Annotated in this window: 78 protein-coding genes and 3 pseudogenes; 33 read left to right on the top strand and 48 right to left on the bottom strand. The window is 64.6% G+C overall.

The window, feature by feature from the left end; all coding sequences use genetic code 11:
- Nucleotides 1-629 precede the first annotated feature (629 nt).
- From AC1MHZ_RS21800 to AC1MHZ_RS21815, 4 genes and pseudogenes are all read right to left on the bottom strand, one after another.
- On the bottom strand, nucleotides 630-1,223 hold the full coding sequence (locus AC1MHZ_RS21800) for a tRNA-uridine aminocarboxypropyltransferase (protein WP_084858445.1): 594 nt from the start codon (nucleotides 1,221-1,223) through the stop codon (nucleotides 630-632).
- 75 nt (nucleotides 1,224-1,298) lie between these two features.
- Nucleotides 1,299-2,279, bottom strand: a pseudogene (locus AC1MHZ_RS21805) (methyl-accepting chemotaxis protein); the annotation flags it as partial.
- A gap of 303 nt (nucleotides 2,280-2,582) precedes the next feature.
- A pseudogene (locus tag AC1MHZ_RS21810) lies at nucleotides 2,583-2,864 on the bottom strand (PAS domain-containing protein); the annotation flags it as partial.
- A 139-nt stretch (nucleotides 2,865-3,003) separates the two neighbouring features.
- Nucleotides 3,004-3,897: a LysR family transcriptional regulator gene (locus AC1MHZ_RS21815; protein WP_084858443.1), complete on the bottom strand. Its 894-nt coding sequence runs from the start codon at nucleotides 3,895-3,897 to the stop codon at nucleotides 3,004-3,006.
- A 225-nt stretch (nucleotides 3,898-4,122) separates the two neighbouring features.
- Here AC1MHZ_RS21815 and speB point away from each other — a divergent pair, with 225 nt between their 5' ends.
- Together speB and AC1MHZ_RS21825 are read left to right on the top strand one after the other, a co-directional pair.
- On the top strand, nucleotides 4,123-5,073 hold the full coding sequence (gene speB, locus AC1MHZ_RS21820) for an agmatinase (protein WP_043209365.1): 951 nt from the start codon (nucleotides 4,123-4,125) through the stop codon (nucleotides 5,071-5,073).
- 179 nt (nucleotides 5,074-5,252) lie between these two features.
- Entirely contained in the window at nucleotides 5,253-6,632 is a 1,380-nt protein-coding gene (locus tag AC1MHZ_RS21825) for a sodium:solute symporter family protein (protein ID WP_324818397.1), read from the top strand.
- A gap of 73 nt (nucleotides 6,633-6,705) precedes the next feature.
- Here the strand turns inward: AC1MHZ_RS21825 and AC1MHZ_RS21830 are convergent, their stop codons facing one another.
- On the bottom strand, nucleotides 6,706-6,834 hold the full coding sequence (locus tag AC1MHZ_RS21830) for a PA1414 family protein (protein ID WP_256543834.1): 129 nt from the start codon (nucleotides 6,832-6,834) through the stop codon (nucleotides 6,706-6,708).
- Nucleotides 6,835-6,958: 124 nt separating this feature from the next.
- Nucleotides 6,959-7,852 (bottom strand): putrescine utilization regulator PtrR, encoded by an 894-nt coding sequence (gene ptrR / locus AC1MHZ_RS21835; RefSeq protein WP_324818400.1) that lies wholly within the window; start codon nucleotides 7,850-7,852, stop codon nucleotides 6,959-6,961.
- Nucleotides 7,853-7,958: 106 nt separating this feature from the next.
- Here ptrR and AC1MHZ_RS21840 point away from each other — a divergent pair, with 106 nt between their 5' ends.
- Entirely contained in the window at nucleotides 7,959-9,128 is a 1,170-nt protein-coding gene (locus AC1MHZ_RS21840; protein ID WP_324818403.1) for an MFS transporter, read from the top strand.
- A gap of 73 nt (nucleotides 9,129-9,201) precedes the next feature.
- Here AC1MHZ_RS21840 and AC1MHZ_RS21845 read toward each other — a convergent pair whose 3' ends face one another.
- Both AC1MHZ_RS21845 and AC1MHZ_RS21850 read right to left on the bottom strand, forming a co-directional pair.
- The gene (locus AC1MHZ_RS21845; protein WP_084858439.1) at nucleotides 9,202-10,128 is read right to left on the bottom strand and encodes a DMT family transporter; all 927 of its coding nucleotides are present in this window, start codon (nucleotides 10,126-10,128) and stop codon (nucleotides 9,202-9,204) included.
- A gap of 106 nt (nucleotides 10,129-10,234) precedes the next feature.
- The gene (locus AC1MHZ_RS21850) at nucleotides 10,235-10,627 is read right to left on the bottom strand and encodes a transcriptional regulator (protein WP_084858438.1); all 393 of its coding nucleotides are present in this window, start codon (nucleotides 10,625-10,627) and stop codon (nucleotides 10,235-10,237) included.
- 161 nt (nucleotides 10,628-10,788) lie between these two features.
- Here AC1MHZ_RS21850 and AC1MHZ_RS21855 point away from each other — a divergent pair, with 161 nt between their 5' ends.
- Nucleotides 10,789-11,061, top strand: a complete 273-nt coding sequence (locus AC1MHZ_RS21855; protein WP_084858437.1) for a hypothetical protein — start codon at nucleotides 10,789-10,791, stop codon at nucleotides 11,059-11,061.
- A gap of 51 nt (nucleotides 11,062-11,112) precedes the next feature.
- On the opposite strand, the gene AC1MHZ_RS21860 is transcribed toward AC1MHZ_RS21855, so the two are convergent.
- A complete protein-coding gene (locus AC1MHZ_RS21860; protein WP_084858436.1) occupies nucleotides 11,113-12,477 on the bottom strand; it encodes a DEAD/DEAH box helicase in 1,365 nt (454 codons plus the stop codon).
- Nucleotides 12,478-12,582: 105 nt separating this feature from the next.
- Here AC1MHZ_RS21860 and AC1MHZ_RS21865 point away from each other — a divergent pair, with 105 nt between their 5' ends.
- Nucleotides 12,583-13,884 carry a mechanosensitive ion channel family protein gene (locus AC1MHZ_RS21865; protein WP_084858435.1) on the top strand — a complete coding sequence of 434 codons (1,302 nt, stop codon included), beginning with the start codon at nucleotides 12,583-12,585 and terminating at the stop codon, nucleotides 13,882-13,884.
- A gap of 162 nt (nucleotides 13,885-14,046) precedes the next feature.
- On the opposite strand, the gene AC1MHZ_RS21870 is transcribed toward AC1MHZ_RS21865, so the two are convergent.
- The 3 genes from AC1MHZ_RS21870 to AC1MHZ_RS21880 all read right to left on the bottom strand — a co-directional run bounded on the left by AC1MHZ_RS21870 (nucleotide 14,047) and on the right by AC1MHZ_RS21880 (nucleotide 16,201).
- On the bottom strand, nucleotides 14,047-14,925 hold the full coding sequence (locus AC1MHZ_RS21870; RefSeq protein ID WP_465001309.1) for a carboxylate/amino acid/amine transporter: 879 nt from the start codon (nucleotides 14,923-14,925) through the stop codon (nucleotides 14,047-14,049).
- A gap of 251 nt (nucleotides 14,926-15,176) precedes the next feature.
- Nucleotides 15,177-15,776, bottom strand: coding sequence for an FMN-dependent NADH-azoreductase (locus tag AC1MHZ_RS21875; RefSeq protein WP_324818232.1), 600 nt, complete (start codon nucleotides 15,774-15,776; stop codon nucleotides 15,177-15,179).
- Between the two features lie 110 nt (nucleotides 15,777-15,886).
- The gene (locus tag AC1MHZ_RS21880) at nucleotides 15,887-16,201 is read right to left on the bottom strand and encodes a 3-phosphoglycerate kinase (RefSeq protein ID WP_324818235.1); all 315 of its coding nucleotides are present in this window, start codon (nucleotides 16,199-16,201) and stop codon (nucleotides 15,887-15,889) included.
- Between the two features lie 48 nt (nucleotides 16,202-16,249).
- On the opposite strand from AC1MHZ_RS21880, the gene AC1MHZ_RS21885 reads away from it, so the two are divergent.
- The 4 genes from AC1MHZ_RS21885 to AC1MHZ_RS21900 all read left to right on the top strand — a co-directional run bounded on the left by AC1MHZ_RS21885 (nucleotide 16,250) and on the right by AC1MHZ_RS21900 (nucleotide 20,445).
- The gene (locus tag AC1MHZ_RS21885; RefSeq protein ID WP_324818238.1) at nucleotides 16,250-17,173 is read left to right on the top strand and encodes a LysR family transcriptional regulator; all 924 of its coding nucleotides are present in this window, start codon (nucleotides 16,250-16,252) and stop codon (nucleotides 17,171-17,173) included.
- A gap of 13 nt (nucleotides 17,174-17,186) precedes the next feature.
- Nucleotides 17,187-17,999 (top strand): alpha/beta fold hydrolase, encoded by an 813-nt coding sequence (locus AC1MHZ_RS21890; RefSeq protein ID WP_084858425.1) that lies wholly within the window; start codon nucleotides 17,187-17,189, stop codon nucleotides 17,997-17,999.
- Nucleotides 17,993-18,550, top strand: coding sequence for a peptidylprolyl isomerase (locus AC1MHZ_RS21895; protein ID WP_465001310.1), 558 nt, complete (start codon nucleotides 17,993-17,995; stop codon nucleotides 18,548-18,550). Before AC1MHZ_RS21890 ends, AC1MHZ_RS21895 begins: the two co-directional genes overlap by 7 nt.
- A 62-nt stretch (nucleotides 18,551-18,612) precedes the next feature.
- Entirely contained in the window at nucleotides 18,613-20,445 is a 1,833-nt protein-coding gene (locus AC1MHZ_RS21900; RefSeq protein WP_084858423.1) for an ABC transporter ATP-binding protein, read from the top strand.
- 114 nt (nucleotides 20,446-20,559) lie between these two features.
- Here AC1MHZ_RS21900 and AC1MHZ_RS21905 read toward each other — a convergent pair whose 3' ends face one another.
- Complete coding sequence (locus AC1MHZ_RS21905) at nucleotides 20,560-21,687, bottom strand: GNAT family N-acetyltransferase (RefSeq protein ID WP_084858422.1); 1,128 nt, start codon at nucleotides 21,685-21,687, stop codon at nucleotides 20,560-20,562.
- Between the two features lie 250 nt (nucleotides 21,688-21,937).
- Here AC1MHZ_RS21905 and AC1MHZ_RS21910 point away from each other — a divergent pair, with 250 nt between their 5' ends.
- Nucleotides 21,938-23,182, top strand: coding sequence for a putative porin (locus tag AC1MHZ_RS21910; RefSeq protein ID WP_084858421.1), 1,245 nt, complete (start codon nucleotides 21,938-21,940; stop codon nucleotides 23,180-23,182).
- A 179-nt stretch (nucleotides 23,183-23,361) separates the two neighbouring features.
- On the opposite strand, the gene AC1MHZ_RS21915 is transcribed toward AC1MHZ_RS21910, so the two are convergent.
- Nucleotides 23,362-24,483, bottom strand: a complete 1,122-nt coding sequence (locus tag AC1MHZ_RS21915) for a beta-ketoacyl-ACP synthase III (RefSeq protein ID WP_482966911.1) — start codon at nucleotides 24,481-24,483, stop codon at nucleotides 23,362-23,364.
- 217 nt (nucleotides 24,484-24,700) lie between these two features.
- Nucleotides 24,701-28,606 carry an ATP-dependent RNA helicase HrpA gene (gene hrpA, locus AC1MHZ_RS21920; protein ID WP_482966912.1) on the bottom strand — a complete coding sequence of 1,302 codons (3,906 nt, stop codon included), beginning with the start codon at nucleotides 28,604-28,606 and terminating at the stop codon, nucleotides 24,701-24,703.
- Between the two features lie 250 nt (nucleotides 28,607-28,856).
- Here hrpA and AC1MHZ_RS21925 point away from each other — a divergent pair, with 250 nt between their 5' ends.
- From AC1MHZ_RS21925 to AC1MHZ_RS21935, 3 genes are all read left to right on the top strand, one after another.
- A complete protein-coding gene (locus tag AC1MHZ_RS21925; RefSeq protein ID WP_172403052.1) occupies nucleotides 28,857-29,009 on the top strand; it encodes a hypothetical protein in 153 nt (50 codons plus the stop codon).
- A gap of 89 nt (nucleotides 29,010-29,098) precedes the next feature.
- The gene (locus AC1MHZ_RS21930) at nucleotides 29,099-30,463 is read left to right on the top strand and encodes a glutamine synthetase family protein (protein ID WP_084858418.1); all 1,365 of its coding nucleotides are present in this window, start codon (nucleotides 29,099-29,101) and stop codon (nucleotides 30,461-30,463) included.
- A 25-nt stretch (nucleotides 30,464-30,488) separates the two neighbouring features.
- Entirely contained in the window at nucleotides 30,489-31,796 is a 1,308-nt protein-coding gene (locus AC1MHZ_RS21935; protein ID WP_084858417.1) for an NAD(P)/FAD-dependent oxidoreductase, read from the top strand.
- A gap of 137 nt (nucleotides 31,797-31,933) precedes the next feature.
- On the opposite strand, the gene fadD1 is transcribed toward AC1MHZ_RS21935, so the two are convergent.
- Nucleotides 31,934-33,631 (bottom strand): long-chain-fatty-acid--CoA ligase FadD1, encoded by a 1,698-nt coding sequence (fadD1, locus tag AC1MHZ_RS21940; protein WP_084858416.1) that lies wholly within the window; start codon nucleotides 33,629-33,631, stop codon nucleotides 31,934-31,936.
- Nucleotides 33,632-33,916: 285 nt separating this feature from the next.
- Entirely contained in the window at nucleotides 33,917-35,605 is a 1,689-nt protein-coding gene (gene fadD2, locus AC1MHZ_RS21945; protein WP_482966913.1) for a long-chain-fatty-acid--CoA ligase FadD2, read from the bottom strand.
- A gap of 202 nt (nucleotides 35,606-35,807) precedes the next feature.
- Here fadD2 and AC1MHZ_RS21950 point away from each other — a divergent pair, with 202 nt between their 5' ends.
- Together AC1MHZ_RS21950 and AC1MHZ_RS21955 are read left to right on the top strand one after the other, a co-directional pair.
- On the top strand, nucleotides 35,808-36,752 hold the full coding sequence (locus AC1MHZ_RS21950; RefSeq protein ID WP_324816676.1) for an alpha/beta hydrolase: 945 nt from the start codon (nucleotides 35,808-35,810) through the stop codon (nucleotides 36,750-36,752).
- A gap of 37 nt (nucleotides 36,753-36,789) precedes the next feature.
- Complete coding sequence (locus AC1MHZ_RS21955) at nucleotides 36,790-37,260, top strand: MaoC family dehydratase (RefSeq protein WP_084858413.1); 471 nt, start codon at nucleotides 36,790-36,792, stop codon at nucleotides 37,258-37,260.
- A 98-nt stretch (nucleotides 37,261-37,358) separates the two neighbouring features.
- On the opposite strand, the gene AC1MHZ_RS21960 is transcribed toward AC1MHZ_RS21955, so the two are convergent.
- From AC1MHZ_RS21960 to AC1MHZ_RS21985, 6 genes are all read right to left on the bottom strand, one after another.
- Nucleotides 37,359-38,597, bottom strand: a complete 1,239-nt coding sequence (locus AC1MHZ_RS21960; protein WP_084858412.1) for an RNA polymerase sigma factor — start codon at nucleotides 38,595-38,597, stop codon at nucleotides 37,359-37,361.
- Nucleotides 38,597-39,088 (bottom strand): SRPBCC family protein, encoded by a 492-nt coding sequence (locus AC1MHZ_RS21965; protein WP_084858411.1) that lies wholly within the window; start codon nucleotides 39,086-39,088, stop codon nucleotides 38,597-38,599. The genes AC1MHZ_RS21960 and AC1MHZ_RS21965 overlap by 1 nt, the downstream gene beginning before the upstream one ends.
- 18 nt (nucleotides 39,089-39,106) lie before the next feature.
- On the bottom strand, nucleotides 39,107-39,451 hold the full coding sequence (locus AC1MHZ_RS21970; RefSeq protein WP_084858410.1) for a YciI family protein: 345 nt from the start codon (nucleotides 39,449-39,451) through the stop codon (nucleotides 39,107-39,109).
- 46 nt (nucleotides 39,452-39,497) lie between these two features.
- Entirely contained in the window at nucleotides 39,498-39,923 is a 426-nt protein-coding gene (locus tag AC1MHZ_RS21975) for a YybH family protein (RefSeq protein WP_368829944.1), read from the bottom strand.
- A 147-nt stretch (nucleotides 39,924-40,070) separates the two neighbouring features.
- Complete coding sequence (locus AC1MHZ_RS21980) at nucleotides 40,071-40,715, bottom strand: LysE family translocator (RefSeq protein ID WP_084858408.1); 645 nt, start codon at nucleotides 40,713-40,715, stop codon at nucleotides 40,071-40,073.
- A 321-nt stretch (nucleotides 40,716-41,036) separates the two neighbouring features.
- Nucleotides 41,037-41,294, bottom strand: coding sequence for a DUF2790 domain-containing protein (locus tag AC1MHZ_RS21985; protein ID WP_084858407.1), 258 nt, complete (start codon nucleotides 41,292-41,294; stop codon nucleotides 41,037-41,039).
- Nucleotides 41,295-41,560: 266 nt separating this feature from the next.
- On the opposite strand from AC1MHZ_RS21985, the gene AC1MHZ_RS21990 reads away from it, so the two are divergent.
- On the top strand, nucleotides 41,561-42,010 hold the full coding sequence (locus AC1MHZ_RS21990) for a GNAT family N-acetyltransferase (protein ID WP_084858406.1): 450 nt from the start codon (nucleotides 41,561-41,563) through the stop codon (nucleotides 42,008-42,010).
- On the opposite strand, the gene def is transcribed toward AC1MHZ_RS21990, so the two are convergent.
- The gene (gene def, locus AC1MHZ_RS21995) at nucleotides 41,965-42,501 is read right to left on the bottom strand and encodes a peptide deformylase (protein ID WP_084858405.1); all 537 of its coding nucleotides are present in this window, start codon (nucleotides 42,499-42,501) and stop codon (nucleotides 41,965-41,967) included. The two genes, AC1MHZ_RS21990 and def, sit on opposite strands and share 46 nt — an antisense overlap.
- Nucleotides 42,498-43,451, bottom strand: coding sequence for a YihY/virulence factor BrkB family protein (locus AC1MHZ_RS22000; protein WP_084858404.1), 954 nt, complete (start codon nucleotides 43,449-43,451; stop codon nucleotides 42,498-42,500). Before AC1MHZ_RS22000 ends, def begins: the two co-directional genes overlap by 4 nt.
- 243 nt (nucleotides 43,452-43,694) lie before the next feature.
- Here AC1MHZ_RS22000 and AC1MHZ_RS22005 point away from each other — a divergent pair, with 243 nt between their 5' ends.
- Entirely contained in the window at nucleotides 43,695-44,075 is a 381-nt protein-coding gene (locus AC1MHZ_RS22005; protein WP_084858403.1) for a hypothetical protein, read from the top strand.
- Here the strand turns inward: AC1MHZ_RS22005 and AC1MHZ_RS22010 are convergent, their stop codons facing one another.
- Complete coding sequence (locus tag AC1MHZ_RS22010) at nucleotides 44,076-44,912, bottom strand: CvfB family protein (RefSeq protein ID WP_084858402.1); 837 nt, start codon at nucleotides 44,910-44,912, stop codon at nucleotides 44,076-44,078.
- 130 nt (nucleotides 44,913-45,042) lie between these two features.
- Here AC1MHZ_RS22010 and AC1MHZ_RS22015 point away from each other — a divergent pair, with 130 nt between their 5' ends.
- Both AC1MHZ_RS22015 and AC1MHZ_RS22020 read left to right on the top strand, forming a co-directional pair.
- Nucleotides 45,043-45,912 (top strand): DUF6279 family lipoprotein, encoded by an 870-nt coding sequence (locus AC1MHZ_RS22015; RefSeq protein ID WP_084858401.1) that lies wholly within the window; start codon nucleotides 45,043-45,045, stop codon nucleotides 45,910-45,912.
- Nucleotides 45,913-46,027: 115 nt separating this feature from the next.
- Nucleotides 46,028-46,384 carry a hypothetical protein gene (locus AC1MHZ_RS22020; protein WP_084858400.1) on the top strand — a complete coding sequence of 119 codons (357 nt, stop codon included), beginning with the start codon at nucleotides 46,028-46,030 and terminating at the stop codon, nucleotides 46,382-46,384.
- Nucleotides 46,385-46,459: 75 nt separating this feature from the next.
- Here AC1MHZ_RS22020 and aceK read toward each other — a convergent pair whose 3' ends face one another.
- Nucleotides 46,460-48,175 (bottom strand): bifunctional isocitrate dehydrogenase kinase/phosphatase, encoded by a 1,716-nt coding sequence (gene aceK, locus AC1MHZ_RS22025; RefSeq protein WP_482966914.1) that lies wholly within the window; start codon nucleotides 48,173-48,175, stop codon nucleotides 46,460-46,462.
- A 215-nt stretch (nucleotides 48,176-48,390) separates the two neighbouring features.
- On the opposite strand from aceK, the gene AC1MHZ_RS22030 reads away from it, so the two are divergent.
- Nucleotides 48,391-49,263, top strand: a complete 873-nt coding sequence (locus tag AC1MHZ_RS22030; protein WP_084858398.1) for a DMT family transporter — start codon at nucleotides 48,391-48,393, stop codon at nucleotides 49,261-49,263.
- Nucleotides 49,264-49,336: 73 nt separating this feature from the next.
- Here AC1MHZ_RS22030 and AC1MHZ_RS22035 read toward each other — a convergent pair whose 3' ends face one another.
- From AC1MHZ_RS22035 to cysK, 4 genes are all read right to left on the bottom strand, one after another.
- Entirely contained in the window at nucleotides 49,337-50,218 is an 882-nt protein-coding gene (locus tag AC1MHZ_RS22035) for a DMT family transporter (RefSeq protein ID WP_084858397.1), read from the bottom strand.
- Nucleotides 50,219-50,333: 115 nt separating this feature from the next.
- The gene (locus tag AC1MHZ_RS22040) at nucleotides 50,334-50,498 is read right to left on the bottom strand and encodes a hypothetical protein (protein WP_172403051.1); all 165 of its coding nucleotides are present in this window, start codon (nucleotides 50,496-50,498) and stop codon (nucleotides 50,334-50,336) included.
- 117 nt (nucleotides 50,499-50,615) lie between these two features.
- Nucleotides 50,616-51,551 carry an aspartyl/asparaginyl beta-hydroxylase domain-containing protein gene (locus AC1MHZ_RS22045; RefSeq protein WP_482966915.1) on the bottom strand — a complete coding sequence of 312 codons (936 nt, stop codon included), beginning with the start codon at nucleotides 51,549-51,551 and terminating at the stop codon, nucleotides 50,616-50,618.
- A 239-nt stretch (nucleotides 51,552-51,790) separates the two neighbouring features.
- A complete protein-coding gene (gene cysK / locus AC1MHZ_RS22050; RefSeq protein ID WP_084858395.1) occupies nucleotides 51,791-52,765 on the bottom strand; it encodes a cysteine synthase A in 975 nt (324 codons plus the stop codon).
- 125 nt (nucleotides 52,766-52,890) lie between these two features.
- Between cysK and AC1MHZ_RS22055 the strand changes: the two genes are divergently transcribed.
- The 3 genes from AC1MHZ_RS22055 to AC1MHZ_RS22065 all read left to right on the top strand — a co-directional run bounded on the left by AC1MHZ_RS22055 (nucleotide 52,891) and on the right by AC1MHZ_RS22065 (nucleotide 56,169).
- Nucleotides 52,891-53,964, top strand: a complete 1,074-nt coding sequence (locus AC1MHZ_RS22055; RefSeq protein WP_084858394.1) for an AsmA family protein — start codon at nucleotides 52,891-52,893, stop codon at nucleotides 53,962-53,964.
- 168 nt (nucleotides 53,965-54,132) lie between these two features.
- On the top strand, nucleotides 54,133-54,978 hold the full coding sequence (locus tag AC1MHZ_RS22060) for an AAA family ATPase (protein ID WP_084858393.1): 846 nt from the start codon (nucleotides 54,133-54,135) through the stop codon (nucleotides 54,976-54,978).
- A 12-nt stretch (nucleotides 54,979-54,990) separates the two neighbouring features.
- Nucleotides 54,991-56,169, top strand: a complete 1,179-nt coding sequence (locus tag AC1MHZ_RS22065) for a vWA domain-containing protein (RefSeq protein WP_084858392.1) — start codon at nucleotides 54,991-54,993, stop codon at nucleotides 56,167-56,169.
- Between the two features lie 84 nt (nucleotides 56,170-56,253).
- On the opposite strand, the gene AC1MHZ_RS22070 is transcribed toward AC1MHZ_RS22065, so the two are convergent.
- From AC1MHZ_RS22070 to AC1MHZ_RS22085, 4 genes are read right to left on the bottom strand one after another with little or no spacing between them, the layout of a single operon-like run.
- Nucleotides 56,254-57,171: a 5-oxoprolinase subunit C family protein gene (locus tag AC1MHZ_RS22070; protein WP_084858391.1), complete on the bottom strand. Its 918-nt coding sequence runs from the start codon at nucleotides 57,169-57,171 to the stop codon at nucleotides 56,254-56,256.
- The gene (pxpB, locus tag AC1MHZ_RS22075; protein WP_143515241.1) at nucleotides 57,168-57,863 is read right to left on the bottom strand and encodes a 5-oxoprolinase subunit PxpB; all 696 of its coding nucleotides are present in this window, start codon (nucleotides 57,861-57,863) and stop codon (nucleotides 57,168-57,170) included. The genes AC1MHZ_RS22070 and pxpB overlap by 4 nt, the downstream gene beginning before the upstream one ends.
- Nucleotides 57,863-58,642, bottom strand: a complete 780-nt coding sequence (locus AC1MHZ_RS22080) for a 5-oxoprolinase subunit PxpA (protein ID WP_482966916.1) — start codon at nucleotides 58,640-58,642, stop codon at nucleotides 57,863-57,865. Before AC1MHZ_RS22080 ends, pxpB begins: the two co-directional genes overlap by 1 nt.
- Nucleotides 58,643-58,652: 10 nt before the next feature.
- Nucleotides 58,653-59,939, bottom strand: coding sequence for an MFS transporter (locus tag AC1MHZ_RS22085; protein ID WP_084858388.1), 1,287 nt, complete (start codon nucleotides 59,937-59,939; stop codon nucleotides 58,653-58,655).
- Between the two features lie 130 nt (nucleotides 59,940-60,069).
- Between AC1MHZ_RS22085 and AC1MHZ_RS22090 the strand changes: the two genes are divergently transcribed.
- Entirely contained in the window at nucleotides 60,070-60,981 is a 912-nt protein-coding gene (locus tag AC1MHZ_RS22090) for a LysR family transcriptional regulator (RefSeq protein ID WP_084858387.1), read from the top strand.
- Nucleotides 60,982-61,085: 104 nt separating this feature from the next.
- Here AC1MHZ_RS22090 and AC1MHZ_RS22095 read toward each other — a convergent pair whose 3' ends face one another.
- From AC1MHZ_RS22095 to AC1MHZ_RS22105, 3 genes are read right to left on the bottom strand one after another with little or no spacing between them, the layout of a single operon-like run.
- Nucleotides 61,086-61,607, bottom strand: a complete 522-nt coding sequence (locus AC1MHZ_RS22095) for a DUF2937 family protein (RefSeq protein WP_196167096.1) — start codon at nucleotides 61,605-61,607, stop codon at nucleotides 61,086-61,088.
- A gap of 11 nt (nucleotides 61,608-61,618) precedes the next feature.
- A complete protein-coding gene (locus AC1MHZ_RS22100) occupies nucleotides 61,619-62,392 on the bottom strand; it encodes a class II glutamine amidotransferase (RefSeq protein ID WP_224456509.1) in 774 nt (257 codons plus the stop codon).
- A gap of 16 nt (nucleotides 62,393-62,408) precedes the next feature.
- The gene (locus tag AC1MHZ_RS22105) at nucleotides 62,409-62,903 is read right to left on the bottom strand and encodes an MFS transporter (RefSeq protein WP_324817022.1); all 495 of its coding nucleotides are present in this window, start codon (nucleotides 62,901-62,903) and stop codon (nucleotides 62,409-62,411) included.
- Nucleotides 62,904-63,105: 202 nt separating this feature from the next.
- On the opposite strand from AC1MHZ_RS22105, the gene AC1MHZ_RS22110 reads away from it, so the two are divergent.
- Nucleotides 63,106-65,148, top strand: a complete 2,043-nt coding sequence (locus AC1MHZ_RS22110; protein WP_482966917.1) for a S9 family peptidase — start codon at nucleotides 63,106-63,108, stop codon at nucleotides 65,146-65,148.
- 62 nt (nucleotides 65,149-65,210) lie between these two features.
- On the opposite strand, the gene AC1MHZ_RS22115 is transcribed toward AC1MHZ_RS22110, so the two are convergent.
- Nucleotides 65,211-65,486 (bottom strand): hypothetical protein, encoded by a 276-nt coding sequence (locus AC1MHZ_RS22115; RefSeq protein WP_084858382.1) that lies wholly within the window; start codon nucleotides 65,484-65,486, stop codon nucleotides 65,211-65,213.
- 131 nt (nucleotides 65,487-65,617) lie between these two features.
- Between AC1MHZ_RS22115 and AC1MHZ_RS22120 the strand changes: the two genes are divergently transcribed.
- The 3 genes from AC1MHZ_RS22120 to AC1MHZ_RS22130 all read left to right on the top strand — a co-directional run bounded on the left by AC1MHZ_RS22120 (nucleotide 65,618) and on the right by AC1MHZ_RS22130 (nucleotide 66,967).
- Complete coding sequence (locus AC1MHZ_RS22120; protein WP_084858381.1) at nucleotides 65,618-65,989, top strand: YajD family HNH nuclease; 372 nt, start codon at nucleotides 65,618-65,620, stop codon at nucleotides 65,987-65,989.
- Between the two features lie 68 nt (nucleotides 65,990-66,057).
- Complete coding sequence (locus AC1MHZ_RS22125; RefSeq protein ID WP_084858380.1) at nucleotides 66,058-66,528, top strand: RNA methyltransferase; 471 nt, start codon at nucleotides 66,058-66,060, stop codon at nucleotides 66,526-66,528.
- A gap of 103 nt (nucleotides 66,529-66,631) precedes the next feature.
- Nucleotides 66,632-66,967, top strand: coding sequence for a YgaP family membrane protein (locus AC1MHZ_RS22130; RefSeq protein WP_084858379.1), 336 nt, complete (start codon nucleotides 66,632-66,634; stop codon nucleotides 66,965-66,967).
- Nucleotides 66,968-66,985: 18 nt separating this feature from the next.
- Here the strand turns inward: AC1MHZ_RS22130 and AC1MHZ_RS22135 are convergent, their stop codons facing one another.
- Together AC1MHZ_RS22135 and AC1MHZ_RS22140 are read right to left on the bottom strand one after the other, a co-directional pair.
- On the bottom strand, nucleotides 66,986-68,194 hold the full coding sequence (locus tag AC1MHZ_RS22135; RefSeq protein WP_482966918.1) for a hypothetical protein: 1,209 nt from the start codon (nucleotides 68,192-68,194) through the stop codon (nucleotides 66,986-66,988).
- Between the two features lie 48 nt (nucleotides 68,195-68,242).
- Nucleotides 68,243-68,692 (bottom strand): YcgN family cysteine cluster protein, encoded by a 450-nt coding sequence (locus AC1MHZ_RS22140; protein ID WP_084858377.1) that lies wholly within the window; start codon nucleotides 68,690-68,692, stop codon nucleotides 68,243-68,245.
- Between the two features lie 155 nt (nucleotides 68,693-68,847).
- Between AC1MHZ_RS22140 and AC1MHZ_RS22145 the strand changes: the two are divergent.
- Nucleotides 68,848-69,009, top strand: a pseudogene (locus AC1MHZ_RS22145) (nitroreductase family protein); the annotation flags it as partial.
- Here the strand turns inward: AC1MHZ_RS22145 and AC1MHZ_RS22150 are convergent.
- From AC1MHZ_RS22150 to AC1MHZ_RS22165, 4 genes are all read right to left on the bottom strand, one after another.
- Nucleotides 68,999-69,931, bottom strand: a complete 933-nt coding sequence (locus AC1MHZ_RS22150; protein ID WP_482966919.1) for a D-2-hydroxyacid dehydrogenase — start codon at nucleotides 69,929-69,931, stop codon at nucleotides 68,999-69,001. The pseudogene AC1MHZ_RS22145 and the gene AC1MHZ_RS22150 overlap by 11 nt on opposite strands.
- A 78-nt stretch (nucleotides 69,932-70,009) precedes the next feature.
- Nucleotides 70,010-70,303 carry a YcgL domain-containing protein gene (locus tag AC1MHZ_RS22155; protein ID WP_043215465.1) on the bottom strand — a complete coding sequence of 98 codons (294 nt, stop codon included), beginning with the start codon at nucleotides 70,301-70,303 and terminating at the stop codon, nucleotides 70,010-70,012.
- A complete protein-coding gene (gene rnd / locus AC1MHZ_RS22160; protein ID WP_084858375.1) occupies nucleotides 70,303-71,433 on the bottom strand; it encodes a ribonuclease D in 1,131 nt (376 codons plus the stop codon). The genes AC1MHZ_RS22155 and rnd overlap by 1 nt, the downstream gene beginning before the upstream one ends.
- 79 nt (nucleotides 71,434-71,512) lie before the next feature.
- The gene (locus AC1MHZ_RS22165) at nucleotides 71,513-73,153 is read right to left on the bottom strand and encodes a phosphoethanolamine transferase (RefSeq protein WP_482966920.1); all 1,641 of its coding nucleotides are present in this window, start codon (nucleotides 73,151-73,153) and stop codon (nucleotides 71,513-71,515) included.
- Between the two features lie 265 nt (nucleotides 73,154-73,418).
- On the opposite strand from AC1MHZ_RS22165, the gene AC1MHZ_RS22170 reads away from it, so the two are divergent.
- A complete protein-coding gene (locus tag AC1MHZ_RS22170) occupies nucleotides 73,419-73,652 on the top strand; it encodes an HP1242/YdcH family protein (RefSeq protein WP_084858373.1) in 234 nt (77 codons plus the stop codon).
- 85 nt (nucleotides 73,653-73,737) lie between these two features.
- Here the strand turns inward: AC1MHZ_RS22170 and AC1MHZ_RS22175 are convergent, their stop codons facing one another.
- Nucleotides 73,738-74,919, bottom strand: coding sequence for a trans-sulfuration enzyme family protein (locus AC1MHZ_RS22175; RefSeq protein ID WP_482966921.1), 1,182 nt, complete (start codon nucleotides 74,917-74,919; stop codon nucleotides 73,738-73,740).
- Between the two features lie 156 nt (nucleotides 74,920-75,075).
- Here AC1MHZ_RS22175 and AC1MHZ_RS22180 point away from each other — a divergent pair, with 156 nt between their 5' ends.
- Nucleotides 75,076-75,534 (top strand): Lrp/AsnC family transcriptional regulator, encoded by a 459-nt coding sequence (locus tag AC1MHZ_RS22180; protein ID WP_224456519.1) that lies wholly within the window; start codon nucleotides 75,076-75,078, stop codon nucleotides 75,532-75,534.
- Between the two features lie 117 nt (nucleotides 75,535-75,651).
- On the opposite strand, the gene AC1MHZ_RS22185 is transcribed toward AC1MHZ_RS22180, so the two are convergent.
- Nucleotides 75,652-77,976 carry an FdhF/YdeP family oxidoreductase gene (locus AC1MHZ_RS22185; RefSeq protein WP_084858370.1) on the bottom strand — a complete coding sequence of 775 codons (2,325 nt, stop codon included), beginning with the start codon at nucleotides 77,974-77,976 and terminating at the stop codon, nucleotides 75,652-75,654.
- Nucleotides 77,977-78,255: 279 nt separating this feature from the next.
- Between AC1MHZ_RS22185 and moaA the strand changes: the two genes are divergently transcribed.
- Together moaA and AC1MHZ_RS22195 are read left to right on the top strand one after the other, a co-directional pair.
- Nucleotides 78,256-79,260, top strand: a complete 1,005-nt coding sequence (moaA, locus tag AC1MHZ_RS22190) for a GTP 3',8-cyclase MoaA (RefSeq protein WP_482966923.1) — start codon at nucleotides 78,256-78,258, stop codon at nucleotides 79,258-79,260.
- 20 nt (nucleotides 79,261-79,280) lie between these two features.
- Nucleotides 79,281-80,180: a bestrophin family protein gene (locus tag AC1MHZ_RS22195; protein ID WP_482966922.1), complete on the top strand. Its 900-nt coding sequence runs from the start codon at nucleotides 79,281-79,283 to the stop codon at nucleotides 80,178-80,180.
- 30 nt (nucleotides 80,181-80,210) lie between these two features.
- Here AC1MHZ_RS22195 and moaB read toward each other — a convergent pair whose 3' ends face one another.
- On the bottom strand, nucleotides 80,211-80,750 hold the full coding sequence (gene moaB, locus AC1MHZ_RS22200; protein ID WP_084858368.1) for a molybdenum cofactor biosynthesis protein B: 540 nt from the start codon (nucleotides 80,748-80,750) through the stop codon (nucleotides 80,211-80,213).
- Nucleotides 80,751-81,161 lie beyond the last annotated feature (411 nt).

Genomic DNA, 81,161 nt, shown 5'->3' on the forward strand with positions numbered 1-81,161 from the left:
GGGCGCGGCGAAGGGCCATCCATGGCCCTGCGCCGCTTGCCGGGCATCCATGCCCGGCACCCACCTCCGTAATGCCTATGCTCGGCCTCCTGACGTCGCGATTGGCGGCGCCTGGTCTAACGTGTAAGAAAGAGCGAAAGCGGTGGCGGCGACAGCGGCGAAAAATCATACTGATTGGTTGGCTGTTCTGGCCGAATCGCGGGCAAGCCCGCTCCCACAGACAGCACAATTCTTAAGCTCGCGCCGTCCCGCGATTGGCCCGTGAGCCCGCCGCCAATCCCATTGAAAAAACAACGCCAGCCCAGGCGCCACCCGTAACTTGCGCCCCGTCAGGAGGCCGAGTGGAGGTATTGCGTAGGTGGGTGCCGGGCATGGATGCCCGGCAAGCGGCGCAGGGCCATGGATGGCCCTTCGCCGCGCCCCACCGGAGCGATGCCGGAGCGAGGGAACCCCGGCGCACAGCGCCGGGGCCGGATGCAGGGGCGCGCGGCTTTGGTTACTTTGGCCAAGACCAAAGTAACCCGCCGTAAGGGCGGAAAGGTGACTCAGCGTCGATAAAGCAAATGGCTTTATCCCAAAACCCAAAACCAACCAATCAACCAAGCAACCAGCAACCAGCAACCAGCAACCTACTGATGATTGCGCTCAAACGTCTCCCGCCCCATGGCCCTGATCTGCCCCTCGATCAATGCATCGAACGGCTTCAACACCTCATCGAAGCACAATGGCGACTCCAGGACATTCAACGCCTCCACCACAGCTTCGACCGTCGACAAAGCCCCCTCCCCCGGCGCCTTGCGCAATCGATAGCGCGATGCCCGCACTTCTCCGAGCGTCACCCGCGGCAATGCCGCCAACAACGGATTCAGGTACAGCAGCTTGCGCGCCTTGCGCCAGGTACCATCAGGCACGATCAGCATCAAAGGCAGCTCGTCATCACCCTCGTAGGCCCGCAAGACCCCAGCCTCGTCCCCCGGAAACAACACCACCGGCCGATATCCAGGCGTCGCCAGCAACCGCTCGAGATCATCGAACACCTCACCCACCCGCAACTCGCCATTGACCAGCCCAAGGGCCGCCAAGCGCGCGGTGTTCAAGGCATGCGAAGTCTCGCTCGGATGCTGCAGCACGACCACCCGGGTACGGCTGTCGAGGCTGGGAATCAATGGGCAAAGGCAATGGTCAAGCGGACGCAGGCAGCGCTCGCAACGGGGTCTGGACATAGGCTTCTCCTTACCCGCGCAGTGTGCCACAGCACACGGGCAAAGCCCCCACATCCTTGTGGGGTAAGCACGATGTCAGCGGTTGAAGCGCTCCGCCAGGCTGTGCAGGTATTCGGCCATGCGCTCCAGGTCCTGGCTGATCTCTGCGCCCTGCTTGGCCTGCCCCGCGCTCTCGTCGCACAGGTGCGCGATACGCACGATCTGCTGGTTGATGTCTTCGGCGACATGGCTCTGTTGCTCGGAAGCCGTCGCCATCTGCTGGCTCATCCCGGTGATGCGGCTGACCGCCTGGACGATGCCCGACAATGCCTGCTGCACCGCCTCGACACTCTGCACGCTGTCACGGGAAATCTGCTCGCCACGGTTGGCCGTGCTCACCGCGCGCTCGGCCCCTGAGCGCAGCGAAGCGATGATCTGGTGGATCTCCTCGGTGGACGCGCGGGTACGCTGGGCCAGCGAACGCACCTCATCGGCCACCACCGCGAAGCCTCGCCCTTGCTCACCCGCCCGCGCCGCCTCGATGGCGGCGTTGAGCGCCAGCAGGTTGGTCTGCTCAGCGATGGAGGTGATCACATCCACCACGCTGCCGATCGACTGGGTCTGCTCGGCCAAGGCATTGACCGCCTGGCCGATATCGTTGACCGCATCGCTCATGCTGCCCATGGCCTTGAGGCTCTGCTGCGCCAGATCGCTGCCCTGCTGGGCCAGTTGGTCGGCGTCGCTGGCGGCATGGGCGGTGCTCTGCACGTTGTGGGTGACCTGCTGGATGGTCGCGGCCATCTGCGCGATGGCCGTGGCCGACTGGTCGGTCTCGCTGCGCTGACGATCGAGCATCTGAGCCTGGGCGTCGGACAGGCCTGCCGATTGCGCCGCCCGGGACTTGACCCCCACCCCTGCATCCACCAGTCGGGTCAAGGCGGTCTGCAAGCGCGCCTCCTCGCTGATGATGGCCAGGTCCAGTTGCCCCTGCAGGCCTGGGTTGTCGCTGTAGGTCAGCGCCACCAGCGGGCTGGTGAAGGCCTTGGGATGCTCGGCCAAAGTACGGCGGATGGCCTGGTTCTGCCGATGTTCGATCCAGTACCAGGCACCGAGCATGCTCGCCATCAGCACACCCAGCGCCGCATATTGCGGCAGCCAGAGATAGCCGGCGGCCGATACCAGGCCGGCACCAACCAAGGGCAGGCCATGCTGCAGCCCATGCCCCAGGCGTGCGACCAAGGGCACGGCAGAGCGATTACCGCGCAAGCGCGCATAAAGCGCCTCGGCGCGGCGGATCTGGTCGCGACTGGGCACCGAACGCACCGACTCGTAGCCGCTGATACGGCCATTCTCGTAGATGGCCGTGACGTAGGCACTGACCCAGTAGTAATCACCATTCTTGGCGCGGTTCTTGACCACGCCCATCCAGGGTTTGCCCTGCTTGATGGTTTCCCACATGTGGCCGAACACCGAAGGCGGCATGTCCGGGTGACGTACCAGGTTGTGCGGTTGGCCCACCAACTCCTCATAGGTGAAACCGCTGATCGCCACGAACGCATCATTGCAATAGGTGATGCGGCTGTTCAGGTCGGTGGTGGAGATCAGCCGCTGGTCGTTGGGGAAGGTTCTTTGGTGCTCGGTGACGGGCAAATTCATGCGCATCGTGGCAGTCCTTGCTTCATGTAGATGATGGGAAATTTCATCAAAGCAAATAGATATTTAGCAGAGTGCCATCACTCCAGTCGCGTGCCTTGGACGAAAATTTACACAGCCTGACGTAATGTTCTGAAAGCGACCCTTCTCAGCTGACGTTGAGCTGCGACTTGAGCAGGTCGCGGAAGGTCTGGATCAACGGTTCGCGGCTTCTGCCACGGCGAATGATCATGGAGAACGGTGCTTGGTAGCCAAAGGTGGCAGGCGACAGCACCCGCAGGTCGCCCTTGTCGACCCAGGCCTGGGCATAGTGCTCGGGGAGGTAGCCGATGTAGGCGCCGGAAAGAATCAGGATCAATTGCGCCTCCATGCTTTCCACCGTTGCGGCACTGTGCTTGAACCCATGCCGGGCCAGCTCTGCCTGGCTCCAATAGCCCCGCCCGACCATGCGCTGCTGGGTGATCACCTCTTCAGGGACCCGACGCTCGCCGAACAGCGGATGCCGACTGCTGCAGTATAGCCAGTGCTGCTCACGGTAGAGCGGCTGGTACACCAGGCCGCTCATGCGCGAGGAGAACGCGCCGATGGCCAGGTCCAGGCGATTGTCCTGCACGCCCAGTTGCAGCTCGTAGGGGCTGGACACCGACAGGTGCAGGTGCACCGCCGGATGCTCCTGGCTGTAGGCACCGATGGCCTCGGCCAGCGGCAAGGCCCGGTCACCGACCGTGGAGTCGATCACCCCCAGGTTGAGGGTGCCGCGCAGTTCGCCCTTGAGGGCCGCGGCATACTGTTCGAAACCATCGAGCTCGGCCAGCAGGCGCAGGGTCTCCTGGTGGAACAGCTCGCCCTTGCTGGTCAGGCTGAAGCCCCCTCGGCCACGGTGGCACAGGACGATACCCAGGGCACTTTCCAGCTGGCTCATGTAGGTGCTGATGGCCGAAGTGGAGAGGTTCAGCTCACGCTGGGCATTGGCGAAGCCCTGGTGGCGGACCACGCTGACGAAGATACGCAACAGTTTCAGGTCGGGCAGTGAAGAGGCCATGGTGCAGCGGTTCCGCAGGGTGGAGATCGGCAGAGTCTAACCCGCTGTCGAGCATTAGTTTAGAAATTACTGAAGTAAGTATTTGCGTGTAGCGATTCCTCCTGCCCACTACCTTGCGCAGACTTGGTCGCAATGTCCCTGCCCGCCGGCGCCACCTTGCCAGCCAGGCACGCGGCGGCACAGGTTCGAACAAACAGAACAATCGACCGACTGATGAGGCCCACCGTGGAAAAGATTCTCCACCAACCACTGGGCGGCAACGAAATGCCGCGTTTCGGCGGCATCGCCACCATGCTCCGTCTTCCCCACCTGCAAAGCGCCGAAGGCCTGGACGCCGCGTTCATCGGCGTACCGCTGGACATCGGTACCTCGCTGCGCTCGGGTACCCGCTTCGGTCCGCGGCAGATCCGTGCCGAGTCGGTGATGATCCGCCCGTACAACATGGCCACCGGTGCCGCGCCATTCGACTCGCTGTCGGTAGCCGACATCGGTGACGTGGCCATCAACACCTTCAACCTGCTCGACGCCGTGCGCATCATCGAAGAGGCCTACGATGAAATCCTCGAGCACAACATCATCCCCCTGACCCTCGGTGGCGACCACACCATCACCCTGCCGATTCTGCGCGCACTGCACAAGAAGCACGGCAAGATCGGCCTGGTGCATATCGACGCCCACGCCGACGTCAACGATCATATGTTCGGCGAGAAGATCGCCCATGGCACCACCTTCCGCCGTGCCGTGGAAGAAGGCCTGCTCGACTGCGACCGTGTGGTACAGATCGGCCTGCGCGCCCAGGGCTATACCGCCGATGACTTCAACTGGAGCCGCCGCCAGGGCTTCCGTGTGGTACAGGCCGAGGAGTGCTGGCACAAGTCGCTGGAACCGCTGATGGCCGAAGTACGCGAGAAGGTCGGTGGCGGCCCGGTGTACCTGTCGTTCGATATCGACGGCATCGACCCGGCCTGGGCACCGGGCACCGGTACCCCAGAGATCGGCGGCCTGACCACTATCCAGGCGATGGAGATCATCCGTGGCTGCCACGGCCTGGACCTGATCGGCTGCGACCTGGTCGAGGTCTCGCCGCCCTACGACACCACCGGCAACACCTCGCTGCTGGGCGCCAACCTGCTGTTCGAGATGCTCTGCGTGCTGCCAGGCGTCGTGCGCCGCTGACCTGCAGGCGCGGCCTTGCGCCGCGCCTACGGCTAGCACGACACGAGCAACTGCTTGACCCCGGCAGGAGCCATGAGGGAGGGCCATAGAGGCCCGCCAACACAAGACAGGACCGCCGGGCGCCGTGAGTCGCCTGACTGGTCGATCTCGCCATAATAAAGATAATCGGGAGACCCCCAATGGCCTTGGACATCATCGTTGTACTGATCTATGCCGCCGGCATGCTCGGCCTCGGCTGGTATGGCATGCGGCGTGCGAAGACCCACGAAGACTACCTGGTGGCCGGGCGCAACCTCGGCCCGACCCTGTACATGGGCACCATGGCCACCACCGTACTGGGCGGTGCCTCCACCGTCGGCACCGTGCGCCTGGGCTATGTCCATGGGATTTCCGGCTTCTGGCTGTGCGCCGCACTGGGCCTGGGTATCATTGCGCTGAACCTGTTCCTCGCCAAGCCGCTGCTGCGCCTGAAGATCTTCACCGTCACGCAGGTACTGGAACGCCGCTACAACCCGATGGCACGCCAGGCGAGTGCGGCGATCATGCTCGCCTATGCGCTGATGATCGCGGTCACCTCGACCCTGGCCATGGGGACCGTGCTGCAGGTGTTGCTCGATGTGCCGTTCTGGATGGCCCTGCTGTTCGGCGGTGGCGTGGTGGTGGTGTACTCGACCATCGGCGGTATGTGGTCGCTGACCCTGACCGACATCGTCCAGTTCATCATCAAGACCGTGGGCCTGATGTTCATCCTGCTGCCGGTGTGCCTGTACAAGGCCGGTGGCTGGGACACACTGGTGGCCAAGCTGCCGGCGGCCAGCTTCAGCTGGACCACCATCGGCTGGGACACCATCATCACCTACTTCCTGATCTACTTCTTCGGCATCCTGATCGGCCAGGACATCTGGCAGCGGGTGTTCACCGCCCGTGACGAGAAGGTCTGCCAGCGCGCCGGTACCACCGCAGGCATCTACTGCGTACTGTACGGCCTGGCCTGCGCCCTGATCGGCATGGCCGCCCATGTGCTGATGCCGGACCTGGCCAACCCGAACAACGCGTTCGCCGAGATGATCAAGGGCCAATTGCCCGAGGGCATCCGTGGCCTGCTGATGGCCGCAGCCCTGGCTGCGATGATGTCCACCGCCAGCGCCGGTCTGCTGGCTGCATCGACCACCCTGACCGAGGACTTGCTGCCGAAGCTGCGTGGCGGCAAGCAATCGAGCCTGGGCGTCAACCGCCTGTTCACCCTGCTTACTGGCTTGGTGGTGTTGGGCATCGCCCTGGCGGTGAACGATGTGATCAGCGCTCTGACCCTTGCCTACAACCTGCTGGTCGGCGGCATGCTGATCCCGCTGATCGGGGCGATCTTCTGGAAGCGCGCCACCACCGCCGGGGCGATCTCCAGCATGTCGCTGGGCTTTGCCACTGCACTGTTCTTCATGTTCAAGGACGGTCTGGATGCCAACACCCCGATCTACTACAGCCTGGCGGTCGGCCTGGTGAGCTTCGTGGTGGTCAGCCTGCTGTCGCGCCGCCCGGTGGGGGCCGTCAACCTGGCCTGAGCCTTGGGCAGGCGTGAAAAGCCGCCATGACTGAAAAGGCCGCTGCATCATCGGATGCGGCGGCCTTTTCGTTTCAGCGGCGACGCGGTTGGCGCTTGCGCTGCTCTTCGTCGGTAGGGATCGGCACCGGCTGCAGCGGAGGTGGGAGCAAGCCCAGGGCGACGGCGAGGTCGTGGAGCCAGTTGTACATTCGATTGTTCATAAATGCCCCCTCACGGGTCAGCCTCACGGCGATTCAATCCTGCGATGCTTCATACAGATCATAGTCCCATGTCCTGTATTACGCATGCTTCTGCTCCTACAGATAAGGGCGAGTTTGACGCGGATCAAGCGCAAACGCCGCCTGCCGACGGTCGGTCAATTGTTTCCCCTTGTTGCACGTCGATCCAGGCCTGCAGGTTGGCGCCGCACATGCCCTGGCGCCACATCAGCCAAGTGACCGCATGGTCGAAGGGTGCCTGCAGGCGGTGGGCACGAACCTGGTCGCGTCCAGGCAGGCTGTCGAGCATGGACTGCGCCATCAGTGCCACCCCGGCCCCGGCGATCACACAGGCCAGCATGCTCTGGTACGACTCGATCTCCATGACCCGGCCCATGGGCGTATGGTCATGGGCATACCAGGCCTCCAGGCGCATGCGGTAGGAGCAGCCCTGGCGGAAGGTGAACACCGCCTTGCCGGCAACATCCCGGGCGCTATGCACCGGGACATGCTCGGGCCGCGTGATCAGCACCAGAACCTCCTCGCACAACGGCACACCATCCAGCCCGGCCAGGCTCGGCGGGCCATCGACCAGGGCAGCGTCCAGGCGATGCGCCAGCAGCCCTTCGAGCAACTCACCGCTGGGCGCCGCCCGCACCTGCAGGTTCACCGCTGGGTAGGCCTGGTGATAGCGGGCGAGCAAGGTCGGCAGATGAATCGCCGCAGTGCTGTACATGGTGCCGAGGGTGAAATCACCGGCTGGCTGGCCGCCCTGCACTGCGGCCATGGCCTCGTCACGCAGGGCGGACAGGCGATCGGCGTAATCGAGCAGCACCTTGCCCGCCGGCGACAGCTGCAAGCGCTGCCGCTCGCGCAGGAACAACTCCACACCCAACTGCTCCTCCAGCTGGCGCAAGCGGGTCGACAGATTCGACGGCACCCGGTGCAAGCGTTCGGCGGCCCGGGTCACCGACCCCTCTTGCGCGACGGCCTGGAAAATGCGCAGTTGGCTGAACTCCATTACCTTCTCCAAAACAGAACAACTTGATCATCATTATTCAATTTTTTTGAAAGTCAATCCGCCCTACCCTGCCACCCATCGCGTCTATTGGTGCAGGAGTCGCCGCATGTCCCCCCTCGTACAACTGCTGGCCAGCGCCGTTGCCCTGATGATGGCCATGGGCATCGGCCGCTTCGCCCTGACCCCGCAACTGCCGCGCTTGATCGCCGAAGGCCAGATCGACCTGACGGCGGGCGGCCTGGTGGCTGCCGCCAACTACCTGGGCTACTTTTTCGGCGCAGTGGACGGCATGTTCGCCCGCCGCCCGGCCCAGGTCCGTCTGCGCCTGCATGCCGGCCTGTGGCTGTGCGTGCTGCTGACCCTCGCCTCGTGGGCGGCACAGGGTTTCTGGAGCCACCTGTTGCTGCGCTTCGGGACCGGTGTGGCCAGCGCCTGGGTACTGGTGATGATCACCAGCCTCAGCCAGCAACTGGCCGCCACCCACGCTCGCCCTCGCCTGGGAGCGCTGGTGTTCGCCGGGCCCGGCATCGGCATCGCTGTCACCGGCTTGCTCGCCCTGGGGGCCCACCTGATGGGCCTAGGGTCAGCGACGCTGTGGCTGATCTATGCGCTGGCCGCCCTGGTGATGTTGTTGGCCGTGCTGCCGTGGTTGCCCCGGATGCAACCGACCACGGCGGTTCCGGCCGTACCCCAGGACGGCACCACCCAGCCGGGCATCGCGCGATTGGGGTTGGTCTATGGGCTATATGGCATCGGCTATATCCTGCCGGCGACCTTCCTGTCGCAGATGGCCAGCCAGCAGTTCCACGGTCAGTGGCAGGCCGATCTGTTCTGGCCAGCGTTCGGCCTGGCGGCTGCGTTGGGGGTCGTGCTGGTCAGCGTGCGACGCCCAGCCCGCACGTCCCATTGGCTGAGCGCGACGCTCTGGTTGCAGGGGCTGGGGGTACTGGCCTGCCTGTTGGGCAACGGGTTCGGCCTGGCCCTGGGCGTGCTGTTGTGCGGCGCGCCTTTCCTGGCCTGCATGCAGCTGGTGATGCGGCGTTCGCAGGAGCTGGCGCCCCACGCCACCCAGCGCAACGCCGGGCTGCTCACCGCCTGCTTCGCCCTCGGCCAGCTCAGCGGGCCGCTGCTGGCGGCCGTGAGCAACCATTACGGTGGGAGTCTGCAGCCTGCCTTGCTGCTCGCTGCGGGTGGGTTGGGTGTCGCCGGGGGGTTGGTGTTGGTTGGCGAACACGGGGGGAGGCTTCAGCCGGTCGGGCGTTGTACTTCGACTTGACGGCGCCGGGGCTGCGTTGCAGCCCTTTCGCGGCGCAAGGCCGCTCCTACAGGGGCGGCGCGGCTGCGCCTGTTCAGCCGACCAGCTTGCGCAATTGCTGGCGCACCCAAGGTTCGGCACTGACAAGGATGACCCCGCACAGCACCATCACCGCGCCCAGTACGAAGTTCAGGCTGAGCGGTTCACCCAGCAACACCACACCAAAGGTCACGCCGAACAGCGGTGTGATGAAGGAGAACACCGCAAGGTTCGATGCCAGGTACTTGCGCAGCAGCCAGAACCAGGTCAGGTAGCTGATGAACGACACCACGATGGCCTGGAACAGCACACTGCCCGCTGCCAACGGCGTGAAGGCGACCATGCCCACCTGCCCACTGATCACGGCGATCAACAGCAACCCGACGAAGCCCACCAGCAATTGGTAGAACAAGGTCAGGTCGGCAGGCGCCTCCGACAACCGCGACCCGCGCACCACCACGGTGGTCGCACCCCAGGCCAGGCCCGCCAGTACACCGAAGGCATCGCCAAGCAGCACCCGGCCATCGAGCTGGTCCCACGACAAGCCACCGGCAAAGGCCATGGCGATGCCGCCGAACGACAGCAGGATGCCCAGCCACTGCAACAGCCGCAGCCGCTCGCTCGGCAACATGAAATGCAGCCCCAGGGCGGTGAACACCGGTGCGGTGTAGAGAAACACCGACATATGCGCTGCGGACGTCAACTTCAGGCCCTCGGCGATGAACAGGAACTCCAGGCCGAACAATACGCCCGACAGCAACCCCGCCCGCCAGGTGCTGCCCACCATGCTCCAGCCACCCCGCCAGCACACCAGGATCCCCACCAGTACCGCGGCGATCCCTGAACGCAGGGCCGCTTGCATCACCGGTGCGATATCGCTGGCAGCCCATTTGATCATCACCTGCTGGCTGCCCCAGATCAGGCACAGCACCAGCATCACCTGCAGGGCGAAGGCATCGGTGTTCTTGCGGGCCGCGCTCATGGGCGGCCCCCTTGGCGTATCGATGGCATGGGCACGGTCTCGACGATGGCAGACAAGCCCCGATTATCAGGTTTGCAGCCTTCTCCACGCCAGCCTCAAAACGACCTCAGGCGATCTGAGCTTTTGCCGCCACCTGTTCGAACGTCGTCTCGTCCAGGGCATCGTCCTGCTCGTCCAACACCTGGCGCGGGTGCTCGAAGCCAGGGATGCTGCTGTCGATCAGGCTGAGCAAGCGCGAGCCTCGCTCGGTGAGGACGAAGTTCTCGCCGTTGCCGCCGTCCTCTTCCGGCCGGCTTTCGATGAAGCCACGCTCGAAGAGGATCTTCTCGTATTCGCAGGCACGGGTCTTCAAATGGTCCAGGTCGCCCACCGGCTGGCCGGTGGCGGCCAGCGCCGCCGCATGCTGCTCGGCATAGGGCCGTGGCGTGAAGCTGTGGCCGGCGCTGTTTTGCACTTCATGCAACAGACGCTCGATCAAGTCCCAGTCGTAGGTGCTCATGGAGGTGGCCTCCTGCTGTGAACGGTTGGGGTACACAGCATGGGACCGAAAGGCAGTGCGGGGTGTTCCAAGTGAAAATCGGCAACAGGCTGCCGTTATCGGTGTGAACTTCCAGGCGACACACTTTTCAACCGCATATACCCCTGCTGGAGATCGAACGGATGAAACGGTTACTGCCCCTGGCCTGTGCCAGCGCCCTGTTGTACGCCCTGCCCAGCTGGGCCTGCACACCGGAGGAAGCCACCCAGAAACGCGAGGAACTGGCCGGACTGGTCACCCAGCTGACCGAGCAGGATCCGCAGAAGGCCAAGGAGATCAACGAGGAATTGCAGGGCATGGACCTGGGCACGGCCAGCAAGGACCTGCCGGACAAATGCCAGTTGATCGACAAGCGGATCAAGGAATTGAAGGAAGCGGAAACCAAGGCGGACTAGGGAACTGCCTTCAGGGCTGCTTTGCAGCCCTGAAACCAGGCCGCCAGAACATCACTCAGCCTTCGGTGCCCGCTTCTTCAAAGGCGCCATGCCATCGGCGCTGGCCAGAGGCGCCTTGGCCTTTGGCTTGGCTGCCGGCTTGCGCTTGGCGGTAGCGCCCTTCTTCTCGGCGGCCTTCTTCTCGACCTTTTTCTTCTTGGTGCCAGCCGCCTTGCCGGAGGCCTTGACCTTCTTCGGCCCGTTGTAGGTGCCCTTGACCTCCTTGATGACCCGGCGCTCGAATTGCTGCTTGAGGTAGCGCTCGATGCTCGACATCAGGTTCCAGTCGTTGTGGCAGATCAGCGAGATCGCCAGGCCTTCGGCGCCGGCACGACCGGTACGGCCGATACGGTGCACGTACTCGTCGCCACTGCGCGGCATGTCGAAGTTGATCACCAAGTCCAGACCGTCGATGTCCAGGCCACGGGCGGCCACGTCGGTGGCGACCAGCACCTTGGAGCCGCCCTGCTTGAAGCGATCGATGGCCAGCTTGCGGTCCTTCTGGTCCTTTTCGCCGTGCAGCACGAACGCCTTCACCTCCTTGGCCACCAGATGACCGTAGATGCGGTCGGCCAGGGCCCGGGTATTGGTGAAGATGATCGCCTTCTGGTAGGTCTCGTTGGCCAGCAGCCACTGGACGATCTGCTCTTTGTGCTGGTCATGGTCGGCAGTGATGATCTGCTGGCGGGTGCCTTCGGACAGCTGCGAGACACTGTTGAGCATCAGGTGCTCGGGGTCCTTGAGCACCTTGCCGATGATGTCGCGCAGCGCCGCGCCACCGGTGGTGGCCGAGAACAGCAGGGTCTGCTCGCGGTTCTCGCACTCCTTGCACAGGCGCTCCATGTCTTCGGCGAAGCCCATGTCGAGCATGCGGTCGGCTTCGTCCAGCACCAGAACCTGGACGTGGGAGAGGTCCAGGTTACCGGCGTTCAGGTGTTCCAGCAGGCGGCCCGGGGTGCCGATCAGGATGTCCGGGACCTTGCGCAACAGTGCGGCCTGCTCCTTGAAGTCCTCGCCGCCGGTGACCAACCCGGACTTTACATAGGTGAACTGGGAAAAACGCTGCACTTCCTTGAGGGTCTGCTGGGCCAGCTCGCGGGTCGGCAGCAGGATCAGTGCCCGGATCTCCACGCGACGCTGGCGCAGGTCGACCAGGCGGTTGAGCAGCGGCAGCACGAAGGCGGCGGTCTTGCCGCTACCGGTCTGCGCGGTCACCCGCAGGTCACGCCCTTGCAGGGCCAGGGGAATGGCCGCCGCCTGCACCGGGGTCGGCTCGACAAAGTTCAGCTCGGCCACGGCTTTGAGCAGGCGTTCGTGCAGGGCGAATTGGGAAAACACGGGTGTACCTCGGGCAGTCGCTGGAAATTCAAGTTGCATAGGGTAACGTTTTCCGTGACGGACGCCGAATTTCTTTTGGCACCTTGGCGCCAATCCGCGTTCTAATGGGCCTTCGTTTTCGCAATACAGACCCGTCTAACCCTCATGGATATCCAACGACTCTGGAAAGACGCCCTGGACCTCTGGGGCACCCTCGACCAACACCCCATGCTGCACGCCGCCCTGGGCCTGGTGGTCCTGCTGGTTATTTCCCTGCTCATCGGCCGCCTGGCCCGCTTCATGGTGCTGCATGCCAGCCGCCTGCTGGCCCGCCAGCAACCGCTCAAGTGGCTCGACGACCTGCGCCACAACAAGGTCTTCCACCGCCTGGCCCAGACCACGCCCTCACTGGTGATCCAGTTCGGCCTGAAGCTGGTGCCGGAGCTGGGCGAAACCGCCCAGCACTTCCTCGGCAACGTGGCCCTGGCCTTCACCCTGCTGTTCATGACCATGGCCCTGTCGTGCCTGCTCGATGCCCTGCTGGACATCTACGCCCGCACCGAGCACGCCCGCACGCGTTCGATCAAGGGCTACGTGCAGCTGGCCAAGATGATGCTGTGGATCTTCGCTGCCATCGTCATCGTCGCCACCCTCATCGACCGCTCGCCGCTGTTGCTGCTCTCGGGCCTGGGTGCCATGTCGGCCGTGCTGCTGTTGGTCTACAAGGACACCTTGCTGTCGTTCGTCGCCAGCGTGCAGTTGACCAGCAACGACATGCTGCACGTCGGCGACTGGATCGAGATGCCCCAGGTCGGCGCCGACGGCGACGTGGTGGACATCACCCTGCACACGGTCAAGGTACAGAACTTCGACAAGACCATCGTTTCCATCCCCACCTGGCGCCTGATGAGCGAGTCGTTCCGCAACTGGCGCGGCATGCAGCAGTCCGGCGGGCGGCGCATCAAGCGCAGCCTGTTCATCGACGCTGCCGGCGTGCGCTTCCTCACCGCCGAAGAAGAACAGCGCCTGGGCCAGGTCCGCCTGCTGGGCGACTACCTGAAACAAAAGCGCCAGGAACTGAGCACCTGGAACGAAGCCCTGGGGCCGGTGGCCGAACTCGCCGCCAACCGCCGCAAGCTGACCAACATCGGCACCTTCCGCGCCTTCGCCCTGGCCTACCTGAAGAACCACCCCGACGTGCAGCAAGGCATGACCTGCATGGTCCGCCAGATGCAGACCACGGCCGAGGGCGTGCCGCTGGAGATCTACTGCTTCACCACCACCACCGCATGGGCCGAGTACGAGCGCATCCAGGGCGATATCTTCGACTACCTGCTGGCGGTGTTGCCCGAGTTCGGCTTGAGCCTGTACCAGCAACCCAGCGGCAATGACATGCGTATCGGGCTTGCCGCCAGGCCTCTGGCCACTCACGAGCCGCAACGGTTGAGCGAGCTGAGCGAGGCCTGAAGACCAGCCAGGGCCACGCCACCCTATTGGCTGGCGCGCCTGCTGTGTAGGAGCGGGCTTGCCCCGCGATCAAGGGCGAAGCCCTTGCCATGTCTATACGACACCAAGCCCGCCCCTATCGGGGCGGGCCGGCATCGCGGAAAAGCCCGCTCATTCTCCAACTCAGCGAGACATCGCCTGCGGCGTTGCCGGACGTTGCACACCCAACCGGCTCATCCACACCGACGCCACGATGATCGCCCCGCCTACGAAGAGCCGCCCCAGCGGCTCGTCCTGGTTCCATATCAGCAGGTTCAGCAGCAACCCCACCGGCACGTGCAGGTTGTTCATCACCGCCAACGTGGCCCCCGGAACCAGGCACGCGCCTTTGTTCCACCAGTACAGCCCCAACGCCGTCGGGACCAGCCCCAGAAACAACAGCACCAGCCATTGTGTGTCGGTCGCTGGCAGGTGCTGGTAGTTGCCGAACAACAGGAAGGCGGGCAGCACGACGATCAGCGCGCCCAGGTAGAAATAGCCAAAGCGCCGGTAGTGCGGCAGGTCGCTGGGGTGTCGAGCCACCAAGTGGCGATACATGACCTGGCCTGCCGCATAGGTGAAGTTGGCCAGTTGCAGCAACAGGAAGCCCATGAAGAAGTCACCGCTGATGCTGTCGAAGCGGATCACCGCAGCGCCCGCCACGGCCACCAGGGCGGCCAGCAGCGCCCAGAAGTTGAAGCGGCGGTTCAGGGCGTCTTCGATCAGGGTCACGTGCAAGGGCGTGAGAATGGTGAACAGCAGCACCTCCGGCACCGTCAGCACGCGGAAGCTCAGGTACAGGCACACATAGGTGATGCCGTACTGCAACGCCCCGATCAGCAGCATCGCGCGCATGAAGCGTGGCTCCACCTGGCGCCAGCGGGTCAGCGGCAGGAACACCAGCAAGGCCAGCACCACGCGCGCCAGCACCGCGAAGTAGCTGTCGACGTTGCCGGCCAGGTAGACGCCGATCAGGTTGAAGGAAAACGCCTGGATCAGCGCGACGATTATCAGGTAGCCCATGGTTGCCTCTTGAGTATCAAGGCGGCGACCTTAGCGGGTTGAGCCGAAGCAGTTCAACCATGCGCAGTGTAGGGGCAGTGCCAGACCATTCGCGGGTAAATCCGCTCCCACAGGTTGCGGGAGCGGGCTTGCCCGTGAACAGGTCAGTCCTGCATGGCGAAAAAACCAACATAAAAAAGCCCGGCCATCAGGCCGGGCAGGTACACCCAAAGGAGCAACAGGGTGTCAGGGGGTTGGGAATGCGTTACGCGTCAGGCCACCGCGGCCAGCCTGGCCTTGGCCTGGTTCAGGCCTTTCTCGTGGAATTCGCTGCTGATATTCAGGCCTTCGGCGTGGATGAAGTCCACCTCATGAATGCCGATGAAGGCCATCACCTGACGCAGATAGGGTTCCTGGTGGTCGCTGGTGGCACCGGCATGGATGCCGCCACGGGCAGTCAGGACGATGGCGCGCTTGCCGGTCAGCAGGCCTTGCGGGCCGGTCGGGGTGTACTTGAAGGTGATGCCGGCACGCAGCACGTGATCCAGCCAGGCCTTGAGGGTGCTGGGGATGGTGAAGTTGTACATCGGCGCCGCCATCACCAGCACGTCGGCCGCGAGCAACTCCTCGGTCAGTTCATTGGACCGCTCCAGTGCATCCACTTCTGCGGCGCTGCGCTGCTCTTCAGGCTTCATCCAGCCGCCGAGCAGGTTGGCATCCAGATGCGGCACAGGGCTCACCGCCAGGTCGCGCAGCTTGATCTCGTCGCCCGGATGGGCCGCTTGCCACTGCTGGATGAAATCCTGGGTCAGCTGGCGGGAAACGGAATCCTGCTGGCGGGCGCTGCTTTCGATGATCAATACGCGGGACATGGAAGCCTCCATCGGCGAACAAAAGGTTGCGATTCGATGGAGGTGAGATTAAAACTTGACCTATCGATAAAAAAGCGTAAAAAGTGGGTGAAATCTATCGACTATTCCGTTTATTCGGCTTTGCAGTTCACCGCGATGCGCAGCTTGATGATCTGGCGGTTGAACTTGGCGGTGACGTCCACGCTTTGGCCCGCCGGTACATTCACCCGGCGTACCCGCGGCGCCTCGGGGCCGTTGCGGAACGTCACCTTGCAAGCCGCCGGAACCTGCCCGTAGTTATTCAAGGTGATGCTGCCGATGTCGTAGGCAGTGTCGTAGGTGGTGTAGTCCAGCTTGACCCCGGCCAGTTCCTTCTCCACCTCGATGGGGTAGGCCATGGCCCCCAGGGGCAGGCACAGCAGCAATGCCGCACAAGATTTCTTCATTGGGCGCTCTCCTTGGAAGAGCGCAGCTTAGGACAACAGGAGCCGAAGATGAAAGCGCCACGCGTAACCCTGGATCAGTGGCGAACCCTCCAGGCGGTGGTCGACCACGGCGGGTTCGCCCAGGCCGCCGAAGCCCTGCACCGCTCGCAATCGTCGGTCAGCTACACCGTGGCGCGCATGCAGGAGCAGCTGGGTGTGCCGCTGCTGCGCATCGACGGGCGCAAGGCCGTGCTGACCGAAGCCGGCAATGTGCTGCTGCGCCGTTCACGCCATCTGGTCAAGCAGGCCAGCCAGCTCGAGGACCTGGCCCACCACATGGAGCAAGGCTGGGAGGCCGAGGTGCGCGTGGTGGTCGATGCCGCCTACCCCAGCGCCCGCCTGGTCAGGGCGCTGAGCGCCTTCATGCCGCAAAGCCGCGGGTGTCGGGTACGCCTGCGCGAGGAGGTGTTGTCCGGTGTCGAGGAAGTGCTGCACGAAGGCATTGCCGACCTTGCCATCAGCAGCTACAGCATCGGCGGCTACCTGGGCGCCGAACTGAGCTCGGTGGAATTCATCGCCGTCGCCCACCCCGAGCACAGCCTCCACCGCCTGGGCCGGGAAATCACCTTCCAGGACCTGGAAAGCCAGTTGCAGGTGGTGATCCGCGACTCCGGCCGTGCCCAACCACGGGATGTCGGCTGGCTCGGCGCCGAGCAGCGCTGGACGGTCGGCAGCCTGGGTACCGCCGCCACCTTCGTAAGCAGCGGCCTGGGCTTTGCCTGGCTGCCCCGGCACATGATCGAGCGCGAGCTGCGCGACGGCGTGCTCAAGCCGCTGCCGCTGGATCAAGGTGGCAGCCGTCACCCACTGTTCTACCTTTATTCGAACAAGGACAAGACCTTGGGTCCGGCCACGCAGATTCTCATCGAGCTGCTGCGCAATTTCGACACAGCGCCATTGGACGAGCCCTTCGCAGCCCCCCCGCAAGCCTGAGAGGACCGCGCCCATGGCCTATTTCGAGCACGAAGGATGCACGCTGCACTACGAGGAATACGGCCAGGGCGAACCCCTGGTGCTGCTGCATGGCCTGGGCTCGAGCTGCCAGGACTGGGAACTGCAAGTCCCGGTGTTGAGCCGCCATTACCGGGTAATTCTGATGGATATCCGCGGTCATGGTCGCTCCGACAAACCTCGCGACGGCTACCAGATCGCGACCTTCAGTGCCGACCTGCTGGCCCTGCTGGAGCACCTGCAGACCGGCCCGGTGCACGTCGTCGGCCTATCCATGGGCGGCATGGTGGGTTTTCAGTTCGCCGTCGACCACCCCGCCTGGCTACGCAGCCTGTGCATCGTCAACAGCGCCCCTGAGGTGCGACGCAACTCGATCGCTCACTGGATCTGGTGGATCAAGCGCTGGAGCCTGGCGCGCATCCTCAGTGTCGAGACGATCGGCAAGGGCTTGGCCGAGCGGCTGTTCCCCAAGCCGGAACAAACCGAACTGCGCCACAAGATGGCCCAGCGCTGGGCGCGCAACGACAAGCGCGCCTACCTGCGCAGCTTCGATGCCATCGTCGACTGGGGTGTGCAGGCGCGCATCGGGCAGATCCGCTGCCCGACCCTGGTGATCGCCGCCGACCACGATTACACCCCGATACAACTCAAGGAACGCTATGTCGCCCTGATGCCCCAGGCGACACTGGCGGTCATCGCCGATTCCCGGCACGCTACTCCCCTCGACCAACCCGAGGTCTTCAACCAGACCCTGCTGCACTTCCTCGCAGCGGCTTCCACTTCTCAAGGATCTTTGAGCCCATGCTGAAAAAACTCCTGATCACCGCCTGCTCGGTCGCCTTCGCCACCAGCGTCATGGCTTCGGACAAGACCCCTCACGTCGTGCTGGATACCAGCTTAGGCCAGGTCGAGATCGAGCTGAACGCCGAAAAGGCGCCGATCAGCACGAAGAACTTCCTCGAATACGTCGACAGCGGCTTCTACAACAACACCATCTTCCACCGTGTGATCCCAGGCTTCATGGCCCAGGGCGGCGGCTTCACCGACCAGATGGTGCAAAAGCCGACCCGCGACCCCATCCGCAACGAGGCCAGCAACGGCCTGGCCAACACGCGCGGCACCCTGGCCATGGCGCGTACCTCGGACCCGAACTCGGCCACCAGCCAGTTCTTCATCAACGTGGCCGATAACGATTTCCTCAACCCAGGCCGCGACCGTGGCTACGCGGTGTTCGGCAAGGTGACCAAAGGCATGGAGGTCGTTGACCAGATCGTCAACTCGCCTACCACCATCAAGCAAGGCATGCGCGATGTACCGGCGGACCCGGTGTACATCACGTCCGCCAAACGCATCGACTGATCGCAGGTCTCACAAGGATGTGAACCCGCCTTGAGGTCGGATGGAACAGGAGTGTGTCCACCATGTTGTACCGCCGCTTCGAACAGCTGATCGACATTTTCCGCGAGGCACCCAGCGAGGCGCCGCCAAACCAGGTGTGGCCGTTCTACCTGTATTACCTGCGCCAGGTCTGGCCCAGCTTCATCGCTCTGCTGGTGGTCGGCCTGGTGGCCGCGCTGATCGAGGTGGCCATGTTCAGCTACCTGAGCCGGATCATCGACCTGGCCCAGGCCACGCCAGGCACCGAGTTCTTCAGCCGGCACAGCGGCGAGCTGGCCTGGATGCTGGTGGTCATCCTGGTGCTGCGGCCGGTGTTCTTCGGCCTGCACGACCTGCTGGTGCACCAGACCATCAGCCCGGGCATGACCAGCCTGATCCGCTGGCAGAACCACACCTACGTGCTCAAGCAGAGCCTGAACTTCTTCCAGAGCGACTTCGCCGGGCGCATCGCCCAGCGCATCATGCAGACCGGCAACTCCCTGCGCGACTCGGCGGTGCAGGCCGTGGACGCGCTCTGGCACGTACTCATCTACGCCATCAGCTCCCTGGTACTGTTCGCCGAGGCCGACTGGCGGCTGATGCTGCCATTGCTGGCCTGGATCGCCTGCTACATCGCCGCGCTCTACTACTTCGTACCCCGGGTCAAGGAACGCTCGGTGATTTCCTCCGACGCCCGCTCCAAGCTGATGGGGCGCATCGTCGATGGCTACACCAACATCGCCACCCTCAAGCTGTTCGCCCATACCGACTACGAACAGCAGTACGCCCGCGAGGCGATCAGCGAGCAGACCGAGAAGACCCAGCTGGCCTCGCGGGTGGTCACCAGCATGGACGTGGTCATCACCGGCCTCAACGGCCTGTTGGTGGTGGGCACCACGGGCCTGGCCCTGTGGCTGTGGAGCCAGTCGCTGATCACCGTTGGCGCCATCGCACTGGCCACGGGCCTGGTGATCCGCATCATCAACATGTCCGGCTGGATCATGTGGGTGGTCAATGGCATCTTCGAGAACATCGGCATGGTCCAGGACGGCCTGCAGACCATCGCCCAGCCGGTCAGCGTCACCGACAAGCCTGGCGCCCCGGCACTGCAGGTCAGCCGTGGTGCGGTGCACTTCGACCATGTGGACTTTCACTACGGCAAGGGCAACAAGGTCATCGACGGGCTGGACCTGGACATCCGCCCCGGCGAGAAGATCGGCCTGATCGGCCCTTCCGGCGCCGGCAAGTCGACCATGGTCAACCTGTTGCTGCGTCTGTACGACGTGGACAGCGGACGCATCCTCATCGACGGCCAGGACATCGCCGAGGTCAACCAGGCCAGCCTGCGCGCGCAGATCGGCATGATCACCCAGGACACCTCGCTGCTGCATCGCTCGATCCGTGACAACCTGCTGTATGGCCGGCCGGATGCCAGCGAGGCGCAAGTCTGGGAGGCCGTGCGCCAGGCCCGGGCCGACGAGTTCATCCCCCAGCTCTCCGACGCCCAGGGGCGCACTGGGTTCGATGCCCATGTGGGCGAGCGCGGCGTCAAGCTCTCCGGTGGCCAGCGCCAGCGCATCGCCATTGCCCGGGTGCTGCTCAAGAATGCGCCGATCCTGATCATGGACGAAGCCACCTCGGCGCTGGATTCGGAAGTCGAGGCGGCGATCCAGGAGAGCCTGGAGACCTTGATGCAAGGCAAGACGGTGATCGCTATCGCCCACCGCCTGTCCACCATCGCCCGTATGGACCGGCTGGTGGTGCTGGACCAAGGGCGCATCGTCGAAAGCGGTACCCATGCCGAGTTGCTGGCCGAGCGCGGGTTGTATGCGCGGTTGTGGCATCACCAGACCGGCGGGTTCGTCGGGGTGGATTGACCGCTCCATCGCGCGCCTGCCATCGCGGGACAAGCCCGCTCCCACAGGCTCAGCGCCATCCGCAAGAAGGGTGGTGAACCTGTGGGAGCGGGCTTGTCCCGCGATTGGGCCCGCTCAGGCCCTCCGGTAAGGCAACATCTCCCGCGCCTGCTCGGCATAGGCCCTCACCCCTGCCCGCTCCTGCTCGAGGAAATCCCCCACCGCCCGGCGCAACCCCGGGTGCAACAGGTAATGCCACGACCGGGTCAGCACCGGCTCGAAGCCGCGGATCAGCTTGTGTTCACCCTGGGCCCCGGCATCGAACCGCTGCAGCCCTTCTTCAATGGCGAACGTCATGCCCTGATAGAAGCAGGTTTCGAAATGCAGCCGATCGAATTCGTCCAGGCACCCCCAATAACGCCCATACAGGCTGTCACCACCGACCAGGCTCAGGGCCATGGCCACCTCGCGCCCGTGCTGGCGAGCCACCACCACCCGCACCGCCTCGGGCATGCGCTCGGCCAGCAGGCTGAAGAATTCGCGGGTCAGATAGGGCGTACGACGCCGCACCGCATAGGTGTTGGCATAGCACAGGTAGACGAAGTCCCACTGCGCCTCGCTCAGTTCCTCACCGCGCAACCAGCGGAAGTCGATCCCCTGCCCGGCCACCTGCTCGCGCTCCTTGCGCATCTGCTTGCGCTTGCGGGAACTCAGGGTATCGAGGAAATCCTGGAAGTCGCGGTAACCGCGGTTATGCCAGTGGAACTGACAACCCAGGCGTTCCATCCACCCTGGCAAGCCGGCGATACGCTCGTCGAGGGCGCTGTCGGTGAAATTGATGTGCGCGCCGGAGAGCTCGCCCTTGCCCAGGTACTCGGGAATGGCCTGCAGCATGAGCACCCCATCGGCTGGCTCGGCCGCCAGCAGGCGCGGACCGCTCACCGGGCTGAACGGTATCGCGCCGAGCAGCTTGGGGTAGTAGCGGATGCCCGCGCGTTCGCAGGCATCGGCCCAGCCGTGATCGAACACGTACTCACCGAAGGAGTGCCACTTGCGGTAGGCAGGCAGCACTGCACGCACCTGCCCATCGCGCTCCAGCACCAGATGCTCGGCCGCCCAGCCGGTCGCGGGCGCGACGCTGCCGCTGTCCTCCAAAGCGCTGAGGAAGGCATGGCGCAGGAACGGCTGGCCGCAAGGCACCAGGGCATCCCAGGTCACCGCCGGCAGGTCACGTAGATGGGCAAGGCTGTACAGGCTGGTCACGATGTCGACTCACAGGCCAGGAAGTGGCCAGTATCCCCAAGTGGGTCGCGACACTCAAATGAACGCGCACACTCAACCTCGCTTAACCGCAGTGCCATCAAATAGACATTATTCTGTCATTCCTCCCCGCAATACTGGCGCCTGTTTTTCGGAACCCCAAAAACCTCTCTAACCAGGGGCTTTCCGAAGGCATGCCAACTAAGGGGCAGGCGCAAGAGCCTCCCCAACTTTTTCCAACAGGGAGAACCTTATGCGTCTTGTTTCTACACTTACCGGAGTAAGCCTCACCGGCATGATGCTGGCACTGAGCGCTCCGGCCAGTGCTGCAGTCGACGCCAAGCTGCTCGAGATGCTCCGCGCCAACGGCTCGATCAACCAGGCGCAGTACAACGAACTGCAGGCCGATCTGGCCAAGGAAACCAAGGAAAAGGCAGAGCAGAAGGCCCAGGCCGACCGCCTGAGCTCCTTCGAGCAGAAAGTGGCATGGGCCGCCAAGACCCAGATCAAGGGCGACGTGCGCCTGCGCTACGAAGACGTCAACGTCGACAACCCCAACAGCCGCAGCGGCAACCAGGACCGCGAACGCGTCCGTGCCCGCGTCGGCTTCTACAGCCAGATCAACCCGCAGGTCGATGCCGGCATCCGCGTTGCCACCGGCAGCAGTTCCGATGCGCGCTCCACCAACCAGAGCCTGGACAACTACTTCGACAAGAAGTCGCTGTGGGTAGACCTGGCCTACCTCGACTGGCACCCGACCGCCGTGCCGAACCTGCACCTGATCGGCGGCAAGATGCCTCAGCCTTGGGTGAGCATGGGCGACATCATCTGGGACAGCGATATCAACCCCGAAGGCGTGGCCGTCACCTACAAGACCGACTTGGGCGGCGCCGAGCTGTTCGGCAGCGCCGGCCACTACAACCTCAAGGACAACGTGGATGGCGACGGCGTGCAGTTCAAGCATGACGCCCAGCTGTACCACGGCCAGTTGGGCGCACGCTTCGATGCGGCCGACACCGTCAAGGTCACCGTGGGTACCAGCATCTACGGCTATGACAACGACAAGGAATCGGCAGCCCTGCGCGCCTTCGGCAACACCACCAACGAGTTCAACCTGGTGGAAGGCTTCGGCCAGGTGGACTTCACCGGCTTCGCCATCCCGCTGTCGGCCTACGGCCAGTACGTGAAGAACACCGAGAGCACCGACGGCGAAGACAAGGCCTGGCTGGCCGGCCTGAAGACCAAGCTCGGTGCCTGGAGCCTGGACTACAACTACCGCGACGTGCAGCGCAACGCGGTGGTCAGCGCCTTCACCGACTCCGACTTCGGTGCCGGCTTCACCGGTTCGCGCGGTCACAAGTTCAAGGTTGGCTACGAGATCGACAAGAACTTCTCGCTGGGCGCAGCCTACCTGATGGCCAAGACCGACCTGTCCCAGCTGCCGAACAGCAATGCCGACGTCGACACCCTGCAGGTCGACCTGGAAGCCAAGTTCTAAGCGCAAGCTCCCCTGCGTCACTCAGGCGGGAAGTGCCGACCCCATCCGGCGCTTCCCGCTTTTTTTGCCTGCTGCAAATGCATTGGCCCAATCGCCGGCAAGCCGGCGCCCACAGGATCGTGACAGTCCCGTGGGAGCCGGCTTGCCGGCGATTGGGCCAATGCAGACGCTACAAGGGATCAGCGCTTGCGCAGGATCACGCTGCCGATCGAATACCCCGCACCAAACGAGCTCAGCACGCCCAGCGCGCCCTTGGGCAGGTCATCCTGGTACAGGTGGAAGGCAATCACCGAGCCCGCCGAACTGGTGTTGGCATAACGGTCCAGAATCACCGGTGCATCCTCCTCGGCGACCTCACGCCCCAGCAGCTTCTTGACGATCAGGTGGTTCATGCTGAGGTTCGCCTGGTGCAGCCAGAAGCGATTGACGTCGTTCGGTTGCAGGTCGTTTTCCTCCAGGTGCTGGCCGATCAGCTCGGCGACCTTCGGGCAGACCTCCTTGAATACCTTGCGGCCTTCCTGCACGAACAGCTTGTCTGGGGCGTCGATCCCCTCCTCCGCCGCACGGTTGAGGAAACCGAAGTTATTGCGGATGTTGTTGGAGAAGCCGGTCCACAGCTTGGTGCTGACGATCTCGAACTGGTGCACCGAGGTGGCCTGGTCGGCGCGTTCGACCAGTACGGCGGTAGCGGCATCGCCGAAGATGAAGTGGCTGTCGCGGTCACGGAAGTTCAGGTGCCCGGTGCAGATCTCCGGGTTGACCATCAGCACCGCTCGGGCCTGGCCCAGTTGCACACTGTTGGCGGCGGTCTGGATGCCGAAGGTGGCCGAGGAGCAGGCCACGTTCATGTCGAAGGCAAAGCCCTGGATGTCCAGTGCTTGTTGCACTTCGATGGAGATGGCCGGGTACGGGCGCTGCAGGTTGGAGCAGGCGACGATCACCCCGTCCACGTCGGCGGGCGTGCGGCCTGCACGCTCAAGGGCCTGGCGGGCGGCGGCCACGGCCATTTCGCAGAGGATCGACGGCTCGTCATTGGAGCGCTCCGGCAGGCGCGGCTTCATGCGCTGCGGGTCGAGGATGCCGGCCTTGTCCATGACGAAGCGGCTCTTGATGCCGGAAGCCTTCTCGATGAAGGCCGCGTCGGACAGCGGCGCGGCCTTCAGCTCGCCCCGCTCGATGGCGGCGGCGTTGTCCTGGTTGTACTGCTGCGCCCAGGTGTTGAAGGACGTCACCAGCTCTTCGTTGGAAATGCTCTGGGCCGGGGTATACAGGCCGGTGCCGCTGATCACGACGTTATGCACGGTCGTTCCTCTGGTCAGAGGCCATCGCCACGCGGCGCTGGCCGGAAAAGGCAAGATAATGGCACTTTAGTGCCAACTTATACGCGAGGGCCGTGCCCTCGATCACAAGACAAGCCCGCACTCTCAGGATAGGCGCGGTTCCTGTAGAAGCAGGCTTGCCCTGCGATGGGCCGCACAGCGGCCCAAATTCCCGCAAGTTTGCCACATTTCCCTAGGTTTAGGCTTCCACCTGGGACCACTGTTTGGACAGACGCTTGTCGGAAACCGGCACCTTGGTGCCCAGCTGCTGGGCGAACAACGACACCCGGTATTCCTCCAGCCACCAGCGGTACAGGGTAAGCTGTTCGTCCCGCTTGCCCTCCTGGGCATGCTTGTCGGCGCGGGCCTTGTACTGGGTCCACAGGTTGGCCAGCTCGCCGCTCCACACCCGGTCCTTCTGCACCTGCGAACCGAGCTTCTCCAGACGCAGCTCCACCGCCTTGAGATAGCGCGGCAATTCCTTGAACCAGGCCGCGGGCGTCTCGCGTACGAAGCCTGGATACACCAGGTTGGCGAGCTGCTGCTTGATGTCGTTCAAGGCGACCGCCTGGCTCAGGTCGATCTTGCCCTTGAAGCGCTTCTGCAAGCCATGCCACAGCTTGAGCACCTCCAGGGTCTGGCGGGCCAGACGCTCGGCATGCTCGGCCCAGCTGCCGCGCTTGCGCTCGGCCAGCGCGGCGAGCGCTGCACCGTCACGCGGCAACGGCGCCTCGCCTTCGAGGATGCAGCTGTCCAGGCTGGCCAGGAGGATATCCTCCACCAACGCCTCGACCCGGCCCAGCTCGCGGTACAACAGGCCCAGCTCGGTCAGCCCCGGCAGCTTGCCGCGCAGGAACTTGGCAGGCTCGGCCAGCTGTTGCAGCAGCAACCGCTGCAGCGCACGGCGGTGCTGGAACTCGGCTTCGGCCTGGGTCGAGAAACGCCCCTCGCGCACTGCCCCGGCCTCTTCCACCAGCGCCGGATACACCGTCAGCGACAGGCCGGCGATCTTCTGCTGGGCGGTTTGCGCCACCTCGGCGAACGCCTTGGCCTGCACCGGCTGCTCGGCTTTTTCGTTGCGCGGCATGGCCAGTGCGGCCTGGCTCGCAGCGGCGAAACGCGCGGTCAGTTCGGCCAGGTCACGGCCTTCGCCAAGGAACTTGCCCTGGCCGTCGACCACCTCGACGTTCATGCGCAGGTGCCCTTCCACCAGCCCGGCCGCTTCGGCCCAGGCGTCGTCCGGCACCCGGGCGCCGGTCATGCGCAGCAGTTCCTGGCCCAGGGCCTGGGGCAAGGCGCCCTGGCCGAAGGTCATGCGGGCCAGGGCCGCCTTGACGAAATCGGGTACCGGCACGAAGTTCTTGCGCAGGGCCTTGGGCAGGTTGCGCACCAAGGCCACGCACTTGGCCTCCAGCAGGCCGGGTACCAGCCACTCCAGGCGCTCGCCCGGCAGGCTCGGCAGCAGCGGTGCCGGCACACGCACGGTAACGCCGTCACGGGGGTGGCCCGGCTCGAAGTGGTAGGTCAATGGCAGGCGCAAGTCCCCCACCTGCAGGCTGTCTGGGTATTGCGCGGCGGTCACTTCACTGGCTTCGCGGGCCAGCACGTCCTCTTCGCGCATGATCAGCAGGTTCGGGTCCTTCTGGCTGTTGACCCGGTACCAGCTGTCGAAGGTCGCACTCTGGTGGATCTCTGCCGGCAGGCGCGCCTCGTAGAAGGCGTACAGGGTTTCCTCGTCGGCCAGGATGTCCCGTCGCCGGGCCTTGGCCTCCAGTTCGTCGAGCTGCTCGAGCAGGCGCTTGTTGGCCGCCAGGCACTTGGCCCGCGACTGGATCTGGCCACCTACCAAGCCGTCACGGATGAACAGCTCGCGGGACACCACCGGGTCGATCGGGCCGAAGTGCACCGGCCGGCGACCGACCAGGATCAGGCCATACAGGGTGATCTGCTCGTAGGCGACCACCTGGCCGCGCTTCTTCTCCCAATGCGGCTCGAAATGGTTCTTCTTGACCAGGTGGGTGGCCAGCGGCTCGATCCAGTCCGGTTCGATCTTGGCCACCATACGTGCATAGAGCTTGGTGGTTTCCACAAGCTCTGCGGCCATCACCCACTGTGGGCGCTTGCGGCCGATGCCGGAGGACGGGTGGACCCAGAAGCGCCGCTGGCGCGCGCCCTGGTAGTCGCCGTCTTCGGTCTTGTGGCCGATCTGGCTCAACAGGCCACTGAGGATGGCCTTGTGCATACGTGGGAAGTCTGCCGGCTCCTTGTTGACCGCCAATTGCAGGTCGCGGCAGATCAGCGAGAGCTGGCGGTGGGCGTCGCGCCATTCACGCAGGCGCAGGTAGCTAAGGAAGTGCTTGCGGCACCAATTGCGCAGCGGGTTGGCGGTCAAGGCCTGGCGCTGCTCCTCGAAGCCCCGCCAAAGGTTGACCAGGGCGGCGAAATCGGAGTCGGTGTCCTTCCACTGGGCATGGGCCTGGTCAGCCGCCTGCTGGCGCTCCGGTGGGCGCTCGCGGGGGTCCTGCACCGACAGGGCACTGGCGACGATCAGCACTTCCTGCAGGCTGCCCTGGCGGGCGCCTTCGAGCAGCATGCGGCCCAGGCGTGGGTCGATCGGCAGGCGTGCCAGCTGGCGGCCCAGCGGGGTCAGCTGGTTTTCGCGATTGACCGCCGAGAGCTCCTGCAACAGGTTGAAGCCGTCGCTGATGGCCTTGCCATCCGGCGGCTCGATGAACGGGAAGGCATCGATCGCGCCCAGGCGCAGGTGCAGCATCTGCAGGATCACCGCGGCCAGGTTGGTGCGCAGGATCTCAGGGTCGGTGAACGCCGGCCGGGCGTTGAAGTCTTCTTCGCTGTACAGACGCACGCAGATGCCCGGCTCGACCCGCCCGCAACGGCCCTTGCGCTGGTTGGCGCTGGCTTGCGACACCGCCTCGATGGGCAGGCGCTGAACCTTGGCCCGGTAGCTGTAGCGGCTGATGCGCGCAGTACCGGTGTCGATCACGTAGCGGATGCCCGGCACGGTCAGCGACGTTTCGGCAACGTTGGTGGCAAGTACTACCCGGCGCCCGGTATGGGGCTGGAAGATCTTCTGCTGCTCGGCTGGCGTCAGGCGCGCATACAGCGGCAGGATCTCGGTGTGGCGCAACTGGGCCTTGCGCAGGATCTCGGCGGCATCGCGGATCTCCCGCTCGCCCGGCAGGAACACCAGCACATCACCGGGGCCCTTGCCCTCGCTGCGCTCGTGATGGGCCAGTTCGTCCAGGGTGGCGAGGATCGCCTGGTCGACAGTGAGGTCGTCCTCGACGCGGTTGCCCTCCTCGTCCTGCTCGCTGGTCAACGGGCGGTACCAAGTCTCCACCGGGAAGGTGCGGCCCGACACCTCGATGATCGGCGCGCCGTCGAAATGCTTGGAGAAGCGCTCCAGGTCGATGGTCGCCGAGGTGATGATCAGCTTCAGGTCCGGGCGGCGGTGCAGCAGGGTCTTCAGGTAGCCGAGCAGGAAGTCGATGTTCAGGCTGCGCTCGTGGGCTTCGTCGACGATGATCGTGTCGTAGCGCTCGAGGAAGCGGTCGTGCTGGGTCTCGGCCAGCAGGATGCCGTCGGTCATCAGCTTGACCAGGGTACCGGCATCGCTCTGGTCCTCGAAGCGCACCTGGTAGCCGATCAGCCCGCCCAAGGGCGTGCCCAGTTCTTCGGCCACCCGCGCCGCCACGCTGCGCGCGGCGATCCGACGCGGCTGGGTGTGGGCGATCAGGCCGTGGCGACCGCGGCCCATCTCCAGGCAGATCTTCGGCAACTGGGTGGTCTTGCCCGAGCCGGTCTCGCCGGCGATCACCAGCACCTGGTGCTCGGCCAGGGCCTTCTTGATTTCGTCGCGCTTGGCCGCGATGGGCAGGCTGTCGTCGTAGCGGATGCTCGGCACGCTCTGCTCGCGGGCCACGACCTGGGCGCAGGAAGCCTGGACCTTTTCCACCCACGACGCCTGCTTCGCCTCGTCGGGGCGCTTGCGCAGCTCGTGCAGTTGACGCCGCAGCCGATGGCGGTCGGCGATCATGGCGTGGTCAAGGTTCTTCAGGAGTTGGTCGATTGAGTGGTCTGTCATGGGGCTTTTTGGTGATGCAGGTGGGCCTGCTTTTTCATGATCGGCATTCGAAAGATGCGCGATTGTCGCAGATTTGCGACCGCTTTGCTGTCTGTGCTGCCTGCACTGAAGGAGCGGCCTCGCGCCCTTTCGCGGCACAAGGCCTTCCGACAGCATTTGCATCGTTGCTTGAGAATGTTTAGCCAACCACGGAATGAACGTTGCCATTCACTGCTTTAATCAACCTTATACCCCATGTGAGTATCCAGGCATGATCCGCCCCTCGAGCAATGCGCACCCGGCCCTTCCCAAGGCCAAGGCGCGCGCCGGCGAAAACCCGCTGGTACATGTCATCCTCGCCTTCTGGGCCCTGTGGCACTGCCGCCACGCACGCCCGCCGGATACTTCGTTCACGCCTCTCTGACCTGTCCCGGCCACCTTCGGCCGGTTTCCCGGTACGAGCCGCCGCCTGCGTGCGACGGCCCTGTGCGCCTGCGGGCGCGAGCGAACATCATGCACTTTGCCAACCCCGACCAGGCCAGGCGCTTCCTGGCCGACAACCCTGATATCGAGCTGTTCGAGCTGTTCATCCTCGACGCCAACGGCGTGCCCCGTGGCAAGCTGCTGCACCGCGACGAGCTGCTGGCGGTGTACGAAAGCGGCCGCCCCCTGCCCAGCACCATTCTCGGCCTGACCCTCAATGGCGAGGACGTGGAAGACTCCGGCCTGGTCTGGGACGTGGGCGATATCGACTGCCGCGCCTACCCGCTCGAAGGCAGCCTGGTACGCCTGCCCTGGCGACGCGTGCCGACCGCCGCCGTGCAGGTGAGCATGCACCCCAGCGAGGGCCTGCCGGCCAGCGTGGCCGACCCGCGTCATGTATTGCTGCGCACCCTCGAAGCGCTCGAGGCCGACGGCTACCACCCGGTGATGGCCTGCGAGCTGGAGTTCTACCTGCTCGATCAGCAACGCGACGCGCAGGGGCGCCCGCAACCGGCACTGGACAGCGATGGCGGTCGCCCACACGCCACCCAGGTGTACGGGCTGCGAGAACTCGAGCAGATCGAACCCTTCCTCGCCGACCTCTATGCCGCCTGCAAGGCCCAGGGCATCCCCGCGCGCACGGCGATCTCCGAATACGCGCCCGGCCAGGTGGAAATCACCCTGGAACACGGCCCTGCCTTGCAGGCCATGGACCAGGCCGTGCGCTACAAGCGCCTGGTCAAGGGCATCGCCAACGCGCATGGCATGCAGGCCTGCTTCATGGCCAAGCCCTTCGCCCACCTGGCCGGCACCGGCATGCACATGCACCTGAGCCTGGCCGATGCCGAGGGCAACAACCTGTTCGCCAGCCACGACCCGGCCGGTACCCCGCTGCTGCGCCAGGCGGTCGGCGGCATGTTGCGCCACCTGCGCGAGTCTTTGCTGCTGTTCTGCCCCAACGCCAACTCCTACCGGCGCTTCCAGGCCAACAGCTATGCGCCCCTGGCGCCGACCTGGGGCGTCGACAACCGTACCGTGAGCCTGCGGGTGCCCGGTGGGCCGGCCAACAGCCGCCACGTGGAACATCGTATTTGCGGCGCCGATGCCAACCCGTACCTGGCCGCAGCAGCTATTCTCGCCGCCGCCCACCGGGGTGTACGCGAGCAGCTCGACCCCGGTGCGCCTGTGCAAGGCAACGGCTACGCCCAAGCCAAGGAGCACCTGCCCACCGAGTGGCTGACCGCCCTGGAGGCCCTGGAGCATTCGACGTGGGCCCGGGAAGCTCTGGGCGAGGCCTTCCTCGGGGTCTACCTGAAGGTCAAGCGCGCCGAGTACCGCCAGTTCATGGCCGAAGTCGGCGAACAGGACTGGCGCTGGTATCTGCACCAGGCATGAGCCTAATCCGTTTGAAGGAATCGACATGAACGCAGCATCGAACAACCTGGCGGCGCAACGGGCACCGTCCTACTACAGCGCCACGCTCAACGACCCGACCGCCTACCCGACGCTCACCGGCACCGAGCAGGTGGACGTGGCCATCATCGGCGGCGGTTTCACCGGAGTCGCCACGGCAGTGGAGCTGGCCGAGCGAGGCCTGAAGGTGGCCATCGTCGAAACCAACCGGATCGGCTGGGGCGCCAGCGGGCGCAACGGCGGCCAAGTCACCGGCAGCCTCTCGGGCGACGAGGCCATGCGCACGCAGATGCGCAATCGCCTGGGCAGCGAGGTAGACGATTTCATCTGGCACCTGCGCTGGCGCGGGCACCAGATCATCGAGCAGCGCGTGGCGCGTTACGGTATCGATTGCGATCTCAAGCGCGGCCACCTGCACGCGGCGATGAAGCCGTCGCACATGAGCGAGCTGCAAGCCAGCTACGACGAGGCGCAGCGCCGTGGCATGGGCGACCAGGTGCAGTTGCTCGACCGCGCCGCGGTCGGCCAGCACCTGCAGAGCCCGCTGTACCTGGGCGCCTTGAAGAACCGCCGCAACCTGCACCTGCACCCGCTCAACCTGTGCATGGGCGAGGCCCGCGCCGCCCATTCCCTGGGCGCTTTGGTATACGAAAACTCCGAGGTACTGGAGATCATCCATGGCCCGCGCCCGGCGGTGGTCACCGCCCAAGGCCGCATCGAGGCACGTCAGGTGCTGCTGGCAGGCGATGTCTACCACAAGCTGGAAAAGCGCCAGCTCAAGGGCAAGATCTTCCCGGCCATGGGCGGCATCGTCACCACTGCACCGCTGGGTGAGCTGGCCGAACAGATCAACCCCCAGGACCTGGCGGTGTACGACTGCCGTTTCGTCCTCGACTACTACCGCCTGACGGCGGACAAACGCCTGCTGTTCGGCGGCGGCGCCAACTACTCGGGCAAGGATTCGCGGGATATCGAAGGCGAGCTGCGCCCCTGCATCGAGCGCACCTTCCCGGCGCTCAAGGGCGTGCCGATCGAGTTCAAGTGGAGTTGCGCCATGGGCATCGTGGTCAACCGTATCCCGCAGTTGGGCAAGCTTTCGGACAACGTCTGGTATTGCCAGGGCTATTCAGGGCATGGCATCGCCACCAGCCACATCATGGGCGAGATCATGGCCGAAGCCCTGACCGGAACGCTGGAGAAATTCGACACCTTCGCGGCGTGCAAGCACATCAAGGTACCGATGGGGGACCTACTGGGCAATCCGCTGCTGGCGGCGGGGATGTGGTACTACCAGATGCTCGAGAAACTGCGCTGACTCCGCGCCCCCTGGAGCGGCCTTGTGCCGCGAAAGGGCCGCAAAGCGGCCCCGATCAGCGATGCTGCAAAAGCCGGGGCGTGCCTTGCAGCCCTTTCGCGGCACAAGGCCGCTCCAGAGACCGCGCCGCCTGCGGGTCAGGCGATCTTCTTCAGGCCCTGTTTCTTCAGCTCTTCATCGCGCAGCTCGCGACGCAGGATCTTGCCGACGTTGGTGGTCGGCAGCGCATCGCGGAACTCGATGTAGCGCGGCACCTTGTAGCCGGTGACATTGGCGCGCATGTGCTCCATCACCTGCTCCTTGGTCAGGGTCATGCCCGGCTTGACGACGATGAACATCTTGATCACCTCGCCCGACTTCTCGTCCGGCACGCCGATCGCCGCGCACTGCAGCACGCCCGGCAAGCCAGCCAGCACATCTTCGAGCTCGTTGGGATACACGTTGAAGCCGGACACCAGGATCATGTCCTTCTTGCGATCGACGATGCGCATGTAGCCGTCCGGCTGGATCACCGCGATGTCGCCGGTCTTCAGCCAACCGTCCTGGTCGAGGATCTCGGCGGTGGCGTCCTCGCGCTGCCAGTAGCCCTTCATGACCTGCGGGCCCTTGACGCACAGCTCGCCGACCTCGCCCAGGCCCAGTTCGCGACCGCTGTCATCGATGACCTTGCACAGGGTGGAAGGCACCGGAATGCCGATGGTGCCGACCTGGTTGGCCTCGGCCGGGTTGACCGCCGCTACCGGGCTGGTCTCGGTCATGCCGTAGCCTTCGCAGATGGCGCAACCGGTCACCGCCTTCCAGCGCTCGGCCACGCTCAACTGCAAGGCCATGCCGCCGGACAGGGTGATCTTCAACGCCGAGAAGTCCAGGGCGCGGAAGGCATCGTTGTTGCACAGGGCGACGAACAGGGTGTTGAGCCCGACGAAGCCGCTGAACTTCCACTTGCCCAGCTCCTTGACCATCGCCGACAAGTCACGCGGGTTGCTGATCAGCACGTTGTGGTTGCCGATCAGCATCATGGCCATGCAATGGAAGGTGAACGCATAGATGTGGTACAGCGGCAGCGGGGTGATGAGGATCTCGCACCCCTCATGCAGGTTGGAGCCCATCAGCGCCCGGCATTGCAGCATATTGGCTACCAGGTTGCGGTGGGTCAGCATGGCGCCCTTGGCAACCCCCGTGGTACCGCCGGTATACTGCAGCACTGCGACGTCGTTGGGCTGGGGGTTGGCCTCGGTCACCGCGCCACCCTTGCCCAGGGCCAGGGCATCGTTGAAGCGCACGGCGCCCGGCAGGTTGTAGGCCGGCACCATCTTCTTCACGTACTTGATCACGCTGTTGATCAACAGGCGCTTGAGCGGCGGCAGCAGGTCGGCCACTTCGGTGACGATGACGTGCTTGACCTGGGTCTTGGGCACCACCTTCTCGGCGAGGTGGGCCATGTTGGCCAGGCATACCAGGGCCTTGGCGCCGGAGTCGTTGAACTGGTGCTCCATTTCCCGCGCGGTGTACAGCGGGTTGGTGTTGACCACGATCAGGCCGGCGCGCATGGCGCCGAACACGGCTACGGGGTATTGCAGGACATTGGGCAATTGCACGGCGATGCGGTCGCCGGGCTTGAGGTCGGTATGCTGTTGCAGCCAAGCGGCGAAAGCGCCCGAGAGCGTGTAGAGCTCACCGTAGGTCAGGGTCTTGCCCAGGTTGCTAAAGGCCGGTTTGTCGGCAAAGCGTTGGCAGGATTGCTTGAGTACCGCCTGGATATTGGGGAATTCGTCAGGATTGATTTGAGCCGTAATTCCGGCTGGGTACTTATCCTTCCAAAAATTTTCGATCATGGAAGCCCGCTCCTTCAGCAACAGCCAATTCGTCACGCATTGTGCGTTTATTATTGATATGAGATGACGGCTCATTGCAAACCGGATCATCCGAAAGCGCGCCGAGAGTAACAGCTTTGCCAAGGGTCGACTAGAGCCCGAATCGGCCTTATCGGTCACAAAAATGACTCAAAGAACTATATAGGTCATTTTTAGAGTATTTAACCAAAACGTCGCAATTCAGCCCGAAAAAGGCAGGCTAGAGCGGTTCATCCCTAGCCTGCCTGTTCGGAAGCCCGCCAGGGATCAGGCGATATCACGCAGCTCGCGGCGCAGGATCTTACCCACCGGCGTCATGGGCAATGAATCGCGCAGCACGATGTGCTTGGGTACCTTGTAGCCTGTGAAGTTGGCCTTGCAGAACGCCTTGAGCTCATCGACATCCAGCCCGCCCTCGCGGGGCACCACGAACAGCTTGACCGCCTCGCCGGAACGTTCGTCCGGCACGCCGATGGCCGCGCAGTTGGCGACCTTCGGGTGCCCCATGACCACATCCTCGATCTCGTTGGGGTACACGTTGAAACCCGAGACGATGATCATGTCCTTCTTGCGATCGACGATACGGGTAAAACCGTCGGGGTCGATCACGGCGATATCGCCCGTCTTCAGCCAACCCTCGGCATCCAGTGTGGCGGCGGTGGCCTCGGGCTGCTGCCAGTAGCCCTTCATGACCTGCGGCCCCTTGATGCAGAGCTCGCCCCGCTCGCCCAGGGGGAGTTCGTTGCCTTGGTCGTCGATGACCTTGAACGCCGTGCCCGGCACCGGGATGCCCACGGTGCCCAGGCGTGCCAGCTCGCCATAGGGGTTGGTGCTGGCCACCGGAGAGGTTTCGGTCAGGCCATAGCCCTCGACGATGCGACAGCCCGTCAGTTGCTCCCAGCGTTCGGCGGTGGCCTTCACCAGCGCCGTGCCGCCTGAGTTGGTGACCTTGAGGGCGGAGAAATCCAGGGCCTTGAAACCGGGGTGGTCCATCAGAGCGACGAACAGCGTGTTCAAGCCCAGCAGCGCGGTGAACCGCCACTTGCCCAGTTCCTTGATGAAGCCCGGGATGTCGCGGGGGTTGGTGATCAGCACGTTATGGTTGCCGGTGACCATCATGCACATGCAGTTCGCCGTGAAGGCATAGATGTGGTACAGCGGCAGCGGCGCGATCATCACCTCCTCGCCGTCCTTGATCAGCCGCTGGCCGTCGGGGCCGTGCTGGGCGAAGCAGGCCAGCACCTGCAACATATTCGCGACCAGGTTGCCGTGGGTGAGCATGGCACCCTTGGCAAGGCCGGTGGTGCCGCCGGTGTACTGCAGCACGGCGATGTCGTCGAGCGCCAGCGCCACCGGCCTGGGCGACAGGCCGCGGCCCTGGCGCATCACCTGCTTGAACGACACGGCCTGGGGCAGGTTGTAGGCCGGGACCATCTTCTTCACTTTGTCGACCACGGTGTTGACCAGCCAGCCCTTGGCGGTGGGCAGCAGGTCGCCCATCTTCGCCTCGATCAGGTACTGGATGTCGGTCTCGCCGAGCACCTCCTGCACGCGCTGGCCGAACATGTTCAGGTACACCAGGGCGCGGGCGCCGGAATCCTTGAACTGGTGGCGCATCTCGCGCGCGGTATAGAGCGGGTTGGTGTTGACCACGATCAGGCCGGCGCGCATGGCACCGAACACGGCGATAGGGTATTGCAGCACGTTGGGCATCTGCACGGCGATGCGATCGCCCGGGACGAGGTCGGTGTGCTGCTGCAGCCAGGCCGCGAAGGCCGCGCAGTGGCGATCGAGGTCGGCATAGCTGAGGGTCACGCCCAGGTTGCTGAAGGCCGGGCGGTCGGCGAAGCACTTGCAGGAGCGTTCGAAGACATCGACCACGGATTGGTAGGCATTGATATCGAGGGTGGAAGGCACGCCCGCCGGGCGCTTGTCGTTCCAGAAGTCGGCTTGCATTTATAGTTGTTCCTCTGCCCGAAGCTATCCCTACCTCTTTGCCCACACAGGCAAAAGGGTGTTGAACCGACGTTAGCAGGTAAGACGCAGGAGGCATACAAGCCAAGTGCCGCCATTAACATTGTGAATCTTATTTGTTGTCTTCCTGCATTCGGCGCCATTGCGCATACACTGTCTCGAAGCCGTGCGCAAAGGACCTTCCATGCCCCATGACGCCTTCTGGCTGCCTGCCAGCGAGCATTGCAGCCTCTATGTCCACCAGTGGTTGCCGACCACCCCGGTCAAGGCCGTGGTGCTGCTGGCCCATGGCATGGCCGAGCATGCCGGTCGCTACCGGCGTCTGGGCCATGCCCTGGCGGATGCAGGTTTCGCGCTGCTCGCCCCGGACCTGCGTGGCCATGGCCGTACCGCCGAGCTGGGCTGCCTGGGCCTGTTCGCCCGTCATCATGGCTGGACCACCGTAGTCAACGACCTGGGCCTTATCGCCCAGCACATCGGCCAACAATTCCCTGGTACACCGCTGTTCCTGTTCGGCCACAGCATGGGCAGCTACATCGCCCAAGCGTACCTGATGCACCACAGCGCCAGCCTGCAGGGCGCCGTGCTCAGTGGCTCGAACTTCCACCCCCCCCTGCTGTACCGCACCGCCTCCCTGGTAGCCCGTGCCGAAACCTGGCGCCAAGGGCCGCTGGGCAAGAGCGCGCTGCTCGACTGGCTGTCGTTCGGCTCGTTCAACAAGGCCTTCAGGCCCAACCGCACTGCCTTCGACTGGCTCAGCCGCGATACTGACGAAGTCGACCAGTACGTCGCCGACCCGCTGTGCGGCTTTCGCTGCTGCAACCAGCTGTGGGTTGACCTGCTCCAAGGCCTGGCGCAGATCAGCCAGCCGAAGAACCTGGCGCAGATCGACCCGAACCTGCCCATCCTGGTGATCGGCGGCGAATGTGATCCGGTCAGTGCCGGCAAGCGTCTGAAAGGTCTGGCCGCTGCCCTGCGCGCGACCGGCAACCGGCACGTGCAACTGCGCCTGTACCCCGAGGCCCGGCACGAACTGCTCAACGAAACCAACCGCGACGAGGTCACCGCCGATATCCTCGGCTGGCTGGAGCAGGCCCTGGCCCTTGGCCGCCCTGCCCGCAGTGAATGATGTACACTTCCCCGTCCGCCCTCCTAAGGAAGCCCCGATGCCCCAGGTCACCAACACGCCCTACGAAGCCCTCGAAGTCGGGCAGAAAGCCAGCTATGAAAAGTCCGTGCAGGAGCGCGACATCCAGCTGTTCGCCGCGATGTCCGGTGACCACAATCCGGTGCACCTGGACGCCGAGTTCGCGGCCAAGAGCATGTTCCGCGAGCGCATCGCCCATGGCATGTTCAGTGGCGCTTTGATAAGCGCCGCGGTGGCCTGCACCCTTCCGGGCCCCGGGACCATCTACCTGGGCCAGCAGATGAGCTTCCAGAAGCCGGTGAAGATCGGCGACACCCTGACCGTGCGCCTTGAGATTCTCGAGAAACTGCCCAAGTTCAAGGTGCGCATCGCCACCAATGTATACAACCAGAACGACGAGCTGGTCGTCGAAGGCGTCGCCGAGATCCTCGCACCGCGCAAACAGCAGACCGTCGAACTGGTCACCCCGCCAAATTTCGTCGCCAGCTGATACGGCGCCCTGTGGGAGCGGGTTTACCCGCACAGCATGCCACACGGTATTCGCGGGTAAACCCGCTCCCACGGGCCTTGCGCTTGCTCAGCTCTTTCTCACCCCAACTCCCGCAGACACCGCTCGATATGCCGCCGCTCCGGCCCTTGCCGGGTAAGCGCCAGGGCCTGGCGCCAGGCGACCCGGGCCTGCTCATCCTGCCCCAACTGCCGATGCAGTTCGGCCCGCGCGGCATGGGCCAGGTGGTAATCGAGCAACTCGCCCCGCCCCAGGATCGCTTCGATCGCCTGCAACCCAGCCCTCGCTCCATCTCGCTTGGCCAGCGCCACCGCCCGGTTCAGCTCGACCACCGGTGACGGCCAGTGGCGCTGCAGCACATCATAAAGCCCGACGATTTCCGCCCAGTCGGTCTGCTCGGCGCTGGGCGCCTCGGCATGCAGCGCGGCGATGGCTGCCTGTACGCTGTAGGCGCCAAACTGACGGCTGCGCAACGCCTGCTGCACCAATTGGCAGCCTTCGTCGATCTGCGCACGGTCCCACAAGCTGCGGTCCTGGCGGTCGAGCAGCACCAGCTCTCCCGCCGCATCGGTGCGGGCGCGCAGGCGCGACGCCTGCAGCAGCATCAATGCCAGCAGCCCGAGCACCTCGGCATCGGGCAGCAGTTGGGCGATCAAGCGCCCCAGGCGGATCGCCTCGTCGCACAGTTCGCGCTGCACCAGGTCTTCGCCAGAGGACGCGGAGTACCCTTCGTTGAACACCAGATACACCACCCGCAGCACGTTTTCCAGGCGTTCGGGCAGCTCACCCAGGGCCGGTACCTGGTAGGGAATGCGCGCATCGCGGATCTTGGCCTTGGCGCGGACGATGCGCTGGGCAATGGTCGCCGGGCTTTGCAAAAATGCCCGGGCGATCTGCTCGGTGGTCAGGTCGCATACTTCACGCAGGGTCAGCGGTACTTGGGCGTCTGCGGCAAGAGCCGGGTGGCAGCAGGTGAAGATCAGGCGCAGGCGGTCATCCACCAGCAGTTCCTCCTCGCTGGGGTCCTGTCCCTCCCCTTCCAGAAGCATGATCAGGTCAGCCTGGGAGCGGTCGAAGCGAGCCCGCCTGCGCAAGGCATCGATGGCCTTGAAACGGCCTGCGGAGACCAGCCAGGCCCGGGGGTTGTCCGGGATGCCGTCCCGCTGCCAACGTTCGACAGCGATGAAGAAGGCGTCATGCATCGCCTCCTCGGCCAGGTCGAAATCGCCGAGCAGGCGGATCAAGGTTGCCAGGATACGCCGGGAGTCGCGGCGGTAGACCGCCTCGACCTCCCCGCGCACCTGTTCGGCATCGACCATCAGTCCGGCATCCGCTGGGTCACGACCTCCACCAGGCGGTCCAGGCTTTCGCCCCATCCCTGGTAGAACCCCATTTCTTCGTGGGCGCGGCAGTCGGCAGCACTCCAATGCAAGGCCCGGGCGGTGTAGCGGGTCTTGCCCTGCTCTTCGTCGAAGGTCATCACCGCGGTCATGAAAGCCTTGCCCGACGGCACCCAGCCCGGGGCGAACGCATCGGTGAATACCAGCCGCCGCGGTGCGATGATTTCCAGGAATACACCCTGGTTGGGGTACTCGGCGCCATCGGGCGCCCGCATCAACGTGCGGAACAGGCCACCGACCCACAGTTGCATCTCGCATTCAGGGGTGGTCATGCCATGGGGCCCCCACCATTGGCTCAGCCACTGGGGCTCGGTCCAGGCGCGGAACACCTTGGCCGGCGGTGCATCGATCAGGCGGCTGATGGCCAGCTCATGCTGTGCCTGGGCCAGGCCTGGTTGTGCAAGGCTCATTATGCTCGCTCTCCATTGTCAAGGTTGCAGCTCGCGCACCGGCCGCACTTCGACGCTGCCGACCCGCGCCGCCGGAATCCCCTTGGCGATGTTCAGCGCCTCGTTGAGGTCGCGGGCATCGACCAGGTAGAAGCCGGCCAACTGTTCCTTGGTCTCGGCGAACGGGCCGTCGGTCAGGCTCATGCGCCCGCCACGCACGCGTACCGTAGTGGCGGTCTGCACAGGCTTGAGCGCCTCGGCCGCGAGCATTCGCCCGGACCCCTGCAGCGATTCGGCGTAGGCCATGCATTCGGCGTCTTCGGGGCTGTCGGGCAAGCTGTGCAGCAGCCCTTCGTCACAATAGACCAGGCACAGGTATTTCATGGTCGTCTCCAATGCAGGGGTCGCGGGCAATTGCCGATGAGCGGTATCAGGGCTTGAGGTTGAACAGCGCCTTCTGGGTCTGCATGTCGAACGGCGCCGACCAGTGTTCATGGATGACCTGCCACTGCCCGCCCCTACGACGATAGCCCACGGTGGCGCGCATGAAGCCGCATTGGCTTTCGTTGTCGGCCGGGCCGCAGCGGTTGAGCCAATGGGCCAGGGCCAGGTCACCGTCGGCATGCACGGTCAACTGGGCGAGTTCGAAGACCATCGGCCCGGTGCACATGCCCATGCACATCTCCCAATGCGCCCGGTAGGCCGCTTTGCCCTTGAATTGCAGTTCCTGGATGGCATCGAACGCCAGGATATCGTCGGCATAGGGCGCGGTGATCGCATCGAGGTCGCGGTCACGCACGGCTTGCATCCAACCTTCGATCAATTGGCGGATTTCGGTTTCGGCTGCAGTGTTCATCGGTGTTTCCTCCGATCGCTCATGAGTGGGTGGCACCGGGAGAAGCCGGTGCCTTCATGACTGGTCGAACTGGGATCGGGGAAATCGACACCGCGCTGAAAATCTTTTTTTGTCGCGTCCGCGACGGGACCACGCTATTAACCAGGCTTATGACGCCGGGCTGGCCAGAATGAACTCACGATAACCGGAGAGAATCACGTACCCCGCGAAGTAGCAGAAGATCGCCGCCGACAACAGGTACGACCAAGTCAGCAAACGATCCCCCAGCAGACGCCCGCCGTGGCTGGCGATACCACACAGGGCCAGGCACCAGACCACCCCGGCGGCGAAGAAGCCTCCCAGGAACAACCCGGCCTCCAGCAGCCCACCGGCACCGGAGCGGGAAATCAGCACCCCTCCCACCGCAGCGAACCAGAGAATGGCACTGGGCGAGGACATGGCCAGGAACATTCCTCGCAGGAACTCGCGCCAGGCCGGCTCGATCACCACCTGCCCACGGGCCTCCAGGTGCCCGCCACGCCAGGCCGCCAGTGCCATCTTCAGCGCAAACCACACCAACAGCGCCGAGCCGCCAAGCCACAAGGTCCAGCGCACCGCCTCGAACTGCAACAGCACGGTCATGCCCGCCAACGCCGCGACGGCATAGATCAGGTCACCAACGCACGTTCCCAAGCCCAGCCAGAGGCCTTGCATGAAGCCGCGGCGCATCGCCAAGGTGATCATGGCGATGTTGGCCACGCCGATGTCCAGGCACAAGGACAGGCTCAGAAGGAATCCATTCGAAAAAGGCATGGGGCACTCTGTATACGCTACGGCTCGAGAAGAGGCGCATTGTGCCTGGCTTGCAGCGTGGATGTCAGGCCCGCGCAGCCTGCTCGACCGCTTGGCCTCCTTTCCCGGGCGAGGCCGATGGCACCGCCAGCATTGGCTGCCGAGTACCAACTACACTCTAGAACCTTGCCGCTGGGTGGTCGCTGGCAAAAACCGTTTGTCCTGCGACGCCCTGTGGGAGCGGTGGTCCCACAGGGCAGCACTGATCAATGGTTCTCTGCGCGACAGCGCAGCCCGAAGGGTTGGGCTATCTCCTTCAAGGTCGAAGGCGGCGCCGACGTTTCAGCCCTGGCTGCAACCTTCGCCCATGGCACGATATTGGATGGTGTGCACCTGGCCTTGATGGTCCTCGTAGGTCATGGTGGCGGGCACCACTTCGCAGACGTTGGGGATGGTCGAAAGGCTGATCACCCGCTTGATGTCCAGGTTCATGGAGTAGTCGTACTGCTCGACAACAGGCTGGGTGGAGGCGGTCTTGACCTCGTCTGCCAGGGCGAACGAGGACATACCGACCAATGCAAGAATCAGTAAGGGTTTCATGGTATATGGCCTTAAAAGCAATCAAACTGATCGATTGACTTCATATGCCGGAAATGGCGCGGAGAAGTTGTCATCGACTTCGAGATGACACGAAGTACCGATCCCGCTGCGTACGGGGGATGGAGAAAATTCTACTCCCCGCCGGTAATAGTTGAACCCCAAACTCGGACAATCACCCTTGCGTGGCCTGCAACAATTCATGACAGGCCTGCACCAGGGAGGCTGCAGGTCAGCCATTGTGATGTCACAATCGGCACATGACGACGATGCCCGCACTTGACTGCCGCCCCCTCACCCGCCTCGAACGCAAGTTGCTCGATCACTTCTACCGCCAGCACGGCTCGCGCATGCGCGCGGCTGGCGATGGCGAATCATGGGTGGCTCGGGCCGATGGCATCGTCGGCGGCATGAACCTGAGCCCCGTGGCCGATGGCCGTTGGCTCACCGGCCTGTTCGTGGCGCCGCAATGGCGTGGCCGGCAGGTCGCCACGCACTTGATCGAGGCAGCATTGGCCGCCAACGCGCCCCCTACCTGGCTGTTCTGCCATCCGGAGCTGGAAGCGTTCTACCAACGCATGGGCTTTACCGTCACCGCTGTCCTGCCCGACGCCCTGGGCGCACGCCTGACGCGCTACCAGCGCAGCAAGCGCCTAGTGGCGATGGTACGAGGTCAATCGTCGCGGGCATCCAGCCCGGGAAACAGCACCTCGGTATAGCCGAACCGGCTGAAATCCTGGATGCGCGACGGGTACAGGCGGCCGATCAGGTGGTCGCACTCGTGCTGCACCACCCGGGCATGGAAACCGTCGGCGAAGCGGTTGATCGGGTTGCCCTGTGGGTCGATGCCTTCGTAGCGGATATGCCGAAAGCGTGGCACCACGCCACGCAGGCCGGGCACCGACAGGCAGCCTTCCCAGCCGTCCTCGACCTCCATCCCCACGGGCGTGATCACCGGGTTGAGCAGGATCGTCTGCGGTACCGGCTCGGCATCGGGGTAGCGCTCGCTGCGCTCGAAGCCGAAGATCACCAACTGCAGGTCGATGCCGACCTGTGGCGCGGCCAGGCCCACACCCCCTACATGGCGCATGGTCTCGAACATATCGTCGATCAACTGCTGCAGCTCGGCGCTGCCGAGCAGCTCCTGCGGCACTGGCGGGGCGATGCGCAGCAGGCGTTCGTCGCCCATCTTCAGGATGTCACGGATCATCGCGGGTTCGGCTCGCTGGGCTGGGGCTCGACCGGGTGCTCATGGCCGAGCACGGTCAGGGTCTGCTTGGCGGCCTGGCCGGTGGCTTCCTTCTGGCCAGGGTTCTTGCCTTCACTCGACATGTGCTCGATGACCGCATTCATTTCCGCGCCCAACAGCAGTACCGCGGCGGAGATGTAGAAATACAGCAGCAGCACGATGATCGCACCGATGCTGCCGTACATCGCGTTGTAGTCGGCGAAGGTCTTCACATAGTACCCGAACGCCAGCGAGGCGATGATCCACACGACGACCGCCAGCACCGAGCCTGGGGTGATGAAACGAAACTCCTGCTTCACATCGGGCATCACGTAGTAGATCAATGCCACCGCCACCATCATCAGGATGATGATCGACGGCCAGCGCAGGATGGTCCACACCGTGACGATCACTTCCTGCATGCCGACCTGGGCGGCGATCCATTCCATCACCTGCGGCCCGAGCACCATCAGTGCCGCAGCCGCCAGGAGCATGCCGGCGATGCCGACGGTGTAGATGATCGACAGCGGCAGGCGCTTCCACACCGGGCGCCCTTCGGGCACGTCGTAGGCGGCGTTCATCGCGCTCATCATCAGGCGTACGCCGGCCGAGGCGGTCCATAGGGCAATGACGATACCCACCGACAGCAGCCCGCCCTTGGACTGCTGCAACTGGTCGATCACCGGGTTGACCTGCTCCAAGGCCTGGGGCGGCAGCACCAGCTCCGACTGCAAGCGCAGCCAGGAGAAGAAGTCCGGCAGGTGCAGGAAGCCGATCAGGGCGATGAGGAACAGCAGGAAGGGGAACAGCGAAAACAGCATCTGGTAGGCCAGCGCGGAAGCATAGGTGGACATCTCGTCATCGAGAAATTCGCGAACGGTGCGCACCAGCACGCGGTGCAGGGGCAAGCCGCGCAGGTCGGGGAAAATCATAGCGTCTCCTTTCGCCGCAGGATCGTGTCAGGCAAGGCCAACTGGCAGGCGGTAGGCCCTTTCAATGATGCAAGTCTAATAGACCACGCCAGGTGCGGTGCTGCTCAATCCCGGACACACCGAAGAAATGGCTACGCAATGGGCTATGCCGGGCACGCACTGCGGGAGCATACCGGGCTTGTTCGCCAGCAGCGCCCAACGCACAATACCAGGCCTTTCTAGCGTCAACCCGCAGGAACCTGCATGAAACTCGACAAACCCACCGCCATCGCCCGCCGCAACGAAGTGCTGGAACGGCCGGTGCTCAACCGCGACAACACCTTGTTCGCGATCCTCGACCGCAAGCGCAACCTGTGGTGGTTCGATGTACCGACGGCGCTGCTGCGCAAGGGCCAGCCCGACTGGGTCAACCTGCTGCTGCACACGCCCGAGACCGACACGCTGCAGCACCTGAAGGTGCCGACCAACTTCCTGCGTGCCCATCAGGAACAGATGGAAGTCCGCCACCCCGGCAAGCGCCGCTCGACCATCAGCCTGGCCCTGAGCGCCGACCGCGACTCGCTGCTACGCGACACCCGCCCCGGTGGCGAGCAGCTGGACTTCACGCCTTTCCTGCAGGCCTGATCAGGCTCGCTCGATACGATCGTCAAGGATGACGATACGGCCCTGCTTGTACAGCGCGCCAATCGCTTTCTTGAAATTGCCCTTGCTGACGTTGAACAGCCGGCTGATCACCTCCGGGTCGCTCTTGTCGCAGACCTCGAGCATACCGCCGGCGGCCTCCAGGCGCGCCATGATCTGCTCGGGCAGGCTGTCGGCCAGCACCTTGCCCACCGGCTGCAGGCTCAGGGCGATCTTGCCGTCGTGGCGCACTTCCTTGATGTAGCCCTTCTCGTGCATGCCCGAACGCAGGAACTTGAACACCTCGTTCTTGTGGATCAGGCCCCAGTGGCGGTTGTTGATGATCGCCTTGAAGCCCATCGGCGTCTGCCCGGCCACCAACAGCTCGACCGGCTGGCCGGCCTGGTAGTCGGCCGGGGTGCGATCCAGGTAGCGGTCCAGGCGAGCGGTGGCGGTGATGCGGCGGGTGCGTTTGTCCAGGTAGGCGTGCACCACACAATAATCGCCGATCTTCAGCGGCCGGGACTCTTCCGAGTATGGCATCAGCAGGTCCTTGGACAGGCCCCAGTCGAGGAAGATGCCGGCGCCGTTGATGTCCTTGACCTTGAGGCTGGCGAACTCACCGACCTGCAGCTTGGGCTTCTCGGTGGTGGCGATCAGCTGGTCCTCGCTGTCGAGGTAGATGAACACGTTCAGCCAGTCGTCGACCTCGGTGGCGGTGTCCTTGGGAATGTAGCGCCTGGGCAGCAGGATCTCGCCATCGGCCCCACCGTCGAGGTACAGGCCGAAGTCGGTGTGTTTCACGATTTGCAAACTGTTGTAGCGCCCAAGCAAAGCCATTTACGAAGATCCTCAAGACAAGGCGGCTATTCTACACCTGAACAGCCCCGGCCGCCTGTCCATCCATGCCCAGGAACTGCGGTGGCCAGGTTGCATCTACTGCCAGGCAAGCCCCAGCAAGGATTGGCCCATGCTCCTGACCCTGCGCCACGCGTTCCTCGCCCTCTGCTTCGCCCTGGCCGTGGTGGCCTGCAGCCGCATCGACCTGGCCTATCGCAACCTCGACGTGCTGGTGCCCTGGTCGCTGGGCGACTACCTGAACATGAACCGCCAGCAGAAGGCCTGGCTCGACCAGCGGCTCAAGCAACACCTGGCCTGGCATTGCCAGACCCAGCTGCCCAGCTACCTGGAGTGGCTCGACCAGATCCGCCGGATGGTGGCCAACGATCAGGTTACCGACCAGGCCCTGCGCCAGCGCACCGACGAAGCGCGCCAGGCCATTGTCCGGGTCGCTGAGGCGATCACGCCATCAGCCACCGAGTTGTTGCGTGGTATGAGCGATGATCAGGTCAAGGAGATGAGCCAGGCCTTGCGCGACGATATCCACAAGCGCCAGACGCAATACGACAAGACGCCACTGCACAAGCAGGTCAGCGAACGCGCCCAGCGCATGGAAGAGCGCCTGGAGCCCTGGTTCGGCGAGCTCAACGCGCCCCAGCGCCTGCGCGTGCTGACCTGGTCCCAGGCGCTGGGGGACCAGAACGGCCAGCGCATTGCCAATCGCGCCCACTGGCAGCAGCAACTGGTAAAGGCCATGGCCCAGCGCAACACCCCCGCCTTCGAGCCTCGGATCGCCCAGCTGCTACAACGCAAGGAAAGCCTATGGAGCCCGGAATACCGCATCGCCTTTCAGCGCTCCGAGCAACAGGCTCGCAGCCTGCTGGTAGACCTGATGAAGCAGAGCACCCCCGGGCAGCGGCAGTTTCTCCAACAGCGGTTGAGCAAGGTGCGCGCTGATTTCCGTGAGCTGAAGTGCCTGCAAGCCGCAGCCACACGATGACCAGCGACACCTCATGCCAGACATATCTACCGCAGGTTCTACAGGGGTATCGACACAATGCACAGCAAGGCATCACAGCCGACGCCATTCACCTTTTTGTCGAGAGCACTGACCCATGAAGACCGATTTCACCAATCAGGACGAGAATGCGCCCTTCTACTCCGGCTCGTTGGAGGACTTGCTGAGCGCCATCTACGCGGATGGCTGCGTTTCGGCCCAGGAATACAGGGCCATTCGGGATGAAGCGGACAAGCGTATCGAGACACTTATCGGGCTGCTGGGATCACGCAACAGCACCCTGACCGCCTACATGAACTCGATGGATGTCACCATGCAGTTGCTACAGTTGGCGGCTCTGCAGGCCAAGAAAGCCAAGCTGACCGATACCGGGAAAGCTATCGTCCGTGATGCGCTGCAAGCGCAGCTCGAATACCTCAAGGCGGGTACCCACCTGGTGCTTACCCAGCTGTGAAATAACGACGCATGGGCACCACCACACGCTTCGGTGATGCCTGTGCGTCCGGCTGCACAAAAGCCGTGGCCAGGCTCAGCGTGCGTTACGCCGATACGGAAACACATCGATGACCTTCCCGTCACGAATCGCCGCCTGCAGTCCCTTCCAGTAATCGGCGTCATACAGCTCCCCATGCAGCCGGCTGAACAATCGCCGCTGGCCGATATCGGCAAACAGGAACGGTGGGAACTCTTCGGGGAACACGTCGTGGGGCCCAATCGAGTACCAGGGCTCGCCAGACATTTCGTCCTCCGGGTAGCGAGGCGGCGGAATGTGCCGGAAATTCACCTCGGTGAGGAAGCTGATCTCGTCATAGTCATAGAACACCACCCGGCCATGGCGGGTGACGCCGAAGTTCTTCAGCAGCATGTCGCCCGGAAAGATATTCGCCGCCGCCAGCTGCTTGATCGCCAGGCCGTAATCCTCCAAGGCCTCCAGCACCTGGGCCTCGCTGGCCTGCTCGAGGTAGAGGTTGAGCGGGGTCATGCGCCGTTCCGTCCAGCAGTGGCGAATACGCACGGTATCGCCTTCGAGCACCACGGTCGAAGGCGCCACCTCCAGCAGTTCGGCCAGGCACTGGGGGTCGAACTTGACCTTGGGGAAGCGAAAGTCGGCGAACTCCTGGGTATCGGCCATGCGCCCGACCCGGTCGACGCTTTTCACCAGGCGGTACTTGTCGATCACCGTGGCCCGGTCGACGGTCTTGGACGGCGAAAAACGGTCCTTGATGATCTTGAACACCGTATTGAAGCCGGTCAGGGTGAATACGCTCATCACCATGCCCCGCACCCCCGGCGCCATGATGAAGCGATCCTCGGTGGTCGCCAGGTGGTTGATCAAGGCACGGTAGAACTCCGACTTGCCATGCTTGTAGAAGCCGATGGAGGTGTACAGCTCGGCGATATGCTTGCCAGGCAGGATACGCTTGAGAAAACCGACGAATTCCGCGGGCACCGGCACGTCGACCATGAAATACGAACGGGTGAAGGAAAAGATGATCGAGACTTCGGCTTCGTCGGTGATCAGCGCATCCGCCTCGATGCCATGGCCCTCGCGGTGCAGCAACGGGATCACCAGCGGCCATTGCTCGTCGGGGGTATACAGCCGCCCGACCAAGTAGGCGCCCTTGTTGCGGTACAGCACCGGCGAAAACAGCTCCACGGCCAATGCCGGATCCTTGCACACCCAGTCCGGCAGGCAGTCGCGCAGTTGCCCCTCCAAGCGCGCCACGTCACCCTCCAGGTCAGCGTAGGGCACGTCGAACGGATAGTCGGCAAACACGGCCCGCAGCAGGTTGCGCAGGCTGCCGTCCGGCCGGTAGGTACGAGTCTGCGCCGCACGTTCGTGGCCACGCATCGAGGGTCGGGTGGTGTGGATGAACATGCAGCCATCGCTGATCAGGTCATGACTGAACAGGCTGCAGAAGATCGAGTTGTACCACGTCTCCGACAGTTCATCGTCCAGCCGTGGGTCGATCAGCCTGATGTAGGCGCTCTTGACCAGCGGCCACTGCTCCACGTCCAGCAGCACCATCTCGGCGAAACCTTGGCGCAGCCAACCGTTGACTTCATTGACCTTGGCCTCGTAGAGGTTGATCCGCCTCGCGGCCGCCCGCTGGGTTTCCTGCCACTGAGCCTGTTCGAAACGCTCACGGGCACCGAGTGTGATGCGCCGGAAATGCTCGCGGTAGTCGTCGAAGCCATCGAGAATCATCCGGGCGATCTGAGCTGCCGGCCAGGGCTGGGACATGCGAAGGACCTCTGTGCTGGGGTTCAACACGTCAGCTTAGTTTCATCTCCCGCTCTTGGTATCGCCCTTCGCGGGTAACAGGGGCAGCACACCGTCCCACCTGTGTGGGCTTGTCCCGCGACAGGACCAGCGCGAATTCACACCGCAAGAAAGGACAAGAACCGCTTTCCCCCGCTAGCGTACACTCGCGCCCTTGCCGATCGCTGGAGACCATCGTGAGCCCCACCGCCCTTGCCCGCCTGCTGACCCTTGCCGCCGTCTGGGGAGCGAGCTTCCTGTTCATGCGTATCATCGCCCCGGAGCTTGGCACGGTGCCGACCGCATTCTTCCGGGTATCGATCGCCTGCCTGGGGCTGATGGCCATCCTGGCGGCGGCACGGGTGCGCTGGAACTTCCAAGGCAAACTGGGTGCCTGCCTGGTGCTGGGGATGATCAACTCAGGAATTCCAGCCACTTTCTATTCGGTGGCGGCCCAGGTGCTGCCGGCGGGCTATTCGGCGATCTTCAATGCCACCACACCGTTGATGGGCGTGCTCATCGGCGTGCTGTTCTTCCGTGAGCCGATGACCCTGGCCAAGCTGTGCGGGATCTTCCTCGGCCTGTTCGGTGTCGGCATCCTAAGCGGCGCAGGCCCCGTTGCCCTGGACCTGGCCCTGCTGCAAGGCGCCCTGGCCTGCCTGGCCGCGACCACCTGCTATGGCTTCGCCGGTTTTCTCGCCCGGCGTTGGCTGAGCGACCTGGACAGCCGGCTTTCCGCCCTGGGCAGCATGCTGGGCGCCACCTTGCTGCTGACCCCGCTGTTCGCCTGGAGCGCCCTGACCCAGCCTCCGGCCAGCTGGGGCGGTTGGCAGGTCTGGTCGTCGCTGCTGGGCCTGGGCCTGTTGTGCACAGCCTTCGCCTACATCCTGTACTTCCGCCTGCTGGCTGAGATCGGGCCGGTGAAGGCCAGCACCGTGACCTTCCTGATCCCGGTGTTCGGCGTGCTCTGGGGCGCCTGGCTGCTGGACGAGCCGCTGTCGATGGCGCACCTGTATGGCGGCGTGCTGATTGGCATGGCGCTGTGGCTGGTGCTGCGACCGGCCAGATAGCGATCGCGAGGCAAGGCCGCCCCTGCAGGAGCGGCCTTGCGCCGCGAACGGGCCGCAAAGCGGCCCCCGGGCCTCAAGCCTCAGCCGGCCGCAACCCCGGCTTGCGGAACACGAACAGCAAGCCGACGACGATCAACCCCATCCCCAGCAGGCTGAGCGGTGCCAGCCGGTTGCCGAAGATCAGGAAGTCCATCACCGCCGTCACCGCCGGCACCAGGTAGAACAGGCTGGTGACATTGACCAGGTTGCCTCGGGCGATCAGCCGGTACAGCAGAAGGGTCGCCAGCAACGACACCACCAGGCCCATCCACAACAGCGCGCCGAAGAAGGTCGCGTTCCATTGCACATGCAACGGTTGCAGCGGCGCGAATACCGCGCACAGGGCGAAACCGGCCAGGTATTGCAGCGGCAAGGTGCCCATGGGGTTGTCGGTGATGCGCTTCTGCAGGATCGAGCCAAAGGTCATACTGGCCAGCGCCAGCAGGGCGAACAGCATTCCGGCCAGGGATACCCCGCCCAGGTTGATGCCCTGGTACACCACCATCACCAGCCCGCCGAGCCCCAAGCCCAGGCCGAACAAGCGGCTCCAGGAACGCTGGCGCTCCATCAGCACCACAGTGAGGATAGGTTGCACGCCCATCACCGTAGCCATCACGCCGGGCGTGACGTGAGTATCGAGCGCCAGCAGGTAAAAGACCTGATAGGCGCCCAGCAGTACGCAGCCAGTCCCCAGGGCACGCAGGATCGCACCCGGGGTACGCGGCCAACGCAGCCCCAGCAATGGGCCGATCAGCAGCAGGCCGGCCAGGGCCAGCGCCGAGCGCAGCAAGAGGAAGGCGAACGGGCTGGCCTGGGCCAGGCCGAGCTTGGAGACGATCGCCCCGCTGCTCCACAGCAGGACGAACAAGCTGGTCGTGGCCGCCGAGACCACGGATGCTTTGGAAAAGACAGACATGTGTTGCCACCTGTATTGGGCAAGAAAGCCAAACGGCAGGCTGTCGCGTTAGCGAGGGATATAGCCGACCGTGTTCAGTAGGTTGCGCGTGCGGTGGGGTGCGGCCAGGGGCCGGTCAGCCCAGCACCACGACTGCGCAAGGAGGCGGAGCTACGCCGCCTACGACGCCACTGACAGGTGGTGGGTAGTGACTGATCATGGCCGGCTGCTGGCTGCCACGCACGGCCACGCCCGCGACAGGCGCGAGGACGAAAGCAGTGGTGGAAGGGATGGCTGGCATGAACAGGTCTTCTGGAAGGATGTGAATGGATCCGACTATAGCGGCGTATCCGCTACTGGGCAAGGCGCGTGATGATCAGGGCCCGATCGCCGGTTCGCCGACGATCGGGCCAGGGCGTCAGAACAACCAGCGGTACAGCAGGTAGGCCACCACCATCGCCAGCACCGGCCGCAGGATGCGGTAGGCCTTGGGGTTGGCGCGCTTGAACTGCTTCACCCGGGTGCTGATCCGGTTGCTGAAGCGCTTGCTCCAGGCATAGGCCTGGTTGATGCCGCCCACGCGCTCGTCATCGGTGTTCTGTGGCGCGGTGGCGCGCCCGAGGAAGGCACTGACCTTGCGGTTGATGCGGGTCATCAGCGGGCTGCTGAGCGGCCGCTCGATGTCACAGAACAGGATGACGCGGGTGACGTCGGTCTCGTTCTTGACCCAGTGCACGTAGGTTTCGTCGAACATCACGTCCTCGCCGTCGCGCCAGGCGTACGGCTGGCCATCGACATAGATGCGGCAGTTGTCCGAATTGGGCGTCGACAGGCCCAGGTGATAGCGCAGCGAGCCGGCGAAGGGATCACGGTGCGGGTTCAGGTGGCTGCCGCCCGGCAGCAGGGCGAACATGGCGCCCTTGACATTGGGGATGCGGCTGACCAGTTCGACGGTCCTGGGGCAGAGCATTTCGGCCGAGGGCAACGGCTTGTCGTACCATTTCAGGTAGAAACGCTTCCAGCCCTTCTTGAAGAACGAACCGAAGCCGGCATCGTTGTCCTTCTCCGCCGCGCGGATGTAGCCCTCGTCGAACAGGCGCATGGCCTCTTCACGGATCACCTCCCAGTTGTCCTTGAGCACGTCCAGTTCCGGAAAGCGCTGGCGGTCCAGGTAGGGCTTGGAAGGTACGCCGGAAAAGAGATACATCAGGCTGTTGTAAGGGGCGAACAACGCTGAATGGTTGACGAACTGGCGCAACACCGGCAAGCGCGCCTTGCCGCGCAAGTGCACGAACAGCACACTACCGAAGAACACCAGCAGGACACCTGCCTTGGCTGCAAAGGAAAAGGTCATGCAACAACTCCTTGGAGAGGAAACCAGGCCGTAGCCTGCTCCCACGCAAAATCATCCGGCCATCATAAACCCATCCGGCCCCGGTAAAAACAACCGGGGCCGGACTGCAGTGTTGAGGATTTTGCAACAAAGCGCGCCATCGAGCATTGCGCCGGATCAGCGGTATGCTGGACAAGCTCCCAGGCTACGCGTGCTTCGTGGGAGCCGGCTTGCCGGCGATTAGGTTGCCCAGCAGCCGCCTACTGCTGGTTTTCCTGCTCGGTGAACAGGTCGCTGAACAACATGCTCGAGAGGTAGCGCTCGCCGGAGTCCGGCAGGATCACCACGATGGTCTTGCCCTGCATCTCGGGCTTCTCGGCCAGGCGCACCGCCGCCGCCATCGCCGCACCACAGGAGATACCGCAGAGGATGCCCTCTTCCTGCATCAGGCGCAGCGCCATGGCCTTGGCCTCCTCGTCGGTGACCGTCTCGACCTGGTCGACCACCGACAGGTCCAGGTTCTTCGGCACGAAACCTGCGCCGATACCCTGGATCTTGTGCGGGCTGGGCTTGAGCTCCTCGCCGGCCAGGGTCTGGCTGATCAGCGGCGAAGCCACAGGCTCCACCGCCACCGAAAGGATCGACTTGCCCTGGGTGTGCTTGATATAGCGCGAAACACCGGTGATGGTGCCGCCGGTGCCGACGCCCGCCACCAGCACGTCCACCGCGCCGTCGGTGTCGTTCCAGATCTCGGGGCCGGTGGTCTTCTCATGGATCGCCGGGTTGGCCGGGTTGTCGAACTGCCCCGGCAGGTAGTACTTGCCAGGCTCGGAAGCAACGATCTCGTTGGCTTTCTCGATCGCGCCCTTCATGCCCTTGGCCGGGTCGGTGAGCACCAGTTCGGCGCCCAGGGCCTTGAGCACCTTGCGCCGCTCCAGGCTCATGGAAGCGGGCATGGTCAGGAGCAGCTTGTAGCCACGGGCAGCGGCTACGAACGCTAGGCCGATGCCGGTGTTGCCCGAGGTCGGTTCGACGATGGTCATGCCCGGCTTGAGCTTGCCACTGCTCTCGGCATCCCAGACCATGCTCGCGCCGATCCGGCACTTGACCGAATAACCTGGGTTACGCCCTTCGATCTTGGCCAGGACGGTCACCCCGCGCGGGGCGATGCGGTTGATCTGCACCAGCGGCGTGTTGCCGATGGAATGGGCATTGTCTGCGTAGATGCGGCTCATGGCAGGGTCCTTAACCGTGCAGGAAAGCCTCAAGGGTAAGCCCGCCCCACAGGCCAGTAAAGCCCGTTCGAACTCGGCCAAGCCCGGCGCGGTCAACCGGACAACCCGCCCTCGGAGAGCCTTCGATGAAAGCGCGTTACCGCTGGCCGTTGCTCGGCGTCACCGGCCTGGTTGCCCTGTTGCTGGCCCTGCACCTGGCCCTGCCCTACCTGGTGCGCGACTACCTCAACGACAGGCTGGCCGACATGGGCGACTACCGCGGCCACATCACCGATGTCGACCTGGCCTGGTGGCGCGGCGCCTACCAGGTCAACGGCCTGAAGATCGTCAAGACCACCGGCAAGGTCCCGGTGCCGCTGCTCGATGCGCCGCTGGTCGACCTGTCGGTGAGCTGGCGCGCGCTGTGGTACGACCAGGCAGTGGTGGCCGAAGTGGTGTTCGTGCACCCAGAGCTGAACTTCGTCGACGGTGGCAACAAGCGCAATTCCCAGACCGGCCAGGGCACCGACTGGCGCCAGCAGCTGGAGAAGCTGCTGCCCATCACCCTCAACGAAGTGCGCATCGACGACGGCACCCTGACCTTTCGCAACTTCACCTCCAAGCCGCCCGTGGACCTGAAGGCCACCCAACTGCAGGCCAGCATCCGCAACCTGACCAATGTGCGCGACGAGAAAGGCCGGCGCGACGCCAGCTTCGACGGCACGGCGCGCCTGCTGGGCGACGCCCGGGTGGAAAGCCGCGCCACCTTCGACCCGTTCAGCGACTTCGACGACTTCGAATTCCGCCTGCGCGCCACCGACATCCAGCTGCGCCGGCTCAACGATTTCGCCAGTGCCTATGGCAAGTTCGACTTCAACGCCGGGCACGGTGACCTGGTGATTGAAGCCCAGGCCGAACAGGGCCGGCTCAACGGCTACATCAAGCCGCTATTGCGCGATGTGGACGTGTTCAACTGGCAGCAGGACGTCGAAGACAAGGACAAGGGTTTCTTCCGTTCGATCTGGGAAGCGTTGGTCGGCGCCAGCGAAACGGTGCTGAAGAACCAGCCCAAGAACCAGTTCGCCACCCGTGTGGAGCTCAGCGGCAGCGTGCACCAACGCGACATCAGTGGGTTCGAGGCGTTCTTGCAGATCCTGCGCAATGGCTTCATCCAGGCGTTCAATGCACGTTACGAGCAGTCGCCGCCCGATTCCGACTGAACCGGGGCGCGACGCACCATTCAGAGACTGAATACCCAGTCTGCGTTTGCAGGCGCCGGGCGCGGCGTTATAGTCGCTGACAAATCACAAACAGAGGTTGCCCGCACGGGCCCTGTCGCCGGCAAGCCGGCGACAGGGCCGATGCAGGCTTGCGCAGAGGATCGGTTCATGAAGTTCGAAGGCACCCGCGACTACGTCGCCACAGACGACCTGAAGCTGGCGGTCAACGCGGCCATCACCCTGGAACGCCCGCTGCTGGTCAAGGGTGAGCCGGGTACCGGCAAGACCATGCTCGCCGAACAGCTCGCGGCCTCCTTCGGCGCCCGGTTGATCACCTGGCACATCAAGTCCACCACCAAGGCCCACCAGGGCCTGTACGAGTACGATGCGGTCAGCCGCCTGCGCGACTCGCAATTGGGCGTGGACAAGGTCCATGACGTGCGCAACTACCTGAAGAAGGGCAAGCTGTGGGAGGCCTTCGAAGCCGAGGAGCGGGTGATCCTGCTGATCGATGAAATCGACAAGGCCGACATCGAGTTCCCCAACGACCTGTTGCAGGAGCTCGACAAGATGGAGTTCTACGTCTACGAGATCGACGAGACCATCAAGGCCAAGCAGCGTCCGATCATCATCATCACCTCCAACAACGAAAAGGAGCTGCCGGACGCCTTCCTGCGCCGCTGCTTCTTCCATTACATCGCCTTCCCCGACCGCGACACCCTGCAGCAGATCGTCGACGTGCACTTCCCCAACATCAAGCAATCGCTGGTCAGCGAGGCGCTGGACGTGTTCTTCGACGTGCGCAAGGTGCCAGGCCTGAAGAAGAAGCCCTCCACCTCCGAACTGGTCGACTGGCTCAAGCTGCTGATGGCTGACAACATCGGCGAGGCGGTTCTTCGCGAACGCGACCCGACCAAGGCCATCCCGCCGCTGGCCGGCGCCCTGGTCAAGAACGAGCAGGACGTGCAGCTGCTCGAACGCCTGGCCTTCATGAGCCGGCGCGGCAATCGCTGACAGGAGCCGGCCATGCTGCTCAACCTGTTCAATGAAATGCGCGCGGCCAAGGTGCCGGTGTCGGTGCGCGAACTGCTCGACCTGCTCAATGCCTTGCAGCAGCGGGTGGTGTTCGCCGACATGGACGCGTTCTATTACCTGGCCCGGGCCATCCTGGTGAAGGACGAACGGCATTTCGACAAGTTCGACCGGGCCTTCTCGGCCTATTTCAAGGGTCTGGAAAACCTCGACCGGCACCTGGAGGCACTGATTCCCGAGGACTGGCTGCGCAAGGAGTTCGAGCGCTCGTTGAGCGATGAGGAGCGTGCGCAGATCCAGTCCCTGGGCGGGTTGGACAAGCTCATCGAGGAATTCAAGAAGCGCCTGGAGGAGCAGAAGGAACGTCATGCCGGCGGCAACAAGTGGATCGGCACCGGCGGCACCAGCCCGTTCGGCTCCGGCGGCTACAACCCCGAGGGCATCCGCGTGGGCGAGGCCGGCAAGCGCCAGGGCAAGGCGGTCAAGGTCTGGGACCAGCGTGAGTACAAGAACCTCGACGACCAGGTCGAACTGGGCACACGCAACATCAAGCTGGCCTTGCGCCGGCTGCGCAAGTTCGCCCGCGAAGGCGCCGCCGAGGAACTGGACATCGATGGCACCATCGACCATACCGCCCGGGATGCCGGGCTTCTGAACATCCAGATGCGCCCTGAGCGACGCAACACGGTCAAGCTGCTGTTGCTGTTCGACATCGGCGGCTCGATGGACGCCCACGTCAAGGTCTGCGAAGAGCTGTTCTCAGCCTGCAAGACCGAGTTCAAGCACCTGGAGTACTACTACTTCCACAATTTCGTCTACGAGTCGGTGTGGAAGAACAACCTGCGCCGCACCTCAGAGCGTTTCTCCACGTTCGACCTGCTGCACAAGTACGGCGACGACTACAAGGTGGTATTCGTCGGCGATGCGGCCATGGCGCCCTACGAAATCACCCAGCCCGGTGGCAGCGTGGAGCACTGGAACGAGGAAGCGGGGTATGTGTGGATGCAGCGCTTCATGGAGAAGTTCAGGAAGATCATCTGGATCAATCCCTATCCAAGGCAGGCCTGGGACTACACCGCTTCGACCCACCTGGTGCGCGACCTTATCGAAGACAAGATGTATCCGCTGACCTTGCAAGGGTTGGAGGAAGGGATGCGCTACCTGTCCAAGTGAACATACCGCTCCTGCAGGCCGTGCACGATCCCCTGTAGGAACGGCCTCGTGCCGCGAAAGGGCTGCAAAGCAGCCCCAATGGCCTCACCCCCACCGCACAAGGTAGGCCTGCTGCTCTTGCCAGGCCAAATCCTGCACCACCGCCCTGAACCGCACCACCGCTCCCGGCAGGCACTGCGCCAGTCGCGCCAACGCCAGCGGCGTCAACGCCCCCAGCCGCGGGTACCCGCCAATCGTCTGCCGGTCATTGAGCAGCACGATCGGCTGCCCATCCGGGGGTACCTGCACGGCCCCCAGCGGTATCCCTTCGGAAATCATCGGCGCCCCCTGGTAGACCAGTTGCGGGCCCAGCAGACGAATACCCATGCGGTCGGCACGGCTGTCCAGGGTCCAGTCGCGGTTGAACGCCTCGAACAGGCTGGTGCCGCTGAACTGGCCGATCTGCGCCCCCATCACCAGGTCCAGCTCTGGCGTGCCCTGGTAACCCGGTCGCAATGACTCCGGCACCTCCCGCAACGTCGGCGAGCTGCCGGAGAACGCCAGCACCTGGCCCTTGGAAAGCGCCGCGCCTTGCCCGTTGAGGCCGCCCAGGCCCTCGCGCACCACTGTCGCGCAACTGCCCAGCACCGCCTCGGCCTGGAACCCGCCGGGTGCCGCAAGGTAGGCGCGTGCGCCCTGCCGAGGCTGGTGCAGGCTCAGGCGCTGGCCCTTGGCGAGCCGCACGCTGCGCCAGGGCTGGACAGGCTGGCCGTCGACCTGTGCATCCAGGTCAGCGCCTGCCAGGGCAAGCGTACAGTCCTGCTCGGCCACCACGCTGAAGCCTCCCAGGGTCACCTCCACCACCGGCGCATCCCAGGCATTGCCCAGCAGCCAGTTGGCCCAGCGCAGGGCCACCCAGTCCAAAGCACCGCCCTGGGTGACGCCCAGGTGGCGCACGCCGAAACGCCCGGCATCCTGCACCTGGCACAGCGGCGTGCAGGTGTCGATCGTCAACTGGTTCATGCCAGGGCCTCCAACGGGGTGTCATCGCCGCCCAACGCCATAAACTCGGCATGGGACACCGCTACGAAGCGTACCCGGTCCCCCGGTTGCAAGAGGCTGTAGCCGTCGCGCTCGCGGTCGAACAGCTTCACCGGGGTACGGCCGATCAGGTTCCAGCCCCCCGGAGACACCGCCGGGTAGGCGGCAGTCTGCCGCTCGGCGATACCCACGCTGCCGGCGGCCACGCGCTTGCGCGGGGTATTCAGCCGCGGGCTGGCCAGGCGTTCGTCCACCAGCCCCATGAAACCGAACCCTGGGGCGAAGCCCAAGGCGAACACCGGGTATTCGCGCGCGCAATGCAGGCGCACCACCTCGGCCTCGCTCAAGCCGCTCCGGGCTGCCAGCTGCGGCAGTTCCGGCCCGACGCTGGCGTGGTACCACACGGGCATCTCGTGCCGGCGCCCGGCATTGCCGGTGTCCGGCTGCAAGCCCTCCAGCGCCTTGCCGATCAACGCCCTCGCCTCGCCCGGAGCCGACGCGAACTGCACCATCAGCGTGGTGTAGGACGGCACCAGGTCGACCAGGCGCGCGCCGAAAGCCGCACGCAGACGCTCGCTGGCGGCCAGTATCCAGGGCATGTTGGCCTCCTCGATGGTGTCGAACAGGCGCACCATCACGCTGTCGATGGCCACCACCTCGATGCGTGGGCTGATCATGGTTGCACCAACGCATCCAGGGCCTGGCGGATCTGCCGCACTGCCGCCACGGAGCTGTCGTTGTCGCCATGTACGCACAGGGTGCTGGCATCCAGCTGCACGGCGCTGCCGTCATCGGCCACCAGTGCCTGGCCACGCGCCAGGCGCAGGGCCTGTTCGAGTACCTGCGTCGGGTCGTGGTGCACCGCGCCGGGCAGGCGCCGGGACACCAGGTGGCCACTGGCGGTATAGGCGCGGTCGGCGAAGGCTTCGAACCACAGCGGCACACCCACCGCCTCGCCCAGGGCCCGGGCGGCACTGTCGTCGGCAGTGGCCATGAGCATAAGCGGCAAGCTGGCGTCATAGGCGGCCACGGCCTCAAGTACGGCACGCAGCTTGAGCGGGTCGGCCATCATGTCGTTGTACAGCGCGCCATGGGGTTTTACATAGGCCACACGGCCGCCAAGCACCCTGCAGATGCCATCCAGGGCGCCGATCTGGTAGTGCAGCAGGTCGCGGATCTCCTCGCTGCTGCAGGCCATGGAGCGGCGGCCGAAGCCGACCAGATCCGGGTAGGCCGGGTGCGCACCGATGGTCACACCGTGCGCCAGCGCCAGGGCCACGGTGTGGCGCATGGTGCCCGGGTCGCCGGCATGGTAGCCGCAGGCGATGTTGGCGCAATCGATGTAGGGCATGACCTCGGCGTCCAGGCCCATGCGCCAGCTGCCGAAACTCTCGCCCATGTCGCAATTGAGTAGCAGGCGTTTCACCGGTGGGGTTCCCTTGTGGCTGTTCATGTTGCCTACCTTACCGTGCCTTGAGTTGTTTGCCGCGTGTTTCCGGCAGGCTCAGGGCGGCAAGAATCACCACACCGTAGGACACCGCGGCGAAGCCACCAATACCCAGCCCCAGCGGCACCTTCTGGCTGAGCATGCCGATCAGCAGCGGGAAGAAAGCGGCGATGGCCCGCCCCACGTTGTAGCAGAAGCCCTGCCCCGAACCACGGATACGCGTGGGGAACAGTTCGGTGAGGAAGGCGCCCATTCCGCTGAAGATGCCCGAGGCGAAAAAGCCCAGGGGGAAGCCCAGCCACAGCATGACGCCATCGCTCACCGGCATCTGGGTATAGAGCAGCACGATGACGAACGAGCCGACGGCGAACAGGATGAAGTTCTTCTTGCGGCCGAGCAGGTCGGTCAGGTACGCGCTGACCACGTAGCCGACATAGGAGCCGATGATGACCATGGCCAGGTAGCCACCGGTGCCCAGCACGCTCAGGCCGCGTTCGTTCTTGAGGAAGGTCGGCAGCCAGGAGGTGATGGCGTAGTAGCCTCCCAGGGCACCGGTGGTCAGCAGCGAAGCGCGCAAGGTAGTCCACAGCATGCCTGGGGCGAAGATCTCGTAGAAGCGCGACGGCGCCTCGCTCTTCTCCACCGCCTTGGCCTCGCGATAGACCTCCGGGTCCTTGACCAGGCGGCGAACGAAGATCACGAACACCGCCGGCACGATGCCCAGCAGGAACAGCGCGCGCCAGGCCTGCTCCGGTGGCAGGACGGAGAACAGCAGCGCATACAGGATGGCCGTCAGGCCCCAGCCAATGGCCCAGCCGGACTGCACCATGCCCACCGCCTTGCCACGGTCCTGGGCGCGGATCACCTCGCCGATCAGCACCGCGCCGGCGGTCCATTCACCACCGAAGCCGAAGCCCATCAGGGTACGCGCCACCAGCAACTGCTCGTAGCTCTGGGCGAAGCCGCAGAGGAAGGTGAAGAAGGCGAACCACAGCACCGTCAGCTGCAAGGTGCGCACACGGCCGATGCGGTCGGACAGGATGCCGGCGATCCAGCCACCCAGGGCCGAGGCGATCAGCGTGCTGGTGTGGATCAACCCGGCCTCGGCGGTGGTGATGCCCCACATGAGGATCAGGGTGGGGATCACGAAGCTCAGCATCTGGGTGTCCATGCCATCGAGGCCGTAGCCGATCTTGCAGCTCCAGAAGGTGCGTCGCTGCTGACGGTCGATGTCGCGGTACCAGGCGAAGGGGCCGGTGGACGGGCGGGTGGGCGCCTGTTGCTGCACGCCGGTTGGGTTCATGAATGCCTCGGCTTGTTGGTATTGTTTTATGGACGACGCCTGGCGTCGCGGCCTGGGTATCATTGTTCAAAGGCTGCGGGGGTAGCGTCCAACGATAAAAACCGCCGGTCTGGAACAAGAAAAACTGATCATGAATCTGCGCTTTCTCGAAACCTTCGTCTGGGTCGCCCGGCTCAAGAGCTTCAGGCTCACCGCCGAGAAGCTGTTCACCACCCAGGCGTCGGTGTCCAGCCGCATCGCCGCGCTGGAGGCGGACCTTGGGGTGAAACTGCTGCTGCGCGACTCCCGCGGCGTCAGCCTGACCCCGGAAGGCAGCAAGGTGCTGGAGTACGCCGAACGCATGCTCGATACCGCCAAGGCCATGAAGCAGTCACTGGACAGCGACAGGACCAAGGTCGGGCGGATCCGCATCGGCGTCATGGACACGGTGATCCATACCTGGATGAGCGCGCTGGTGGCCGAGCTCACCGAGCGCTACCCCCAGGTGGAGATCGAACTGGTGGCCGATACAGCGCTGAACCTGCGCGAACAGCTGCAAAAAGGCTTTCTCGATGTGATTCTGCAGACCGACCTGTTACGCCAGGAGTCGATCCGCAGCACCGACCTGGCACGCTACCCCATGGGCTGGGTCGTTGCAGCGGGCTCTCTGCAACACCGCGACTACGCCTCGCTGGCGGAGCTGGCCCGGGAGCGTATCGTCACCTTCTCCAAGAACTCCCGCCCGCACCAGGAAGTGCTCAGCCTGCTGCAGGCCGCAGGTGCCCAGGCGCCACGGCTGAACTGCGTGAACTCGGTCGCCGCCATCACGCGTCTGCTGCGCGATGGCTTCGGCATCGGCGCCCTGCCGCCGGCATTGGTGGATGCCGAACTAGCCCGCGGCGAGCTGGTATTGCTGGGCGGGCTGCAGCCACCGCCGAGCCTGGAGCTGGTGGTGGCCTGGCAAACCGGCGTGGCGTTGGTGGATGAGGTGGTAGGGGTGTGCAAGCAGGTGCTGGAGCGTTATGCGCGGGATGTGGGGGAACAGCGGATCGTGCTGGTCTGACAAGCCCCTGGGGCCGCTACGCGCCCCTTTCGCGCAAATGGCGCAGGCCACGTACCTGTAGGAGCGGCCTCGTGCCGCGAAAGGGCCGCTTTGCGGCCCCAGGCCTAGCGCCAACTCTCTTTGACAGCCTTGCGCCGACCGCCAAGCACCACCCAGCCAAGCCCCACCAGCAGGCTCTCGACCACCAACGCCAGCACGAACCCCGCGCCAAGCCCCCAGCCGATAGCCTCGGGCACCAACAGCACTTGGTAGCTGTAGCCCGCGAGCGTCTCGTCACGCAGCTGCGGATCGGCCTGCACCAGCACATGCCAGGTGCGGCTCGGCCAGGGCGCTTGCAATGCCTGCCATTCCTTTTCCAGCAGCTGGTTGCGAACCAGCAGGCTTTCGATGCTGTTGGCGTCACTGTTGAACACCGGGTCGTCACTGGTGCGGTAATGGCGCACCAGTGCCTGGAGGTCACCGTTGAAGAAGCGTTCGGCGGTCTGCCGGAAGCCATCGAGCGCCTCGCGCGACTCGAACAGGTGCGCCTCGACCCGTTGGCTGTAATCCTTGATCAGCCCGGGCACCTGGAGCCCGGCCAGCAGGCCGAAGGTGAACAGCAGCAACCGCAGGTAACCTCTGAACATGCAACGGCTTCCTAGCTCTGCCCCTGGGCGATGCATTCGCCATGGCGCCACAGGGCCCATTGACCCGGCTCGTAGCGCTGCCAGGTCTCGTTGTCGGTCAGGGCCTCGGTGGCGATCACCGTGACCACGTCGTTGGGGGTGGTTTCGGACTGGAAGTCGACATTGAGGTCGACATCCTTCAAACGCGCCGGGCCGAACGGTGCGCGCCGGGTGATGTGCACCAGCTTGGTCGAACAGAAGCAGAACAGCCAGTCGCCATCGCTGAGCAGGCAGTTGAATACGCCCTTGCCGCGGTACCCGGCACAGGCTTCGACCAGCACCGGCAGCAGCTGTTCAATCTCGACAGGCTCCGGGAAGGCGGCGCGCACGCGATTGAGCAGATCGCAGAAAGCCGCCTCGCTGTCGGTGTCGCCTACCGGCCGGTAGAAGGTGACCTGGCCCTGGAATTCGCCAAGCTGGCCGTTGTGCGCGAAGCACCAGTTGCGCCCCCACAGCTCGCGCACGAACGGGTGGGTGTTGGACAGGCAGACCTTGCCGACGTTGGCCTGGCGGATATGCCCGATGACCACTTCGCTCTTGATCGGGTAGCGCTGCACCAGGTTGGCCACCTCCGACTCGCTGCTCGCTGCCGGGTCCTGGAACACGCGCAGGCCACGCCCTTCGTAGAAACCGATGCCCCAGCCGTCGCGGTGCGGGCCGGTACGGCCGCCGCGCTGCATCAGGCCGGTGAAGCTGAAGACGATGTCGGTGGGAACGTTGGCGCTCATGCCCAGCAGTTCGCACATGCTCCAGGCCCTCCGCCTACAACCGTGGCTCGACCCGGCCGCGGCCGGTGGCCACCGGCTGCGGGTCGTCGCGGTAGCGGTCGTGGCGCTCGGCAACCACCGAAGCGCGGGCTGTCACCTGCTCGTCCTCGACGGCCTGGCGCTGGGCGGCGGCATCAGCCTTGGCCCGGCGTTCACGGGCACGCTTTTCCAACGGCCAGCGCACCAGGACGAAAACGCCATACAGGATGAAGGCGATCAAGCCGTACATGGCCAGGTCCGAAGCGGCACGCCAGGCGTTGTTGCCGACCTTGAAGGCCAAATCCAGGGCGGTGATGGCGATGGCCGGGGCGAAGCTCTCCTTGACCGGGTCGACGATGGTCGGGGTCAGCAGCAGCACTGCCAGGACCACCCGCAGCGGTTCGCGCAGCCAGCGCCACATCCAACCGGTGAGCTTGAAGCCTACCCACAGGCAGCCAAGGGCGGCCAGGGCATACAGGCCCCAGGCGAGCGTATAGTCGTTCTCGGTCATGGTGTTCGTGCAAGCCAGGTAAAGAGATGCCTATGATAAACACTTTTCAGGGCGCACACAGCGTCTCCCTGTCCCGGCCCCAATCGCCGGCAAGCCGGCTCCCACAGATTCAACGCTGCCCTCGAGGCTTATGCAGTACCTGTGGAAGCTGGCCCGCCGGCGACAGCGCCAGAGCATGCCGCCCCCAGCCAAGAGATCCCCAATGCCCAACAAGCCTCAGCCGCCCGTCGCCCATAGAGACAACGCCCCCGATCCCTACGCCTGGCTGCAGCAGCGAGACACGCCCGAGGTACTCGCCTACCTTCACGCCGAGAACGTCTACCAGCAAGCCTGCCTGGCCGACCAGGCGCCCCTGCGCGAACAGCTGTTCGAGGAAATCAAGGCACGCATCCTCGAAACCGACCTGTCGCTCCCCTCCCCCTGGGGCCCCTACCTGTACTACACCCGCACCACGGCCGGCGATGAATACCCGCGTCACTACCGCTGCCCACGCCCAGCCGATGACTCCAATACCGTCGACCAAAGCCAGGAACAACTGCTGCTCGACCCCAACGCCCTGGCCAATGGCGGCTTCCTGTCCCTGGGTGCCTTCAACGTCAGCCCCGACCATCGTCTGCTGGCCTACAGCCTCGACACCAGTGGCGACGAAATCTACACCTTGTACGTGAAGGACCTGGCCAGCGGCACGGTCACCGCCCTGCCCTTCGACGACTGCGACGGCAGCCTGACCTGGGCCAACGACAGCCAGACGCTGTTCTTCGCCGAACTGGACGACACCCACCGCCCCTGGCGCCTGCGTCGCCATACCTTGGGCAGCCCCGAGGCCCAGACCGTGTTCGAAGAGCCCGACGGGCGCTTCTTCCTGCATTGCTACCGGGCCAGTTCCGAGCGCCAGCTGGTGCTGCTGCTCAACAGCAAGACCACCAGCGAAGCCTGGGTACTCGATGCCGCGACCCCGAATGCGGCCTTCACCTGCCTGGCACCACGGGTCGAGGGCCACGAGTACTTCCCTGACCATGGCCAGCTCGACGGCCAGTGGCGATGGTTCATCCGCAGCAACCAGGACGGCATCAACTTCGCCCTGTTCCAAGCCCCGGCCGAGCAGGTACCCAGCCGCGAGCAATGGCAGGTGCTGGTACCGCACAGCGACCAGGTCATGCTCGAAGGCCTGAGCCTGAACGCCAGCGCCCTGACCCTGAGCCTGCGCGAAGGCGGCCTGCCGATCATCGAAGTGCGGCCCCAGGGCCTGGCGCCCTACCGTGTCGAACTGCCGGATGCCGCCTACAGCCTGTATGTGCAGGACAGCCTGGAGTTCGCCAGCACCCGTGTGCGGCTGCGCTATGAAGCGCTCAACCGACCGGCCCAGGTGCGCCAGTTGGACTTGGCCTCCGGCGAGCAGGTTGTGCTCAAGCAGACCCCGGTACTGGGCGAGTTCGATGCCGACGACTACGTCAGCGAACGCCTATGGGCCGTGGCCAAGGACGGCACCCGCGTCCCCATCAGCCTGGTGCGCCGGCGCGACGACCTGGGCCAGTGCGTACCGCTGTACCTCTACGGTTATGGCGCCTACGGCGAGAGCCTCGACCCGTGGTTCTCCCATGCCCGCCTGAGCCTGTTGCAACGCGGCGTGGCCTTCGCCATCGCCCATGTGCGCGGTGGCGGCGAGCTGGGCGAAGCCTGGTACCGGGCCGGCAAGCAGGCGCACAAGCAGAACAGCTTCGACGATTTCATCGCCTGTGCCGAGCACCTGATCGCCGAGGGCGTGACCACCCGCGAACGCCTGGCCATCAGCGGCGGCAGCGCCGGCGGCCTGCTGATGGGAGCAGTGCTCAACCAGCGCCCGGAGCTGTTCCGCTGCGCCATCGCCGAGGTGCCGTTCGTCGACGTGCTCAACACCATGCTCGACCCGGAACTGCCGCTGACCGTCACCGAGTACGACGAATGGGGCAACCCCGAGGAGCCGGAGGTCTACCAGCGAATCAAGGCCTACGCCCCCTACGAGAACGTCAAGGCCCAGGCCTACCCGGCCATGCTGGTGGTCGCCGGCTACAACGACAGCCGCGTGCAGTATTGGGAAGCGGCCAAGTGGGTGGCGCGACTGCGCACCTGCAAGACCGATGACAACCTGCTGCTGCTCAAGACCGAGATGGGCGCCGGGCACGGCGGCATGAGCGGGCGATACCAGGGGCTACGCGATGTGGCGTTGGAATATGCGTTCGTGCTCAACGAGTTGGGCGTGGTGTAGCCACAGGCCGCGTGGATCCGCGGCCTCCTGTGGGGCTTGTCCCGCCCCACAACGAGGCCATTTCAGTCTTGCCTGGGTGGCTGTTTCGGCGGCTCCTGCAACCCCGGCAACGGCTGGTCCTTGGGCGGCCCGGGCACCGGCATCGGCGGCAGCAGCGGCGCGCCGGGCTGGTTGTCACCGGCCTTGGGCGGCGTGCTCGGAGTGATCTGTGGATAGGGGGTCGGCGTCGGCGTACCCGGTGCACCGGGCACCGGCGTGAAGAGCCGAGGCTGCTGGCCAGCCGCGTCGGCCAACGGCGCGGCGGCGAGAATCAGCGCGGCGAGGATCGCATGAACCATCGGCAACCTCCTGTCAGGGTATCCCTACAGGCTATGCCCAATCAGGCGTTTTCGCCTGTCCGAGCAGGGCCCAGGCGCGCTAGACTCAGTGACATAACCGTCATCTACCCGATTACAACAAAGGTAACACCATGAGTTCGGCCTCCACCTCCGCCGCCACCGCCCGCCTCGAGCGCATCCTTGCCGACGCCAAGCGCGACAAGGAAATGGGCTACCGCGACAAGGCCCTGAAGATGTACCCCCATGTCTGCGGCCGCTGTGCCCGCGAGTTCTCCGGCAAGCGCCTGTCAGAGCTGACCGTGCACCACCGCGACCACAACCACGACAACAACCCCCAGGACGGCTCGAACTGGGAACTGCTGTGCCTGTACTGCCACGACAACGAGCATTCGCGCTACACCGACCAGCAGTACTTCAGTGAAGGGTCCACCAGCACGCCGAGCATCGCCAAGGCCACCCACAACCCGTTTGCCGGGTTGGCGAGCCTGCTCAAGAAGGACTGACCCCGAATCGCCCCCCGCTGCTGCCGGTGAGCCCGTATAATCGCGCTTTTTGCGAAGGGCCCCGGTACGTGGCAAACAAACGGTACAGCTGCATCGGCCTGTTCAACCCCAAGTCCGCCGAGAACGTAGGTTCGGTGATGCGTGCGGCGGGTTGCTATGGCGTCAACTCGGTGTTCTACACCGGCAAGCGCTATGAGCGCGCCCGCGACTTCGTCACCGACACCAAGCGCGTGCACTACGACATCCCGCTGATCGGCATCGACGACCTGCAGCGCATCATCCCCTTGGGGTGCACCCCGGTGGCCGTGGAGCTGGTCGAAGGCGCCCGCCCGCTCCCCGAATACACCCACCCTGACCGCGCCCTCTATATCTTCGGCCCCGAAGACGGCAGCCTCGACGCGAGCGTGCGCGCCTGGTGCGAAGAGACCATCTATATCCCCACCCAGGGCTGCATGAACCTGGCGGCGACCGTGAACGTGGTGCTGTACGACCGCATGGCCAAGGGGCTCAATACCCGCTCGGGGCCCAAATTCAAATAAAAAGGCCGCCTTGCATAGCCAGTACCGCACCACCCGGCAATCGGACTGAACGGGCAGGTGGTGCAGCGGGTCAGCTGCTTACACCTCAACTGGAGAGTTCGTCATGCGCGATACCCCTTTGCTTGTGCATACACGCAACGTCCACGGCTGGGAGCGCGCCAGCTCCCTGGCCGGCGGCGCCTTGATGATCAGCAAGGGCCTGCGCCACGGCGGCCTGGTCGGCCTGCTGCAGATCGTGGTGGGTGGCATGGCCCTGGCCCGGGGCGTCAGTGGGCACTGCTCGACCAAGGCCTGGTGGCAGCGACACCGGGCCGATTACCTGCGACTTCGCGGGGACATCGAACGCGGCGCTGCAGAGCTCAAGGCGCTCAAGGCCAGCGCCGAGGCAGCGACACAGGGCGTGACGGTGACCGGGGTCGAGACTAAGGCCAAGGGCTGAGGTGGCAGGGCCGTCCTTTCAATGCAGGACCTTGCTCTCCAGCACCTCGGACCGCCGCCCCAGCACGCTCTCGCTGAGCTGGATGAACTCCTCGGTGCTGACACTGGGCAGGCGCATCAACGCCCGGGTGACATCGTCCAGCGAGCGCTTGTCGTGAGTGTGCAGGCGGATCTCGCGATCCAGCGCCTGGAGCAGCAGCACGCCTCGAGCAACCTGGCCGACATCGGCGTGTTCACCACGCAGCCGGGAAACCTTGGCGCCACGCTTGTGCAGGCGTGCCTGCCAGGCCTCATAGCGGTCGTCACTGATGCCGCCGGCGCGGCGCAGCAACTCGGTGGCGTAGTAGTCGGCCAGGCTTTCGCCCAGCCAGTCGCTGCCGTCACGGTCGTTGACCTGGGCGAACAGCTGCACCAGCTCACGCAGCAGCGGGCTGGCGCCGCTCTCGCCGATCAGCGGGCGGGTGCTGTGCAGGTAGATCGAATGATGCCCGGCCAGCGCGCCCCGCCACATCTCATCGCGAGCGCCCACCAGCAGCAGCTTGGGCGGGTTGCGCGGGAACACCGCCTGCAGCTGCGGCCAGACGAAGGTCAGTAGGGTCAGGGTGTCCATCCGGCGCATGCCCTGCCCCTGCGGCGCGGCCACGGTCACTTCGGTAGCGCCCAAGCGCGCGCGGCGGCTGCCCAGGTTGCCGGCCAGCATCCAGCCGGTGGGCCGGTCGAACAGCCGCGAGACATCGTCGATGCGAAACTTCTGCTTGCCGATGCGCGGCCAGGCGGTTTCGACGCTTTTCCAACCGGCCGGCAGCTCGAACGTCAGGCGCGCCACCAGCTCGGTGCCATCCTGCTGGTCCAGACGCGCCGGCGGCACCAACTGGTCACCGCGCAGCAGCGCCCAATCCGGGGTTATACGGCTCTCGTAGGCACCGCCGCGTGGTTTCTGGTCCAGCTGCACACGATAGCTGAGCCGGGGCTTGCCCACAGCCGGGTGCCAGACGCCCCGCTCGCCCTGTACCTGCCATTGGCCATCGGCCTGGAAGTCGCTGTAGGCGCCCTGCTTGCCCAGGTCGAAATCCAGGCTGCGCACGGCGCTGCCATCGGCCAGGGTCAATTGCACCTCGGCCTGACCGCTGGCCGGCAACAGGCGCACCTGGTAGTCCAGGTCGACCTTCTTGGCCCAGGCCGGCGCACAGGCCACCAGGCCCAGGACCCACAACAGATGGCAACGCATGCAGAACTCCTTGTTCCAGAGGCGAAAATAAAGGCAGGCGCGAGTCGCTCAGCTCGCGCGGAAGATCAGGTGATCCTCCCAGTCGTCTTCGTCGACATCATGCTCGCTGAGCATGCGCCCGGACTGGGAGATACGTTGTTCGTGCACCTGCGTGCGGTCGCCGCACACCAGGTGGTGCCAGGCTGGCAGGTCCTTGCCTTCGCTGACCAGGCGATAGCCGCAGGTGCTCGGCAGCCATTTGAACTGGTCGGCCTTGCCGGGGGTGAGCTGGATGCAGTCGGGCACCTGGGCGAAGCGGTTGGGGTAGTCGCTGCACTGGCAGGTGGTCAGGTCCAGCAGCTTGCAGGCGATGCGCGTGTAGTAGACGCTGTTGTCGTCCTCGTCCTCGAGCTTCTGCAGGCAGCACAGCCCGCAGCCATCGCAGAGCGACTCCCACTCTTGCGGGTCGAGCTGTTCAAGGGTCTTGCGCCGCCAGAAGGGCGCGTTGTCGGCGATCATCACACGTGTTCCTGCATTGAACTTCAATCCGCGGCGCGCGGCGGCGCCAGTCTAGAGCCTGTCCGGGGCCAATGCCAGACCGCTTGTCAGTGCCGGCTGGACGCAGTAGCGTGCGCGCTTTCCCCGTCCCTTTGCAGGAGCAGCCATGAGCGCCAACCCACGCATCGCCGACCGAGGAAAGACCAGCGCTGTGGCACACCTTCGACACAGGCTCCGCCTGGGGCCACCTGGCCTTGCAGGCCAGCATCAGCGGCTGGCACACCCACGGCATGGCCGGCTTCGACCAGGACCTAGGGCCAATGCAGATTAATAGCCCCTCGAGAAATCCACTTCCCCGCGCAACTCCTGCCCCGCCTGGTACGCCTGCACATTCTCGGCGAACAACCGCACCATCGCCGTCGGCGAAGTGGGCGCCGAGCTGTGCCCGGTCAGCAGCAGGCCCCAGGCGGTCCAGAACGGGTGCTGCCGAGGCAACGGCTCCTGGCGGCAGACATCGATCACCGCCCCCGCCAGGTGGCCTTCCTTCAAGGCGTGCACCAGGTCGGCGTCGACCACCGCCACACCGCGCCCGGCGTTGATGAACAGTGCGCTGGGCTTGAAGCGCTTGAATAGCGCCGCATCGTACAAGTCGTGGGTAGCTGGGGTGTCCGGCAGCAGGTTGAGCACGTAGTCGGCCTGCTCCACCATGCGAGGCAGATCCGCTAGCCCGGCCACTTCGACGAACGGCGCCTGTTCCCGCGCCTGGCTGGCGACACCGTGAAGGATCGCCCCGAACGGCACCAGGAACTCGGCGACCCGCTGGCCGATATCGCCCGTGCCGACCACCAGCACCCGACGCCCCTCCAGGCTGCGCCCCGGGCGATCGTCCCAGCGCCGCTCGACCTGACTGACCAGGCGCGCCAGCACATCGCGCTCGTGAATCAGCATGTAGGTGAGCATGTATTCAGCCATTACCTGGCCGAAGATGCCCACGGCACGGGTCAGACGATAGTCACGTGGCAGCCCGTCGGCCAGCAGCGGGGTGATGCCGGCCCAGGTGGACTGTATCCACTCGGGGCGATGGCCCTGGCGCAGGAGGCTGGCCAGCAGGTCCGGCTGGCCCAGCCACACCGGGCAGCCGGCGGCCTGGCGCGCAAGCTCGGCGGAGTCATTGCTGGTAACGATCTCCAGCGTCGGCGCCGCCTCGCCGAGCAGGCGGGCATAGTTGGCATGATCCTGTTCAGCGATCAGAACGCGCATGTACGAAACAACCTTGGCAAACAACGAAGACGGCCCGACAGGCGGGCCGCTTGACGAACGATGGGGACCAGGCCGGAATCAGGCCGGGTCGTTGCGGCGCAGCAGCTCTTCGGGCAAGTGCTCGATGTAGTCGTCCTCGGGCGGCGGCATCTGCAGGTGGTAGCCTTGGTTGTCGAGGTTCTCCAGCACCTTGGCGATATCTTCCCGGGCCAGCTTGCGCTCGGGGGTCAGCACCAGGTCGAAGGCATGCACGGGGGTGCCGAAGAACGGCAGCAGGGCTTCGGGAACGCGCGCCAAGCCTTCGGCCTTGAGCACGTAGAGATACATTTCGTTCTTGCGGGGGCTCTTGTAGATCGAGCAGATACGTTTCATCAGGATTCTCCGGCGCCCGCCAGGTTGTCCAGCAGGGCCTGGCCCATGCGCTCACGGCGCCAGCCGCGCAGCGAATCGGGCAGTTGATAGGGGCCATTGGGGAAGCCGCTCTTGAGCAGGGCTTCGAGGGTTTTCTTGCGCAGCATGAGCTCCGGCGCGATGCCCAGGCGCTCGCCTTCGGCCTGGCCGACCGCGCGCAGGCGCTTGAGCATGCCCGAGGCTTCGATCGGCAACGGCTCGGGCAAGGCCTGCGGCCATTGCTCGGCCGGCAGGCTCGCGGCGCGCTTGATCAGATCCAGCAGGAACTGGCCGTCCTGGCGGATGGTGCGCGGGTGCATGTCGTCGATCTTGGCCAGGGCCGAGAGGTTGTCCGGCTGGCTCTTGGCCATGGGCCACAACGAATGCTCGCGCAATACACGATTGCGCGGCAGGTCGCGGCTGCGCGCCTCGCGCTCGCGCCAGGCACACAGCTCGCGCAGCACCGCCAGTTGCTGTGGGTTCAGCTTCCAGGCGAGCTTGACGTCGCGGTACAAGGTCTCGGGTTCTACCTCGCGGCGCAGCTGGGCGACCAGCTCGGCGCCATCTTCCAGCACCCAGGCGTACTTGTCGTCAGACAGCCGTGGCCGCAGCGCGCTGAACAGCTCGGCTAAGTGCACGGCATCTTCGGCGGCATAGCTGACCTGGGTATCCGACAGCGGGCGCTGCAGCCAGTCCGAACGGGTCTCGCCCTTGGGCAGCTCCAGGCCCAGCACGTCCTGCACCAGGCGCGAATAGCCCATGGAGAAACCGATGTTCAGGTAGCCGGCTGCCAGCTGGGTGTCGAACAGCGGTTGCGGCAGCTTGCCGGTCAGGCGCAGGAGCACTTCCAGGTCTTCGCTGCAGGCATGCAGCACCTTGACCACGCCCGGGTCGTCGAGCAGATCGGCCAACGGCTGCCAATCGCGGATCAGCAACGGGTCGATCAGGTACGCCCGGTTGCCTTCACCGACCTGGATCAGGCCGGCCTTGGGGTAGAAGGTGTCGACCCGCATGAATTCGGTATCGAGCGCTACGAAGGGCAGTTCGTGCCAGCCCCGGCAGTGTTCGGCCAGGGTCTGGTCGTCACGTATCCAGTGTATTTCTATGGCCACGAGGCTCTCCCACAAATATTGGCGCGCAGTATATACGGCGCGGGCATTGGGGGTGAAACCTGCGCCATCCTTGGTTTGATCAACGGTCAGCGGTCATCCAGGGGCGACAGCTGGCGAACATGTCCAGCGATTGCCGGTAGACCTCGGTGCGCACCTGCAACAGGCCGAGCATCGAATGGAACAGGTTGTCCTGGCTCAACGGCGCATCGCGCAAGCGGCCCAGGCAGTCGCTGTCGAGCGCGAAGTCCTGGCGGTAGCTGTCGGAAAACCACATCAACAATGGCACGTGACGCTGCTGCTCAGGGGCCAGCATGTAGGGGGTGCCGTGCAGGTAGAGGTTGTATTCGCCCAGGGATTCGCCGTGGTCGGAGAGGTAGATCATCGCCGTATCGACCTTGTCCTGGCGGCTGCGCAGCAGGTCGATCAGCGAGGCCAGCACCTGGTCGGTATAGGCCAGGGTATTGTCGTAGCTGTTGACGATCGATTGCTCATCGCACTGGTTCAAGGCATTGCTCTGGCACACTGGGGTGAAGCGCTGGGCGCTGGCCGGGTAGCGCTTGTAGTAGTCGGGGCCGTGGCTGCCCATCTGGTGCAGCACCAGCACGGTGTCGTGGTCGAGGTTGTCGAGCAGTTCGCCCAGGCCCTGCAGGAGGATCTCGTCGCGACACTCGCCGTCAGCGCACAGTTTCGGGTCCTTGAGGTTGCTGACGTCGACGAACTGCACCCGGTCGCAGGTGCCTTTGCAGCCGGACTGGTTGTCGCGCCACTGCACGGTGAAGCCGGTACGCTGGAGGATGTCCAGAAGCCCCTCGCGGTTCTTGGCGACGCGGGCGTCGTAGTCCTTGCGTGGCATGCCGGAGAACATGCACGGCACCGACACGGCGGTCTCGGTGCCGCAGGAATGCACGTCGGAAAACGCCAGCAGGCCCTGCTCCTTGCCCAGGTTCGGGGTGGTGTCGCGGCCGTAGCCCAGTACGCCGAAGTTCTGCGCCCGGGCGCTCTCGCCCACCACCAGCACGGTCAGCGACTTACGCGTGTGGCGTTGCCAGGCGGCGCTGTCGCGCTTGGCGTCCTCTCCGTAATGCTGGAATGGCCGGGCAGCACTGCCCAGGCGTTCACCGACATAGCCGAACGAGGCCCCGACGATGTTGCTCGGGGTGAGCATCAGGCGGATCTCGTGGTGGTTGCGAAACAGCGAGGCCAGGCCCTGGTAGTTGACCAGTGCTACCGAGCCGAGGGCCACGACGCACGCGCCGCTGACCACCAGCTTGCCGAACAGCTCGCGGTGCCAGGGGCGATAGGCGATGGGGGCTTTCCACACCAGCAATGAAGGCAACATGCCGAGCAGGATCATATACAGGGCGAACTTCAGGGAAAGCAGGTCCCGTACTTCCGTGACATTGGTCTCGGCGATATTACGAAACATGCCGGTGTCGACCAGTACACCATATTGGTTCATGAAGTAGGCGACGCCCGCGCCACTCATGAACAACAAGATCAGCACCGGTTTGAGTACGTACTTGAACGCCACCAATGTGAGGATGAGGTTGAACGCGAAGAACATCAGCACGGCGAATGCCAACAGCAGCCACAGCCCCACCACGCCGGGCGGTACCACGGCCTGCAGGTGCTCCCACAGCGCAGTGTTGAAACCGATCAACAGGTAAAGACTGGCCAGCAACGTGACCCATTCGGCCCGCAGGGTTTTGAAGTTCGGCATGATGTTCGCAGATGAGAGTTGTTATCGGCCGTCGCACCAGGCGGGGCACCGGGGAAGTTGGCCGAACTCTAGAAAGCGTGCCATCAACATTTCGTGAAAAAGACGCCAACGAATAATGGACGGTGCGGTTTTTCCAGATGAAATGAATTTCATGTTTGCCGGTACTGCGTGCGGCCCCTTGGCGCACCCTCCCTCCGCAACCGGGCAAAGGCGACTATCCTCAAGATTCAGGACTTTTTGCCAACCCCTGACCCGAGGTGAAGAAATGCCAGTCCCGCATGATCTGCTCGCTGACCTGCACATTTCCGCTGACGATTTCCAGGCGCTGATCGACAAGGACCAGACGCTCCATCAACTGCACAAGGAGTACAACGCCAAGGACAAGGAGGTGGTGGCCGCCGAAGGTAACGGCACTGCCGACGATGCGGTGAACCGCCTGCGCAAGGAGCGCCTGTTGCTCAAGGACAAGATCGAACGGATCGTTCATCCGGCAAGGTGATTGCACAGACCGATACCCTTCGCGGGTGAACCCGCTCCCACAGATTCGTGCATGCCCTGTGGGAGCGAGTTCACCCGCGAATGCATCAGCTCTCGGCCGAAGCCTTGAGCGCCGTGTCCAGGTCTTCGATCAGGTCGCGGTAGTCCTCGATCCCGACCGACAGGCGCAGCAGGTTCTCGCTGATGCCCATCTGCCCCTTCTGTTCCGGGCTCAGGGAGTTGTGCGACATGCTCCAGGAATGGTTGATCATGCTCTCGACCCCGCCCAGCGAGTCGGCCAGCACGAAGATCGACAACGCCTCCACCAAGCGGTTGACCGCGGCCCGGTCACCCTTGATCTTCATCGCCACCACCGCTCCGCCGGTGCGCATCTGGCGCTTGCACAGCGCATGCTGCGGGTGGCTTTCAAGTTCCGGGTAGTACACCTGCTCGACCAGCGGATGCCCCTCGAGGAAGCGCGCCACGCGCAGGGCATTGGCGCATTGACGCTCCATGCGCACGTCCAGGGTCTTGAGCCCGCGCAGGGCCAGGTAGCAGTCGAACGGCCCCTGGATTGCCCCGACGGCCATGCTGATCCGCCGCAGGCGCTTGAGCAGCTCGTCATTGGCGGCGACCACCACGCCGCCGATCAGGTCGGAGTGGCCGCCGATGTACTTGCTCGCCGAATGCATCACCAGGTCCACGCCGAGGGTGATCGGCCGCTGGTTCCAGGGCGAACAGAAGGTGTTGTCGATGCAGGTGAGGATGCCGCGCTCGCGGGCCAGCTTGCAGACCGCCTCGATGTCCACCAGGTGCAGCAACGGGTTGGTCGGCGACTCGATCCAGATCAGCTGGGTCTCGGGGCGGATGGCCGCAGCCACGGCGTCCAGGTCATTGAGGTCGACATAGGTGGTGCTCAGGCCCGAGGTACGGCTGCGGTAGTCTTCCATCAGGCGGAAGGTGCCGCCGTAGACCCCGTTCATCACCACCACGTGGGCATCCTTGGACAACAGCTCGAGCACGGTGGCCGTGGCACCCACGCCCGAGGCGGTAGCCACTGCACCTGCGCCTTCCTCGAGGGCGGCGACACAGGTTTCGTAGGCATGCCGGGTGGGGTTGCTGACCCGGCTGTAGGCGTATTCGGGGTTGTCGTCCAGGCCGCGCTTGATGAACGAACTGGTAGTGACGATGGCCGGGAAGATGGCATTGTCGGCGACGCTGGACTGCTCGCCGGCGTGGATGGTGCGGGTGGCGAAATTGCGCGGCTTTTCGGACATGGTCGGGTCCATTGACTCTGCTGAGGTTGGAAAGCGCCACTATCGCATATCCGGCGGGGCGCCGCCGAACGGGAATGAACCTGCACCACGCCCGTGTCGGCTATTCTTTTCGTACCCTGATCGCGCTAGTCTCGAGAAACTTTTTCTCGCACCGACCGGCCATCGCATATGGACAGTTTCGACCAGCACATCCTCACCCTCCTCCAGCGTGATGCCTCGATGTCCCTCAAGGACCTGGCCGAGGCCGTCAATCTTTCCACCACCCCTTGCTGGAAGCGGGTCAAGCGTCTGGAGGACGAGGGTTACATCCGAGGCCGCGTCGCCCTGCTCGACCCCGAGCGCCTGGGCCTGGGGCTGACCGTGTTCGTTCAGCTCAAGACCCAGCGCCACGACAGCGCCTGGCTGGAGCAGTTCGCCCGGGTGGTGACGGGGTTCGAAGAGGTGATGGAGGTGTATCGCATGTCCGGCGACTGGGACTACATGCTGCGGGTGGTGGTGGGCGATATCGCGGCGTACGACCGGTTCTACAAGAAACTCATCACCAGCACCGACGGCCTGTCGAACATCACATCGAGCTTTGCCATGGAGCAGATGAAGTACACCACGGCGTACCCGGTGCATCGATGATCAACGGGGCCGTTGCGGCCCAATCGCCGGCAAGCCGGCTCCCACAAGTACGGCGTCAACGCTGTCCGGGTGGGAGCCGGCTTGCCGGCGATTGGGCTGCGCAGCAGCCCCACTGGATCAGGCCACGCTCGCCTCGATCCGGTTCCCGGCCCGCGTCTTCTCCAGCTTGATGGCCACGAACTTCGAGGTCGGCGTGTAGGTGCCCTCGCCATAGCTTTCCAGCGGCACCAATGGGTTGGTCTCCGGATAGTAGGCCGCCGCCTGGCCTTCGGGCAGGTCATAGGGCACCAGGCGGAAGCCCGACACCCGACGCTCGCGGCCGTCCTCCCACAGCGACACCATGTCCACGTGCTCGCCCGGTTCGAAGCCCAGGCGGCGGATGTCCGCCTCGTTGACGAACACCACTTCGCGCAGGCCGAACACACCCCGGTAGCGGTCATCCAGGCCATACAACGTGGTGTTGTACTGGTCATGGGAGCGCAGGGTCTGCAGGATCAGGTCCGGGTTGTCGCCACGGGCCAGCACCTGGGCATTGACCAACTGCCGAGGCAACTCGCTGGCGGTGAAGCGCGCCTTGCCAGTCGCCGTGCGCCATTCGCGCTCGGATGCCGTGTTGCCCAGGTGGAAGCCGCCGGGGTGCTGCAGACGCTCGTTGAAACCGCTGAAGCCCGGGATCACATCGGCGATCATGTCGCGGATGCGGCTGTAGTCGGCGACGGCGTATTCCCAGTCGATCGGTCGGTCGCCCAGGGTGGCCTTGGCGATGCCCGCGATGATCGCCGGCTCCGAACGCAGGTGCGGCGAACGGGGTTTGAGCTGGCCGTGGGAGATATGCACCATGCTGAAGGTATCTTCCACGGTGACGCCCTGGGGCCCTTCGGCCTGCAGGTCGATCTCGGTACGGCCCAGGCACGGCAGGATCAACGCATCGCCACCGGTGACCAGATGCGAGCGGTTGAGCTTGGTGGAAATCTGCACGGTCAGCGCGCAGTTGCGCATCGCCGCGTGAGTACGCGGGGTATCCGGCGTCGCCTGGGCGAAGTTGCCACCCAGGCCGATGAACACCTTGGCCCGGCCCTCTTCCATGGCCTTGATCGCCAGCACCGCGTTATGCCCGTGCTCGCGCGGCACCTTGAACTGGAAGCGTTTTTCCAGGGCATCGAGCAGCTTGGCCGGGGGCTTCTCGTCGATGCCCATGGTGCGGTCGCCCTGCACGTTGCTGTGGCCGCGTACCGGCGACAGGCCCGCGCCTGGCTTACCGACGTTGCCGCGCAGCAGCTGCAGGTTGACGATCTCCTGCACCGTCGGCACCGAATGACGGTGCTGGGTCACGCCCATGGCCCAGCACATGATCACCCGCTCCGCCTTGCGGTACATGCGCGCGGCCAGCTCGATCTCGGCCAGGCTCAGGCCCGACTGCTCGACGATATGTTCCCAGGAGGTGTCATCCACCGCAGCCAGGTAGGCCTCGAGGCCATCGGTGTGCTCGGCGATGAAGGCATGGTCGAACACCGCCGGCTCGCCCTTGGCCTGGGCTTCGCGCTCCCACAGCAACAGGAACTTGGCGATGCCACGCATCGCCGCCATGTCGCCACCCAGGGCCGGGCGGAAGTAGGCGGTATTGGTAGGTTCGGAGCCGTTGCTGAGCATCTCGAACGGGTGCTGCGGATGCTGGAAACGCTCCAGCCCACGCTCCTTGAGCGGGTTGAAGCACACTACCTGGGCGCCCCGCTTGACCGCCTCGCGCAGCGGTTCGAGCATGCGCGGGTGGTTGGTACCCGGGTTCTGGCCAATGACGAAGATCGCGTCGGCCAGTTCCAGATCATGGTAGACGACGGTGCCCTTCCCTACGCCCAAGGTATCGGCCATGCCCACACCACTGGCTTCGTGGCACATGTTCGAGCAATCGGGAAAATTGTTGGTACCGTAGGCGCGCACGAACAGCTGGTAGAGAAACGCTGCCTCGTTGCTGGCCCGGCCGGAGGTGTAGAACTCGGCCTGGTCCGGGGTCTCCAGTGCGTTGAGGTGCCGGGCGATCAGAGCGAAGGCCTCGTCCCAGGTGGTTTCCACATAGTGGTCGGTGGCGGCGTCATAGCGCATCGGGTGGGTCAGCCGGCCTTGGTACTCGAGCCAGTAGTCGGTCTGGGCGGCCAGGGCGCTGACGCTGTATTTGGCGAAGAACGCCGGGTCCACCGAGCGGCCGGTGGCCTCCCAGTTGACGGCCTTGGCGCCGTTCTCGCAGAACTTGACCATGTCACTCTCGGGCGACTCGCCCCAGGCGCAGCCAGGGCAGTCGAAACCGCCGTTCTGGTTGGTCTTGAGCATGGCCCGCAGGTTCTTGAAGGCATTGTCGCTGCCCAACCAGCTCTTGGTCACGCTCTTGAGTGCGCCCCAGCCGGCGGCCGGTCCCTTGTAGTCCCTGATATGTTCGTCTTGGCTCATGCGATGGATCCTCACGCTCTTGAAAAGGCACCGGCTGGTCAGGTCCGGTGTTTATCCAGCCTATGGACCCCGGCCTAGAGCCGTCCAATCGAAATACCTTAAAGCGTGATAAGCCCTCTCGATCATGACGTGCAGCCCTTGTAGGCCGCGGCCTGCAGCCGTGATAGACAGGGCTGATCGAACAGTCAGGGAAAGCAATTTGACGAGGGTGCCCGCAGGTTATAGCTTGGAGGTTGCCTGCGGCGACACGCCGCCTCACCCAATACCCAGAGCATGAACGTGGAAGAGAACACCCAGGCACTGATCGACGGCTTCAATCGGCGCATCGACTACCTGCGGATGTCGGTCACCGACCGCTGCGACTTCCGTTGTGTCTATTGCATGGCCGAAGACATGCAATTCCTGCCGCGCCAGCAGATCCTCAGCCTCGAGGAGCTGTACCAGGTGGCCGAGCGCTTCGTCGCCCTGGGTACCCGCAAGATCCGCCTGACCGGCGGCGAGCCGCTGGTACGCCAGGGCATCGTCGAGCTGTGCGGGCGTATCGCCGCCCTGCCCGGCCTGCGCGAGCTCTGCCTGACCAGCAACGGCTCGCAACTAGGTCGCCTGGCCCAACCGCTGTTCGATGCCGGCGTGTCGCGCCTGAACATCAGCCTCGACAGCCTCGATGCCGAACGTTTCCGCAGCCTGACCCGCACCGGCGACCTGCACCAGGTCATTGCCGGCATCGACGCCGCGCGCCGCGCGGGTTTCCGGCGCACCAAGCTCAATTGTGTGGTGCTCAAGGGCCGCAACGACCACGAGATCGTCGACCTGGTGCGCTTCGCCGTCGAGCGCGAACTGGATATCTCGTTCATCGAGGAAATGCCCCTGGGTGTAATCGACGAGCACGAGCGTGGCGAGTCGTACTGCTCCAGCGACGAAGTGCGCGCGCGTATCGCCGAACACTTCACCTTGGTGGAGTCGGCCGAATCGTCCCAAGGGCCGGCGCGCTACTGGCGGGTCGCCGAGGCACCACAGACCCGGGTCGGCTTCATCTCGCCGCACAGTCACAACTTCTGCGCCACCTGCAACCGCGTGCGCCTGACCGTCGAAGGCCGCCTGCTGCTATGCCTTGGCAACGAGCATTCGATGGACCTGAAACAGGTCATGCGCGCCCACCCCGGCGACACCGAACGCCTGGAGAGAGCCATCCGCGACGCCATGCACCTCAAACCCTACCGCCACCACTTCGAGGTGGGCGGCGAGGTACAGATCCTGCGCTTCATGAACATGACCGGCGGCTGATCGCCCGCCTCTGGAACACCATGATCGTCCATCCCCGTCCCGATGTACTGCGTGTGCTCTTCACCCTCAAGGGCTCGATCGTCAAGCGCATCGCCCTGCGCTGCCTGATGGTCACCTTGCTGGCCGCCCTGATCGTGTTGATCGAGCACCACTACCCGGCCTTCTTCTACCCGGTCAGCGCCACGCCCTTCACCCTGCTGGGCCTGTCGCTGTCGATCTTCATGAGCTTTCGCAACAACGTCTGCTACGACCGCTGGTGGGAAGGCCGCAAGGCCTGGGGGCGGATGATCATCGAGATACGTTCGTTCATCCGCGAAAGCCAGGCGATCGCCGACGAGCGCCTGCGCGCCGAACTGCTACGCGGCCTATGCGCCTTCGCCCATGCACTCAACGCCCGCTTGCGCAACGAGGATGAATTGGCCGTCGCGGGGCCTTGGCTGGCCGACGGCTCGACCATCAGCCGGCACAACACCTGCGATGGGATCCTGCGCCAGCTGGGCGGGCACTGCTCGCGCCTGGCCGAGCGCCAGTCGATCAGCGAATGGCGCTACACCCTGCTCGAACAACGCCTGGTGGGCCTGTCGGAAGTCCAGGCCACCTGCGAACGGATCAAGGGCACGCCATTGCCCTTCCCCTACACGTTGCTGCTGCACCGCACCAGCTATATCTTCTGCGTGCTGCTGCCCTTTGCCCTGGCCGAGCCACTGGGCTGGCTGGCACCGATCTTCACCACCATCGTCAGCTACACCTTCTTCGGCCTGGATGCCATCGGCAACGAACTGGAAGACCCGTTCGGCCGCGACGAGAACGACCTGCCCACCGACGCCATGGTACGTACCCTGGAGCGCGACGTGCTGTCGGCGCTGGGGCACGAACCGCTGCCGCCGGCGCTGGTGCCGGTGGATCATGTGTTGAGCTGAGAACGACGGGGCTGCCAGGCAGCCCCCCACCTACCCCCGACTCTCACACATCCCCACCGCCTTCAGGTGCGGCACGAAATTGCATGGCCGATGCCGCGCATCGAGCTGTTCCACCAGAATCCCCTCCCAGGCCGTACGACAAGCCCCGGTCGAGCCCGGCAGGCAGCAGACCAACGTGCCGTTGGCCAACCCGGCCAAGGCCCGGCTCTGCACCGTCGAGGTACCGATATCGAGGATCGACAGCGCGCGGAACAGCTCGCCAAAGCCATCGATGCGCTTGTCCAGCAGGCAGCCCACCGCCTCGGGCGTGCTGTCGCGCCCGGTGAACCCGGTCCCACCGGTGATCAGCACCACCTGCACCTGTTCATCGGCGATCCACTGGGCGACCTGGGCGCGGATCTTGTAGAGGTCATCCTTGAGCAGCGCCCGTGCCACCAGACGGTGGCCGACCTCCACCGAGCGCGTAGCCAGCAGCTCGCCCGAGGTGTCGTTGTCGAAGGTACGGGTATCGCTGACGGTCAGCACGGCGATGTTGAGCGGTACGAACACCGCGTCCGGTTTCACACTCACCTGGGGTTCCTCACGAAAGGGCATTGTCATGCCACGCTAAGGGCCTAGGCCGGGTGACGTCCAATCGATATGGCGAACCGGGTTATCGAGGCCCTCTATCAATCCCCGCGCCCTGTCTGCTGCGATGCAGATGCCCTGAGGGAATTAGCGGGTCCTGTGGGAGTTTCCATGGTGCTGGACAGGCTCAAACACTTCTCAGCCGTGCCAATACGGCCCAGGCTCCGCTTGCTTCATGGGCGATTACCCAGCCCTTCGGGCTGCGCTGTCACGCAGAGAACAAGCGGCCAATGTAGCCCCTGTGGGAGCGGCGGTGCGGCGGTCCGACTTGTCCCGCGATTAGGCCGGGCCCGATATCACCGTCGCCTGGCAAGGGCTTCGCCCTTGATCGCGGGACAAGCCCGCTCCCACAGG

It is taken from the genome of Pseudomonas sp. FA-1, from assembly GCF_056856075.1.

Coding starts and splice junctions, on each gene's coding strand:
- AC1MHZ_RS22085 (WP_084858388.1), bottom strand. CDS start 59,939: ATGAACCCAACCGGCGTGCAGCAACAGGCGCCCACCCGCCCGTCCACC.
- AC1MHZ_RS21990 (WP_084858406.1), top strand. CDS start 41,561: ATGCCCGCACTTGACTGCCGCCCCCTCACCCGCCTCGAACGCAAGTTG.
- AC1MHZ_RS21865 (WP_084858435.1), top strand. CDS start 12,583: ATGGATATCCAACGACTCTGGAAAGACGCCCTGGACCTCTGGGGCACC.
- AC1MHZ_RS22170 (WP_084858373.1), top strand. CDS start 73,419: ATGCCAGTCCCGCATGATCTGCTCGCTGACCTGCACATTTCCGCTGAC.
- AC1MHZ_RS22090 (WP_084858387.1), top strand. CDS start 60,070: ATGAATCTGCGCTTTCTCGAAACCTTCGTCTGGGTCGCCCGGCTCAAG.
- AC1MHZ_RS22120 (WP_084858381.1), top strand. CDS start 65,618: ATGAGTTCGGCCTCCACCTCCGCCGCCACCGCCCGCCTCGAGCGCATC.
- AC1MHZ_RS22065 (WP_084858392.1), top strand. CDS start 54,991: ATGCTGCTCAACCTGTTCAATGAAATGCGCGCGGCCAAGGTGCCGGTG.
- AC1MHZ_RS22000 (WP_084858404.1), bottom strand. CDS start 43,451: ATGATTTTCCCCGACCTGCGCGGCTTGCCCCTGCACCGCGTGCTGGTG.
- cysK (WP_084858395.1), bottom strand. CDS start 52,765: ATGAGCCGCATCTACGCAGACAATGCCCATTCCATCGGCAACACGCCG.
- AC1MHZ_RS21855 (WP_084858437.1), top strand. CDS start 10,789: ATGAAACGGTTACTGCCCCTGGCCTGTGCCAGCGCCCTGTTGTACGCC.
- AC1MHZ_RS21875 (WP_324818232.1), bottom strand. CDS start 15,776: ATGTCCCGCGTATTGATCATCGAAAGCAGCGCCCGCCAGCAGGATTCC.
- AC1MHZ_RS21825 (WP_324818397.1), top strand. CDS start 5,253: ATGGCCTTGGACATCATCGTTGTACTGATCTATGCCGCCGGCATGCTC.
- AC1MHZ_RS22055 (WP_084858394.1), top strand. CDS start 52,891: ATGAAAGCGCGTTACCGCTGGCCGTTGCTCGGCGTCACCGGCCTGGTT.
- hrpA (WP_482966912.1), bottom strand. CDS start 28,606: ATGACAGACCACTCAATCGACCAACTCCTGAAGAACCTTGACCACGCC.
- AC1MHZ_RS22140 (WP_084858377.1), bottom strand. CDS start 68,692: ATGATCGCCGACAACGCGCCCTTCTGGCGGCGCAAGACCCTTGAACAG.
- AC1MHZ_RS21815 (WP_084858443.1), bottom strand. CDS start 3,897: ATGGCCTCTTCACTGCCCGACCTGAAACTGTTGCGTATCTTCGTCAGC.
- AC1MHZ_RS21890 (WP_084858425.1), top strand. CDS start 17,187: ATGGCCTATTTCGAGCACGAAGGATGCACGCTGCACTACGAGGAATAC.
- AC1MHZ_RS22110 (WP_482966917.1), top strand. CDS start 63,106: ATGCCCAACAAGCCTCAGCCGCCCGTCGCCCATAGAGACAACGCCCCC.
- AC1MHZ_RS22005 (WP_084858403.1), top strand. CDS start 43,695: ATGAAACTCGACAAACCCACCGCCATCGCCCGCCGCAACGAAGTGCTG.
- fadD1 (WP_084858416.1), bottom strand. CDS start 33,631: ATGATCGAAAATTTTTGGAAGGATAAGTACCCAGCCGGAATTACGGCT.
- AC1MHZ_RS22130 (WP_084858379.1), top strand. CDS start 66,632: ATGCGCGATACCCCTTTGCTTGTGCATACACGCAACGTCCACGGCTGG.
- AC1MHZ_RS22040 (WP_172403051.1), bottom strand. CDS start 50,498: ATGCCAGCCATCCCTTCCACCACTGCTTTCGTCCTCGCGCCTGTCGCG.
- ptrR (WP_324818400.1), bottom strand. CDS start 7,852: ATGGAGTTCAGCCAACTGCGCATTTTCCAGGCCGTCGCGCAAGAGGGG.
- AC1MHZ_RS22135 (WP_482966918.1), bottom strand. CDS start 68,194: ATGCGTTGCCATCTGTTGTGGGTCCTGGGCCTGGTGGCCTGTGCGCCG.
- AC1MHZ_RS21955 (WP_084858413.1), top strand. CDS start 36,790: ATGCCCCAGGTCACCAACACGCCCTACGAAGCCCTCGAAGTCGGGCAG.
- AC1MHZ_RS21860 (WP_084858436.1), bottom strand. CDS start 12,477: ATGCAACTTGAATTTCCAGCGACTGCCCGAGGTACACCCGTGTTTTCC.
- AC1MHZ_RS21840 (WP_324818403.1), top strand. CDS start 7,959: ATGTCCCCCCTCGTACAACTGCTGGCCAGCGCCGTTGCCCTGATGATG.
- AC1MHZ_RS21895 (WP_465001310.1), top strand. CDS start 17,993: ATGCTGAAAAAACTCCTGATCACCGCCTGCTCGGTCGCCTTCGCCACC.
- AC1MHZ_RS21980 (WP_084858408.1), bottom strand. CDS start 40,715: ATGCCTTTTTCGAATGGATTCCTTCTGAGCCTGTCCTTGTGCCTGGAC.
- AC1MHZ_RS21925 (WP_172403052.1), top strand. CDS start 28,857: ATGATCCGCCCCTCGAGCAATGCGCACCCGGCCCTTCCCAAGGCCAAG.
- AC1MHZ_RS22045 (WP_482966915.1), bottom strand. CDS start 51,551: ATGACCTTTTCCTTTGCAGCCAAGGCAGGTGTCCTGCTGGTGTTCTTC.
- AC1MHZ_RS22150 (WP_482966919.1), bottom strand. CDS start 69,931: ATGCGCGTTCTGATCGCTGAACAGGATCATGCCAACTATGCCCGCCTG.
- AC1MHZ_RS21910 (WP_084858421.1), top strand. CDS start 21,938: ATGCGTCTTGTTTCTACACTTACCGGAGTAAGCCTCACCGGCATGATG.
- AC1MHZ_RS21885 (WP_324818238.1), top strand. CDS start 16,250: ATGAAAGCGCCACGCGTAACCCTGGATCAGTGGCGAACCCTCCAGGCG.
- AC1MHZ_RS22070 (WP_084858391.1), bottom strand. CDS start 57,171: ATGAACCAGTTGACGATCGACACCTGCACGCCGCTGTGCCAGGTGCAG.
- AC1MHZ_RS21880 (WP_324818235.1), bottom strand. CDS start 16,201: ATGAAGAAATCTTGTGCGGCATTGCTGCTGTGCCTGCCCCTGGGGGCC.
- AC1MHZ_RS22155 (WP_043215465.1), bottom strand. CDS start 70,303: ATGAAACGTATCTGCTCGATCTACAAGAGCCCCCGCAAGAACGAAATG.
- AC1MHZ_RS22195 (WP_482966922.1), top strand. CDS start 79,281: ATGATCGTCCATCCCCGTCCCGATGTACTGCGTGTGCTCTTCACCCTC.
- AC1MHZ_RS21975 (WP_368829944.1), bottom strand. CDS start 39,923: ATGAACACTGCAGCCGAAACCGAAATCCGCCAATTGATCGAAGGTTGG.
- AC1MHZ_RS22100 (WP_224456509.1), bottom strand. CDS start 62,392: ATGTGCGAACTGCTGGGCATGAGCGCCAACGTTCCCACCGACATCGTC.
- AC1MHZ_RS22105 (WP_324817022.1), bottom strand. CDS start 62,903: ATGACCGAGAACGACTATACGCTCGCCTGGGGCCTGTATGCCCTGGCC.
- AC1MHZ_RS21935 (WP_084858417.1), top strand. CDS start 30,489: ATGAACGCAGCATCGAACAACCTGGCGGCGCAACGGGCACCGTCCTAC.
- AC1MHZ_RS22020 (WP_084858400.1), top strand. CDS start 46,028: ATGAAGACCGATTTCACCAATCAGGACGAGAATGCGCCCTTCTACTCC.
- AC1MHZ_RS21845 (WP_084858439.1), bottom strand. CDS start 10,128: ATGAGCGCGGCCCGCAAGAACACCGATGCCTTCGCCCTGCAGGTGATG.
- AC1MHZ_RS21950 (WP_324816676.1), top strand. CDS start 35,808: ATGCCCCATGACGCCTTCTGGCTGCCTGCCAGCGAGCATTGCAGCCTC.
- AC1MHZ_RS22180 (WP_224456519.1), top strand. CDS start 75,076: ATGGACAGTTTCGACCAGCACATCCTCACCCTCCTCCAGCGTGATGCC.
- AC1MHZ_RS21965 (WP_084858411.1), bottom strand. CDS start 39,088: ATGAGCCTTGCACAACCAGGCCTGGCCCAGGCACAGCATGAGCTGGCC.
- AC1MHZ_RS21900 (WP_084858423.1), top strand. CDS start 18,613: ATGTTGTACCGCCGCTTCGAACAGCTGATCGACATTTTCCGCGAGGCA.
- AC1MHZ_RS22015 (WP_084858401.1), top strand. CDS start 45,043: ATGCTCCTGACCCTGCGCCACGCGTTCCTCGCCCTCTGCTTCGCCCTG.
- AC1MHZ_RS22165 (WP_482966920.1), bottom strand. CDS start 73,153: ATGCCGAACTTCAAAACCCTGCGGGCCGAATGGGTCACGTTGCTGGCC.
- fadD2 (WP_482966913.1), bottom strand. CDS start 35,605: ATGCAAGCCGACTTCTGGAACGACAAGCGCCCGGCGGGCGTGCCTTCC.
- AC1MHZ_RS21800 (WP_084858445.1), bottom strand. CDS start 1,223: ATGTCCAGACCCCGTTGCGAGCGCTGCCTGCGTCCGCTTGACCATTGC.
- AC1MHZ_RS21960 (WP_084858412.1), bottom strand. CDS start 38,597: ATGGTCGATGCCGAACAGGTGCGCGGGGAGGTCGAGGCGGTCTACCGC.
- AC1MHZ_RS21870 (WP_465001309.1), bottom strand. CDS start 14,925: ATGGGCTACCTGATAATCGTCGCGCTGATCCAGGCGTTTTCCTTCAAC.
- AC1MHZ_RS22035 (WP_084858397.1), bottom strand. CDS start 50,218: ATGTCTGTCTTTTCCAAAGCATCCGTGGTCTCGGCGGCCACGACCAGC.
- AC1MHZ_RS21970 (WP_084858410.1), bottom strand. CDS start 39,451: ATGAAATACCTGTGCCTGGTCTATTGTGACGAAGGGCTGCTGCACAGC.
- def (WP_084858405.1), bottom strand. CDS start 42,501: ATGATCCGTGACATCCTGAAGATGGGCGACGAACGCCTGCTGCGCATC.
- AC1MHZ_RS22115 (WP_084858382.1), bottom strand. CDS start 65,486: ATGGTTCATGCGATCCTCGCCGCGCTGATTCTCGCCGCCGCGCCGTTG.
- AC1MHZ_RS22060 (WP_084858393.1), top strand. CDS start 54,133: ATGAAGTTCGAAGGCACCCGCGACTACGTCGCCACAGACGACCTGAAG.
- AC1MHZ_RS21830 (WP_256543834.1), bottom strand. CDS start 6,834: ATGAACAATCGAATGTACAACTGGCTCCACGACCTCGCCGTCGCCCTG.
- aceK (WP_482966914.1), bottom strand. CDS start 48,175: ATGTCCCAGCCCTGGCCGGCAGCTCAGATCGCCCGGATGATTCTCGAT.
- AC1MHZ_RS22185 (WP_084858370.1), bottom strand. CDS start 77,976: ATGAGCCAAGACGAACATATCAGGGACTACAAGGGACCGGCCGCCGGC.
- AC1MHZ_RS22010 (WP_084858402.1), bottom strand. CDS start 44,912: ATGGCTTTGCTTGGGCGCTACAACAGTTTGCAAATCGTGAAACACACC.
- AC1MHZ_RS22080 (WP_482966916.1), bottom strand. CDS start 58,642: ATGAACAGCCACAAGGGAACCCCACCGGTGAAACGCCTGCTACTCAAT.
- AC1MHZ_RS22095 (WP_196167096.1), bottom strand. CDS start 61,607: ATGTTCAGAGGTTACCTGCGGTTGCTGCTGTTCACCTTCGGCCTGCTG.
- AC1MHZ_RS21850 (WP_084858438.1), bottom strand. CDS start 10,627: ATGAGCACCTACGACTGGGACTTGATCGAGCGTCTGTTGCATGAAGTG.
- AC1MHZ_RS21930 (WP_084858418.1), top strand. CDS start 29,099: ATGCACTTTGCCAACCCCGACCAGGCCAGGCGCTTCCTGGCCGACAAC.
- AC1MHZ_RS21985 (WP_084858407.1), bottom strand. CDS start 41,294: ATGAAACCCTTACTGATTCTTGCATTGGTCGGTATGTCCTCGTTCGCC.
- AC1MHZ_RS22175 (WP_482966921.1), bottom strand. CDS start 74,919: ATGGACCCGACCATGTCCGAAAAGCCGCGCAATTTCGCCACCCGCACC.